Below are 115343 nucleotides of genomic sequence, written 5' to 3' on the forward strand. Positions count from 1 at the left end.
AACTGCAGGTTCTCGAACTTCAGATACACCGTCGCGCCGGTCATCTTGCTCAGCGTCTTGCTGATCAGCGTCGGCGTGCGGACGATCGAGTCGCGGATCCGGTCATGCGCGACGCGGACGTCGTCGATCGAGACGGGGAGGGTGGGTGCCGCTACGGCAGCGTGGGTGGCCATGTCCGACCCGCTAGACCATCTGGCGCGCATGGGAAACACCGCTTATGCGCGGACGCTATGGCAAAACTGGCATTCATCGGAACCGGCGTCATGGGCGCGCCGATGGCGGGGCACCTCGCTACGGCAGGACACTACGTCACCGTCTATAATCGGACTCAGGCCAAGGCGTTGGCATGGGCCGATAAATACGGTGGCAAGGTCGCCGACACGCCCGCGGCAGCGGTGAAGGACGCCGATGCGGTGTTCGCCTGCGTCGGCAACGATGACGATCTCGCTTTGGTCACTTTGGGCGAAGACGGCGCGTTCGCCGCGATGCGCGACGACGCGGTGTTCGTCGATCACACCACCGTCTCGGCCTCGATCGCGCGACGCCTCGCGGGTGAGCGTGCGCTGGTAGTCGACGCACCCGTATCGGGCGGGCAGGCTGGCGCAGAGAACGGCAAGCTCTCGATCATGTGCGGCGGTTCGACCGAGGCGATGGCGAAGGCCGAACCCTTCATGCAGGCCTATGCCGCGCGGATCGTCCATGTCGGCGAGGCGGGCGCAGGCCAGACCACCAAGATGTGCAACCAGATCGCGATCGCCGGCGTGATCCAGGGCGTCGCCGAATCGCTGCGGTTCGCGCAAAATTCCGGGCTCGATCTCGACAAGGTGTTCGAGGCGATCTCTGGCGGCGCGGCGCAGAGCTGGCAGATGGTCAATCGCTGGCCGACGATGGCGAAGGACGAGTTCGACTTCGGCTTCGCGGTCGACTGGATGCGCAAGGACCTGGGCCTCGCGCTCGACGAAGCGCGACGTAACGGCGCGGTTCTGCCGGTCGCAGCGCTGGTCGATCAATTCTACGCCGATGTTCAGGCGATGGGAGGCGCGCGTCAGGATACGAGCGCGCTGGTACGGAGATTGCCCAAGTGATCAAGCGCAACACCACAGCACTGCTCCCCTCCCTGAAAGGGAGGGGCCGGGGGTGGGTTGGCCCGTTGTCCAGGCACCAGGCTACCCCCACCAGCCGACCCACCCCCAACCCCTCTCTTTCAGGGAGGGGGGCAAGAGCCGCGCTGGTCTTGGCATTGCTGCTCCCGACCCCCGCGCTTGCCGACGGGATCGTCGACAACGTCAACGGTGTCACCATTGCTGACGGCGGACGCGTGATCCACTTCAAGGCGATTCTCGTCGACAAGGATGGTCGCGTCACGCGTCTCGTCCCCCCCGGCGAGGAGGCCCCCAAGCTCAGCCGCAAGGAATTGAAGAAGAACGCCGGCAAGCCGCTGTACGACTGGCGCGTCGACATGGGTGGCAAGACGGTGTTGCCCGGCTTCATCGACGCGCACGGCCATGTCCTCGAGATGGGCTTCGGCGCGCTGTCGCTCGACCTGTCGATGACCAAGTCGCTCGACGAGGCGAAGTCGCGGATCGCCGCCTACATCGCCGGCAATCCCGATCGCAAATGGGTCCTGGGCCGCGGCTGGAACCAGGAGGCGTGGGGGCTGGATCGCTTCCCGACCGCCGCCGACCTGGAGTCGGTTTCCGGCGGCCACCCGATCTGGCTGTCGCGTGCGGACGGGCATGCCGGCTGGGCGAACCGCGAGGCGATGCGCGAGGCCGGGGTCACCGGCGCGACCGTATCTCCGGCGGGCGGGCGGATCGAGAAGACCGGCGGCGCGCCTGCGGGCGTGTTCGTCGACGGCGCGCAAGGACTGATCGAGAAGGTCGTGCCGCAGCCGCTTCCCAAGGAGCGCGATGCCGCGTTCCTGACCGCCCAGCGCATCCTGCTCGGCTACGGCGTCACCGCGGTCGCCGACATGGGCACGACGCTCGACGACTGGCTGACCTATCGCCGGATGGCGGACATTGGCGGGCTTCGCGTCCGCATCATGAGCTATGCGATGGGCGTCGAGACCGCCAGCCGGATCGGCGGCAAGGGGCCGACCCCGTGGCTGTACAATGATCGCCTGCGGATGGGCGGCGTGAAGCTCTACGCTGACGGCGCGCTCGGCTCGCGCGGTGCGTGGTTGCTGAAGCCCTATACCGATGCGCCTGGCCAGTCGGGGCTCGGCTTCCTGACCGACGACCAGCTCCAGAATCAGATGAGCCGCGCGGCGATGGACGGGTTCCAGGTCGCGGTCCATGCGATCGGCGACAAGGCGAACCGGGAGGTGCTCGACGCGATCCAGGTCGAGAGCGAGACCTACACCGGCGATCGCCGCTGGCGGATCGAGCATGCGCAGATCGTCGATCCAACCGACCTGCCACGCTTCGGCAAGTTCGGAACCATCGCCTCGATGCAGCCGACGCATGAAACCAGCGACCGGACGATGGCCGAGGCACGGCTAGGGCCGAACCGGTTGGCGGGTGCCTATGCGTGGAAATCGATGCTCACCAACGGAGCGAAGCTCGCCTTCGGGACCGATTTCCCGGTCGAGAAGCCCGATCCGTTCGCGACCTGGGCGGCAGCCTTCACGCGTCAGGATACCGATGGCCAGCCTCAGGGCGGGTGGCAGCCACAGGAACTCGTCACGCGCGAACAGGCGTGGTGGGCGATGACCGGTGCGGCGGCCTATGCAGGGTTCGCCGAGAAGCAGTTCGGTGCGCTCGCACCCGGCCAGCGCGCGGACTTCATCGTCGTCGATCGCGACCCGACGATGGCCTCGCCGACCGACCTGCGCACGACCAAAGTTAGCGAAACATGGATTGGCGGGGAGAAGGTCTGGGTGCGCAAGTAACCGCGCGGGTTACTGGCGCATCCTGATCAACCCCTCCTGCGCGACGCTGGCGACTAGTCGGCCGTCGCGCGAGAAGATGCGCCCGCGGTTGAACCCGCGGGCATGCCCGGACCACGGTGCGTCGCAGGCATAGAGCAGCCAGTCGTCCGCGCGGAAATCCTCGTGCAGCCATAGCGAATGATCGAGGCTCGCGGTCTGCAGCCCCGGCGTGATCCAGTTGACGCCGTGCGGCAGCAGCGCGGTACCGAGCAACGCCATGTCGGACGCATAGGACAGGATCGCGCGGTGCATCGCCGGGTCGTCGCCGATCGGTGCGACGAGGCGGAACCAGTTGGCATGCGCTGCGGGTTGCGGAACGGGCTCGATCCAGCTGCGTGGGTTGACCGGACGGATCTCGATCGGGCGCTGGCGCAGCATGTGCGCGCGGAACTTCTCGGGGATGCCGTCGATGCTCTCCAGGCGCAGTTCGCGATCGGAGCGCAGGTCTTCGGGCGGGGCGACATCGGGCATTGCATCCTGATGATGGAGTCCGTCCTCGGGCGTCTGGAACGACGCCGCCATGTTGAGGATCGGCTGCCCCTTCTGCATCGCGATCACACGCCGGGTGGCGAAACTCCGACCCTCGAAATCGCGGACGACGCGGTAGACGATCGGATAATCCTCGTTCCCCGGCCGCATGAAATACGCGTGAAGCGAATGTGCCGCCTTGGGCGCCTCGGTCGAACGTTGCGCGGCCTGCAGCGCCTGCGCGATGACCTGCCCCCCGAACACGCGACCGACGCCGCCCGGCTGGCGCTTCCCGACATAGAGATCGGTGTCCACCTCCTCGATCTCGAGCAGGTCGACCAAGCCTTGTGCGAGTGCTTCAGGCGTTACGTCGGCAGTTTCAGCAGGCATCTGACTTCCTTGTTCTCCCGCGAAGGCGGGAGCCCAGACTGGGGCCCCGCCTTCGCGGGGGCGCACTCTACGGTCAATACCCGGCGGCTATCGCCAGCCGATCGGCATGGAAATTAGCATCGCCGAACATCTCTGCCAGAACGCGAGCACGCTTCATGTAGAAGCCGATGTCGTATTCGTCGGTCATACCGATGCCACCGTGCATCTGGATGCCCTCCTGGACGCTGAGCGTGGTTGCCAAAGCCGTCATAGCCTTGGCCACCGACACCGCCTCGTCGGCGCGGTCGCTGCCCTGGTCGAGCAACTGCTGCGCCTTCAACACGGCGGCGCGCGCCACCTCCATCTCCGAATACAGATGCGCCGCACGGTGCTGGAGCGCCTGGAAGCTGCAAATCAGCGTCCCGAACTGCTTGCGCTCCTTCATGTAGCCGATCGTCATGTCCATCGCGCCACCGCCAACTCCCAGCAGTTCCGCCGACGCGCCGGTCCGCCCCGCGCGCAACAGGCGGTCGAGCGGTGTCCGCCCCGCATCGACTTCGCCGATCACCGCATCCGCATCGACCTCGACGCCCTCGAACTCCAGCCGCGCGGCAAGGCTCGAATCCGCCAGCCGCTCGGCATTCGCGCTCAGCCCGGCGGCATCCTTCGGCACGGCAAACAGCGTGATGCCGTCCCTGTCGTCGGCGCTGCCACCAGTCCGCGCGGCGACGATGATCAGGTCGGCGGTGTGGCCGTGCGTGACGAACCGCTTGGCGCCGGTCAGCTTAAAGCCGTTGCCCGAGCGCTCGGCGGTCATCGCCACGGTATCGCGGTGCTTGGCACCCTCGTCGATCGCGAGCGCGGCGACGGTCTCGCCGGCGATGATCCCGGGGAACCAGCGCTCGGCCTGACCCGTGCCCTTGAGCGCGTCGACCGCCGCGACCGCGGTGGAGAGGAACGGGGAGGGGGACAGATTCCGCCCGATCTCCTCCAGCACCACCCCGGCCTCGACATGCCCGAGCCCGAGTCCGCCTTGGTCCTCACCGATCAGGATGCCGGTAAAGCCCATCTCTGCGAACTGCTTCCACAGATCGCGCGAGAAGCCGGTCTTGTCGTCGGCGTCGCGCAGCGCGCGCATGTGGCTCACGGGCGCGTGCTCCGCGACGAAATCACGGATGGTGTCCTGAAGGACGGTCTGGTCGTCGTCTAGATACAATGGCATGTCTTCGTCCTTCTGCTCCCTCGCCCCGACGGGGAGAGGGTCGGGGAATGGGGCTGTTGGGTCGGATCGTCCGAGCCTCACTGCCCCTCTCCCGCCTGCGCTTCGCTGCGGCATCCTCTCCCCGATGGGGGGAGGGATTTACGCCGGCAATTCCAAAATCCGCTTGGCGATGATGTTGAGCTGGATCTCGCTCGTCCCGCCCTCGATCGAGTTCGCCTTCGTCCGCAGCCACGACCGCGGGATCGCCCCGCCGCGCGACCGCTCGCTGTCCCATTCGAGCGCATCCGAGCCGCCCGCCGCCATCATCAATTCGTACCGGCCCTTGTTCAGTTCGGTCCCGTAGTACTTCATCATGCTCGGCTGGGCAGGGTGCGCCTTGCCCGCCTTCAACTCGTCGATGAACCGCTCGGACATCGCCCCGAACGCCTTCGCGCGCACCTCGAACAACGCGATCGACGCGCGCAGCAACGGATCCGCCAGCCGCCCGTCATGCCCCAACCCGACGGTCGCGATCGCCCCGTCGATCAACGGATTGCCGCCGCTCGACGCGAGCCCCATCCCCGAGATCATCTCGCGCTCATGCCCGAGCAGGTATTTCGCGACGTCCCAGCCCTTGTTCTCCTCGTAGACGCGGTTGACCTTGGGCACCTCGACATTGTCGAAGAACGTTTCGCAGAACGGCGAATTGCCGCTGATCAGCAGGATCGGCTTGGTCGACACGCCCGGCGAGGCCATGTCGAACAGCACGAAGCTGATCCCGCCCTGCTTCGACGTCTTGTCGGTGCGGACGAGGCAGAAGATCCAGTCGGCCTTGTCGGCATAGGACGTCCACACCTTCTGCCCGTTGACGAGATAATGGTCGCCCTTGTCCTCCGCCGAGGTGGCAAGCCCGGCAAGGTCGGACCCCGCATTCGGCTCCGAATAGCCCTGGCACCAGCGGATCTCGCCACGCGCGATCTTCGTCAGGTGATCGAGCTTCTGCTCCTCGGTGCCATATTTCAGCAACGCCGGCCCGAGCATCGAGATCCCGAACGAATTGAGTGGGTTGCGCGCCTTTATTGCCGCCATCTCTTCGCGCAGGATCTTCGTCTCCGCAGGCGACAACCCACCGCCACCATAGGCTTTGGGCCAGTCGGGCACGGTCCAGCCCTTGGCGGCCATCTTGTCGAGCCACTCCTTCTGCGCCGGCGACGACGGCTTGAACTGGCGCCCGCCCCAGCAGACGTCGTCCTCCGAGCGCACCGGTTTGCGCATCTCGGGCGGGCAGTTCTCCGCGAGCCACGCACGCGTTTCGGACCGGAAAGTATCGAGGTCGGACATCGGATCAGCTCCTGCTTAATCGGTTGCACAGCGCGGCGACGGCGATCGCGTCGTGGTCGCGGTAACGGTTGGTGATGACCTGCACGCCGATCGGCAGGCCGCGCGGGTCGATCCCGACGGGCACGCTGGTCGCGGGCAGATTGGGGAAGGTGGCGAGCCCGGCCCAGGCGAACTGGACGCCGAACGGGGTGTCCTCGCCGTCGATCGACAGCGTGCGCCGCGCGATGTTGCGTTCGGCGATGTGCGGGAAGGCGTTAACGCCGCTGGCGGGCGCGATCACCGCGTCGAACTGCTCGAACAGCGCACCCCAGGCGCGTTGCAGCCGCGCCTGCGAATCGAGCAGGTCGAACCACTGCGACAGCGTCGCGACCTTGCCGTCGCGCGCGGGTCCGCCGCGAGTCATCGCGATGCCGAGCATCCGCATATAGTCGGCGTGCTGCGCGGCGAGGTCGATCGGCGGGGGTGCGCTTGAAATGATGGCGCCGGCCGCGGCGAGGGCTTCACCGACGCGCCCGATCGCGCCGACGATCGACGAATCGACGCGTGCCGAGGGATGCGCGGTGAGCAGCAGGATGCGTGGTCGGGCCAAGTCGACGGTCGCGCGCGGCAAGGGGATGTCGGCGAGGATGTCCAGCGCAACGGCCAGATCCTCCGGATTGCGCGCGAGCGGTCCGATCACGCCGAGAACCGCACTAGCCCCATCGGTGCCGGGCACGCGGTGGCCGAGATCGGACAAGGCGCCATAGGTTGGTTTGTGCCCCCAGACGCCACAGAAAGCGGCCGGCACGCGGATCGAGCCGCCGATATCGGAGCCGAGCTCGAGCGGTACCATGCCCGACGCGAGCGCCGCCGCGGCACCACCCGACGATCCGCCGGGTGTCAGCGTCGGGTCGAGCGGATGGTTCGTCCGGCCATGGATCGGGTTGTCCGCCTGCCAGTCGCTCAGCCGCACCGGCACGTTGGTCTTGCCAAGGATCACCGCGCCCGCCGCCTTCAGCCGCGTGACGGCCACGGCATCGCGGTCGACGATATTGTCGCGGTGGACCCCGACGCCCCAGCTGGTCGGCAGGCCGGCGACGTCGAACGACTCCTTGACCGTCATCGGCACGCCGAACAGCGGACGATCGTCCGAACCCTCCGCATCGAGCGCCCGCGCCGCCTCGCGCGCCCGCACGAAATCGCGGACGACGACGGCGTTGATCGCACCGTCGCGCGCCTCGATCCGCGCGATCGCCGCGTCGCACTCGGCAAGCGCGGTCGTCTCGCCCGCACGGATCGCCGCCGCCGTCTGGAGCGCGGACCGCTCCATCAGCGCGCGGTTGCCCGAAAGAAACGACCGCGACCGATCACTTCAGCCGTCCGCCCGATGCCGCGGCATCCTTCAGCGACTTCGCCACCGGGAACCCGTATTTCTCGAGCCCCGCGACGACCTTCGCCAATCCCTCGGACTGCGCCCAGAACATCGGGCCGCCGCGGTATACCGGCCAGCCATAGCCATAGATCCAGACCACATCGACGTCCGACGCGCGCTGCGCCTTGCCCTCTTCGAGGATCAGCGCGCCTTCGTTGACCATGGTGTAGAGCGTCCGCACGACGATCTCCTCGTCGCTGATCTCGCGCGGTGTCACGCCCGACTTCTTGCGGAAATCGTCGATGATCTCGGTGACCCGTGCCGAGTTCGACGGCGTGCGCTTCTCGTCATAATCGTAGAAGCCCGCCTTGGTCTTCTGGCCCCAGCGATTCTCCGCCGCCAGCGCATCGCGGATGTTCTCGATCCGGCTCGGATCGCGGTGCCAGCCGATGTCGACGCCGGCGAGATCGCTCATCTGGAACGGCCCCATCGGCATCCCGAACGCGACATGGACCTTGTCGATCTGCTCCGGGCTCGCGCCTTCCAGAAGCAGCTTGGTCGCTTCGACCTGCCGCGGCATCAGCATGCGGTTGCCGATGAACCCGTAGGTGACGCCGGCGACGACAGCGACCTTCTTGATCTTCTTCGCGAGCGCCATGACGGTCGCCAGCACGTCGTCCGCGGTCTTGTCGCCGCGTACTACTTCGAGCAATTTCATCACGTTGGCGGGCGAGAAGAAGTGCATCCCGACTACATCCTCGGGCCGCTTGGTGCAGGCCGCGATCGCGTCGATATCGAGATACGACGTGTTCGACGCCAGGATCGCGCCGGGCTTGGCGATCGCGTCCAGCTTGGTGAAGATCTCCTTCTTCACCTCCATCGTCTCGTAGACAGCCTCGATGATCAGGTCGCATTCGGCGAGATCGGCGAAGTCGAGCGTCGGCTTCAGCGCGCCCATCGCCTGCTCGACCTGCTCGGGCTTCATCCGGCCCTTGGCGGCGGTCGCCTCGTAGTTCTTGCGCACGACGCCGGTGCCGCGGTCGAGCGCGTCCTGCTGCATTTCCACGATCGTCACGGGGATGCCCGCGGACAGGAAGTTCATCGAGATGCCGCCGCCCATCGTGCCCGCGCCGATCACGCCGACGCGCTTGATTTCGCGGAGCTTGGTGTCGGCGGGGACGTCGTCGATCTTGGCGGCCTGACGCTCGGCGAAGAAGATGTGGCGCTGGGAGGCCGACTGCACGCCGGTCATGAGCTTCATGAATTCCTGGCGTTCGAAGGCGATGCCCTCCTCGAAGCTGGAGCCGTCCGCGGCCTTCTCGACGCAGGCAATGTTGGCAGCCGGCGCGTCGAAGTTACGGAAACGGCGCGCATTCTCCTTCTTGAACGCGGCGACTGCATCGGGATCGGCCTGCGCCGTCTTCTCGGACGCGCGGGGCAGGGGGCGCTTGGTCGCGATCTCGCGCGCGAACGCGACGGCATCGGCTTCGAGTGAGCCCTCGCCGACGATCTTGTCGATCAGCCCGGCGTCGAGCGCCTTCTTGGCCGAGATCGGATCGCCCTTCGCGGTCATTTCCAGCGCGAGCTTCACGCCGGCGATCCGCGGGATGCGCTGCGTGCCACCCGCGCCGGGCAGCAGACCGAGCTTCACCTCGGGCGTGCCGATCTTCGCCGAGGGGACGGCGACGCGGTAATGGCAGCCGAGCGTCACTTCGCAACCGCCGCCAAGCGCGGTGCCGTGGATCGCCGCGACGACGGGCTTCGACGACGCCTCGATCATGTCGACGACGGTGGGCAGGCCGGGCTCGACCATTTCCTTGCCGAACTCGGTGATGTCGGCGCCGGCGAAGAACGTGCGGCCGTCGCAGCGGATCACCATCGCGGTGATGCTGTCGTCGTTAACGCCTTCCTTGATCGCCGCTTCGAGACCCTGCCGGACCGCGGCGCCGAGCGCGTTGACGGGGGGATTGTTCGAGATGATGACGAGCACGTCGTCATGGCGTTCGGTGCGGATCGGGCTGGTCATTCTAGTCTCCTGGTGCTGGCCCCGTCATCCCGGCGAACGCCGGGACCCAGAGCCAAATTCGGTGTGCGTGCGGCCCTGGGTCCCGGCGTCCGCCGGGATGACGGCCGTTGGGGGATCAGGTCATCGCCGCGTAGATCATCGTCTTCAGCTCGCGGCGGATGGGATAGAAACTGCTCGGCGAAAGCTGCGTCATGAACACCATCGACAGCCGCTCGACGGGGTCGACGAAGAACGCGGTCGAGAACATCCCGCCCCAGTAAAACTCGCCTTTCGACCCAGGCACCATCGTCTTCGCGACGTCGTCGGTGATCGCGAACCCGAGCCCGAAGCCGGTACCGGCGTTCGATGCCTCGCTGAACAGCGACTTCGACATCGCTGCGAGATCCGATTTTCCGGGCAGGTGGTTCTGCGTCATCAGGTCCAGCGTCTTGCGTCCGAGGATGCGCGCGCCGTCGAGTTCGCCACCGTTGAGCAGCATCGTGTTGAAACGGTGGTAATCGAGCGCGGTCGAGACGAGCCCACCGCCGCCGGACACGAGCTTGGGCTGCCGGCTCCACGCGCTCTCCGCGCCGCGATCGTACATCACGCGGCCCTTGCCCGGCGCGAGCGTGTAGCAGTCCGTCAGGCGATCGAGCTTCTCGGAGGGAACCTGGAAGAAGGTGTCGTCCATCTTCAGCGGCGCGAAGATGCGTTCTTTGAAGAACTGGTCGAGCGGCAGGCCCGACACGCGCTGCACGACCGCGCCAAGCACGTCGGTCGCGACCGAATAATTCCACGCGGTGCCGGGCGAGAATTCGAGAGGAATCTTCGCCAGCGCGCCGATGAAGCCATCGAGATCATACCCGCCATGCCAGCCCTCGATCTTGCCGTCGCGGTACGCGGCATCGACGTTCGAACGGTTCTGGAAGCTATAGGTCAGCCCCGAGGTATGCCGGAGCAGGTCGATCATCCGCATCGGTTCGGCGGTTGGCCTGGTCACGAACGGCACGCCGCCACCGCCGCCATCATAGACGCCGATATCCTTGAACTCGGGCAGCACGTGGTGGACCGGCGTATCGACCGCGACGAGGCCCTGTTCGACCAGCATCATGAACGCGACCGAGGTGATCGGCTTGGTCATCGACGCGATCCGGAACAGCGATCCCTCGTCTATCGCCTTGCCGCCTTCGCGCGCCGCGCCCGCGTTCGAGAAATGGACGATCTCGCCGTCGCGCGCGATCAGCAATTGCGCGTTCGGCAGCTTGGCCGAATCGACGTAGCGCGTCCGGAGGAGCGTATCGATCGCCGCCAACCGGCTCGCATCGAAGCCGTGAGCGGCAGGTTCAGCGATTCTCATGATTTGGCCGTCCCTGTCATGACCCGCTCCATACCCCTAGTTCGAACTTGGTGCCTCTATTGCCTTGAGTGCGGCAGGAATCAACTATAACCTGTCTTCGAACAGGCGATAAGCCAAACCCGAAATTCAACTCTGGAGTCAACCGGTCTTGGCAAGCGAACCGATCATCGCACTCGATCCCTCCTGGCCGGCGATGTCGCTCGCCGATGCCGAGCGAATGCTGACCGCGCCCGGGGCGAAGTTCGAGATGGAGATGCTAACGATCAACGGCATCGAAACGCGCATTTGGAAGAACGCGCCGCCGTCGTTGCGCTGGCTGGCCGAGGCTGCGCGCGCGCATGGCGAACGGGTCTTCACGGCCTATGAGGACGAGCGCGTCACCTACGAGGCGAACTTTCGGGCGATCGCGGTGCTGGCGCACCGGTTGCGCGAGATGGGGATCGGCCCCGGCGACCGCGTCGCGCTGGCGATGCGCAACCTGCCCGAATGGCCGGTCGCGTTCTTTGCGGGTGCGAGCATCGGCGCGATCATGGTGCCGCTCAACGCGTGGTGGACCGGCGCGGAGATGGAATACGGCCTAGCCGACTCGGGCGCGCGCGTGCTGATCACCGACGACGAGCGTCATCATCGGCTGGAGGCGGCGTATGCGACGTTGCCGGCGCTGGAGCACGTGTTCGTCGCGCGCGCCGCGGAGCCGCTGACCGGGATCGTAACGCGGCTGGAGGACGTGATCGGCACCCCGCACGACTGGGCTGCGTTGCCTGACGTTGGCTTGCCCGACGCGACCATTGCGCCCGACGACGATGCGACGATCTTCTACACCAGCGGCACTACCGGCGCACCGAAGGGGGCGCTCGGCACGCACCGCAACATGATGTCGAACATCCTGTCGGGCGGCTATTCGTCGGCACGCTCGTTCCTGCGGCGTGGCGAGGCACCGCCCGAACCGACGCCGCGCGTGACTTTGACCGTGATCCCGCTGTTCCACGTCACTGCCTGCTCGGCGGGGATGATGGGGGTGATCGCGACCGGCAGCACGATGATCTTCATGCGGAAATGGGACACGATCCGCGCGATGGAGATTATCGAGCGCGAGAAGGTCAACATCACCGGCGGCGTGCCGACCATCGCGTGGCAGTTGCTGGAGCATCCCGACCGTGGCCGTTACGACCTCTCGTCGCTCGAATCGATCGCTTATGGCGGCGCGCCCGCGGCGCCCGAACTGGTGAAGCGCATCTATGCCGAGTTCGGCGCGATGCCCGGCAATGGCTGGGGCATGACCGAGACGATGGCGACCGTCACGCATCACGGCGGCGAGGACTATCTCAACCGCCCGACGAGTGCGGGGCCGCCGGTGGCTGCTGCCGACCTGAAGATCATGGCGGACGACGGCGTGACGGATGTGCCTCTGGGCGAGGTCGGCGAGCTATGGGCGCGCGGCCCGATGATCGTGAAAGGCTATTGGCACAAACCCGAAGCGACCGCCGCAACGTTCGTGGGTGGCTGGGTCCGAACCGGCGATCTAGCCCGCCTGGATGAAGAGGGATTCTGCTACATAGTCGACCGAGCCAAGGACATGATAATCCGCGGAGGCGAGAACATCTACTCCAGCGAAGTAGAGAACGTCCTATACGCGCACCCCGCGGTGACCGACGCGGCGCTGATCGGAATTCCGCACCGGATCCTCGGCGAAGAGCCGGCGGCGGTGGTCCATCTCGCACCGGGGGCGGTGACGACCGAGGCGGAGTTGCAGGGCTGGGTGCGGCAACATCTGGCGGCGTTCAAGACGCCGGTCGCGGTGCGCTTCGTGCATGAGACTTTGCCGCGGAATGCGAACGGGAAGATCCTGAAGAAGGATCTGCAGGTGCTGTTCGAGGACCGGGTGGGGGTGTCGGCGTAGGGGGCCATACCTGATACTGGTCCGTCATCCTGACGAGGAGCGGGGGCTTGGGATCAAGACATGATCGGACATGCCGCGGTCTTTTCGAGGAATTCCATCGCGCTGGCACCGCGCGCCGCTTGAATGCCGGCCGCGTTTACGGGATGGGAGTGGCAAAGGAATTGCCATGACGGACGAGGGTCTTCGCCAGGAAACGCACCAACCGCAGGGCGGGGACGGCGTCGTTGCGGAAGGTCCGCCGGCCGAGAGTGCGTTCGGGTTGCCGATCGCGGTCGGGGTCGAGGATGCGATGCGGATCGCGCAGCGTCGCGATCGGTTGCTTGCTGCCTTGACGCTGACTGCCGGTGTCGGGCTGATCCTCGCCACGCCGTTCGCGTTGAAATCTGGGGCGGAGTTCTTCTTGCCACTGACCATCGCGCTGGTGATTTCGGTCGCGCTCGTGCCGGTGCTGGAATGGCTTGAGCGGCGTCACGTACCGTCGCCGCTGGCCGCGATATTGTGTCTGCTGGTGTTCCTGATTGCGGCGAACATCGCGATCGCCGCAATCCTCGTGCCTGCGACCGACTTCTTCCGTTTGCTGCCGACGCGGCTGGATCGTATCCAGAGCAACCTCGCACCGTTGCTCGACCTGTATTCGAGCCTCGAGAAATACGTGAACAAGACGCTGCGCCAGGTCGCGTCGACGCCGATCAAGCAACCGGCGACCGCAGGCGTTGCCGCGCCGGGGTCGATCCTCGAACTCGCCGCGACGTCGGCGCCGGCCGTTATCGTGCAATTCCTGTTCGGCGTGCTGATCGTGTTCTTCTTCCTGTCGGGCTGGACGCGCATGCGGCGGCAGACGATCACCGGGCGAACCAGCTTCGACGGGGCGATGGCGACGGCTCGCGTGATCCAGGACATCGTCGACGACGTGTCGGCGTACCTCGGCACGATTACCCTCATCAACATCGTGCTGGGGATCGTCACCGGGACCGCTTTGTGGTTCATCGGCATGCCGTATCCGGCGATGTGGGGCGGGATCGTCGCGCTGCTCAATTACATTCCGTATTTCGGGCCGGTGATCGGTGCGTTCCTGCTCGCGCTGGGCGGGCTGATGACGTTCTCGGACATCTGGATGGCGATGCTGCCGCCGGCGCTGATGTACGGGCTGCATCTGGTCGAGGCGAACGCGATCACGCCGTTCGTGGTCGGGCACCGGCTGACGATCAGCCCGTTGCTGATCCTGATCTCGCTGAGCTTCTGGGGATGGGTGTGGGGCACGTCGGGCGCGTTGCTCGCGGTTCCGCTGCTGATCATCATCCAGACCATCGTGAAGGCCGCTGGCAAGCCCGATATCGCCGGGTTCCTGTTCGAGCACGGGACGCTGGTGCAGCCCAAGACCGGACGAAATCGCCGTCGTGGCGATCCGCCCGAGGCACAACGTGAAACTGGCGGATAATTTGGGTTGACGGTATCCGAACCCTCGCCTAGTTGCCGCCTCCACGCTGTTTCAGCGGGTGTAGCTCAGTTGGTTAGAGCGCCGGCCTGTCACGCCGGAGGTCGCGGGTTCGAGTCCCGTCACTCGCGCCATCGTTTGCCCTGACCGGGTAGATGGTTCGAGATAGCGTTGAGGTTTTGACGAGCCTTCCCGCGTGGCCTTAGGGTCGCTAGGGTTCGTCATTGGGAATGCGGGTGTAGCTCAGTTGGTTAGAGCGCCGGCCTGTCACGCCGGAGGTCGCGGGTTCGAGTCCCGTCACTCGCGCCACCCTGATGGGTGGCCGAGACCCCTTTTAGATTTTGGGTGCTGCGAGCATCCCGTCCAACCTCCGAGGTCTGGATCATCCCCCATTCCGTTCGTGCCGAGTAGAGACCGAGTAGCTCCGTCAGGAGCGTATCGAGGGCTCGTATCGAAGCATGGGTTCCGTGCGCTAACCTGTCCTTCGATACGCCCCCTCGATACGCCGCTACGCGACTACTCGGTGGCTACTCGGGACGAACGGTAGGGGGGGCGAACGGAGCGCGTCGGTTCGTGGGAGACGGCAGGCGAGGCAGGCTCTACCGCCCGATCTCCATCCAGCGCAGGACCGGCTTCAGCGGAGCGATCCAGATCAGGCCGGTGAACAGGTAGAACGCCAGTTGCCCCAGCCAGTGCCAGCTGCCGACGATGTTCGACAGGCTGACGATGGCCACGCACCACACCAGGATCAGGAGCAGGATGCCGAGCATGCCGACGGGTTTGCGCCAGGTTGGCGTCATGGCGTGATCCAGTCTGATTCGGTGGCGATGGCGTGGAGCGGGACGTCCCACGGGTCTGGGGTCAGCGTGTCGACTTCCTGCAAAGACAACGCAACCCCGACGCGCCAGGCGTTCGGGTGCGCGAGGAAGGCGCGGTCGTAATAGCCGGCGCCCTGGCCGATCCGGTTGCCGCTGCGATCGAAGCCGACCAGCGGGGTCAGGATGATGTCGGGTTCGAGTTCGGCGGCGTCTTCGGCGGGCTGGTGCAACCCGAACGGTCCGGCGATCAGCGCCGCCTCGGTCGCCCAGGACAGGAAGCGCATCGGCAGCGAGCGGCGGACGACATGGGGCAGGGCGATGACGCATCCCGCATCGACCGCGGCGCGCGCGAAGGGCGAGGGGTCCGCTTCGCCCCCGAACGGGACGTAGGAGGCGACCGTCAGTCCGGGTTTCAGCCGTGCCAGAAACGCCGACGGCACGGGAAGCTCGACCGGCGGGCGGGTTTCCCGCGCGGCGCGGAGCGAGGCTCTCAGCGCGCTCTTGTCGGTCATGCGCTTGCAACCCTGAGATAGGGAGAAGATGGTGGTGTGGCGGGCCCACCATGGCCGTGTGCCGGGTTATCCACTGACGCACGGTACGTCAGGTGGGGACCATGTGCTTCGGACCAGGATCCTAACAGGGACAGCCCCCTATGGATGATGAATAGCCTCAGGGATAATAAAGGCTCGTACCGGGCAGAACCCGCCATGACCAATCTAGGCGTTGGGCGGGCTAAGCTCAAGGGCTTGTGCGAGGCCTTCGAGACGATCGGCGATCCGGGTGAGCGCGATCTCGCTGACCGCGGAGCCTTCGGGCGGCCGATGCGCGGCTTCGTCGAGGTCGTCGGCGAGCATCAGCGCGACGAACAGCATCGCGCGCTCCGCGCTGAGACCGCCAGCAGCGCGGTCCGCGGTCGCCCAGCGCTCGGCAACCATCGCGCCCAGCAGGCGCACGCGCGACTCTTCGCCGTCACGGCAGGCAACCGCGTGGGGGCGGCCGCCGATATCGAGCATGACCTGGGCCATCAGTTGGGGCTCCCTCGCGTGATGACGTCGTCGAGCGCGGCGACGGCTTCGGCCATCCGCGCCTTGAGTGCGGCGTGGCGCTTGGCGAGCGCGTCGCCGGCTTCGGTGCGGGCTGCAATGGCGGATTCGATCCGTGCGATCGCGGCGTCGATCCGTTCGACGGCAGTTGGTCCGTCGGGAAGTGTTTCTGACATGCCATGCGAGATAGCATGGACGGGGGGTGCGACAAGTCGGTTTAGGCGAAACCCATCACCATCCACGGTGTTGACAGGGCGCCCCACCGCCCCGCAAAGGCTGCGCGCCCGGAACGGACTCGCGGGCGTAGCGGAGAGACAGCAATGACGGTCAAGGTTGCGATCAACGGTTTCGGGCGCATCGGCCGTCTCGTCGCCCGTGCGGTACTCGAACAGTCGAACGGCGCACTCGAACTCGTCGCGATCAACGATCTCGGCGATGCCAAGTCGAACGCCTGGCTGTTCAAGCGCGACAGCGTCCACGGCAAGTATCCGGGCGAGGTTTCGGCCGAGGGCAACGAGCTGGTCGTCGACGGCAAGCGCATCCGCGTCACCGCCGAGCGCGACCCCGCCAACCTGCCGCACGCCGAACTGGGCGTCGACATCGTGCTGGAATGCACCGGCTTCTTCACCGACAAGGCGAGCTGCCAGAAGCATCTCGATGCGGGTGCCAAGAAGGTGCTAATCTCGGCGCCGGGCAAGAACGTCGACCTCACCGTCGTCTACGGCGTCAATCACGACAAGCTGACCGCCGAGCATACGATCGTCTCGAACGCGTCGTGCACCACCAACTGTCTCGCGCCCGTCGCCAAGGTGCTGAACGATGCGATCGGCATCGAGCGCGGCCTGATGACGACCGTGCATGCGTACACCAACGACCAGAAGATCCTCGACCAGATCCACCCGGACCTGCGTCGCGCACGCGCTGCGGCGATGTCGATGATCCCGACCACGACGGGTGCCGCACGTGCGGTTGCCGAAGTGCTGCCGGAGCTGAAGGGCAAGCTCGACGGTTCGGCAATTCGCGTGCCGGTGCCGGACGTTTCGTTGATCGACCTGACCTTCACGCCGTCGCGCGATACGACGCGTGAAGAGGTGAATGCGGTGCTGAAGGCGGCCTCCGAGAGTGGCCCGCTGGTCGGCGTGCTCGACTGGTCGGACGAGCCGCTCGTCTCGATCGATCTCCAGCATACCCCGGCGTCGTCGACGGTCGACAGCCTGGAGACTGCGGTGATCGACGGCAAGCTCGTTCGCGTCGTCAGCTGGTACGACAACGAGTGGGGGTTCTCGAACCGGATGGTCGATACGGCGACCGCGATGGCGAAGTTCATCTAAGCCTGCGAGTTATGCGTCCCCTGTTCCGTTCGCTTCGAGCGCAGTCGAGAAGTCTTCTCCCGTGACAGATGGTGTCTCGACTGCGCTCGACACGAACGGGGAGGGGGCGGTGGCCCAGGCCCCGGCCTCAACGATGGTTGGCACGATCGCCGGGATCGCTCGCCACGCCCGCGCCAAAGCCTCGATGGAGGTCATCGAGGATGTCGAGATCACAATCGAGGCTGGCCTGCACGGCGACTTCCGCGGTCGCGTGAAGCCCGGCGGCAAGGGGCGGCGGCAGGTCACGTTGCTCGAACGTAGCGACTGGGACGCGGCGATGGCCGAAGTTGGGCGCGATATTCCGTGGTACGAACGGCGTGCCAATCTGCTGGTCGACGGCTTCGACCTTCCCCAGATACCCGGCACGCGGCTCCGCATCGGCGCGGACGTCGTGCTGGAGGTGACGCGCCACACCGATCCGTGCGACCGCATGGATGCACTGGCGCCGGGATTGTTCGCCGCGCTGACGCCGGACTGGCGGGGCGGGGCCTGTGCCCGAGTTTTGATGGGCGGCAGAATCGCCGTCGGTGATGAGATCAGGATCGAAGAACCATGACCAAGCCATTCAAGACGCTCGATGATATGGGCGATGTCCAGGGCAAGCGCGTGCTCGTGCGCGAAGACCTCAACGTGCCAATGGCCGAGGGTCGCGTCACCGACGATACCCGTCTGCGCGCCACCGTAGCGACCGTTGGCGAACTCGCCGACAAGGGCGCGATCGTCCTTGTCCTAGCGCATTTCGGTCGTCCGAAGGGCGTGCCGAGCCCTGAATTCTCGCTGTCGCAGGTCGTGAAGCCGTATAGCGAAGTGCTTGGTCGCGAAGTGCGCTACATCGACTGGGAGGGGGCGGATGACGCCGTCGCTACGCTCGAGCCCGGCGACATCGCAGTGCTGGAGAACACGCGCTTCTTCGGTGGCGAGGAGACCAACGACGCGGCGGTCGTCCAGCGGTTTGCAAGCCTTGGCGATCTCTACGTCAATGATGCCTTCTCAGCGGCGCACCGCGCGCATGCCTCGACCGAGGGTCTCGCGCACGTCCTACCCGCCTTTGCCGGCCGCGCGATGGAAGCTGAGCTCGACGCTTTGCAGAAGGCACTTGGCGAGCCCGAGCATCCGGTCGCGGCGGTCGTCGGTGGCGCGAAGGTGTCGTCGAAGCTTGACGTGCTGCGCCATCTCGTAACCAAGGTCGATCACCTGATCATCGGCGGCGGCATGGCCAACACCTTCCTCGCAGCGCGCGGGGTAGATGTTGGCAAGAGCCTGTGCGAGCATGAGCTTGCGAGCGTTTGCGAACAGATTATGGAAGCTGCGGACAAGGCGAACTGCACGGTCCACCTGCCGTACGACGTGGTGGTCGCCAAGGAGTTCAAGCCGAACCCCGCCACCCGTACGGTCAACGTGCACGAAGTCGCCGCCGACGAAATGATCCTCGACGTCGGCCCGGCCGCTGTCGAATCGCTTGGCGACGTGCTGAAGAACTGCCGCACGCTGGTCTGGAACGGCCCGCTCGGCGCGTTCGAGACGCCGCCGTTCGACAAGGCGACCGTCGCGCTCGCCAAGACCGCTGCGGCCCTCACCGAAGGCGGTTCACTCGTCTCGGTCGCCGGCGGTGGCGATACGGTTGCGGCGCTCAACCACGCTGGCGTCGCGGACGCGTTCACGTTTGTATCGACGGCAGGCGGCGCGTTCCTGGAATGGATGGAAGGCAAGACGCTTCCAGGGGTGGCCGCGCTCCACGGTTGAACTACGCGCGCATCCAAGCTATGTTTAACATGTTAAACGGAGACTCGGATGCTCGGCGTCAGGCTCGATAGCGAACTCGAAGAGCGACTCGCGGCAGTTGCGCGCACCCAAGGGCGCAGCAAGAGCGATATCGCACGCGAAGCCGTGCGACGCTATGTCGAGCGCCACGACGAGGCTTTCCTGGCGGAGGCGAAGCGGCAGTCGCTCGCGGCGGCGGCACTTGGCTGGACCGAAGAAGACGACGCATGGGAGCGGTTGGGTGTTGCCTGGGATGATCCGGAGCCTGCCAGCAATCGCCGTGATGCCGCCGAATGAAACGCGGTGATATTGTTACTATTGCCGACGCCAACGCGGGGGATTTTGCCAGCAAGCCGCGCCCGGCGCTCGTCGTTCAGACCGACGCGTTCATGCAAGACCATGACAGCGTGACGGTGTGTTTGATTACCAGCCAGCTTGCCGGCCTCGGAATGTTTCGTATACCGATCGCCGCAAATCCCGATACGGGACTCTTCAATCCGAGCGAGATCTGTATCGACAAGGTGCAGTCGGTCTGGCGGCATCGCGTCGGTCGACGGGTCGGTGCTGCTTCCAACGAAACCATGTTTGCGGTCGATCAGGCACTGCGCCGATGGCTTGAACTTTAAAATACTGAGAGAGGACTTACCCATGACATCCACGATCACGCCGCAAGTCAAAACGATTCTCGACAAGTACGAGGCTACCAGTTCGGCGGTGAAGGCGAACCTCGCGCGCATCCTGATGCAGGGCAAGCTCGGCGGTACCGGCAAGCTCGTGATCCTGCCGGTCGACCAAGGCTTCGAGCATGGTCCGGCGCGCAGCTTCTCGGTCAATCCGGCGGCGTACGATCCGCATTACCATTACCAGCTCGCGATCGATGCCGGGCTCAGCGCCTATGCCGCACCGCTCGGGATGCTCGAAGCGGGCGCGGATACGTTTGCGGGGCAGATCCCGACGATCCTGAAGTGCAACAGCTCGAACAGCTGGGCGACGACGATCGACCAGGCGGTGACGGCGACCGTGTCGGACGCGGTACGGCTCGGGTCGGCGGCGATCGGCTTCACCATCTATCCGGGCGCGGACCAGTTCTTCGACCTCGTCGAGGAGATCCGCGAGCTGAGCGAAGAGGCGAAGTCGGTCGGCATCGCCACCGTGATCTGGTCGTACCCGCGCGGCGGCGAGCTGACCAAGGACGGCGAGCTCGCTTTGGACGTCGGCGCCTATGCCGCGCACATCGCGGCGCTGCTCGGCGCGCACATCATCAAGACCAAGCTGCCGACCGCGCATATCGAGCAGAAGGAAGCCAAGCCGCTCTACGCGAACACCGACTGGTCGAAGCAGTCGGACCGCGTGAAGCACGTCGTCCAGTCGAGCTTTGCCGGGCGTCGCATCAACGTCTTCTCGGGCGGCGTGTCGAAGGGCGAGGACGCGATCTTCCAGGACGCGCGCGACATTCGCGACGGCGGCGGCAACGGCTCGATCATCGGCCGCAACACCTTCCAGCGTCCGCGCGACGAGGCGCTGGCGATGCTCGACCGGATCATCCGGATCTACAAGAACGAGGAATAAGCCTCGGTTTGACTGCACGTCACCTCGGTCATGCGCCGGGGTGACGTGGCGGGTATGAGCGGCTAGGGGGCGGACATGACCGAATTCGAAGATCCGCTGGGCCCGCTCGATCCCAATTTCGCCGAGAATTTTCGCCGCGACATGCGCCGGCCCGCTTGCCAGCTTTACCTGGTGTCGCCGCTGGACGTTGGTGGCGACTTTCCGGAGCGCCTCGCCCGCGCGCTCGATGCCGGGCCGGTGGCGGCATTCCAGTTCCGCGTGAAGGATATCGACCAGCATGCGGCTGCCGCGCTCGGGGAGCCGTTGCGGGCGATCTGTGCCGAGCGTGATGTGGCATTCATCGTCAATGACGATATCGGGCTGGCCAAGCGGCTTGACGCGGATGGCGTCCATCTCGGGCAGGACGATGGCGATCCGCGCGAGGCGCGGGCGCAGCTTGGACCCAATGCGCAGATCGGCGTGAGCTGTCACGGCAGCCGCCATCTGGCGATGGAAGCGGGCGAGGCCGGAGCTGACTACGTGGCGTTCGGGGCGTTCTATCCGACCACGACGAAGGTCGCGACGCATACCGCCGAGCCGGTGATTCTATCGTGGTGGTCGACGCTGTTCGAGATGCCGTGCGTCGCGATCGGCGGGATTACGCCGGAGAATGCTGGTCCGCTGGTTGCTGCGGGTGCCGACTTCATCGCCGTGTCGAGCGCTGTTTGGGGTGGCGACGAGGTCGCTGCGATCAAGGCGTTCGGCGAGGTTCTCGCGAAGCGCTGAGCCGTTGGAAACAACCGTCGTCCCGACCGTTTGATGCAGCAGCGTAACGGTTTGGGATGATGGGCATGACGGCATTTGCGACGAAAGCTTCGGTTCTTGCGGCGTGCCTGTTCGGGGTCGCGTCGCCAGCGGTAGCGCAGACCGCGCCGGCCAAGCCCGTACCGATCGATCGCAACATCCTGCACGTGCAGGTGATCCTCGACCATCTCGGCTTCGGGCCGGGCGTGCTCGACGGGCGGGGCGGGCAGTCGCTGGTCGCCGCGCTGAAGGGGTTCCAGGAGGCGAAGGGGCTGCCGATTACCGGCAAGTCTGACGCGCGGACGTTGCAGGCGCTGTATCCGTACCGCTCCGCGCGGCCGACCGTGACGGTCGCGCTGACGCCGGAGATGCTGGCGGGGCCGTTCGTCAATCCGTTCCCCAAGGATCCCGCCAAGCAGGCCGAACTCCCGTCGCTTGGCTACAAGAATGTCATGGAGAAGCTCGGCGAGATGTTTCACACGACGCCAGCGGTGATCGTGGCGCTGAACGCGCCCACCACGAGGCTGACTCCGGGGACCAAGGTGGTGTTCCCCAACGCGTTGCCGACCTCGCGCGCGTATGATCCGAAGCTGAAGCCGGACTGGATCGCGACGCTCACCATGCTGAACGTCGATGCGAAGCAGCCACAGGCGGACCATTTCGTCGTCGACAAGTCGGACGGCGTGCTGCGCGTGCTCGATGCGAACGACAAGCTGATCGCGCAATTCTCCGCGACGATGGGATCGAGCCACGACCCGCTGCCGCTCGGCACGTGGACGATCAAGGGCTCCGATTACAATCCTAAGTTCCACTTCAATCCGGCGCTGTTCTGGGATGCGAAGAAGGGGCAGCAGAAGGAGATGCTGCCGCCGGGGCCGAACGGTCCGGTCGGCGTTGTCTGGATGGACCTGTCGAAGGAGCATTACGGCATTCACGGTACGCCCAACCCGGAGACGATCGGGCGTGCGGAGAGCCATGGCTGTATCCGCCTGACCAATTGGGATGCCGCGCGGTTGTCGATGATGATCAAGCCGGGGACCAAGGCCGTGTTCCAGGCGTAAGGCAATGACGCGGACGTTCTGGATCATTCTTGGGCTAATCGTGGTCGTGGTCGGTGGCTTTGCGTCGATGATGTCGTTCGGGAGCAGCGGTAGCGGCCTCGATCGACGGGTGCCTTGGCGCAAGCCGGTGCCTCCCGCAGAAGTCGCTGCTGTTACCTTGACGCCGGGGGCACTGGCTGTCCCGGTGGCGGGCGTCCCACGCAAGGCGATAGCGAATAGCTGGAACGATGCGCGGGGCGGCGGTCTGCGCGGCCATCATGGCACGGATATCATGGCACCGGGTGGCACGCCCGTGGTCGCGGCGGCGCCGGGGCGGGTCGAGAAACTGTTCCAGAGTGGGCTTGGCGGGATCACGCTGTACGTGCGTTCGCCCGACCGGCGCTGGACCTATTATTATGCGCACCTTGCGGGGTATGCGGCTGGCATCCGTGAGGGGATGGCGGTCAAGGCAGGCGATACGCTCGGCTATGTCGGCGATACCGGCGACGCCGGGGCAGGCAATTACCACCTGCATTTCGGGCTGACCAAGATGCAGCCAGGTGAGCGCTGGTGGCAGGGCGAGAACGTGAACCCGTACCCGCTGCTTGCCGGACGCGAGCGCGCCCGCTAAAGCCCGCCGCTTCGGGTTTCCGCAGAGCCGCGCCTCAGGGTCATGCTTCGCGGACGGCCCCTAGCTCTTTCCAGCAGGAATCGGTCATGAAGATCAACGCGGTCGAGATTCGTCCCGGCAACATTCTTGAATATGAAGGCGGCATCTGGCGCGCCGTCAAGACTCAACACACCCAGCCCGGCAAGGGCGGTGCCTATATGCAGGTCGAGATGAAAAACCTCATCGACGGCCGCAAGAACAACACCCGTTTCCGCTCCGCCGAGAGCGTCGAGAAGGTGCGGCTCGAGACCGTCGACTTCCAGTTCCTGTTCCGCGAAGGCGACATGCTCACCTTCATGGACAAGGTGAACTACGAGCAGATCTCGCTCGACGCCGACATCCTGGGCGACGCCGCGGCGTTCCTGCAGGACGGCATGGACGTGGTGATGGAGCTCTGGGAAGAGCGGCCGATCTCGGTCCAGCTGCCCGACACGATCGAGGCGCTGATCGTCGAGGCGGATGCCGTGGTTAAGGGGCAGACGGCCTCGTCGTCGTACAAGCCGGCCGTGCTCGAAAACGGCGTGCGCGTGATGGTGCCGCCGCATATCGGTGCGGGCACGCGGATCGTCGTCGATGTCTACGAGCAGACCTACGTTAGGCGCGCGGACTGAAGTCTGCTCCCCCTCCCGCAAGCGGGAGGGGGCCGGGGGGTGGGCACCCGCCCTCCATGTTACGTGACGATACTGGCGCGAACGATTTCGATGCCGCGCGACGCTGATAGCGCGAGCCCACCCCCGGCCCCTCCCGCTTGCGGGAGGGGGGAGATAGAATACAATGCCCAGCCATTCCGGCATCATGACCGTCATCGAGCGCGCCGCGCGCAAGGCCGCGCCGCGCCTGCGCCGCGACTTCAACGAGGTCCAGCAGCTCCAGGTGAGCCGCAAGGGTCCGGCCGACTTCGTCAGCCAAGCCGACCAGCGCGCCGAGCAGACGATCTTCGAAGAACTCAGCCACGCCCGTCCCGACTGGGGCATGCTCATGGAGGAGCGCGGCGAGGTCGAGGGCGATCCCAACAAGCCGCGCTTCATCGTCGATCCGCTGGATGGCACGTCGAACTTCCTCCACGGTATCCCGCATTTCTGCATCTCGATCGCGGTCGAGGAGCCGATGCCGAACGGCAAACGCGAGGTCACGACGGCACTCGTGTATCAGCCGCTCACCGACGAGAGCTTCTGGGCAGAGAAGGGGCGGGGGGCGTGGCTCACCGACCAGCGTCTGCGCGTGTCGTCGCGGCGTGATCTGTCCGAATCGCTGATCGCGACTGGGATTCCGTTCCTGGGGCATGGCGACTTCGCGCAGTGGAGCCGGATTTTCGGCGCGGTTGCGCCTGAGGTTGCGGGGATCCGTCGTTTGGGTGCTGCGGCGCTCGATCTGGCGTGGCTTGCGGCGGGCCGGTTCGATGGGTTCTGGGAATCGAACCTGAAGCCTTGGGACGTTGCGGCGGGGATGCTGCTGGTGAAGGAAGCCGGTGGCTTCGTCACCGACTTCCGTGGTGGCGATCGTGCGATGGAGCGGAATGAGTTTCTGGCTGCGAACGATGCGCTGCACTCGCGTCTGCACAAGCTGGTGGCCGGAGCGCTGCGCTAAGCCTTGCAAGCGATCCTCCCCCGCCAGGGGGAGGTGGCCGGCACTTGCCGGACGGAGGGGGAGGAACGAGCAACGGTTGTTCCGTGTCCTCCCCCTCCGTCACCTTCGGCGACACCTCCCCCTGGCGGGGGAGGATCGTGAGGTCGGACCCCGTCAGCGCGCAGTCCGTCATCCCGCGCTTTTTCCGGCATCCACTCGCGCACAATTTCGTCCCTCGTTTGTTTGCGGTGCCGGGGGACCTCGGAACTGCTGGATGTATCCCCTGAGAGCCGAAGTCAGTTTGTCCCCCCGCGAAGGCGGGGATCCAGACTGGGCTCCCGCCTTCGCGGGATAACAAGGAGAAGGGGACTGTCGTTCGAACGCGGCGTCGTCTTTGCTTCTCAGCACGGCGCCGAACACGTCCGAGGTGACGAATCGGTATCGGCGACGCCATCGAGCGCCGACGCTCGTGCACGCCAAGTAACGCATGTTTCCCGCCACTCCCGTCCCTCCACTTGCGAGTGATTCTCACACCCTCCACGCCTTGCCCATCACCCCCCATCGGCCTAAAGCGGCCCCGTTCCGTTCGCACTTGCGAGAAGCAATTTGGTCGACCTGTCGCACTATCTTCCGATCCTCCTGTTCCTCGGGATCGCCATCGCATTGTCGAGCACGTTCGTGTTCCTGCCGATGGCCGTCTCGCTCCTCACGGGGTCACACAAGCCTACGCCTGAGAAGCTCAGCGAATACGAGTGCGGCTTTCCCGCATTCGAGGATCCGCGGAGCCAGTTCGACGTACGCTTCTACCTGATCGCCATCCTCTTCATCATCTTCGATCTCGAGGCCGCGTTCCTGTATCCCTGGGCCGTCTCGGTCTTCACGCTCGGCTGGACCGCGTGGATTTCGATGATGATCTTTATCGGCGAATTGGCCCTTGGCCTCGTCTACGCATGGAAGAAGGGAGCACTCGATTGGGAGTAGAGCTTCAGCCCGCACCCGGTTCGCCCAGCTCGCTGGTGCCACCCGACCAGGGCTTTTTCGACGGATTGAACGGTGAGCTGACGGACAAGGGTTTCCTCGTCACGTCGACCGAGGAGCTGTTCCAGTGGGCGCGTACCGGCTCGCTGTGGTGGATGACGTTCGGGCTCGCCTGCTGCGCGGTCGAGATGATCCACGTCAACATGCCGCGCTACGATCTGGAGCGCTTCGGCGCCGCACCTCGCGCTTCGCCGCGCCAGTCGGACGTGATGATCGTTGCCGGCACGCTCTGCAACAAGATGGCCCCTGCACTCCGCAAGGTCTACGACCAGATGTCCGAGCCCAAGTACGTGATCTCGATGGGATCGTGTGCGAACGGCGGCGGCTATTATCATTACAGCTACAGTGTCGTTCGCGGCTGCGATCGGATCGTGCCGGTGGACATCTACGTCCCCGGCTGCCCGCCGACGGCTGAGGCGTTACTGTACGGCATCATGCAGTTGCAGCGGAAGATCCGGCGGTCCGGGAGCATCGAGCGTTGAGGGCTCCCGCACCAGCTTACACGTCGAACGATGGCGTTATCGACAGCGCCCGCGCGGCGCTCGGCGGCATGCTGCTCGACGCGGTCGACCATGTCGGTGAAGTCGCGCTGCACGTTCGTCGCGAAGACCTTTACGACGCGATGATCGCGCTGCGCGACACGCCGGGGCTTGCCTACCAGCAGCTCATGGAGATCGCCGGCGTCGATTATCCGGATCGGCCTGAGCGGTTCGAGGTCGTCTATTGCATGCTGTCGCTGACGCGGAACCACCGCCTGCGCGTGCATGTCGCGACCGACGAGGAAAAGCCGGTGCCGTCGGTGACCGACATCTGGCCGGTCGCCGGCTGGCTCGAGCGCGAAGTGTACGACATGTACGGCGTGCTGTTCAGCGGCAACCCGGACCTGCGTCGCATCCTGACCGACTACGGTTTCCGTGGTCATCCGCAGCGCAAGGACTTCCCGCTGACCGGGTATGTCGAGCTGCGCTATTCGGAAGAGTCGAAGCGCGTCGTGTACGAACCCGTGCAGCTTGCGCAGGATTTCCGCACGTTCGATTTCATGAGCCCATGGGAGGGCGCGAATTACGTGCTCCCCGGCGACGAGAAGGGCGCTTTGCCCCAGGCCAAGGGCGCGCAGACGCCGTTGTCGGCGGACACGATCGTCAAGGCCAATGCGGCGCAGTCGCCGACTCAGGCGCCGACCGAACCTAAGAGCACCGAGTCGACCGCGCAGACGGGCGCCGGCAAGTCGGAGTCCGACGCGACGCCGAAGCCTGCGAACCCCGACGTGGTCCCGACCAAGGGTGGAGGACAGAACCAGTGAGTCTGTATGTCGAAGAGCTTCTGGGTGAAGCCGACGCAGCCGATCCCACGACCGGCGACGTCACGATCCAGAACTACACGATCAACTTCGGTCCGCAGCATCCGGCCGCGCACGGCGTGCTTCGTCTTGTCATGGAACTCGACGGCGAGATCGTCGAGCGCGTCGATCCGCATGTCGGCCTGCTCCACCGCGGCACCGAGAAGCTGATCGAGTACAAGACGTACACGCAGGCGCTGCCGTATTTCGATCGTCTCGATTATTGCTCGCCGCTGTGCATGGAGCATAGCTGGGTATTGGCGGTCGAGAAGCTGCTCGACCTCGAAGTGCCCGAGCGTGCGCAGTATCTGCGCGTGTTCTTTGCCGAGCTGACGCGCATCTCTAACCACATGCTCAACCTCGGGTCGCACGTCATGGACGTCGGCGCGATGACTCCGAACCTATGGCTGTTCGAGATTCGCGAAGACTGCATGAACTTCTTCGAGCGTGTCTCGGGCGCGCGCATGCATTCGAACTATTTTCGTCCCGGTGGCGTGCATCAGGATGCGCCGCTGAAGCTGCTCGCCGACATCGGCGACTGGCTCGACACGCGCCTGCCGCGGCTGTTCGAGGATGCGATCTCGCTCGTCGCGGACAACCGCATCTTCAAGCAGCGCAACGTCGACATCGCCGTGGTCAGCCGTGACGACGCGATCAAGTGGGGCTTTTCCGGCCCGATGATCCGCGGCTCGGGCATTGCCTGGGATCTGCGCAAGTCGCAGCCTTATGACGCCTATGCGAAGATGGACTTCGAGGTGCCAGTCGGCACGCGCGGCGACTGCTATGACCGGTTCATGGTGCGCGTCGAGGAAGTGCGTCAGTCCGCGCGGATCATGAAGCAGTGCCTGCGCGACATGCCCGAGGGGCCGATCGCATCGCTCGATCGCAAGGTCGTGCCGCCCAAGCGTGGTGAGATGAAGCAGTCGATGGAAGCGCTGATCCATCACTTCAAGCTCTATACCGAGGGCTTCCACGTACCCGCCGGCGACGTCTATGTCGCGACGGAAAGCCCCAAGGGCGAGTTCGGCGTGTACCTGGTCGCCGATGGCTCGAACAAGCCGTACCGCTGCAAGATCCGCCCGACCGCGTTCTCGCATCTGCAAGCCATGGACTTCATGGCGAAGGGCCACATGCTGGCGGATACGACCGCGATCCTCGGCGCGATGGATATCGTTTTTGGTGAATGTGACCGCTGATGGCTGAAGCTCCGAAAATTCCCGACGAGGCCGAGACTCGCGCACGCTGGGGTTCGTTCGCGTGGACGGACGAGAATCAGGTGAAGGCGAACGAGGTTCTCGGGCGCTATCCCAAGGGTCGCGAGCAATCGGCGTCGATCCCGTTGCTCGATCTGGCGCAGCGCCAAGTCGGCGCGGAAACGCAGACGCAGGGCTGGTTGCCGGTTCCGGTGATCGAGTTCGTCGCGCGTCAGATCAGCGTGCCGTACATGCGCGTGTACGAGGTCGTCACCTTTTACACGATGTTTAATCTCGCGCCGGTCGGTCGCTTCCACGTCCAGGTCTGCGGCACGACGCCGTGCATGCTGCGCGGGTCGGACGATGTTTTGGCCGCGTGCAAGAACCGCGGTCTGGTCAAGGGCGGCACGACGCCGGACGGGATGTTCACGCTGACCGAGGTCGAGTGCCTCGGAACGTGTGCGAATGCGCCGATGGTGCAGATCAACGACGATAACTTCGAAGACCTCGATTACGACAAGACGACCGAAATCCTCGAAGCGCTCGCCAATGGCGGCACGCCGACGCCGGGGCCGCAATTCGGTCGTCGTGCGAGCTGCCCTGAAGGCGGCCCGACCTCGCTGAAGGCGATGGTCGACGCGAACCACGATTACCGGGGGGAGTGGGCCTGATGCTCGCCGACAAGGACCGCATCTTCACCAACGTCTACGGTTTCCAGCCGTGGAACATCGACGCGGCGATCATGCGCGGCGATTGGGACAATACCAAGGACCTGATGGCGCTCGGCCAGGACGCGATCATCGACGTGATGAAGGCGTCGGGTCTACGCGGACGTGGTGGTGCGGGCTTCCCGACCGGTACCAAATGGTCGTTCATGCCGAAGGAGCCGAAGCCGGACCGGCCGAACTTCCTCGTCATCAACGCCGATGAGTCCGAGCCGGGCAGCTGCAAGGATCGCGAGATCATCCGCCACGATCCGCACAAGCTGATCGAGGGCGCACTGATCGCCGGGTTCGCGATGCGCGCGCGCGCCGCGTACATCTACATCCGCGGCGAATATATCCGCGAGGCCGAGACGCTGTTCGCAGCCGTCGCCGAGGCATATGATCGCGGCTTCATTGGCAAGAACGCGTGCGGGTCGGGCTACGACTTCGACGTGTTCGTGCACCGGGGTGCCGGCGCGTACATTTGCGGCGAAGAGACCGCGATGTTGGAGAGCCTCGAGGGCAAGAAGGGCCAGCCGCGGCTGAAGCCACCTTTCCCGGCGGGCGCGGGTCTTTATGGCTGCCCGACGACGGTCAACAACGTCGAATCGATCGCGGTTGCGCCGACGATCCTGCGGCGTGGCGCTACGTGGTTCTCCAGCTTCGGCGCGGAGAACAACCGCGGCACGAAGCTGTTCCAGATCAGCGGCCATGTGAACAAGCCATGCGTGGTCGAGGAAGAGATGAGCATCTCGTTCCGCGACCTGATCGAGACCCATTGCGGCGGTATCCGTGGCGGCTGGGACAATCTGCTCGCGGTGATCCCGGGCGGCTCGTCGGTACCGCTCGTGCCCGCCGCGCAGATCATGGACTGTGCGATGGACTTCGACGGCCTGAAGGCGGTCGGCTCGGGCCTCGGCACCGCGGCGATCATCGTCATGGACAAGTCGACCGACATCGTCCGCGCGATCAGCCGCATCTCGTACTTTTACAAGCATGAGAGCTGTGGTCAGTGCACGCCGTGCCGCGAAGGCACCGGCTGGATGTGGCGCGTGATGGAGCGGATGCGCACCGGCGACGCCGAGCTGTCCGAGATCGACATGCTCCAGCAGGTCACCAAGCAGGTCGAGGGTCACTCGATCTGCGCACTCGGCGACGCAGCAGCATGGCCGATCCAGGGCCTGATCAAGCATTTCCGCCCCGAGATGGAGCGCCGTATCCGCGAACGCGGTGGCGACACCGCGCCGATGATGGAAGCGGCCGAATGAACGGCGTGACGATCGTGCCTATAGTCACGCTGATTCTCGTATTCGGCGTGCCCTACATAGTCATCTACCTTCAGGGTAGGCGTCTGGCGGCGATCGAAGCGCGTCTCGGCGTTGTGCTTGAGAAGCTGAATTTCCTTGAAGGCCGTGGATCGTAAGATGCCCTTAGTCAAAGTCGATGGCGTAGAGATCGAGGTGCCGCAGGGTGCCACCGTGCTGCAGGCGTGCGAGCTTGCCGGCAAGGAGATCCCGCGTTTCTGTTATCATGAGCGGCTGAGCATCGCCGGCAATTGCCGGATGTGCCTGGTCGAGGTGAAGCCTGGTCCGCCCAAGCCGCAGGCGTCGTGCGCGCTGCCGGCGGCGGACAAGCAGGAGATCTTCACCAACTCGCCGATGGTGAAGAATGCTCGCGAGGGCATCATGGAATTCCTGCTCATCAACCATCCGCTCGATTGCCCGATCTGCGATCAGGGCGGCGAGTGCGATCTGCAGGACCAGTCGGTCGCGTACGGTCGTGGGCATTCGCGCTACGACGAGAACAAGCGCGCGGTCACCGAGAAGTATATGGGCCCGATCGTCAAGACGGTCATGACCCGCTGCATTCAGTGCACGCGCTGCATCCGGTTCGCCGAGGAAGTGTCCGGCGTCGAGGAGATCGGTGCGATCTTCCGCGGCGAGGACATGCAGATCACCTCGTATCTCGAGAATGCGGTCAAGAGCGAGCTCTCCGGCAACGTCGTAGATCTGTGCCCGGTCGGTGCGCTGACGTCGAAGCCGTATGCGTTCGAGGCGCGTCCGTGGGAGCTCCGCAAGACGCTGACGATCGACGTCATGGACGCGGTCGGCACCAACATCCGGCTCGACAGCCGTGGTCGCCAGGTGCTGCGTTGCGTGCCGCGGATCAACGAGGACGTGAACGAGGAGTGGGCGACCGACAAGACGCGCCACGCGATCGACGGCCTCGTGCGCCGTCGCCTCGACAAGCCGTATGTCCGGGTGAACGGCAAGCTCCAGCCCGCGACGTGGGACGAGGCTTTCGCAGCGATCAAGGCTGTGAACGCCGGGTCGAGCGTTGCGGCCGTCGCTGGCGATCTGGTCGATTGCGAGACGATGTACGCCGCCAAGGCGCTGCTCGCGAAGATGGGGTCGACCCTGATCGAAGGCCGTCAGACCGGCATGGACTATGACGCGACGAGCATCGCCGCGGTCAATTTCAACACGACGATCGCCGGCACCGAGCGTGCCGACGCGATCCTGCTGGTGGGTACCAACCTGCGCTGGGAAGCGCCGCTGGTGAACACGCGGGTGCGCAAGGCTATCAAGAAGGGCGCGAAGGTCTTTGCGATCGGGCCGGAGACGGACCTGACGTACAAGGTGGAGTGGCTCGGCGACGATCTGGCGCTGCTCGGCGCTCTGCCCGAGGCGGTGACCGAGGCGTTCGGCAAGGCTGAGCGTCCGATGGTGATCGTCGGTGGCGGCGCGCTGAAGGGTGGCCATGCGGCTGCGCTGAAGCTCGTCGATACGCTGGGTCTCGTGAAGGACGAGTGGAACGGCTTCAACGTCCTCCACATGGCGGCGTCGCGGATGGGTGGGCTGATGCTCGGCTATGCGCAGAAGGGCGGGATCGCCGACGTGATGGGGGCGAAGCTCGGCTTCTTCCTCGGCGCGGACGAGGTCGATTACTCGCAGTTCGCTGGTTTCAAAGTGTTCGTGGGCCATCACGGCGACAAGGGTGCGGCGGCTGCCGACGTCATCCTGCCGGGTGTCACTTACGCCGAGAAGTCTGGCACGTGGGTCAATCTCGAAGGTCGCGTACAGCGCGGCGAGCGTGCGGTGTTCGCACCCGGCGACGCGCGTGACGACTGGTCGATCTTCCGCGCGCTGTCCGATACGCTCGGCCACACGCTGCCGTTCGACAGTTTCGAGGGCTTGCGCGAGGAAATGTACGCGGACGTGCCTGCGCTGCGTCATCAGGCGCTCGCGACGTTCGAGTGGAACCCGCCTTCGCTGACCGGCGAGGGGCAGGGCGTTCTCGCCGGCTATCCGATCAAGGACTTCTACCTGACCAACGCGATCTGCCGCGCGTCGCCGACTATGCAGCGCTGCTCGGCCGAACTTCTCCACGGGGAAGATTACGCGGAGGCAGCCGAATGATCTCCTGGTTCGAATCCTCGCTCGGTTACGACTGGGCGTTCTTCCTCGCCACGATCATCGACATTCTCGTGATCGCTCTGCCGCTGATGCTGGCGGTGGCGATGATCATCTATGCCGACCGCAAGATCTGGGCGGCGATGGCGTTGCGTCGCGGTCCCAACGTCGTCGGCCCGTTCGGTCTGCTGCAGAGCTTTGCCGACGGCCTGAAGGTGTTCCTGCAGGAGACGATCGTCCCCGCAGCCGCCAACCGGACGCTGTTCCTGCTGGCACCGATCATCACCTTCACGGTTGCCCTGATCGTTTGGGCGGTGGTGCCGTTCGGCGTCGGCGTCGTGCTTGCGGACATCAACGTCGGGCTGCTCTACGTACTCGCCGCGTCGTCGCTCGGCGTGTACGGGATCATCCTGTCGGGCTGGGCGTCGAACTCGAAATATCCGTTCTACTCGGCGCTTCGTGCGGCCGCGCAGATGGTGTCGTACGAAGTCGCGATCGGCTTCATCCTGATTTCGGTCGTGCTGTGGACCGGCAGCTTCAACCTGTCGGCGATCGTGATGGCGCAGAAGTCGCACGTCTGGTTCTTCAACGGGTACATCCTCAACCCGCTGATGTTCCCGATGGCGGTGATGTTCTTCATCTCGTCGCTGGCGGAGACTCAGCGCGCGCCGTTCGATCTGACGGAGGCGGAGAGCGAGCTCGTCGCCGGGTACCAGACTGAATATTCGTCGATGTCGTTCGCGCTATTCTGGCTCGGCGAGTATGCCAACGTGCTGCTGATGTGCGCGCTCAACGCGACGCTGTTCTGGGGCGGCTGGCTGCCCCCGGTTGACTGGGCGCCGTTGTACTACGTGCCAGGGATCATCTGGCTGTTCGCCAAGATCCTGTTCTTCTTCTTCCTGTTCAGCTGGGTGAAGGCGACCGTGCCGCGGTATCGCTACGATCAGCTGATGCGGCTCGGCTGGAAGGTTTTCCTCCCCGTCTCGCTGTTCTGGGTTTTCCTCGTGTCGGGCTATCTCATGCTGACGCGCGTTGGAGTGGGTTCATGAGCGTCGCTCAGATCATCAAGTCGTTTACGCTGTGGGAATTCGTGAAGGCGCACGCGTTGACGCTTCGCTATTTCTTCAAGGAAAAGGCGACGATCAACTATCCGTACGAGCGCAATCCGGTGTCGCCGCGGTTCCGTGGCGAGCATGCGCTGCGTCGCTATCCTAACGGCGAAGAGCGGTGCATCGCGTGCAAGCTGTGCGAGGCCGTGTGCCCTGCGCAGGCGATCACGATCGAAGCCGAGCCGCGTGACGACGGTTCGCGCCGTACGACGCGTTACGACATCGACATGACCAAGTGCATCTACTGCGGCCTGTGTGCCGAGGCGTGCCCGGTCGATGCGATCGTCGAGGGGCCGAACTACGAGTTCGCCACCGAGACGCGCGAAGAGCTGATCTACGACAAGTCGAAGCTGCTCGATAATGGCGACCGTTGGGAAAGCGCGATCGCGGCGAACCTTGCCGCCGATGCGCCGTACCGTTAATGGCGCGCTCATTCTTCTCGTGGGCGTCTAAGGGGCCGCAATCGTGATTCAGGCCTTAGCCTTCTACCTCTTCGCCTTCGTCGTCGTCCTGTCGGGCGCGCTGACGATCGCGTCGCGCAACCCGGTCCACTCGGTAATGTGGCTGATCCTCGCGTTCTTCAACGCGGCTGGCCTCATGATCCTAGTCGGTGCCGAGTTCATCGCGATGCTGCTCGTCATCGTCTATGTCGGTGCGGTCGCGGTGCTGTTCCTGTTCGTGGTCATGATGCTCGACATCGACTTCACCGAGCTTCGCGCAGGCGTCGCCCGGTATTTCGGGATCGGCCTCGCACTTGCCGTCGCACTCGCCGCCGAGGTGATGATCGCAATCGGCGCGTGGAGCACCGGCCCGATCCAGCTCGCACGTCGTGCCGCACCGATCGACGACACCGTGCCCAACATCCAGGCGATCGGTAACCTGCTCTACACGCGCTATCTGTTCGTGTTCGAGGGTGCTGGCCTGGTGCTGCTGGTCGCGATGATCGGTGCGATCGTGCTGACTCACCGCCAGCGTGGCGGCGTCAAGGCGCAGAACATCAGCCGCCAGAACGCGCGTCGTCCGCAGGACGCCACGCGCAACACGAGCCCGGTCGTCGGGCAGGGAGTCGAACTGTGACGATCGGTCTCGTCCATTATCTGGTCGTCGCGGCGATCCTGTTCACGATGGGGGTGCTCGGCATCTTCCTGAACCGCAAGAACCTCATTGTCATCCTGATGGCGATCGAGTTGATCCTGCTGGCGGTGAACATCAATCTCGTCGCGTTTTCGGCGTTCCTCCACGATCTCGTCGGACAGGTGTTCGCGATGTTCGTGCTGACGGTCGCCGCGGGTGAAGCCGCGATCGGCCTCGCCATTCTCGTGATCTATTTCCGCGGTCGCGGCACCATCGCGGTCGACGACGTCAACCGGATGAAGGGGTAATACGGTTGATCCAGCTTATCGTCTTCCTGCCGTTACTGGCCGCGATCGTTGCCGGGTTCGGCAATCGCGCGATCGGCAACGTGCCGGCGAAACTCGTCACCACGGCTGCGCTGTTCGCATCGTGCCTGTTGTCCTGGCCGATCTTCATCGGCTTCCTCTCGGGCACCAGCACGGCGACCGTCGCGCCGCTGCTCGACTTCATCCACTCCGGCGACATGAACGTCGCGTGGTCGCTGCGCGTTGACGCGCTGACCGCGGTGATGCTCGTGGTCGTCACATCGGTGTCGGCGCTCGTCCACCTGTATAGCTGGGGCTATATGGATGAGGATCCCGACCAGCCGCGCTTCTTCGCGTATCTGTCGCTGTTTACCTTCGCGATGCTGATGCTCGTGACGGCGAACAACCTCGTCCAGATGTTCTTCGGCTGGGAAGGCGTGGGTCTCGCGTCCTACCTCCTGATCGGGTTCTGGTTCCGCAAGCCGTCGGCAAGTGCGGCCGCGATCAAGGCGTTCGTCGTCAACCGCGTCGGCGATCTCGGCTTCATGCTCGGCATCTTCGGCACGTTCCTGGTGTTCGGCACGGTCTCGATCCCCGAGATCCTCGCCGCGGCGCCCGGCATGGCCGGCTCCACGCTTGGCTTCCTCGGCTACCGCTTCGACACGATGACGGTACTCTGCCTGCTGCTGTTCGTCGGTGCGATGGGCAAGTCGGCGCAGCTCGGCCTGCACACCTGGTTGCCGGACGCGATGGAAGGCCCGACCCCGGTGTCGGCGCTGATCCACGCAGCGACGATGGTTACGGCCGGCGTGTTCATGGTCTGCCGCCTGTCGCCGATGTTCGAGATGAGCCCGGTCGCGCTGACCGTGGTCACCTCGGTCGGTGCCGCGACCTGCCTGTTCGCGGCGACTTGCGGCCTCGTGCAGACCGACATCAAGCGCGTGATCGCGTATTCGACCTGTTCGCAGCTCGGCTACATGTTCTTCGCGGCCGGTGTCGGCGCGTACGGCGCAGCGATGTTCCACCTTTTCACGCACGCGTTCTTCAAGGCGCTGCTGTTCCTCGGCGCCGGCTCGGTCATCCATGCGATGCACCACGAGCAGGACATGCGCTATTACGGCGGTCTGCGTAAAAAGATCCCGGTGACATTCTGGGCGATGATGGCGGGTACGCTCGCGATCACCGGCGTCGGCATCCCCGGTATCTTCGGCAACACCGCGATCGGTTTCGCAGGCTTCCATTCGAAGGATGCGATCATCGAGGCGAGCTGGGCTGCGGGCCAGCCGGGCGTGTGGTTCGTCGGTGTGCTCGTCGCGTTGCTGACCAGCTTCTATTCGTGGCGCGTGATGTTCCTGACCTTCTGGGGCAAGCCGCGCTGGGCCGCATCGGAGCACATCCAGCATGCGCTTCATGACGCGCATGGTCACGATGATGATGCGCACGGGCACGCCCATGACGCTCATCACGCGGATGACCATCATGCGAACCCGGCGCAGACCGAGGACGCAGGTCATGCGCCGCACGATCATCACGACGCCGCGCATGCGCCGGCCGAAGGCGACGGTGGGTATCACCCGCACGAGAGCCCGCTGCCGATGCTGATCCCGCTGATCGTCCTGTCGATCGGTGCAGTCCTTGCCGGCTTCGTGTTCCACGGCTTCTTCATCGAGCCGACCGCAGGCGAAGAGTTCTGGAAGGGCGCACTCGCGTTCCGCGAACATCTGATGCACGAGATGCACGGCGTGCCGTTGCTGATCAAACTGTCGGCAACGATCGCGATGCTGCTCGGCCTGCTGACTGCCTGGTACGCCTATATCAAGGCACCGACGTTCCCGGCGAAGGTCGTCGAACAGTTCGGCGTGCTCTACGACTTTCTGCTGCATAAGTGGTATTTCGACGAGCTGTACGACCTGATCTTCGTCCGCCCGGCGTTCGCGATCGGTCGCTTCCTGTGGCATCGCGGCGACGAGAAGACGATCAACCGGTTCGGGCCCGACGGCGCGACCTGGGTCGTCCAGATCGGCAGCCGCGTGGCCAACCGCTTCCAGACGGGATACCTCTACACCTATGCCTTCGTCATGCTGATCGGGCTGACCGCAGCCGTAACCTGGGCGATCGGACTGTAATGACCGGCTTTCCTATCCTCTCCGTTCTGATCGCGGTCCCGATGATCGCGGCTGTCGTGTGCCTGTTCGTTTCGGCGAATATGGCGCGAACGCTGGCGCTAGCGGCGACGCTGATCGACTTCGTGCTCGGCATCATGCTGTGGATGAACTACGATATCGGTGGCGCACAGTGGCAGTTCGTCGAGCATGCCCCCGGCATCTTCGGTCCGTTCGGCTGGTCGCTCGGCATCGACGGCTTCGCGCTGATGCTGATCATGCTCAGCGTCTTCCTGATGCCGATCTGCATCAGCGCCAGCTGGCGCTCGATCACGACCCGCGTACCAGAATACATGGCGGCGTTCCTGTTCACCGAAGTGCTGATGATCGGCACGTTTGCGGCGCAGGACCTGTTCCTGTTCTACGTGTTCTTCGAAGCCGGCCTGATCCCGATGTACCTGATCATCGGCATCTGGGGCGGCGCGAACCGGATCTACGCGTCGTACAAGTTCTTCCTGTACACGCTGCTCGGCTCGGTCCTGATGTTCATCGCGATGCTCTACATGGCGAAGACCGCGGGCACGGCCAGCATCCCGGCGCTGATGAACTACGACTTCCCCGCGCATGTGCAGACATGGCTGTGGCTGGCGTTCTTCGCATCGTTCGCGGTCAAGATGCCGATGTGGCCGGTCCACACCTGGCTGCCCGACGCGCACGTCCAGGCGCCGACCGCGGGCTCGGTGATCCTGGCGGGCGTGCTGCTGAAGCTCGGTGGATACGGTTTCCTGCGCTTCCTGCTGCCGATGTTCCCCGAGGCCTCGGGCCAGTTGACCTGGCTGATCTTCGGCCTCTCTGCGGTCGCGGTGATCTACACGTCGCTCGTCGCGCTCGTGCAGTCGGACATGAAGAAGCTCATCGCGTATTCGTCGGTCGCACATATGGCGATCGTCACGATCGGGCTGTTCGCGTTCAACCGGCAGGGCATCGAAGGCGCGATGATCATGATGCTGAGCCACGGTTTGGCATCGGGTGCATTGTTCCTGTGTGTCGGCGTGATCTACGACCAGCTTCATACCCGCGAGATCTCGCGCTATGGCGGCCTGGCGAGCAACATGCCGAAGTATGCGGTGTTTTTCCTGTTCTTCACGATGGCCTCGATCGGGCTGCCGGGCACCAGCGGTTTCGTCGGCGAGTTCCTGTCGCTGATGGGCACGTATCAGGTCTCGACCTGGACGGCGCTGCTCTGCACGACGGGCATCATCCTGGGTGCCGCATATATGCTGTATCTGTATCGGCGCGTCGTGTTCGGCGAGATCAAGGCGGACGACGTCCGCGCGATGGTCGACCTGTCGGGCCGCGAGATGTGGCTGCTCGCACCGATCGCAGCCGTCGTGCTGTGGATGGGCGTGTATCCCGAGAGCTTCCTGGCACCGATGCGCAAGGACGTGGGCGTGCTTCTCGCCCGTGTCGACCGCGCGAAGCCGGCCAGCGATTCCAACCCAACTGCGGGGAAGCCCGCCACCGTCCACGCGGGGAACCCCGCCACTGTCGATAGTGCCGCGCACGGGGAGGCACACTGATGGATTACGCCGCTAACATCGCAATGACGCTGCCCGAACTGGTGCTGGCGTTGGGTGCGATCGCCCTGATGCTCGTCTCGGCCTGGGGCGGGGACAAATCCACGCGTGCCGTCTCGATCGCCGCTGTCTTCGTGCTTGTCGGGGCAGGGATCGCACTGGTCGGTCCGGCGTCGTCGGGTGGCTATGCGTTCGACGGCCTTTACCGCGCCGACGCGTTCGGCGCGTTCGCCAAGGTGCTGATCTACATCGCCTCGGCGGTTGCGATCGTGATGGCGCCGAGCTTCTTCGCGCGCACGCACGGCGACGATCTGCGTCCGGAATATCCGGTGCTTATCCTGCTGTCGGCATGCGGCATGGGGATCATGGTTTCGGCCACCGACATGCTGACGCTGTATGTCGGTCTCGAGCTCCAGAGCCTTGCGGCCTATGTCCTCGCCAGCTTCATGCGGCGCGACGGGCGTTCGGCCGAAGCGGGCCTGAAGTATTTCGTGCTCGGCGCGCTCGCCAGCGGCATCCTGCTGTACGGCATCTCGCTGGTCTACGGGTTCAGCGGCACGACGTTGTTCTCGGGCATCTCGGAAGCCTATGCGGGCACCAAGTCGCTTGGCCTGCTGTTCGGTCTGGTGTTCGTGTTCGCCGGCCTAGCGTTCAAGATCAGCGCAGTGCCGTTTCATATGTGGACGCCCGACGTGTACGAGGGCGCACCGACCCCGGTCACCGCGTTCTTCGCGTCCGCCCCCAAGGTCGCGGCGCTTGCGCTCAGCGTCCGCGTGGCGGTCGATGCGATGGGCCCGGCGACCGACCAGTGGCGTCAGATCGTGATCTTCGCCGCGCTTGCCTCGATCATCCTCGGTGCGGTCGCCGCGATCGGCCAGACCAACATCAAGCGCCTGCTTGCCTATTCGTCGATCAACAATGTCGGCTTCGCGCTGATCGGTCTCGCGGCCGGGACGTCGGAAGGCGTGTCGAGCGTGCTGATGTACCTGACGATCTACGTCGCGATGACGCTGGGTTCCTTCCTGGTGGTATTGCAGATGCGTGGTGACGACGGGCAGCCGGTCGAGACGATCGACAGCCTTGCCGGCATGTCGCGGACGCGGCCTGCGCTGGCTGCGGCACTCGCGATCTTCATGTTCAGCCTCGCCGGCATCCCGCCGCTGTTCGGCTTCTACGCGAAGTTCGCGGTGTTCAGCGCGGTGGTCGACGCCGGGCTGTTCCCGCTGGCGGTGGTCGGCATCGCCGCCTCGGTGATCGGTGCGTATTATTACCTACGCGTCGTCAAGACGATGTACTTCGACGATCCGGCACCTGCGTTTGCACCGATGGAGAGCAAGGTCGAGGGTGGCCTGATCGCCATCGCCGCGGTGTTCGTGTCGCCAGCCGGCTACCTCCTCATCCCCGTGCTCGGCGCGTGGACGATGGCGGCCGCACGGGCGTTGTTCTGAGCATCATCCGCACCGTCGCGGAAACAGGATCGACCAACGCCGACCTGCTGGAGCTTGCACGCGGCGGTGCCGAGGACGGTCTCTGGTTGCGCGCGATCCGGCAGACGGCGGGGCGGGGGCGGCTTGGGCGCGAATGGTCGTCGCCCGAGGGTAACCTCTACGCCAGCACGCTCGTCCGGTTGCGACCTAACGATCCGCCGGCCGCCAGCCTTGCGCTGGTCGCCGCGGTCGCCTTGCAGGAAACGGTGTCGACGTTTCTCGTTGCCGGGATCTGCCAGGGCACGACCGATGCGAGCGAGACGCTGGTCCTGAAATGGCCGAACGACCTGTTGCTCGCGGACGCCAAGCTCTCGGGCATCCTGCTCGAACGTGCGGACAACGCTGTGATCGTCGGCTACGGTGTCAACATCGCGCAGCATCCAGACTTGCCCGACCGTGCGACGACCGATCTTGCCGCGCACGGCGTTGTGGTCGAACCAGCGATGTTCCTCGACATCCTCGCCGACAGTTTCGCGCGTTGGATCGGCCGTTGGCGCACCGAAGGCATTGCGCCCGTTCGCGAGCGCTGGGTCGATTGCGCGCACCCTGCCGGGACCGCGCTGACCGCACGACTTCCCGATGGCAGCGGGATCGACGGCCTGTTCGTCGGGCTCGACACCGACGGCGCGCTGATCCTCCGCTTGGCGTCTGGCGAGCGGCGTGTCATTCACGCTGCCGACGTCTTCCTGCTTTGAGGCCCCGCTGATGCTGCTCGCGATCGATGCCGGCAATACCAATGTCGTGTTTGCGCTCGTCCGCCAGAACGAGGGGCGCGGCGGGATCGTCGCGCGCTGGCGGATCGCGACCGATCCTCGGCGGACGGCGGACGAATATGCGGTGTGGCTGAGCCAGTTGATGCAGCTTGGCGGGCATGATCGCACCGCGGTCGAGGGCGTGATCGTGGCCACCGTCGTACCGCGCGCGCTCCACAATCTCCAGGTGCTCGCGTCGAAATACTTCAGCACCGAAGCACTGATCGCCGGCCACGCGCCGGTCGAATGGGGCATCGCGATCGATGTCGACGAGCCTGCGTCGCTGGGCGCCGACCGTGCGGTCAACACGATCGCTGCGCATGCGCTGCATCCCGGCGACCTGATCGTCATCGACTTCGGCACCGCGACCACGTTCGACGTCGTCGATTATAGCGGCGCGTACAAGGGCGGGATCATCGCGCCGGGCATCAACCTGTCGCTCGACGCGCTCGTGACCGCCGCGGCGAAACTGCCGCGGATCGCGATCGAGGCACCGATGGACACGAGCGTCATCGGGCTCAACACCGTCTCGCAGATGCACATCGGTATCTATTGGGGCTATGTCGCAATGATCGAGGGGCTGGTCGCGCGGATGAAGCGCGAGATCGGCCGCCCCGTGAAGGTCGTCGCCACCGGCGGCCTTGCCACATTATTCGAGAAACAGACCGACGTGTTCGACGTCATCGAAGCCGACCTGACGATCCAGGGGCTGGCGATGATGTGGGATCGTCACCATATCTAGGGCCATTGGGCTCGCGCCGACCGGCCTGCGGGCCATATTCCTGTATAATCCTGAAAGTAATCAATGACTCCGAAGAACGAACTCCTTTTCTGTGGCCTTGGCGGCTCCGGCGAAATCGGCATGAACGTCAACCTGTACGGCTGCCAGGGCAAGTGGGTGATGGTCGATCTCGGCATCACCTTCGCCGATCCGCAATATCCCGGCGTCGACGTGATCCTGCCCGACCTGTCCTTTATCGAGGACCGGATCGACGACCTGCTCGGCATCGTCATCACGCACGGCCATGAGGATCACATCGGCTCGCTGCCGTATCTCGCCGAAGACCTTGGCGTGCCGATCTACGCGACGCCGTTCACGATGGGCCTGATCCGCGGCAAGCTCGAGGAAGAGGGCATCGCGAACCGCGTGAAGCTCAAGATGATCCCGATGGGCGGCAATTTCCAGCTCGGGCCGTTCGGCTTCACCTTCGTCGAGATGTCGCATTCGATCCCCGAGGCGAACGCGCTGCTGATCGACACGCCTTATGGGCGCGTGTTCCACACCGGCGATTGGAAGCTCGACAAGAACCCGGTGATCGGCAACCCGACCACGCCCGAGGGCTTCATGGCGATCGGCGACAAGGGCGTTGACGTCCTCGTCTGCGATTCGACGAACATCTTCAACACCACTGCATCGGGCAGCGAGAGCACCGTGCGGAAGGGTCTGTTCGAGGAAGTCAGCAAGGCCAAGGGCCGCGTGATGATCACCAGCTTCGCGTCGAACGCCGCGCGGCTGCACACGTTCGGCGAAGTCGCGAAGGAAACCGGGCGCAAGCTGTGTGTGACCGGGCGTTCGCTCGACCGGATCATCAAGGTTGCGCGTGCGACGGGTTATCTGAAGGATTTCCCCGACACGATCAGCCCCGACGAGGCGATACGCCTCCCTAAGAACAAGGTGCTGATCATCGCCACCGGTGGCCAGGGCGAGGAGCGCGCGGCGCTCGCACGTGTCGCCAATGGCCAGCACACGGTCACGCTCGACGCCGACGACACGGTGATCTTCTCGTCGAAGCAGATTCCGGGCAACGAGGTCCAGATCGGGCGCATCCAGAACACGCTGGCGGCCAAGGGCATTCGCATGATCACCGAGCGCCAGGCGCACGTCCATGTGTCGGGTCATCCGGGTCAGCCGGAACTCGCGCAGATGTACGACTGGCTGCGACCGGAGGTGCTCGTGCCGACGCACGGCGAGATGCGCCACATGATGGAGCATGCGCGCTTTGGTCTCGAGCAGGGCATTCCGCGCGCGATCGTGCAGAGCAATGGCGACATCATCCGTTTGGCGCCCAAGGGCCCGGCGAAGATCGGCAACGCGACGGTCGGGCGTCTGGTGCTCGATGGCGACGTGATCCTCCCGGCGGACGGCGCGACGCTGAGCGAGCGGCGGAAGCTGGCGATCAACGGCCAGATTTCGGTCGGTGTCGCGCTCGGCAAGGACGGCCGGATGGTCGGCCAGCCACAGGTTCGCGTGCAGGGCGTGCCGGTCGAGGAAGACCGCGCGGCGTTCATCGCCGACGCGGTCCAGGCCGCCGCGGATACGGTACGTGGCGGCAAGCGCGAGAGCGAGAAGATGCGCGAGCAGATTCGTCTTGCTGTGCGCAAGGTGGCCAAGCGCTGGACCGGCAAGCAGCCGATCGTTGATGTCCTGCTGATCGAGGGCTGACGTCATGCGCTGGACCTCGGCACTTGCGATCTACGTCCTGTTCTGGTCGTTCTCGGTGTTCCTGGTCCTGCCGTTCGGCGTGAGGACGACACGCGAGGTCGGGGGCGAACACGTCCCCGGCCAGGCTGAAAGCGCGCCGCACGAGTTTCGGTCGGGACGGACGGCGTGGCGGGTGACCGTTGTGGCGACGGTGTTGTTCGTGCTGTTCCAGCTAAATTATTCTTACGGGTGGATCACGCCGCAGACGGTCGACCTGTTCGACCGCGGGAATATGGTCACGCGCTGAACGACCAGCGATCCTCCCCCGCCAGGGGGAGGTGGCTGGCCCTTGCCAGACGGAGGGGGAGGTAGGCGCAAACCCATGTTGCGTGTTCCTCCCCCTCCGTCGCTTCGCGCCACCTCCCCCTTGCGGGGGAGGATCGTTATCCCGGCGACGCGGCCGAGCCTGCCAGCAAACCGCCATCGATATTGATCTCGGTCCCGGTAATATACGCCGCTTCGTCCGACGCCAGCATCACCGCGACCGTGGCCACCTCGTCCGGCATCCCGAACCGTTTCAACGGCGTGTCGGCCACCAGCGCCGCCATCCGCGCCTCGCGGTCCGGCCCGTCCCCCAGCATAGGTTCCCAGATAGGCGTCAGGATGGCCGCGGGATGCACCGAGTTGCAGCGGATCTTCCAACCCTGTTGCGCGCAGTACAGCGCCACCGTCTTGCTATGATTGCGGATCGCCGCCTTCGACGACGCATAGGCCGCGGCGAGGGGGATGCCGACCAGCCCGGATCGCGACGAGATGTTGATGATCGAGCCTGCGCCCGCGGCCTTCATCGCACCGATCGCATAGCGGCAGCCGAGGAACGTACCGTCGAGGTTGACCGCATGGACCGCGCGCCAGTCCGACAAGGTTGCATGCTCGGGATCGTGCGCGACCATGCCTTGCTCGAAACCCGTTACGCCCGCATTGTTGACGAGCACGTCGACCACCGGAACGATAGTCGCCAGACGCTGCCAGTCCGCTTCTTCGCGGACGTCGAGCCTTTCGAACCGGCAGCCTATCGCCGTCGCAGTCTCGACGCCGGCGGTTTCGTCGATGTCGGTAAGGATGACGATGGCACCTTCGTCATGGAAGCGCTCGGCGATCGCGCGGCCGATGCCACGTGCTGCGCCGGTGACGACGCAGATTTTGGTGTTCAGTCTAGGCATGTAAGCCTCGAAATATGAGTCCGGTCGGCGGGTTGCTCCGCTGGCGAGGGCCGCGTTAGCGGTGACGCTGGATCATTTCGAAAGCTCCTTCGACGTGCGGTTCAGCGCAGGCGTTCGATGGCCTGCGCCAGCGCGACGTACAGCTTGCCCATGTCGGACGACAGCAACGTGACCCCGAGCGGCGAGCCGTCGCGTTGCGTCAGGATCGTGCGGAGCATTGCTTCGAAGTCGTGGATATAGCGGTTGACCATCTCGCGGAAGGGCTCGTCCTCGTCGTACAGACCGGCGATCTCGCGGACTTCGCTGGCGTCGAGGATGCGGACGGCGCGTCGCGTGAAGACGCCGCGGTCGCCCTTGAGATACGCGCCCCATGCGCTGTCGGAGATTTCGGGTGCGATCGCCTTGGTGATGTCGATCGAGGCGGAATTGAGCGATTCGATCAGCAGCGAAACGCGGCGCGCGAAGGTGTCCCGGTCGGCATCTTCGCGCTCGGTGCGCGCCTCTTGAAGCCGCGTTTCGACGATCGCGGTCTGGTCGACGATCGCCTGGACTTCGCGCGCGAGCCGTTCGGTCGCGCCGGTGGCGGCGTCGACCGCGGCACCGGTCGCGTCGGTGAGCGCCTTGACTTGGCGTTCCACGGTATCGTTGGTCGCGCGGCGCATCGCGTCGGCGCTGGCAGCTTCGAGTGCAGCTGCGGCTTCGGGGATGACCTTCGACAGCGTCTCGCGCGCCTTGTCGGCGGCGACGGCAGCGGTCTCGCGGACGCGGTGGAGCGCCTCGATCAACTGCGGCGCGGCGTCTTCAGCGAAATGCTGCGTCCTGCCGATAGCCTCGTCGACCATGTGACCGAGCGCATCGGCCTTCGCGCGACCTGTGTTGAGCGTGTTGAGCAGGTCGGTCGAGAGCGTGTCGAGCACATGGCGCTGTTCGCCGATCACCCCGGCAATCGCCTCGATCGCGTCGTGCGTGCTCTCTGCGGCGGTGACGAGCGCGAGCAGTTCGGGGCGCGCCGAAACGACGATGCTCTTGCTGGCGAGCACCTGCGTATCGAGGCGGCCGAGTGCGGCTGGCATCGTTTCGTCGATTTCGCGCGCGGCAGAGTCGAGGGCAACGAGCAGTGTTTCGGTCGTCGCGATAGTCCGGTGCGCCATGTCGTCGCCAGCCCGAAGCGCTTCGGTCATCGCGTCGGCGGAGCCGCCGAGCGCGCTGATCGATGCGGCGAGGTCCTGCGTGCGCTCGGTGCCGTGGCGATGGAGCAGTTCGATCCGCGATTCGACTTCGCCAAGCCCGGTGTGGAGATCGTCGACGATACGGTCGCCGGCGCTGCGTTGCAGATCAAGGCGGATCGCGACGCGTTCGATCGCGTCCTCGACGCTGGCGATCCGCTTGGCGAGCGCTTCGGCGCTGTCGCGAGCGGCGCTGTCGAGCGCGGCCTGGTTTGCGCCAACCATTGCCAGCATCGCGTCACCCTGCGCGGCGATGCCGCGGCGTGAGTGATCGACGGCGTCGGCGGTGCGGTTGAGCAGTGCGTCGACGGCGGCGGACATGCCGTCGGTGACAGATTCGAGATGCGCGCCGGCGGTCTGGCTGGTCGCCTCCATCCGGACAATGTGCGCGGCGAGGCGCTGTGCAGCGCCGCTCGCCATCGCGTCGGCGTCGCGGCCGCGTTCGGCCAGCGCGACGATCTGCGCGTCGAGCGCTGCGGCGTGTTCGCTAGCAGACAGCCCGGTGCGTTCGAGGCGCTTGGCGACGTCGTCGATATCCGCCTGCGCGCGGGGGAGGGTAGCGATCAGGACGCCGAGGCTGGTCTGCGCGCCGGCCGTCGAGGTCGCGAGGTTGCGCGCGTGCGCCGCAGCCTGGTCGATCTCGGACACCATGCCGCGACCGATCGCTGCGAGTTGCTCGGTTGCGCCGCCGCCCATCGCCATCAATGCGTTGAGTTGCTCGGCGAGGTGTTGGCGGTTGACGTCGATCGTATTCGACAGCGCGGCGACGCTGCGTTCGAGGCTCGCGGCTTCGTCGCGCATCGCCTGCGCGGTGATACCGAACCGGTGCGCCTCACTACGGCTGGTTCGCATCGCGAGTAGCCAGACGATGCCGATCAGCGCGGGGACGACGCAGAGCGCGGCGATGAACTGGACTAAGGCAACCGGCTCGATCGTCGCGAGCGAACCGCGCGCGAGCCACAGCATCGCCGCCAGCCAGACGACCAAGACGGCAACCGCGATACCTACGTAAAGGCGTCCGCGATCGGGCGCAGGGTCTTGATAAACCTCGTCGAAACCCGTTTCTGTGACGGTGTCGGACATGTTTTCTATCACCGGATCCATCACGATATCCGCGCGAATGGGATGGGCATTGCCTGCCGACGCGCGAAACCCGATCATTGACGAACCCCCGTTCATGAACTGCGGAAGTATCATGAATTGCGGCGGGACAAAACGGATGATGCGATCCTCGCGCGTTCATCCGTCCGGTAAGCAGGGCGGCACGGCGTACGGTCCGATGACCATAGGGACAGAGACCGATCAACATGCGGTTTCGCGCCTGCAACGCCGAACCGAGCCTTGGCGCAGGGCGGTTCGGCCGAACGCGGGCTTTGCAGGACGGCGCGTACCGCCTAACAGCCTGCGATGCTTGCCGGCCTATTATTTGCAATTCATGACGCCGACGATCGCCCCGATCGTCTTGCTGCGACCTTGCCCTTCAGCGGCGTGACGTTGATCGAGTATCAGGCGCGGTTGCTGATCGCCGCCGGCGTTTCGCAGATCATCATCGTGGTCGCGCGCATGACCCCCGAATTGCTCGGGGCGATCAACCGCATCGGACGACGCGGCGTAAGCGTCGATACAGTACGATCCGCGATGGAAGCGGGCGAGAAACTTCACCCGCTGGCGCCAGTGCTGATGCTCGGCGACGGGCTCGTCACCACCGACGCGATCGTCAAGGCGATGGCGGTCGAAGAGGGCGACTGCCTGCTCGTCGTCCCCGAAAGCGACGCGGGGCCGGGGTTCGAGCGTGTCGGCGGGCAAATGGCGTGGGCCGGCGTCGCTCGGCTGAGTTCGAGCCGGATCGCCGAAGTCGCGGGCTTGCCGCAGGATTACGATCTCCAGTCTTCGCTGTTGCGGTTTGCGGTACAATCGCGCGCGACACACGTGCTGTTGCCGACCGATGCGGTGCGCGGTGGGCACGGGATCGAGCGTCAGGCGCGCACGCTGGAGGAACGCGGGCGCGCCGTGCTGATGACGATCGTGTCGGGGCGGCGCGGCTGGTTCGACCGCTTCGTGCTGGCCCCGATCGCGCGGCTCGCGTTGCCGCTGCTGGTCGATCGTGGTGCGGCGGGCACCACGGTTGGAGCCGTCGGCGCAGCGCTGGGCGTGGCCGGATTGGTGACGATCGGCTTCGGGCTGCCGTCGATCGGCCTGGTCCTGTCGCTCGTAGGATGCATAGCCTTGGCACTCGGCTCGGTGCTCAGCGGACTGCGCGACGATGCGCCGATGGCCCGTGGGCAGACCCTGGCGATCGGCGGCGTGGCGGCGGCATCGATCCTGGTCTTCGCGTTTTTCGTCAGCGGCTATGCGGGGAACAACACCGCATTGGCGATCGGTACCGCGCTCGTCGCGATCGGCGCGCTGGCCGAACGCGCCATCCTCGAACGCGAACGGCAGATGTGGTGGGGAAGTCCGGCAGCCTATCTGCTGGTCGTCGCGCTGTTCGCGATCCTGGGGTTCCCGGGGTTCGGGCTCGGCCTGACCGCGGCGTATGCGACCGCGACGCTGGCCGTGGTTATCGAGCGACTTCGCCGTACGCCTTAGGCGGACCTTAACGTCCGGAGGCTAAGCACGGGATCATGTCGGTCGGTCCAGACCCAGTGCGTGACGTCGTGTCGCCCTATGATCCCGTTGCGCGAGCGGAGGATGCACGCCTGCGCGCGGACGCGCGGCTGACCGGAACGATCGCGGATTTCTTTCTCGATGCCGATGCACGGCTCGACGACCGGACGCGGCTGATGCTCGCGCAAGTGCTTGGCGCGATCGTCGGGGCGATCGAATGGGACATCCGCCGACATGCCGCACGACTGCTCGCGGGCGGTGGCGCGACACAGGCCGGCGAGGCGATGCTGAAGGCCGGGGCGGGGGGCGTTCTCGATCGTCTCACGCGCGCGGGGCTGCTCCGCGACGAAGAATTGATGGACGAACTGATCGCGCGCGTACGCCATGACCTGATTGCCGCCTCGTTGCCGGTGGAGGTCGCCGAACCCGACGAAGCGAGCTTGCTCGTGAGGCTGGCGGGGGTGCCGGACAGCGTGGTGGCGTCGGCGGCGTCTGCATTGCTGGCTGCGGAAAGCCGGCGGCGGGTGGCGAACGAGCAGGGATCGGTCGGGGGTAGTGAATTGCCCGCCGAACTGCATCACCGGCTGGTCTGGTGGGTGGCGGCGGCCGTGCGCGATGGCCTGAAGTCCGTCACGCGGGAAAGCGACCGGGCGATCACCGATGCAGCGCAGCGTAGTCTAGCCGCGCACGACGAAGGCGAGCGACCCGATGCGGTGGCGACGCGGCTCGCCGGCGCGCTGGATGCGCGACCGAACGAATTGCCTGCGGTGCTGATCGAATCGATCGGCGACCGCCGCCTGTCGTTGTTCGTCGCGGTGCTGGCGCATGCAATCGGCATCGCGTTCGATCAGGCGCGGGCGATCACGCTGGACCCGGAGGGCGATCGGCTGTGGCTCGCGTTGCGCGCGATCGACCTCGATCGGCCGACGATCGCACGGATCGGGCTGGCGCTGTCAGAGGCGGATCCGCGGCGCGATATCGAGGCGTTTGCGGATGCGCTCGATGCGATCGTGTCGGTCGGGGTCGAGGATGCGCGCGCGTCGCTCGCGCCACTAGCGTTGAACCGCGATTTTCGGATGGCGTTGCGCGCGCTGGCGCGTACGGATCGGCGATGAGCGTGTTCGACCCCTCGATCGAAAGCCCGATTGCGCACGCGATCGTCGCGCCCGACGGTTCGCTGTCGTTTGCGGACCCTGCGCTGGTTGCGCTCAACCAGCGGGCGGGCGGGATGCGCGGTGCACCACTTGCCGTGCCGCAGCTTGCGACGATCGCCCGGCTCGCGCGTCGGCTGGGGATCGTCGTGTCGCGCGGCGTGGTCGTCGCGGACGACGAGGCGGATGTAGATCTCTGGGTGCGGGCTCAACCGGATGGTGAGAACGTACGGCTGACGGTGAGCGGCTGGCGCGAGATCGCGGCGTGGCGGCCGGCGCGACCGGCGCCCGATACGCAGGACGATTTCCACGGCAGCGATACGGATTGGCGGTGGGAGACGGATTCCGCGCTACGGCTGACGTTCGTCACGCTCGATGCAGGGCCGAAGCACGGGTTCGACGCCTTCGCGTTGCTGGGCCAGCCGCTGACGGCGATGTTCTCGCTGGATACCGGTGTGGATGGGGCCTTGCCGATCCTCGACTCACTTGCGCGGCGACGCTCGATGACGGCGCAACCGGCTCGGCTGCGGAGTTCCGGACGCGCGGTGACGTTGACGGCCAATGTTCGACACGATGCGGCGGGCGACTTTGCCGGGTTCGTTGGCGCTGCACGCATGGTAGTCGAAGACGCACCGCCCCCTGCTGTCTCGACCGAGACACTGTCGCCGACCTTTACGAGCGGACTCGACAAGGCGTTGCGGGTTCCTCTCGCGCGTATCGTCGCGAACGCGGACAGCATCAATGCGCAGGCGGATGGTCCGGTGCAGGGCGATTACGCGGATTACGCCGCGGATATCGCCAGTGCGGGACGGCATCTGCTCGAACTGGTCGATGACCTCGTCGATCTCCAGGCGGTCGAGCGGCCCGATTTTGCGCTGGTGCCCGAGCCGATCGACCTTGCCGATGTGGCGCGACGGGCGGCCGGGCTGTTGTCGGTGCGCGGGGCGAACGCAGGTGTCACGATCACCCGCCCGGCGCTGGACGTGCGTGTTCCGGCGCTCGGCGATTTCCGTCGCGTGTTGCAGGTTCTGGTCAATCTCGTCGGCAACGCGGTGCGCTACTCGCCACGCGGTGCGCAGGTGATCGTCACGGTAACGCGGACGCAGACCCACGCGGTCGTCGTGGTGGCGGACAAGGGCAAGGGCGTCGCGCCTGAGGATCAGGTCCGGATTTTCGAGAAGTTCGAGCGGGTCGATCCGTCGGAGGCCGGCGGCAATGGGCTCGGCCTGTACATCGCGCGGCGTCTCGCGCGGGCGATGCAGGGGGATCTCACGATCGAAAGCGCGCCCGGTGAAGGCGCGCGGTTCGTGCTGACCTTACCGGCGGATCCGGCGCGCCACTAATATCAGCGCGAGGCCGAACGCGGCAAGGAATGCGCCGCGATCCGCCCATGGCCGCTGGTCGAGCATGAAACTCGACTGCGGCCAGTGGACGTATCCGAGCCCCTGGCCGATCCAGAGCAGACCCATCAGCGCGCTGAGCACGCCGACGATCATCAGGATCGGCCGGAGCGTCTTCATCAGCGTGACGCCATCGGGACGTAGTCACGCGCGGTCGGGCCGCTGTAGAGCTGGCGCGGACGGCCGATCTTCTGGTCGGGATCGGTGATCATCTCGTTCCACTGCGCGACCCAGCCGACCGTGCGGGCAAGCGCGAAGAGCACCGTGAACATCGACGTCGGGAAGCCGATCGCCGACAGGATCACGCCCGAATAGAAGTCGACGTTCGGGAACAGCTTCTTCTCGATGAAGTACGGATCGCTGAGCGCGAGACGCTCGAGCTCGATCGCGACGTCGAACACGGGGTCGGTGACGCCCAGCTCGCCGAGCACTTCCTTGACGGTCGTCTGCATGACGGCCGCGCGCGGATCGTAGTTCTTGTAGACGCGGTGACCGAAGCCCATCAGGCGGAACGGATCGTTCTTGTCCTTGGCGCGAGCGATATACTCGGGGATGCGGTCGACGGTGCCGATCTCATGCAGCATGTTGAGCGCGGCTTCGTTTGCGCCGCCGTGCGCGGGACCCCACAGGCAGGCGATGCCGGCGGCGATGCACGCGAACGGATTGGCGCCCGACGAACCGGCGAGACGGACGGTCGAGGTCGACGCGTTCTGCTCGTGATCGGCGTGGAGGATGAAGATGCGGTCCATCGCCTTTTCGACGATCGGGTTCACGACATACTTCTCGGCGGGCACGCCGAACGTCATCTTCAGGAAATTGCCGGTGTAGCTCAGCGTGTTGTCCGGATAGACGAACGGCTGGCCGACACTGTACTTGTACGCCATCGCGGCGATCGTCGGCATCTTGGCGATCAGGCGGTGCGACGCGATGACGCGCTGTGCCGGATCGTGGATGTCGGTCGAATCGTGATAGAACGCCGACAGCGCGCCGACGACGCCGCACAGGATCGCCATCGGATGCGCGTCGCGGCGGAAGCCACGGAAAAACTGCGCGAGCTGCTCGTGCACCATCGTATGGCGCGTGATCGTGGTCGAAAAGTTCGCCAGCTCGTCTTCGCTCGGCAGTTCGCCGTTGAGAAGCAGATAGGCGACTTCCATGAAGTTCGACTGCTCGGCCAGCTCGCCGATCGTGTAGCCGCGGTGCAGCAGCGTGCCCGCGTCACCATCGATATAGGTCAGCTTCGACTGGCACGACGCCGTCGAGGTGAAGCCCGGATCATAGGTAAAATTGTCCGTCTGCGCGTACAGCTTGCGGATATCGATGACATCGGGTCCGACCGTACCGGACATCACCGGATACTCGAAATCCTTGCCGTCGACCTTGAGGGTTGCGGTCTCGCTCATGCTTGTATCCTTCCTCGAAATCTTATCAGCTAGCCATCCGGTCGGCGATCCGTCCCAGGCTCTCGTCGCGCCCGAGCAGGTCGAGCACGTCGAAGATCCCCGGCGACGTCTTGCGTCCCGTCAGCGCGGCGCGAAGCGGCTGTGCGACCTGGCCGAGCTTGACGCCCCGCGCTTCGGCCACGCGCCGTACCGCGCCTTCGAGCGCCTCCGTATCCCACTCGGCGAGCGCGTCAAGTTCGGCATGAACATTGACCAAAATCGCACTCGCTTCACCCTGTAAAAGGCTCGCTGCGGCGTCGTCCATGGCCAACGGGCGCTGGCTGAACAGGAAATTCGATCCTTCGGCCAACTCGTTCAGGTTTGCGGCACGCGGCTTCAGGACGGGCATCGCGCGAGTCAGAAGATCGAGTCCGCCGGTCGGCAGGTCGTGACCGAGGCGATCGGCGGCGAGTTGCGCCAGGCGCGCATCGTCGGCTTCGCGGATGTAATGGCCGTTGAGGTTCTCGAGCTTCTTCAGGTCGAAGCGCGAGGGCGACTTGCCGACGCCCGACAGGTCGAACCATTCGACCGCCTGCTCGCGGCTGATGATCTCGTCGTCGCCGTGGCCCCAGCCAAGCCGGAGCAGGTAATTGTCGAACGCCTCGGGCAGGATACCCATCTCGTCGCGGTACGCTTCGATGCCGACCGCGCCGTGACGCTTCGACAGCTTGGCGCCATCGGGGCCGTGAATCAGCGGGATGTGCGCGTAGATCGGCTCGGGCCAGCCCATCGCGCGGTAGATCGGCAGCTGGCGGAACGCGTTGTTGAGGTGATCGTCGCCGCGAATGACGTGCGTCACGCCCATGTCGTGATCGTCGACGACAACCGCGAGCATGTAGGTCGGCGTGCCGTCGGAGCGGAGCAGGACGAGGTCGTCGATCTCTTCGTTCTTGACCGTGACGGCGCCTTGCACGCGGTCCTCGATCGTGACGGCGCCTTCCTGCGGCGCGCGCAGGCGGACGACATGGGGAAGGTTCGGCGCTTCGCTCTCGGGGCGATCGCGCCAAGGGCTGCGGATGCGGAGCGGCTTCTTCGCTGCCTGTGCCTCGGCGCGCATCGCGGCGATCTCGTCGTTGGTCATGTAGCAGCGATAGGCATGCCCATTTGCCACCATTTCGTGCGCGACCTGCGCGTGACGCTCGGCGCCTGCGAACTGCATGACGACGTCGCCGTCCCAGTCGAGCCCGAGCCAGCGCATCCCGTCGATGATCGCGTCGATCGCCGGCTGGGTCGAACGGACCCGGTCGGTATCCTCGATCCGCAGCAGGAACTTGCCGCCATTTGCTTTCGCGAACAGCCAGTTGAACAGCGCGGTGCGCGCGCCGCCAAGATGCAGGAACCCCGTCGGCGACGGAGCGAAACGGGTAACCACGGGTGCGGCCGAATTGGCGGTGCCCGTATCGGATATTGCGCCCAACCGCGGGTGCTCCCAGACTGATGAAACGATGGAGAAACGATGGCCATGACAGCCGTCGCCGCCCCTAGCATGCGTCCTTGGCGGCGACAAATGGGCGTGCCGCGATGGGGGGCTGTCGTCGGTCTTGCCGTGGAGCGCTGGCTCGAGGCGGAGCGCGACCAGCTGGTCTTGTGGCTGCCGGTGATGCTGGGCGGCGGGATCGCGTTGTGGTTCGCGCTGCCCGATCCGGCGGCATGGTGCGTGACGATACTGCTGTTGCTGGCGAGTGGGCTGGCGTGTCTGGCCGTGGGGCAGGGCGGACGCGCGGCGCGGTCGCTGGCGATCGGGTTGCTGACGGCGGCGCTGGGGCTTGGGCTGATCTGGGCGCGATCGGAGTCTGTGGCCCGGCCGGTGTTGGGCGGACCGACGATCGCGAGCTTCTCCGCAAAGGTCGAGGCGATCGAGCCACTGGTCGCGCGTCAGCTGGTCCGGCTGACGCTGCTGCCGATCGGGAAGGGAGTGGAGACCGACGGGCAACCGGTCGCATTGCCATACCGCGTCCGCGTCAATCTGGCTGAAGCGGATGCGCCCAAGTTGTTGGGAACGGGAGCGGTCGTGCATCTGCGGGCCCGGCTGATGCCGCCGCCGCTGCCCGCGGTGCCGGGAGCGTACGACTTCGCCCGCGTCGCTTGGTTCGGCGGGATCGGTGCGACGGGAAGAGGCTTCGCACCCGTGGTCGTGACGATGTCGAGCGAGTCGGGTGCCGGCATCCGCGTCGCGCTCTCGCGTCACATCGTATCGCGACTGGAGGGGAGCGCCGGCGGTATCGCCGCGGCGCTCGCAACCGGAGACGTCGGTGCCATTAGCGAGGAGGATTCGGAGGCGATGCGTCGCGCTGGGCTTGCGCATCTGCTGTCGGTGAGCGGGTTGCACATCACCGCAGCGGTGGCGGCGACGATGTTGATCGTGTTGCGGCTGTTGGCGCTGAGCCCGTGGCTGGCGTTGCACGCGCGCTTGCCTTTGATCGCTGCGTTGGCGGGCGCAGCTGCGGCAATCGGCTATACGTTGCTGACCGGGAGTCAGGTTCCGACGATCCGGTCGTGCGTCGCTGCGCTACTCGTGTTGGCGGCGCTGGCGATGGGGCGAGAGGCGATGACCTTGCGCCTCGTCGCGGCGGGCGCGGCGTGCGTCATGCTCGTGCTGCCCGAATCGGCGGCGGGGCCAAGCTTCCAGCTCTCGTTCGCGGCAATCACCGCGATCATGGCGCTGCACGAGCATCCAGCGATTCGCGCGTTCTTCGGACCGCATGAGGAAGGCAGACTGCGCCGCCTTGCTCGCGGCATAGCATCGCTGTTGCTCACCGGCCTGCTCGTCGAGTTCGCGCTGATGCCGATCGCGGTCTATCATTTCCACAAGGCCGGACTCTACGGCGCGTTCGCCAACATTGTCGCGATTCCGCTGACGACGTTCGTGGTGATGCCGCTGGAAGCGCTGGCGTTGCTGTTGGACGCCGGCGGACTCGGGGCGCCCATATGGTGGCTGGTGCAGCGATCACTCGATGCGCTGCTGTCGCTCGCGCACATCGTTGCCGACGCGCCCGGATCGGTGCGGTCCTTGCCCGCGATGCCGACGGCTGCGTTCGCACTGATGATCAGCGGTGGCATCTGGATAGCCTTGTGGCGAACGCGGTGGCGGCGGCTCGGGCTGATACCCCTGGCGATTGGCGCGGTCTGGGCGATGACGACGCCGGCGCCGGATGTTCTCGTGACCGGCGACGGGCGCCATGTCGCGGTGCGGACGGCGGCGGGGCTGGCGATGCTGCGCGACCGGGCAGGCGACTACACGCGCGACATGCTGGCCGAGAATGGCGGGGTGGACGGCGAGCCGTTGTTGCTGGCGGACCAACCCGATGCGCGGTGTAGTCGCGATCTGTGCGTCACCGATATTGCCGCGCGGGGACGGATGTGGCGCATCCTCGCGACCCGCAGCGCCTATATGGTTCCGATTGCTGAGTTCATCGCCGCCTGTCACGGTGCCGATGTCGTCGTCAGCGAACGCGGTCTGCCGAAGCGGTGCGTACCGCGGTGGCTGAAACTGGATCGTCGTGTACTCCGGCGTACGGGCGGCGTCGCGCTGACCTTGGGAAGCGGGACAGTCGTGACCATCCTGAACGCAGGCGATCGTCACCCCTGGCGCGATCCGCCTCTCCTCGAACGCACAGTGTACGCGTTCAGGCCGCACCATGACCGGTTTCACGGTACTGTATCGGCGTTTCGCGCCGGCCAAGGCCGTCAAAAATAGAACTGTTCACGTGAAGGCGCAAAGGCGCGAGGGTGATGCGGCTCGGGAGGCCTTACACCTCCATGAACGATAAGCTGACGTCAGTTTTTTGCCGCCAACGAAAGCCGGTAGGCGCTGATCCACACACCATGTCTTCGCGCTTTTGCGCCTTCGCGTGAACAAAATCTTCCGTCGTCGCATACGGTAACAGCGAAAAGAACTGGTTCACGCGGAGACGCGGAGACGCGGAGAAGGTTTTTGTATGACGGGGTGGCTCGGGCTGGGAACTGTTTAGTCTTCCTTCCGAAGACGTTTGGAGGTGCCTCGTTCTCTCTAAGCGCAACACCTCCGCGTCTCCGCGTCTCCGCGCGAACCAATTCTTCGGCTGCGCGGGGGACGGACGGCGATATGTTCGCGCAGAGGCGCGGAGGCACAGATATTGGGGGTTCGCGTCGAGGTCGCGCTTATGCATCGAAGCGGGACAAAGTCTTCCGGACGCTTGGCGGTCTTTGCTTGGGCATATCGAAGAACTGTCTCGGACAACTCCGAGTACATCGCTTAATTTGCCGATCAGACCGGTCGCTGTCGCTCGCGGGAGAGGGCGACTAGCTCACCAGCTTGAGCGGGCACTTTTCCTAAGCAGCTAAAACAGAGACCGGCCTGCGCGATGATAACGCAGGTCGGTCTCCGCGGCTCAGTCGTAGCGGCGGAGGATGCCGGAGAGTTTGCCCTGTACCCGGACTTGCGCAGGCGCGTAGCGTTGGGGGTCGTAGGCGCGGTTTGCCGGGTCGAGGCGGACCATGGCGCCTTCACGGCGGAAGTATTTGAGGGTGGCCTCGCTGTCCTCGATAAGCGCGACCACGATCTCGCCGTCGCGGGCGGTCTCGGTGCGGCGGATCAGAGCGTAGTCGCCGTCGAGGATGCCGGCTTCGACCATCGAGTCGCCGGAGACTTCGAGCGCATAATGTTCGCCGGTGCCTAGCAGAGCGGCGGGGACGGCTAGCATGGTGCTGCCTTCGAACGCCTCGATCGGGACGCCGGCGGCGATGCGGCCGTGGAGGGGAATATCGACGACGTCGTTCGCTGGCTGCGGCGCGGTGGCGGGCGCGGACTTTACGTTCGATGCTTTTGACGGCGCCTTTTTCTCGGCACGCTCGGGCATGCGGAGCACTTCGAGCGCGCGCGCGCGGTTCGGCAGGCGGCGGATGAAGTTGCGCTCCTCGAGCGCGCTGATCAGACGGTGGACGCCCGACTTCGACTTGAGGTCGAGTGCGTCCTTCATCTCCTCGAACGACGGCGAGACGCCGGTTTCGTTGAGGCGATCGTTGATGAAGCAGACGAGTTCGTGCTGCTTGCGCGTGAGCATGGCGGTTCTCCGTCCGGAACAGACTGGGAACTTCTATGGAACATAATTAACGCCGTCAAGCGTCCGTATCACGCGATCATGAGGATTTCCGCCGATTCGCCTGTCTTTGCTACGGGCGCGTTGCCGGGGCGGACGATCAGGCAGGTCGACCGGGCGAGCGTGAGCAGCATCGAACTGTCCTGGATCGTCGAGGCATAGGCTTTGCCGTCGCGCAGTTCGGCGCGGAGATAGTCGGTGCGGGCGTTGTTCGCTGGGAGGTCTTCGCCGAGCAGCGCATGGGTCGACTGGGGGAGCGGGTCGCGGGCACCGGCCATGTGCGCGACGACGGGCTTCACGAACAGCGTCGCGGTGACGAACGCGGAGACCGGGTTGCCGGGGAGGCCGAGCACCATCATCTCGCCGATCCGGCCGGCCATCATCGGCTTCCCGGGGCGCAGCGCGATCCGCCAGAAGTCGATCGTGCCGCCGGCGGCTTCGATTGCCGGGCGGACGAGGTCGTGGTCGCCGACCGACGCTCCGCCGGTGGTGACCAGGAGGTCTGCCTGGACGCTGGCGAAGCCTTCGCGGAGGACTTCGAGATTGTCGGGCAGAATGCCCAGGTCGATAATGTCGACGGGCATGTCGGCGAGCATCGCGGCGAGCATGATGCCGTTCGATTCGGGGAGCGCTACGCCGTCGGTGGTCGAGCCGGGGGGGACGAGTTCGTCGCCGGTGGCGGCGACGGCGACGCGGACGCGGCGGCTGACGGTGAGGCTGCCATGGCCGCCGGTTGCGGCGACGGCGATGCGCGCCGGGCTGAGGCGGTCGCCGGCGGCGATCAGGCGGGTGCCGGTCGAGAAGTCGAGGCCCTTGCGGCGGGTGTTGCGGCCGAGCGTCGGGGGGCCTTCGCCGGCCAGGATCAGGGTTTCGCCGTCACGTTCGGCTTCTTCCTGGACCATGACGGTATCGGCGCCTTCGGGCATGGCGGCGCCGGTGAAGATGCGGGTGGCTTGGCCGGTGGCGACCTGGCCTGCGAAGGGGCGGCCGGCGGCGCTTTCGCCGATGACTTTCCAGGGGCCGGGGAGGTCTGCGTAACGGATTGCGTAGCCGTCCATTGCCGAGAGGTCGGCGGCCGGTTGCGTGCGACGGGCGAGGATGTCCTCGGCGGCCCAGCGGCCGGCGGCTTCGCGTAGCGTCACGGTCTCGTGGCCGACGCGGGGGGCCATGGCGAAGAGGCGGGACTGGGCTTCGGCGACGGGGACTAGGGTCATGCGTAAGGCTCTGTTTCTGGGCGGCTCTCCTGCTGGAAGTGCAGGAAGTTCACACGCTGGGAGACATTTGGCGGCGCGGTTCTGGGGTTCAGGTTTGGAACGGTCTCGTCCGGTAGAAGGTCCGGCGGAGGGGGTGAGTTTTGGCGTGTCTGGTGCTTTGCCATGGGTTTGGGACGTAGGACAGGTGTTGTTGGGGTTACGGAGGGCGGCGCGGCGATCCGGCGCAGCTGGTGCATTCTTGTTCTCCCGCGAAGGCGGGAGCCCAGGCTGGGTCCCCGCCTTCGCGGGGAAACATGGGTTTGGCGGGCGTCGCGCTTCGTTACCGCGAGTTTCCCAATTGGGCCCCGGCCTTCGCCGGGGTGGTGGTTGCGGGGGGCTGCTCTCTTCCCAGTTGACGAGGAGATGCGGGTGATCGCCTGTCGCCTTCTCAAAACGCTCGGCCAGCGGGGGTTCATCCGGAGCGGGGCTTTGTTTGGGAGAAAGAGACACCAGATCAGCATGATGACACGCAATCAGCCTCGGGCGAGAGACAGGATCGGGGCGGCGGTGGGTGCTGTCCTGTTGCCAGGGGTGCTTGGCTATGCGCTGCTCAATGGGCTGGTGGTGACGATGCCGGCGGCGGTGAGTGACGCATTGAAGGTGTTCGATGCGCCCCCGCCTCCGCCTCCGCCGCCCGAGGAGAAGGTGCGGCCTCGGCCTTCGCCTAGCCGCAAGCCGGAGGGGGCTGCGTCGCCGCCTAATTTGAAGTCGAAGGCTACGGAGGTGGTGGCGCCGCCGCCCGTGGTTCCGATCGTCGTGCCACCGCCGCCCGTCGTGGTTGCGGAGAAGGCGGGGGTGGGGGCGCAGGCTACGGCGGGGGCTTCGGATATCCGCGGGCCGGGCACGGGGAGTGGCGGAGTCGGGAATGGCACCGGGAGTGGGGGATATGGCGACGGCGATGGCGGCGGGGGCGAGGAGACGCCGCCAGAGTGGCGCAGCGGGCGGTTGCGGGATTCGGATTATCCACGGGAGGCCGCCGAGACCGGAATTCGGGGGCGGGTGTTTGTGCGGTACTTGGTCGAAACCAGTGGGCGGGTTTCGGGGTGCCGCGTGACCCGATCGAGCGGGAGCCGGGTGCTGGATACTCTTACGTGCCGGCTGATCGAGCAGCGGTTTCGGTATCATCCGTCGCTCGATGCAGCGGGCCGGCCGGTCGAGTCTACGATCGTAGAAAGCCATGACTGGTCTATGGATGGGGATTGAAGTCCCAGGCTAGGCACGTTCTGCTTGGCTTGCCCTCACCCTCGCCGCCTTTGGCGTCTTTCCCTCTCCCCGTTGGGGAGAGGGTTTTGTTTTACGCGGTCCAGTCGCCGGACTTGCCGCCGCTCTTGGAGCGGACGCGTATGTCGGTGAGGACCATTGTCTTGTCGATCGCTTTGGCCATGTCGTAGATCGTCAGGAGTGTGACCGTAGCAGCCGTCAGGGCTTCCATCTCGACGCCGGTCTTGCCTTCGGTCGAGGCGGTGGCGGTGGCGGTTACGCCGGTTTCGTCCACGACCAGGTCGATCTCGACCTTGGTCAGCGGCAGCGGGTGGCAGAGGGGGATCAGGTCGCTGGTGCGCTTGGCGGCCATGATACCGGCGACGCGCGCGACGGCGAGGACGTCGCCCTTTTTCGCGGTGCCGGCGCCGATCGCCGCGGCGGCTTCGGCGGACATGGTGATACGGCCGGAGGCGATGGCTTCCCGGGCGGTCACCGCCTTGCCACCGACGTCGACCATTCTTGCCGCGCCGGCTTCGTCGATGTGCGTTAGGCCGGTCACCCGACGAGCGCGCGCGTTGCGGCTTCGACGTCGTCCTGGCGCATGAGCGCTTCGCCGATCAGGAAGCAGTGGATGTCGTGCGCGGCCATCGCGTCGAGCTCGGCGCGGGTCGTGAGCCCGCTTTCGGCGACGAAGGTGCAGTCCTTGGGCGCCTTGCCGACGAGGTCGTAGGTGCGCTGGAAGTCGACCGAGAAGTCGCGCAGGTCGCGGTTGTTGACGCCGATCAGGCGCGACTTCAGCCGCAGCGCGCGCTCCATCTCGTGCGCGTCGTGGACTTCGACCAGCACGTCCATGCCGCATTCGAGCGCGGAGGCCTCGATCTCGGCCATCTGGATGTCGTCGAGCGCGGCGACGATGATCAGGATGCAGTCGGCGCCGATCGCGCGGGCCTCGGTCGACTGCCAGGGGTCGACCATGAAGTCCTTCCGCAGGACGGGGATCGAGACGGCGTCGCGCGCGGCGGTGAGGTAAGCGTCGGAGCCCTGGAACCACTTTTCGTCGGTCAGCACCGACAGGCACGCGGCGCCACCGGCTTCATAGGCTCGGGCGTGGGCTACGGGATCGAAGTCGGCGCGGATCAAGCCTTTCGAGGGGCTGGCTTTCTTGACCTCGGCGACCAGCGCGTAGCCCTTCTTCGCATCAAGCGCGGCGCGGAAGCCGCGCGGCTTCGACATGCGGGCGATGCCGGCGTCGATGTCGGCGAGCGAGGTCGTTGCCTTGCGCGCAGCGACTTCGGCGCGCTTGGTCTCGAGGATACGGTCGAGCATGGTCATGTCAGTAGGCGATCCAGCGGGCGAGCAGCGCGTCGGCGCTGCCGGTGTCGAGGGCGGCGGCGGCTTTGGCCGCGCCGTCGACGAGGTTGGGGACGGTGCCGGCGACCATCAAGGCGGCGGCGGCGTTGAGGAGGACGGCGTCACGGTAAGCGCCGGCCTCGCCCTTGAGCAGGCGGCGGAGTGCGTCGGCGTTGTGGTGCGCGTCGCCGCCGCGGATGTCGGTGATGGCGTGGCGGGTGAGGCCTGCGTCTTCGGGCGTGACCTTGCCGGGCAACGCGACGGTGCCGACCGAGGCGACGATGCTGGGGCCGGCGCCCGACAGTTCGTCGAGACCTTCTTCGCCCGAGACGACGAGCGCGGCTTCGGTGCCGAGCTGTTCGAGCGCTTCGGCGTAGAGCGACACATAGTCGGGGCGGGCGATGCCGATGAGCTGGCGGGTGGTGCCGGCCGGGTTGGCGAGCGGGCCCATCAGGTTGAAGATCGTCCGTTTGGCTATGCGTTGGCGGATCGGGGTGATGCGCTTCATCGCCGGGTGGTGGTTGGCGGCGAACAGGAAGGCGATGCCGATCTCGTTGAGGCTTGCCTCCGCAGTGGCGCCGGCGCGGTCCATGTCGAGGCCGAGCACTTCCAGCGTGTCGGCGGCGCCGGCCTTGCTGGAGGCGGCGCGGTTGCCGTGCTTGGCGACGGGGACGCCGCACGCGGCGACGACGAGCGCGACGGCGGTCGAGACGTTCAGGGTGTGGTGGCCGTCGCCGCCGGTGCCGCAGACATCGATCGCGCCGGCGGGGGCGTCGATCGGGATCATCCGGTTGCGGAGCGCGCGTGCGGCTTCGGCGATCTCGATGCTGGTCTCGCCGCGCGTCGCGAGGTCGGTGAGGAAAGTGGCGATCGCGTCGTCGCTCGCGCGGGCGTCGAGGATGTCGGCGAAGGCTTCTCGGGCGGATTCGCGGGAGAGGGGCGACGATGGGTCGGGGAGGAGGGTGGCGGTCGTCACATTCCCCTCCCGCTTGCGGGAGGGGTCAGGGGAGGGGCTGCTTCCTTCGCAGACGTCGTGGGTGCGGTGCTGCCCTCCCCCGACCCCTCCCGCAGGCGGGAGGGGAGTTGGTGGGGGATGTTCGCCATCTTGAGGAAGTTGGCCAGCATCGCGTGGCCGTGTTCGGTGGCGATGCTTTCCGGGTGGAACTGGACGCCGTGGATCGGCAGCGTCTTGTGGCGGAAGCCCATCATCGTGCCGTCTTGTGCGGTCGCGTTCACCACCAGCGTGTCGGGGACCGCGTTGACGATCAGCGAGTGGTAGCGCGTGGCGATAAACGGTGAGGGCAGCCCGGCGTACAGCCCGGTATCGTCGTGGACAACGGGCGAGGTCTTGCCGTGCATCAGGCCACCGCGCTCGACCTTGCCGCCGAAATGCTGGCCGATCGCCTGATGGCCGAGGCACACGCCTAGTAGGGGTTTGCCGGCATCGGCACAGGCGGCGACCAAGTCGAGACTTACGCCCGCCTCGGTCGGCGTGCAGGGGCCTGGGGAAATGAGGAACGCGTCCGCGCCCGACGACAGAGCCTGCCCGGCGGAGATCGCATCGTTGCGGACGACTTCGACCTCGGTACCCAGTTCCATCAGGTAATGGACGAGGTTCCAGGTGAAGCTGTCGTAATTGTCGACGACGAGGATCATGGCGCCGCCATAGCCGATGCGGGGCGCGGTGCAACAGCGCTCGGCCGGGACGGTTCGGCGCTAATTGTCCCTGGCAAGGTCGCGAACGGCGATGGCGGTTCCTATATCGCCCGGGCAGGCGACCATCATTCAGTGCGGAGCAATGCTGCATGACGGACGTTATTCGCTCAAAGGAGCCTGATCCATGTTTCGTACCGCCGTCCTCGCCGCACTGATCGCATTCCCCGCTATGGCGTACGCGCAGGAGGCGCAGGTCGACACCCCGCCGCAGCGCATTCGCAGCGTGACGCTGACCGGGGACCAGGCGTGCCCGAAGTCGACCGCGGGCGAAGTCGTGGTGTGTTCGACGCTCGACCAGCCGTATCGCATCCCGAAGCAGCTGCGCGACGACAAGCCGATCGCGGCGCAGAACCAGAGCTGGGTCAATCGTGCGGCGTCGATGGATCAGCTCGGGCGTGTTGCCGGCGGGTTGCCGGATACGTGCTCGGCGGTCGGGACCGGCGGCCAGTCCGGCTGCTTCCTCGCGCGGAACAATGCCTATGCCCAGGAGCGTCGTGCGCCGGCTAGCGAGACGAATACGACCCCGTAAGCAAAACATGTTAGGGCAAAAGATCTTGTTCTCCCGCGAAGGCGGGAGCCCAATCTGGGTCCCCGCCTTCGCGGGGAAACATTCTCTCTAACGCCGGATTATTGACCGAAGCCCGGCGCCTTAGCTCGGCGGACGGCTTCCCGTGCTGCCGCCAAGATCGCGCCAGCCTTCGCTTCGCATTCTCTCTGTTCGTATTCGGGGATGCTGTCGGCGACGATGCCGGCACCGGCTTGCACGTGGATCGTGCCGTCCTTCACCACCGCCGTCCTCAGCACGATGCAGGAGTCCATCGAGCCGTCGGGCGAAAAATAGCCGACGCCGCCTGCGTACGCCCCGCGGCGTTCGGGCTCCAGTTCGGCAATTATCTGGCAGGCGCGGACCTTAGGCGCGCCGCTGACCGTACCGGCGGGGAAGCCCGCGAACAACGCGTCGAGCGCGTCCTTGTCGCGGGACAGCGTGCCCACGACGTTCGAGACGATGTGCATGACGTGGCTGTAGAATTCCACGCCGTAGCTTGCCGTTACCTTCACCGACCCCGGCGCCGCGGCACGACCGACGTCGTTGCGGCCGAGATCGAGCAGCATCAGGTGTTCGGCGCGCTCCTTGGGGTCGGCAAGCAGGCTGACGCGGTTCGCTTCGTCCTCGGCGGCGGTCTTGCCGCGTGGGCGCGTACCGGCGATCGGGCGGATCGTGACTTCGTCGTCGCGGACGCGGACGAGGATTTCAGGGCTCGAGCCGATCAGCGCGAAGCCGGGCAGGTCGAGGTGATACAGGAACGGCGACGGGTTGATCCGGCGTAGCGAGCGGTAGAGCTCGAACGGCGGCAGTGCGAAGGGTGTGCTGAAGCGCTGCGCGAGCACGACCTGGAAGATGTCGCCGGCTAGGATATAGTCCTTTGCCGCGGCGACCATCTCGCCGTAGCGGCCTTCGGGGAGCGCGGGCGTGTATTCGGGCTCTGCGACGTCGGCGCGGATCGGTGCGGGGACCGGCGTGCTGGCAAGCTTGGCGGCAACCGCGTCGAGACGCTCTTCGGCCTCGGTCACGACCGCGTCGGCATCGCGTGCGGGATCGGGCCAGGCCGGTGCGACGAGGTAGAGCGCGTCGGTCAGGCGGTCGAACACCAGGATGACGGTCGGCCGCACGAAGATCATGTCGGGCAGGCCCAGCGGATCGACTGGCGGCTGCGGCAGAGTCTCGACCAGCCCGATCGTCTCGTAGCCGAAATAACCGACCAGGCAGGCGAGCGCGCGCGGTAGTTCGGCTGGGACGTCGGCCCGGCATTCGGCGACCAGCGCGCGCAACGCATCGAGCGTGGGCACCGGGCATGGCTCGAACGTCTCGCGATCGGTTGCCCAGTGGCGGTTGATCTCCGCGCTGTGGCCATGCGCGCGGAACAGCAGGTCGGGGGCGAGGCCGATCAGGCTGTGGCGACCGCGGGTCTCGCCGCCCTCGACCGACTCGAGCAGGAAATCGCCGCGCCCAGGCTCGATGAGCTTCAGCGCGGCGGCGACCGGTGTCTCGGTATCGGCGACCTGGCGACGCCAGACGAGCGCGGGACGCCCTTCGGCCAAGGCTTCACGCGCGCTCGTCATACGATCAGTTGCCCGAGCCGCCCTGGCCGAGCAGGTCGGCACGGACGCGCGCGAGTGCGGACGGGTTGGTCTTCACGCCGACATCGGCACGGACTGCCTTGGCGAACTGCTCGACATATTCGCGACCGACCGAACGGGCGATGTTGCCGCGCGCCGCCTTGATCGCCGCGTCGTTGCCGGTCGCGTTGCCGCTCTGAACGCTGTCGAGCTTGATGACGAACCAGCCGCTGTCGTCGGGTGCGGCCAGCGTCTTGACGGTGTTCGGCGCCATGCTGAACATCAGCGCGAGCGCGGGGGGGGCGCCGCGCGGATCTGCGGCGAGCTGTGCACGGGCGGCGGTCAGCGTGCGGGCGGGCGGCATCGGCAGCTTGGTCTGTGCCAGCGACTGCTGGATCGACATGCCCTTGTTGATGCGCGCGAGCACTTCGCCAGCGACACGACGTGCCGCCTGACGAGCGCGATCGGCGGTCACGTCCTTGAGCACCGCGGCGCGAACCTGTGCCAGCGGACGCGGCGCGGAATGGACGACACGGCCGAGCGCGACGACGGCGAAACCGCCATCGGTGCCGACCTGGACCAGCTGCGGACCGTCGCCATCGGCAGCCTGGAACGCTGCGGCGACGAGTGGCGTAAGCGCAGGGTCGGGCTTGCTGGCGGGGTCGTCGGGGTTGAGGCCGCTGGCGATCAGCGCGGGCGTGGTGACGGCCGCGAGCTTCTGGTCGGCGATGACTTCGTCGAACGTCGCGTTCTTCGACAGCGAGTCGTCGATCTTGTCGTGGATGGCAGAAAGCGCCTCGGCCGACTTGCGGATACCGAGCGCGGCGGCGATCTCGCCACGGACCTGATCGAGCGAACGCGCCGCGACCTTTTCGATCTTGTCGATCTTGGCGACGGTCCAGCCGAGTGGCGTGCGGACCGGGCCGATCACCGCACCGCTGGCTGCCGCGAAGACGGCATCGGCGACCTGCGCGGACGTCGTCCCGGCATAGGCAGCCTTCTCGACACCGGTCTGGGTCGAGGCTTCGAGCCCTGCACCGCGGGCGGCGTCGGCGAGGCTGGCGCCACCCTTCACCTTGGCGGCGATCGCGGCGGCACCGGCCTGGTCGGCGACGACGACCTGCGTGATGTCACGCTTTTCGGTCGCGGCGTAGCGGGCGCTGTCCTGCTGATAGGTCTTGGCGATCTCGGCGTCGGTCGGGACGGCCTGTGCCTTGACGGCCTCGGGCGTGATCATCGCGTAGCGGACGACGCGGCGCTCGGGGACGGTGTAGCGCGCGATGTTGCGCTGATAGAAGGTGTTGAGGTCCGCATCGCTCGGCGCGGGGCCGGCGGGGACGAGGGCGGCAGGAATGAAGCCGATCGTGCCGGTGCGCTTTTCGAGCAGCAGCGAGGCGTAAGGAAGCGCGAGCTGGCTGGCGACCTGAGTCGCGCCGTTCGAAGGCAGCGTCAGCTGCTGCGCGAAGGTGTCACGCTCGATATCGCTGCGGATCTGCGCGTCGGTCAGCTTCCGCTGAGCGAGCACCTGGCGGTAGAGATTCTCGTCGAACTTCCCGGTCGGGCCCTGCAAGGCGGGGATGCTGGCGATCTGGCCGTCGATCGCACGCTTGCTGACGACCATGCCCTGCGCACGGCCGAACTGCTCGAGCGCCATGCTGGAAATGATCCGGTCGAGCGTGCCGTCGAAGCCGCCCTGATTGACGAATGTCGCCATGTCGAGCGTTGGCTGCTGCTGGCGGAAGCCCTCCATCTCGGTCTGCGCCTGCGTCTTGAGCTGGTTCGCGGTCACGTCCGCCTTGCCGACCTTAGCGACGTCGCCGCCGGTGATCCCGGCACCGCCGGTCATCGAGCTGAGCCCGGTGACGTCACCCGCCGCGAACGCGAGCGCGATCACGCCGAGTACCAGGAACGTGATGATCACGCCGACCTTCGAATGGGTAAGGCGGCGGAAGAAAGCGAGCATGGACAGCCGATCGACAGGGATGGGAACGCGGTTGCTTTACGGGGGCGAGGGCGGCTCTTCAAGTCGGGCGCGCAACGTGGCTTGGGGTTGTGTGGGGTTGTGCGGGGCGGGTGCGGCGCTATCGCTGGGCAAAACACGCGGGAGATGACGATGCGGCGTAAGCTTGTAGCCGGAAACTGGAAGATGAACGGGTCACGCGCGGCGCTGGCCGAGCTCGATACGATCGCTGCGGCAGCGGCCGCCGCGCCGGGCGTTGACGTCGCGGTGGCGGTGCCGTTCACGCTGATCGACGCGGCGTCACAGCGCGTGCCGGGGTTGGCGATCGGCGCGGAGGATGTGCACGAAGCGGATTCGGGTGCGCATACCGGGTGCGTGTCTGCGTCGATGGTCAAGGAAGTCGGCGCGTCGTTTACGATCGTCGGCCATTCGGAGCGTCGCGCGGACCAGCATGAGACGAGCCACGACGCCTGGGCGAAGGCGGCGGCGGCGCGGCGGCAGGGACTGAACGTGATCCTGTGCTGCGGCGAGACCGAGGCGGAGCGCGATGCGGACCGTGCCGAGCGGGTCGTGCAGGCGCAGATCGAGAAGTCGGTGCCAGACAATGCGGATGGGAGCTGGTTCACGCTGGCCTATGAACCGCGCTGGGCGATCGGCACCGGGCGTACGCCGACGCTGGACGAGATCGCGGCGATCCACGCGATCGCGCGCGCGAAACTTCGGATGCTGATCGGTGACGCGGCGGCCGGGGTGCGGATCCTGTACGGCGGGTCGGTGACGGGGGCGAATGCGGCGTCGATTCTCGATACACCGAACGTCGACGGGGCGCTGGTCGGTGGTGCTAGCCTGACCGCCGAGAAGTTCGTGCCGATCATCGAGGCAGCGGCGGGGTTGTGACGGGCGGTCCGGTCGATCTTGATCCTGATCTGGACGTTTCTGATCCGGATCTTGGGTAGAGCGTGTTAAGTCTCGATAAACATGGCGGTCTTATGGTCCGTGCAACGATTCGACGGCCGAGTTTCGGGCCGGGGCGTTGATCGGATAACTTCGGTGCGAGGGTTGATATGGCCAGGTGGTTCCCCGGTTGCGTGAGTGCCTCGCTGATCGCGAGCGCCGTCCTGTGTCCGATCGCGGCGCGTGCCGAGACTCCGCGCGAGTTGCTGACACAGGCCGGGTTCGTCGACCGCGATCGCAATGTCGCGCTGGCACGGATCGACCGGGCGGCGGCAGCGGCGGGGCAGGCGCTGAGCCGCTCGCCGAACGATGCCGAGGCCGCGATCATGCAGGCGATGGCGAACGGGTATCGCGCCAAGCTGCTCGGTAACCGAGGGCAGGCGATCGCGGCGCGGAAACAATATGAGGCATTGGTCGTCCGTTATCCGCGCAACGCCGAGGCACAGGCGGCGTTGGGGGCGTGGCATGTCGGCGTGATCGCGAAGCTCGGGCGGTTCGTCGGACGTGCGGTTGCGGGGGCGCAGAAGGCGGTCGGGTTCGAGGCTTTGGACAAGTCGGTGGCGCTGGGTGGCAACCGGGCGATGTTCGCTGGGCTTGCCGGGTTGTTGCGGCTGGAGCTGGATCCGAACGATGCTCGGGGACGGGCTTTGGTCGAGACGGCTAGCAAGGCGCCGACCCCGACCGCGATCGACGGGTATGTGCGGAAGGCTGCGGTGGCGGTGCTGGTGCCGTTGCGGGCTGGCGATGCGAATGCGACGAAGGCTCTGGCGGACAAGTTGCTGCCGTTCGGGCAATTTGCGACGGGGTAAGGTCGTCCTTGCTGAGCTGTCCTAAGCATCAGCTCGTTCCCCCGCGGAGGCGGGGGCCCAGGATCTCACAGGCTGACTTTCGTGACCCTGGACCCCCGCCTCCGCGGGGGAACGGCTAGGCGCCGTACCTCTTAGCCAACATCGCGAACGCGGCGCGCAGGGCGTAAGCTTCGCCTCCCTTCGGCCTGCCTGGTTTGGCGGATGGCCGCCATGCGAACACGTCAAGATGCGCCCACGCCGCGGTCTTCGGCACGAACCGCCGGAGAAACAGCGCGGCGGTGATCGCGCCTGCGAAACCGCCATCGGGCGCGTTGACCATGTCGGCGATGTCCGACTTGAGCATCTCGTCATAGCCATTCCAAAGCGGCAGGCGCCACATCTGGTCGTTCTGTTCCAGCCCGGCCGCGAGCAGGTCCGCGGCGAGCGATTCGTCGTCGGTGAACATCGGCGGCAGGTCGGGACCGAGTGCGACGCGCGCCGCCCCCGTAAGCGTGGCGAAATCGACGATCAGTTCGGGATTGCTCTCGCCCGCCTTGGTCAGCGCGTCGCCGAGCACGAGGCGACCTTCCGCGTCGGTGTTGGTGTTCTCGACCGCCAGCCCCTTGCGCGTGGCGAGCACGTCGCCGGGGCGGAAGGCGTTGCCGGCGATCGAGTTCTCGACCGCGGGGATCAGGAGGTGGAGGCGGACCGGGAGTTTGGCGGCCATCACCAGGCTCGCCAGCGCCAGCGCATGTGCCGCGCCGCCCATGTCCTTCTTCATCAGTCGCATGCCGGCCGACGGCTTGATGTCGAGCCCGCCGGTGTCGAAGGTGACGCCCTTGCCGACCAGCGCGATCCGGGGGTGCGAAGGGTCGCCCCATTCGAGTTCGATCAGCCGCGGCGCGCGGTCCTTGCTCGCGGCCTGGCCGACCGCGTGGATCATCGGGTAGCCGGTCGCGAGCGCATCGCCGCGCGTGGTCGTGACGGTCGCGCCGTGGCGTTTGGCGAGCGTCTCGGCGGCGGCTTCGAGATCGGCGGGGCCCATATCGGACGCGCCGGTGTTGACGAGGTCGCGGACGAGCGCGGTGGCTTCGGCGAGGCGAACCGTCTCGTCGATGTGCGCGGCGTCCGCGGTCAGGAGCACGCGCGGGCCGGTCGCGTCGGGCTTCACGTACCGCGTAAACTGGTGCTGCGCGAGCATCCAGCCTAGTCCGGCCGCGCCGACAGGACCCTCCGCGAGACGGTATGTGCCCTCGGGCAGCGATGCGCCGAGCGAGGCGATCCGCCACGGCGACGTCACCGCTTCGTTGCAGACCAGCAGCATCGACCAGTCATTGGCCGTCTCGCCCGGCAGCACGGCGCGGTCGCCGGGTTTGCCGGTCAGGCGGTGTGCGGCGATCGTCGTGCGGATGCGCTGCGATTGTCTCGCGAGCCAGCCTTCATACGCGTCGGGATGGACGACGTGGATCGTCCGGGCGGACTGGCCGCGGTCGGGTTGAAGCATCGAGGCGAAGTCGGTCATTGTGCGGGCGCCACCAAAAGTTGTTCGTACCGGCCGTTCGCGCCGGGCTCGGCATAGGTGCTGAGCGAGAGCGTGCGGTCGGGATAGGTGATGCGGTAGGTGCGGTTGACGAAGCCGCCGCGCAAGCGGGTCTTGCCGGTTTGTGCGAAGGCGGTGGGCTCGCCGAGTGCGCTCAGACTCGTCTTGTAGTCGGCGAGAGCGACCGGCTTGAAGTAATAGTTCGCGTCTTCGGTCAGGCCCTTGCGGTCGAGCGTGCCGGTGCGGAGCTGGTCATAGACGGCGCGGGCTCGGGCGAGTGCGGCGGTGTCTTCGGCATTGGCGGGTGCGGTAGGCAGGACGATCTTGGCGACGCCAGCGGCGATGCGGCCCGTTGCGTCGCTGAACCAGCTGTTGGTGAGGACGACGATCGCCGCCTTGTCGTCGGGATAGACGGTGTTCTCGGACAGGAAGCCGACCGCTTCGCCGCTGTGCTCGACGTAACGGCGTCCGTTCGCGCTGCCGGTGAAGACGCCGAGGCCATAGCCGTTGCTGCTGCCGTCGGCGAGCTTTACAGGGGTTTCCTGTGCGGCCCAGTCGTCGGCGGGGAGCGTGGTGCGGTTGAGACGGGCGACGTCCCATTTGGCGAGGTCTTCGGCACTCATCGAGAGTTCGCCGGCGGCGTAGAGCCAGCCGTCCGCGCTCGGCGTTTCGGGGCGGACCGGGCCTAGCGCGAAGCGGCCATAGCCTTGCGGGAACGCCTTGCCGATCGCCTTGTCCTGGTCGATCGCGCGGATGTCGAGCGGCTTGAAGATGCGTTGCTGGAGGAAGCTCAACAGCGGCTGGCGCGCGACCTTCTCGACGATCATGCCGGCGACGACATAGCCCGTGTTGGAATATTGCCACTGCGTGCCGGGCTGGAAATCGAGCGGCTTCTTGGCCCAGCGATCGACGATCTGCTGCGGGATGACGGGCTTGGCCATCGCCGCGAAACTGTGATCCTGCGGCCAGTAATCCTGGAGGCCGGAGGTGTGGCTGAGCAACTGGCGGATCGTGATGCGGTCGCCGTCGGTGATGCCGGGGATGTATTTCGCGACGGTGTCGTCGAGGCTGAGCTTGCCTTCGTCCTCGAGCAGCAGGATCGCGGCGGCGGTGAACTGCTTGGAGATCGAGGCGATCTGGTAGGGGAGCTTGGGGTCGGCGGTGGCGATCGCCTCTGAGGGTTTCCCGTACGCCTTGGCGAACACGATCCGGCCACCGCGGACTACCGCGATCGAAGCTGAGGGCACGCCGGTATCGCCGAGCGCGTCGGTGACCAGCGTGTCGATCTGCGCGGTTTCGGCGGGGGTGAGCGACTGCGCGATGGCGGGGGCCGGGAGTAGCGCGGCGACGGCGAGGAGGCGGAGGATCATGCGCGCAACGAAGCAGAACCGGCGTGCGTGCGCAACGCCGTGATTTTTATTCCGTGGCGGTTGAAGGGGTTAGGCTAGGGCAGAAATGTTGACGGAACACGCCGTGTTACACGCACGTTTCATCGTCCGACCGGGAGCCTTTTTACGTCTTAGGGGACACAATCATGCTGTATACCATCGCCGTCATCCTGCTGATCCTTTGGCTGGCAGGCTTTGCCTTCCACGTTGCTGGCGGACTGATCCACATCCTGCTGGTGATCGCGGTCATTGTCGTTCTGGTGAAGCTGTTCACCGGTCGCAACGTCGTCTGACTTTGGTTCTCCTGCGAACGCAGGAGCCCAGGGTTATGGGCGGTATCGCTTGGTATCCTGGGCTCCCGCTTTCGCGGGAGAACAGTAGGCGGGATCAGGCGGGCACACCGTAGAGGTCGTGATCGTCGGCGTCCTCGATCGTGACCGGGACGATGTCGCCGACCGTCAGGTGACCGGCATCGCGAAGGAAAACTTCGCCGTCGATCTCTGGCGCATCCGCCTTTGAGCGGCCGGTGGCGCCCTCCTCGTCGACCGCGTCGATGATCACGTCGAGCGTGCGGCCGATCTTCGCCTGCAACTTGGCCGCGGAGATCGCCGCGGTCTTTTCCATGATACGGGCGTAGCGCTCTTCCTTGAGCTCTTCGGGCACGTGATCGGGCAGCAGGTTCGCCGCGGCCCCTTCGACCGGCTCGAAGCGGAACGCACCGACGCGGTCGAGCTGCGCTTCGTCGAGCCAGTCGAGCAGATACTGGAAATCCTCCTCGGTCTCGCCGGGGAAGCCGACGACGAAGGTCGAGCGGATCGTGATGTCGGGCGCGATCGTCCGCCAATTGTGGATGCGCTGGAGCACTTTCGCATCGTTGCCGGGGCGCTTCATCCGGCGCAACACCGACGGCGCGGCGTGCTGGAACGGGATGTCGAGATACGGCAGCACGAGGCCTTCCGCCATCAGCGGGATGACGTGATCGACGTGCGGATACGGGTAGACGTAGTGGAGGCGGACCCACGGTGCGATCTTGCCGAGTTCGCGCGAGAGGTCGGTCATGTGCGCGCGGACCTCGCGGGCTTCGTTCCGCGACATCGGGCCACCGGTCTTCACCGGCCAGCTGGCGTGGCGCAGGTCGACGCCATACGCCGACGTGTCCTGGCTGATGACCAGCAGTTCCTTGGTGCCGGCTTCGACAAGCTTCTCCGCCTCGCGCAGGATCGCGTCGGGGCGGCGGCTGACGAGGTCGCCGCGCAAGCTTGGGATGATGCAGAACGAGCAGCGGTGGTTGCAGCCCTCCGAGATCTTCAGATAGCTGTAGTGGCGCGGGGTCAGCTTCAGGCCGGCGTCGGGGATCAGGTTTAGGAATGCCGAGGGCGGCATCGGCGCCGCTTCGTGGACCGCGCCGACGACCTGCTCGTATTCGTGCGCGCCGGTGATCGCGAGGACCTGCGGGAAGCGCGCGCGGATCGCGTCGGCTTCCTTGCCCATGCAGCCGGTGACGATGACGCGGCCGTTCTCGGCGATGGCCTCGCCGATCGCCTCGAGGCTTTCCTCCTTGGCGGAATCGAGGAAGCCGCAGGTGTTGACCAGCACGATGTCGGCGCCGGCATAATCGGGCGACATCTGGTAGCCGTCGCCGCGGAGCTGCGTGAGAATCCGTTCGCTGTCGACGAGGTTTTTCGGACAGCCGAGCGAGACCATGCCGATCTTCGGCGGGGAGGGGAGTGTTGTTGCCATGAAGCCCGCGCACATAGGCGCAAAGTTCGGTTTTTTCTAGGCGGTGGAAAATGCATCCGCCATGAGTGGGGAGATTGCGCGGGAAGGAACCGATATGCTGGCGATTGGACTGATGTCGGGGACGTCGCTCGACGGGATCGATGCCGCGTTGATCGAGACCGACGGCGAGGCGTTCGTGCGGCCGATCGCGTTTCGTGGCGAGCCGTATTCGGATGCGGCGCGGGCGCAATTGGCGGAGGCCACGCGGATGGCGCTGACGTTCGACAAGCCGCGCGCCAGTCCGCCGGTCGTTGCAGCGGGCGAACTGATCACGCGCGCGCATGTGTTTGCGGTGCACAAGTTGCTGGCGGATGCGGGGGTTGCGGCGGCGGAGGTCGATGTGATCGGCTTTCACGGGCAGACGATCGCGCATCGGCCGGATCGGCGCTGGACGTGGCAGATCGGCGACGGGGCGGCGGTCGCGCGGGCTACCGGGATCACGACGGTGTCGGATTTTCGGTCGGCGGATGTGGCCGCGGGCGGGCAGGGGGCGCCGTTGCTGCCGGTGTATCATGCGGCATTGGCGGCGGGGCTCGAGGGGCCGGTCGCGGTCCTGAACCTTGGTGGGGTGGGGAATATCACCTTCATTCCCGGCGGGCGGGACATGCATGATTCGCGCGAGATGTCGCCGGAGCGCGCGCAGATGATGGACCGCGACGGGCTGGTGGCGTTCGATACCGGGCCGGCGAATGGTCTGATCGATAGCTGGATCGAGGCGGAGACTGGTGCTCGGTATGATGCCGGGGGGGCGTTGGCGGCGTCCGGGCGGGTCGACGAGACGGTGCTGACGGCGATGCTGGATCACCCGTTTTTCGATGCGCCTCCGCCGAAGTCGCTCGATCGGAATGATTTTACGATCCAGCCGGCTCGGGGGTTGTCGGCGGCTGATGGGGCGGCGACTTTGACGGCGTTTACGGCCGCTACCGTGGCTGAGGCTTTGCGACATTTGCCGGCTTGGCCGGTTCGGTTGCTGGTTGCGGGGGGGGGGCGGCACAATCCGACGATGCTGGCGATGATCGCCGCGCGGACCGGGTTGGTGGTGGAGCCTACCGATGTGCTCGGGTGGAACGGCGATGCGCTGGAGGCCGAGGGGTTTGCGTATATGGCGGTGCGGACGCTGAAGGGGCTGGCGATCAGTTTTCCGGGGACGACTGGGGTTCCGGTGGCGATGGGTGGTGGGGTTGTGGATCGGGCCTAGTTTGCCGACCAGCGTTTAGAAGCTTGTTCTCCCGCGAAGGCGGGAGCCCAGTCTGGGCTCCCGCCTTCGCGGGAGAACAAGGAGAGGCATTGCTCGGTTTATTGATCGCCTGCGCGCTGGTCCGTCCTAAGTTTCCACCCCGGCGGAGGCCGGGGCCCAATTGGAAAGGTTGCAGTAACGAAGCGCGCGCTCAGTTAGCCGCGTCTCCCAATTGGGCCCCGGCCTTCGCCGGGGTGGTGCTTAGTGGGGCGAGCGGGCGGGCTTGTATCAGTGCAGCTTCTTGGCCTTAGCCGGCTTCTTCGGCTCGGGCGTCTTTGGCGGTACCTTCTTCTCCGCCGCGTCCTTCGCACGCAACGCCGGCGCTGCGATCGCTGCCGCAATCCCAGCGATCACCGTCGCGCCGACCGCGATCGCGGTCTTCGGGTGTGACTTCACAGCATCCGTGGCCGTCGCGAGGCCAGCCTTGGCCGCGTCGGTCGCGTCCTCGACCCAGTCGCTGGTCGCCGCGGTCTTCTTCGTCTCGGGCTTCGGCTTGTGGTCGTCGTCGTGATGGACCTTGGCGTGCGGCATGGCGGAGTTGGGGATCGACGACATAGGGCTTGTCCTTCGGTAAGGGATGATGTCCGATAAACCGATCGCGTCCGTGACGGTTCCGTTACGGTCAGCGGCTTACCGTGCCAAACTCACCGTTTGCGGGTCAGTTCGCGCATCGCGTCGTCGAGCCCGGCGAGGCTCAGCGGGTACATCCGGTCGGTCATCAGTTCGCGGATGATCCGTACCGACTGCGAATAGCCCCATTGCGCCTCGGGCACCGGGTTGAGCCATGCCGCCGCCGGATAGGTGTTGGTCAGCCGCTGCATCCAGACCGCGCCCGGCTCCTCGTTGAAATGCTCGACCGAGCCGCCGGGGTGCGTGATCTCGTACGGGCTCATCGACGCGTCGCCGACGAAGATCAGCTTATAGTCGTGACCGTATTTGTGGAGAAGGTCCCACATCGGCGTGCGCTCGGCGAAGCGGCGCGTATTGTCCTTCCACACGCCCTCGTACGGGCAATTGTGGAAGTAGAAGAATTCGAGGTTCTTGAATTCGGTCGTCGCCGCCGAGAACAGTTCCTCGCAGAGCTTGACGAACGGGTCCATCGAGCCGCCGACGTCGAGGAACAGCAGCAGCTTCACCGCATTGCGGCGTTCGGCGCGCATGACGATGTCGAGATAACCTTGCCGCGCGGTGCCGGCGATCGTGCCGTCGATGTCGAGTTCGTCGGCGGCGCCGTCACGCGCGAAGCGGCGCAGGCGGCGCAGCGCGATCTTGATGTTGCGGGTGCCGAGTTCCTTGGTGTTGTCGAGGTTGCGGAACTCGCGCTGGTCCCAGACTTTCAGCGCGCGCTTGTGCGTGCTTTCGCCGCCGATGCGGACGCCTTCGGGGTTGTAGCCGCCGTTACCGTATGGCGATGTACCGCCGGTGCCGACCCATTTGTTGCCGCCCTGATGGCGTTCCTTCTGTTCCTCGAGGCGTTTCTTGAGCGTCTCCATGATCTCGTCCCACGAGCCGAGCGACTTGATCGCGGCCATTTCCTCGGGGGTCAGGAATTTCTCGGCGACCGCCTTCAGCCAGTCCTCGGGCACTTCGCCGGCCGGCGTGCCGTAGCTGGTGGCGAGGCCGCGGAAGACCTTGGCGAACACCTGGTCGAACTTGTCGAGCAGCCCCTCGTCCTTCACGTACACCGCGCGGGAGAGGTAGTAGAAATCCTCGGGCGTCCGCTCGATCACCTCGGCGTCGAGCGCCTCCAGCAGGATGAGGTGCTCCTTGAGGCTGGCGGGGATGCCGGCGCTGCGGAGTTCGTCGAGGAAGTTCAGGAACACGGGGTCACGTCCTCACTTGGTAGCCGCGATCGGCAGTTCGATGGCGCTGGGCTGCGCGGCCGAGTGGAAGACGCTGATCGTGGCCTTGCGGTAGTCGGCTGGTTTCGCGTCGAAGATGTTGGCGACGTAGGTCTGCGGGTTGCGGTCGTAGAGCGGGAACCAGCTCGACTGGACCTGCACCATGATGCGGTGGCCGGGCAGGAAGACGTGGTTGGCGTTGGGCAGCACGACGCGGAAATGCGTCGGTTGGCCGGCGACGATCGGCGTCGGCTTGTCGAACCCGTCGCGGTAGCGGCCGCGCAAAATGTCCATCGAGACGGCGAGTTGATAGCCGCCCATTTCCGGCTTGTCGGAATATTCGGCGGGGTAGACGTCGATCAGCTTCACCACGAAATCGCCGTCGGTGCCGGTGGTGCTGGCGATCAGGTCCGCGACGGGCGCGCCGGCGATCGCGACCGGGCTGGTCAGCGGCGGCGTCTGGTAGGTCAGGACGTCGGTGCGGTCGGAGAAGGGGCGCTGATCGTCGACCAGCCATTGCCGCCAGGTCGAGCCGGTCGCGTAGGTCGGGCGGATCGGGCGGAGGCGGTAGGGGATAGGCTTGGCGGGGTCGGAAATGTAGTCGTCGTGGCCGTCGCTCGCCGGGGCGGTGGCCCCGAGGCCGTTGGCGGGCTGGAAGTAGAGTTTCTGCATCGCCGTCGAGTTCGGCCAGCCAGCGAGCGTCTGCCACTGGTTGGTGCCGGTCTGGAACGCGGTGACGGGGGCGAGCGCGGTCGGTGTCGCGCCGGTCTTCAGCGCGCCGTCGAGGAACGGGAGCAGCACGTTCTTGCGAAACCAGAGCGCGGTGTCGGCGTCGAAGCGGATCGCGCCGAGCGTCGAGCCGTCGCCGTTCGCGCCGCCGTGCGCCCAGGGGCCGAGTGCGAGGTGGTTGACGTGGTTGGGGTCGACCTTCGACACCGCCTCATACGCCGCGACCGCGCCGTAGATGTCTTCCTGGTCCCATTGGCTGGCGACCCAGAGCGTCTGCACGGTCTGTGGCTGCTTCGGCAGGATCGTCTCGAGTGCTTGGCCTTGCCAGAATGCGTCGTAGGTCGGGTGATCGTGGAGGCGGTTGACGAACGGGAGCTGTCCGAGTCCGCGGCTCTTCACGAAATCACTGGCGGATCCAGCGCGGAGGAACGTGTCGTAGTCGTCGTACGCGTCGCGCCAGAGGTCGCCGGCTTCGCCCTTCGCCGCGTCCTGCGTGTAGTAATAATCGTAGCCGATCTGGCGGAAGGCGCCGCCGTGGAAGTCGTCGTCGCCCTTCCAGGTGTTGATCACCGGGTTCATCGGGACGGCGGCTTTCAGCGCGGGGTGCGGGTTCACTAGCGCCATCGCGGCCATCATGCCGTCATAGCTGCCACCGATGATGCCGACGCGGCCGTTGCTGTTCTTGAGGTTCTTCACGAGCCAGTCGATCGTGTCGTAGGCGTCGGTCGAGTGATCGACTTTGGTTGTGTTGAGCGGGCCGATCAGCGGGCGTTCGTTGATGTACGCGCCGTTCGAGCCGTTCTTGCCGCGGACATCCTCGAACACCCGGATATAGCCGGCGTCGAAGAACATCGCGTCGGACGCGCGCAGGTTCATCGCGCCGCTCGGGCTGGACGATCGGCTGGCGCTGCTTTCCGCGTTATACGGGGTGCGCTGGAGCAGGATGGGCGCGTCGGTGAGGCCCTTGCGTTGGACGATGACCGCGTGGAGCGTGACACCGTCGCGCATCGGAATGTCGACCTCGCGGCGGTCGAAGTCGAAGCTGGCGTTGGCGGGGACGAACTTGGCGGGGATGTCGCCACCGGGGGGCGGGGCCTTTTCCTTCTGCGCGCCGACGATCGCGGGGGAGGTGGTCGCGAGCAAGGCCAGCGTGATCGTCGTAAGAGCCTTTAACCGCATCGCTATCCTCACCGTCTTTTCAGCGACGGTGGTGGCACGGTTTGGCAGGTGGCAGCAATCCATTCGCGCCGTCATCCCGACGAATCACGCCGTCATCCTGACGAAAGTCAGGATCCAGAGCCATGAAGGGCGGCGTGCGTAACCCTGGATCCTGACTTTCGTCAGGATGACGGGGGCGTTGGTCCGACGGGAACGAGATTAGCGCGCGATCGGTTCGCCGCTTACCGGAACATACGCGTCGATCAGCGCGCCGACATAATCGGGGTTGCGGCTCGTCAGTTCGGCGGCGGCGTGCGCGTGACCGTAGATGAAGCCGTAGACCGGATACACCCCGCCACCGAGGCCATCCACATCCTTGTACCAGACCTTCACGTCGCTCCAGTCGTTGTTGCGCGAGACGTCGAACAGCGTGACGTCCTGTTCGGCATGGCCGCGCTCGCCGTTCTGGCGCGACCAGTTGGCGTGGGTGAGCATGACGACGCGCTTCTCGACCACCCGGCTGACCACCGCGACATGGCCGAACGGCAGGCGCGGGGTCTTGGCGAAGACGATGACCGCGCCTTCCTTCGGCTTGTGCGTGCGTTCGTACTTGCCATCGGCCTGCTCCCACCAGGTCCAGGCGTTGCCGTAGATCTGGATACCCGACGCGGCGCGGGCGAAGGGGACGCACTGGCCGACATAGTCGAGCAGAGAGGCGGATGCGGGGGCGGCCATGGCGATTGCCAGCAGTGCCGGCGCCCAACGACGGAAAGCATACAATCTCATGCCGTCACCTTGCCGGACAGGTATGGCATTATTGTTGCCGCAGATGGTTAATGTGCATCAATATCTAATCCGTCGGACTTTGCCGCGATCTGCTCGCCAATCGCCGTGACCGTCTCGACGAATTGCGGTCACAATGGCGCGGAATAGCTGAACGGACGGTGACGCCGATCCTGTTGATTTGAATACGTATAGTTCTGGAAAGCGGGCAGCGAAAACCGCCTTTGCCCACAATGTCTCCGAAGTGGTCGCGTATCGACGGACCGATCCCGGGATTTGCGCTCAAAGAGGCTACGTGGTTCCCCTATCGGAATACTCCGCTTGTCCGACTGAGTGATCACGGTTTAACCATAAAAGGATTGTGATCATGTCGGTCGATATCAGCGATACAATCGATGCAGTTGCGGCAGAAGCACTGCTGGCCAACGTTGTAGACTGGAAGCAGTATGACGGATTGCGCGTTACATCGCACACCAGCGGGGCAGTCTATCTGGTGATGTGGGGCCAGCTTCACTGGATCCCGGATCCCGCAACCTTCAACAGCGTGTTCAAGGACTGGAACGGGATCGTTAACAGCGATTACATCGTCGACAACATGCCGAAGGCATTGTCGCTGGCACCCGGTTCGTTCATCGCGATCAGCGGGGCGTCACCCGCCTGGTATTTCGTGACGCTCGGCAAGAAGCTGCACATCCCCGATCCAGCGACGGTGAACCGCTTCAACTTCCGCAGCCCGATCTCGCTGCCGCATCTGGCACTGGACTACATCCCGACGGGTCCGAACGTCACGTAACGCTTGAACTACCGGACCGGCGGCGGTGCTCACGCGCGGCCGCCGGTTCCTTTATGGTTTACCCCTGGTTCTTCTGGCGCTTCGCCATGAAGGCGAGGCGTTCGAACAGCATGACGTCCTGTTCGTTCTTCAGCAGCGCACCGTGCAGGGGCGGGATCGCCTTGGTCGGGTCGCGGTTCTGGAGGATGTCGAGCGGCATGTCCTCGTGCAGCAGCAGCTTCAGCCAGTCGAGCAGCTCGCTGGTCGAGGGCTTCTTCTTCAAGCCGGGTACGTCGCGGACGTCGTAGAACAGGTCCATCGCCTTGCCGACCAGAATCTTCTGGATGCCGGGGAAATGCACGTCGACGATCGCCTGCATCGTCTGGCGATCGGGGAACTTGATATAGTGGAAGAAACAGCGGCGCAGGAACGCGTCAGGCAGTTCCTTCTCGTTGTTCGAGGTGATGATGACGATCGGGCGCTCGACGGCGCGGACGGTTTCCTTGGTCTCGTAGACATGGAACTCCATCCGATCGAGTTCCTGCAACAGGTCGTTGGGGAACTCGATATCGGCCTTGTCGATCTCGTCGATCAGCAGGACGGGCGGGGCGGGCTGGGTGAACGCCTCCCACAGCTTGCCCTTGCGGATATAGTTGCCGATGTCGTGGACGCGTGCATCGCCGAGCTGGCCATCGCGCAGGCGGGCGACCGCGTCATATTCGTACAGGCCCTGCTGCGCCTTGGTGGTAGACTTGATGTTCCACTCGATCAGCGGCGCACCGAGTGCCTTCGCGATCTCGTAGGCGAGCACGGTCTTGCCGGTGCCGGGTTCGCCCTTGATCAGCAACGGGCGGCGCAGCGTCACGGCGGCGTTGACCGCGACTTTCAGGTCGTCGGTCGCGACGTAGCTCTGGGTGCCCTCGAAGCGCTTCATGCGATGTCCCGTCCGGTTCTGAATACCGGGTATGGATAGAGGGAATACGCGGCCTTGCGCAAGCGGTCAGAGATCGCCGCGGGCACTCGCCCTGGCTTCGAGCAGCGACCACAGGCCGCGGTGCTGCGCGAAAAGCTGTTGCGCGCCGAACAGGATCGCACGTTCGCAACTGGGTGACGCACCCAGCCTGGCGATCGAAGACGCCGTCTCGGATGCAGGCGGGAACGTCGAGGGCGGCATGGCCACGCCGAACCGTTCGGCGGCGGCATCGAGGACGCAGCGGATCGCCTTCCAGTCATGGATGAGGGCGGCGGCGGCACCCGTCGCGCATCCGGTCCGTTCCGACCGCGCCAGCATTTCGAGCGCGTGACGCTCGCCGACCAGTGCCAACTCGCTTTCGGCTTGGCCTGGCGTAGAGGGCAGGGGCCCGACTGCGGCAGTGAGTTGCGCCAGATATGCGCGTTCGCCGGCAAACCCGGCAGCGGCCGTGGCAAGCCACGCGACCGCATCCGATTGCACGCCGCGCGCAAGCACGTCGGCGATCATGCCGGGATGGTGGCCGTGGACCGCACACAAGGCGTGAACCGCGTCGGACAGGTTGCGCTGTGCCGGGCCTCCCGCGATCAGGCGAAGCATGTGGGGATGCGCGGCGCTGCCATCCGCCTCGCCCAAGCGAACGAGCGCGTCCCATGCGCTTGCCGGCCCGACCAATGTTACCGCGTTCGAAATCATCATACTCCGGACGTAATGCATCGCGGCAAGCGTCAGGCCGCACATCCTTATCGGCTTTTTCATTATACGAAGCGCGTAAAGACGTGGTTTACGCGCCATTAATTATCGCAAAGTGATTTGATTTCCGGCCCGCCGACCGATCTGTCCCTTTCAATTCGCACGAGATCCAGCCTTTACGCCGCCCCGCACCGTCGCGATAACGCGCCACGATTATCTACGGGCTGCCGGGACGTGTCCGGCGGCATGATCCCCACGGAGTCTACAGGATGCGCAAATGGTTGCTCGGGCTTGCACTTGCTTCGGTCGGAACCGCCGCGATGGCCGCTGATCAGGTCACGCCTGCGGCAGCACCTGCCGCTGGACCGGCCGAGCCCATCAGGCCGGTCGAGGCCGCCAAGCCCGGCGACCTGACGATGGCGCGCGTGTTCGGCAACCCCGACCTGTCGGGTTCGCAGCCTAAAGCGGTCCGGCTATCGCCCGACGGCACGTTGCTGACGTCCCTCCGCAACCGCGACGACGAGAAGGAGCGCTTCGATCTCTGGGCGGTCGATACCGCGACCGGGCAGGCGCGAATGCTGGTCGATTCGAAGACCGTCGGCAGCGGCGCAGAGCTGACAGAGGCCGAGAAGATGCAGCGCGAGCGGGCGCGGATCGGCGGGCAGAAGGGCATCGTCGCGTATGACTGGGCGCCCGATGGCAAGTCGATCCTCGTGCCGCTCGACGGCGACCTGTATCTCGCCGGGCTCGACGGCAAGGTGAAGCGGCTGACCAACACGCCCGGCGGCGAGCTGAACCCGGTGGTCAGCCCCAAAGGCAGCTTCGTCTCGTTCGTACGCGACCAGAACGTCTTCGTGCAACCTTTGAGTGGTGGCGCAGCGCGCGCGGTGACGACCGGCGGCGGGGGCGCGGTGCATTTCGGCGAGGCGGAGTTCGTCGCGCAGGAGGAAATGGATCGCCGCACGGGCTATTGGTGGTCCCCGGACGAGCAGTATGTCGCGGTCGAGCGGTTCGACGAGGCGCCGGTCCACACAGCCACGCGCGCGTCGATCGGCGCGACCGGGACCAAGGTGTACGAGCAACGCTACCCGGCGGCTGGTACGCCGAACGTGCTGGTCGACCTGTACATCATGAAGCCGGACGGTTCGGGTCAGGTGAAGGTCGATCTCGGCACCAACCCCGACATCTATCTCGCACGCGTCGACTGGACGCCGGATGGCCGGATGCTGCTGGTGCAGCGCCAGAGCCGTGACCAGAAGGTGCTGGAGATGCTGCGCGTCGATCCGGCGACTGGCAAATCCACCGTGCTGTTCACCGAGAAGTCGGGCGTGAAGAGCTGGCTCAACCTGTCCGATGCGTATCGGGTGCTGAAGGACGGCAGCCTGATCTGGCGCTCGGAGCGGAGCGGCTACGGCCAGCTCTACCGGTTCGCGTCGGGGAAATGGACGCAGCTTACGAAGGGCGACTGGGTCGTCACCGATCTGGTCGGTGTGGATGAAACCAAGGGGCGCCTGTTCTTCCTCGGCAACAAGGACGACGTGCTCGAGCAGCAGCTCTATTCGGTCGACGTCGCCAAGCCGAACGTCATCATCAAGCTGACCGAAGCGGGCTGGTGGAACAGCGCGACGATGGACGCGGCCGCAAGCCGGTTCATCATCTCGCGCTCGAACCCGAAGCAGCCGACGCAGGTGTATCTGGCGGATGCGACCGGCAAGCGGATTTCGTGGATCAACGAGAATGCGGTGGTCGAGGGGCATCCCTATTACCCGTATCTCGCCAGCCATCAGGAAACCAAGTTCGGGACACTGAAGGCCAAGAACGGCATGACGCTCCATTGGGAGATGATCACGCCGCCGCTGGAGCCGGGCAAGAAATACCCGGTGTTCTTCGAGCATTACGGCGGACCCGGTACCGGTCAGATCGTCACGCGTGGCTGGCAGGGCGCGCTGCCGCAGTATCTCGTCGATCGCGGCTACATCTATTTCAAGATCGACAATCGTGGCTCGTACAACCGCGGCAAGGCGTTCGAGGACCAGATCTATCATGCGATGGGGACGGTCGAGGTCGAGGACCAGCTGTCGGGTGCGAACTATCTGAAGTCGCTGCCGTTCGTCGAGCCGAGCAAGATCGCGACCTATGGCTGGTCATACGGCGGCTACATGTCGCTGAAGATGCTGGAGAAGACGCCGGGCGTGTATGCGGCCGCGGTCTCGGGCGCGCCGGTCACCGACTGGCAACTGTACGACACGCATTATACCGAGCGGTATCTCGGCGATCCGGCGAAGGACCCGGCGAGCTATTCGACGTCGGCGGCGGTCGAGGAGGCTAACAAGATCGTCGATCCGTTGCTGCTGATCCACGGCATGGCGGACGACAATGTATTCCTCGACAACTCGACCAAGGTTGCCGCGCGGATGCAGGCAGCGGCAACGCCGTTCGAGATGATGTTCTACCCCGGCTACACGCACCGCGTGGCGGGGCCGGGGATCAGCGAGCATGTCTGGGGGACGATCCTGAACTTCCTCGACCGGACGGTGAAGGACAAGCCGGTGCCCGAGGCAGCTGTGGTCCCGGTCAAGTAAACGCCGGTGCGGTTCGTCGAGACGTTTCACCTGTGGCCGTTCCTCGACACGGTGGTGAGCTATATCGCCGCGTTCGTGTTCGGGACGGTGATCGGGGCGGAGCGGCAATACCGCCAGCGGACCGCGGGGTTGCGGACGAACACGCTGGTCGCGCTCGGGTCGGCGGCGTTCGTCGATCTCGGCCAGCGGCTGGGCGGCGATGTCGAGTCGATCCGGATCATTGCCTATGTCGTGTCGGGGATCGGCTTCCTCGGCGCGGGCGTGATCATGAAGGAGGGGATGAACGTCCGCGGGCTGAACACCGCGGCGACCTTGTGGTGCTCGGCGGCGGTGGGGTCGTGCGCGGGGAGCGACATGATCGCGGAGGCGGGCTTGCTGACGTTCGTCGTGCTGCTCGCGAACACCGCGCTGCGGCCACTGGTCGACGGGATCAACCGGATCCCTACCGAGGGGCGGACGATCGAGGCTACCTACAGCGTGATGGTGACGGCGGCGGCGGGGGATGCCGGGCCGATCGGCGATCTGGTGGTCGAGCATCTCGAGGCTGTGCAGTTGCAGGTGGCGGAGCTGGACGTGACCGAGCGCGGGGAGGACCGGGTCGAGATCGCGGCGACTCTTGTGGCGACGAACGTGCCGGCGGAGGAGCTGGATGCGATCACGGATCACCTGGCGAAGGTGCATGGGATCGAGCATGCGACCTGGCAGGCAAGGACGCATGATTGAGGCGGGGGGGCGGATCTAGCTCTGCGCCTTCCCCAGCCACCACCCCGGCGAAGGCCGGGGCCCAACTGGGGAACGATGGTAACGAAGTGCGGTCCCCCTGTTACTGCAACCTTTCCAACTGGGCCCCGGCCTCCGCCGGGGTGGTGCTACTGCTGGGGCGGGTGCTGATCCATCTCGCTAAGCAAGCTTGTTCCCCCGCGAAGGCGGGGGCCCAGACTGGGCTCCCGCCTTCGCGGGAGAACACGGAAGGGAGGGGTTCCGTCTCCCAGGTCCGGCCAAACCTCGACTACCCCCAAACTCCCCCTATCCGCGCAACAAGTCGAAAGCCGTTGGACCTCGCCGCGCAACGTCGGTACTGCCCGCCCAAGTCCAATCGGAGTTAAGACATGGGTTATCGGGTGGTGGTCGCAGGGGCGACCGGCAATGTCGGGCGTGAGATCCTCAACATCCTGGCGGAACGCGAGTTTCCGGCGGATGAGATCGCCTGCGTCGCGTCGTCGCGCAGCCAAGGGTTGATGGTCGACTATGGCGACACCGGCAAGCAGATCAAATGCACGAACATCGAGCATTTCGACTGGAACGGCTGGGACATGGCGCTGTTCGCGATCGGCTCCGAGGGCTCGGCGATCTACGCGCCGATCGCTGCGGCTGCGGGCTGCGTGGTGATCGACAATTCGTCGCTCTACCGCATGGACCCCGACGTGCCGCTGATCGTGCCCGAGGTGAACCCCGAGGCGATCGACGGCTACCGCGTCAAGAACATCATCGCCAACCCGAACTGCTCGACCGCGCAGATGGTCGTCGCGCTGAAGCCGTTGCACGACGCGGCGAAGATCCTGCGCGTGGTCGTCTCGACCTACCAGTCGGTGTCCGGCGCGGGCAAGGCGGGCATGGACGAGCTGTTCGAGCAGAGCCGCAACATCTTCGTCGGCGATCCCGCAGAGCCCAAGCTGTTCACCAAGCAGATCGCCTTCAACGTGATCCCGCACATCGACAGCTTCCTCGACGACGGCTCGACCAAGGAAGAGTGGAAGATGGTCGTCGAGACCAAGAAGATCCTCGACAAGAAGATCAAGGTCACCGCGACCTGCGTCCGCGTGCCGGTGTTCGTCGGCCATTCGGAAGCGATCAACATCGAGTTCGAGAACGAGATTACGGCCGAGGAAGCGCAGAACATCCTCCGCGAGGCGCCCGGCATCATGCTGGTCGATAAGCGCGAGGACGGGGGGTACATCACGCCGATCGAATGCGTCGGCGACTTCGCGACCTACATCAGCCGCGTGCGCGAGGATCCGACCGTCGAGAACGGCCTGAACCTGTGGTGCGTCAGCGACAACCTCCGCAAGGGTGCCGCGCTGAACGCGGTGCAGATCGCCGAACTGCTCGGGCGCCGACATCTGCAGAAGGCGTAGTCGGGCGGGGCGATAGCGCCTCGACCACGCTCCAAAAGACCGATCGAAACCGCGTCGTCACCCCGTGTGACGGCGCGGTTTTGCGATTCGCGCCCGATGATGAGCGCGAGCGGCTGAACGCACCGATCGAACCGAATTGCGGTGAATTTACTTGTGCGGTTGGGTAGCGACCAATTTGAATGTGATCATTAACGATCCAAAGTACCGGATACAGCAACAGTCTGGTCGCAAACTTGGTCTATGAAACAAGAACGGTTTTATGTTCCAATCGAAATGGATTGAAGTTGTGTAGAATAACGACGATTTGCTTTGTCTGTTCCGTATCTATGCTTATTTATTACGGTAACAGACTATTAGTATTACAGGGGTGAACATCCTCCCGTTCCGATAATCGAATCTAGAGTTCGACGATGCGGAAAGTCAGGGCTGCTGTTGCAGTCGTCAGTGGAGGTTGTTTGATGTCCAACGCGTTTGTTCGCCCGCAGAATCGAGACGCCGTGACGCCGACTGGTGCCAAGACGTTCGCTTCGCATCCTGCAAAGTCGCCCACCTTTACCCGCACGCTGCGCCGCCTGCGCGATGGCGCTTCGTTGATCGGGCTGGCGACGACGTCGCTGCTCGCGGCGCAGTCGGCGTCCGCGCAGACAGCCACGCCGAACATCGTCAGCGTATGCTCGGGCGTCAGCCTGCCGCGCTCGGTCGTCACGGATATCCTGACGCCGGTGATCAACGGGATCGTCACGCCAATCCAGAACACGGTCGATCCGATTACCGGGGGCATCAACACGTTGCTGCCGCTGCTTGGCGTGCCGACGCTCACCATCAACGCATCCGGGCTTCTGGCGAACGCGGCGGCGGGCAACAACATCACCTTGCAGGTGCTTAACGCCAACGGACAGCTCGTCGGACCGGCGGATCGCTGCGATACGCAGGCGGACAGTTTCACGCTGCGGACGCCGGCCGGCATCGCGATCGGCGGCAATCGGATCACCGGGCTCGGCGCGACCGGCGCCGAAGCGTTTGCCGGGGAGGCGAACTCGATCGCATTCGGCAACAGGGCGCTGACCAATGCGACCGCGCTCGGGTCGATCGCGCTCGGCACCGATGCGACCGTCGGCGCGAACGCGACCGGCGCGGTTGCGCTGGGCAGGGGGGCGAGCGCAACCGGCGCGAACGGCATCGCGCTGGGTGCCGGCAGCCTTGCCGCGCGCGGACCGCAGGCGGGATACGCCGCGATCGGGCTCGCTGCGCTCCAGAATTCGGCGGGCGAAGTCTCGGTCGGCGCGGTCGGCGGCGAACGCCAGATCACCAACGTCGCCGCCGGCGTCGCCGCGACCGACGCCGTCAACGTCGGGCAGCTCGCGGGTGTCCAGGCACAGATCGGCACCGTCGCGGCCAATACCGTGCTGTACGACGGCGCGGCGCATGACCGCGTGACGCTGACGGGTGCCGCCGGAACAACGCTCGCCAACGTTGCGCCGGGTACGCTGGGCGCGACTTCGACCGAGGCGGTCAACGGCAGCCAGCTGTTCGCGACCAACACCAATGTCTCGAACCTGACGACCAACATCAGCAACGGCGCGATCGGCGCGCTGCAATATTCCAACGCTGCGACGCCGACCGTTCCGAACGGCGGCGTTCCCTCCAACGACGCCGCCCTGGTCGGTGTCGCGGCGGGCCCGGTCGGGCTGCACAATGTCGCCAATGGCGTCGTTGCCGCCGGATCGACCGATGCGGTCAACGGCGGACAATTGTCGACTGTGACGGATCAGGTCGGCTCGCTGGCCGGGCTCGCCGTCCAGTATGACGACGCTACGCGGACGCGGGCGACGTTGGGCGGTGTCGGGACTGGCGCAGCGCCCGTCGCGTTGACCAACGTCGCAGCCGGCGCACTCGGTGCGACCTCGACCGATGCGGTCAACGGCAGCCAGCTGTTCGCGACCAACACCAACGTTACCAATACCAACACCGCGCTGACCAACCTGACCACCAACATCAGCAATGGCGGCATCGGCGCCGTCCAGTATTCGAACGCCGCGACGCCGACCGTGCCGAATGGCGGCGTGCCGAGCAACGACGTCGCGCTCGTCGGTGCGGCTGCAGGGCCGGTCGGGCTGCACAATGTCGCCGCGGGTGTCGTCGCGACGGGATCGACCGATGCCGTCAACGGCGGTCAGCTGTCGACGGTCGTCGATCAGGTCGGCACGCTCAACACGCTGGCGGTCCAGTATGACGATGCGACCCGCGCCCGCGTGACTCTGGGCGGCGTCGGTGCGGCACCGGTCGGGCTCGGCAACGTCGCGGCGGGTACGCTCAGCGCGACCTCGACCGACGCGGTCAACGGCAGTCAGCTGTTCGCGACCAATACCAACGTCACCAACCTGACGACCAACATCGCCAATGGCGCGGTCGGTGCGCTCCAATATTCGAGTGCAGGTGCTCCGACCACGCCGAACGGTGGCGTACCGTCGAACGATGCCACGCTCGTGGGCGGTGCCGCCGGCGCGGTCGCGCTGCACAATGTCGCCGATGGCGCGGTCGCGGTGGGTTCGACCGACGCGGTCAACGGCGGTCAGCTTGCCCTGGTCTCGGGGCAGGTCGGCACGCTGAACGGTTTGGCGGTGCAGTATGACGATCTCAGCCGCTCACGCGTGACCTTCGGCGGGGCTGGTTCTGCACCCGTCGTGCTCGGCAACGTCGCGGCGGGTACGCTGGGCGCCACCTCGCTCGAGGCGGTGAACGGCAGCCAGTTGTTCGCGACCAACACCAACGTGACCAACACCAACACGGCGCTGACCAACCTCACGACCAACATCGCCAATGGCGGGATCGGCGCGGTGCAGTATTCGAACGCCGCGACGCCGACCGTGCCGAATGGTGGCGTGCCGAGCAACGACGTCGCGCTGGTCGGTGCGGCGGCTGGCCCGGTCGGATTGCACAATGTCGCGGACGGCAATGTCGCGGTGGGATCGACCGACGCGGTCAACGGTGGACAGCTCGCCAGCGTCTCGGGCCAGGTCAGCGGCCTTTCGGCACTGGCCGTGCAGTATGACGATGTCGGCCGCTCGCGGATCACGCTTGGCGGCGTCGGTACGGGTGCAGCCCCCGTAGTGATCGGCAATGTCGCGGCAGGCACGCTCGGCGCGGACTCGACAGAGGCGGTCAACGGCAGCCAGCTGTTCGCGACCAACACCAACGTCACCAACCTGACGACGAGCATCGCGAATGGCGCGATCGGTGCGCTCCAATATTCGAGCGCAGGCGCACCGACGACGCCGAACGGCGGCGTACCGTCGAACGACGTGACGCTGGTCGGAGGTGCCGCTGGTGCCGTCGCCTTGCACAACGTCGGCAATGGCGTGGTTGCGGCCGGCTCGACCGACGCGGTCAACGGCGGCCAGCTGGCAACCGTCTCCGGCCAGGTCGGCAATCTCGCCGCGCTGTCGGTGCAGTATGACGATCCGACCCGGACGCGCGTGACGTTCGGTGGGGCAGGCGCCGCGCCGGTCGTCCTCGGCAACGTCGCGGCGGGAACGCTCGCGGCAGGGTCGACCGAAGCGGTCAACGGCGGCCAGCTCGTCGGGCTCGGCAACAGCGTCGCGGCGGGTCTGGGTGGCCTGTCGAGCTACGACGCTGCCACCAACCGCGTGCTTGCCTCGATCGGGTTCGGCGGGGTCCAATATGGCAATGTCCAGTCGGTCTTCGACGCGGTCGATGGTGCGATCAACGGCGGTGCGGGCATCCGGTATTTCCGGGTTCTCTCGACCCGCGGCGACAGCGTCGTGACGGGCACCGACAGCATCGCGATCGGTCCGGAAGCGACCGCGACCGCGGACAACAGCGTCGCCATCGGCACCGGGTCCTCGGCGCTTCGCGGCGGTACGCTTGGCTATGCCGCGCTGGGTCTCGCGGGCTTGCAGAACTCGGTCGGTGAAGTGTCGGTCGGGTCGGCCGGTGGTGCTCGGCAGATCACCAACGTCGCGGCAGGCACCGCGGCGACCGATGCCGCCAATGTCGGCCAGGTCGCAGGCGTCGCGGCACAGGTCGCGGCCCTGGGCACAACGACCGTCCAGTACGACAACGGCACGAAGAACTCGATTACGCTCGGCGGTGCCGGCGGGACGGTCATCACCAACGTCGCGGCGGGCAACGTTGCCGCCGGGTCGACCGACGCGGTCAACGGCGCGCAGCTTGCGGCGACCAACACGCAGGTGGCGAACAACACGACCGCGATCACCAACCTGGGCAACCAGATCAGCAACGGTGCGACCGGGCCGGTGCAATACTCTAACCCCGGCAGCGCCACCACGCCGAACGGTGGCACGAAGACCAACGACCTCACGCTGGTCGGTGCGGCGGCTGGCCCCGTCGGCCTGCACAATGTCGCGGGCGGTTCGATCGCGGCGGGTTCGACCGACGCGGTCAATGGCGGGCAGGTCTATGCTCTGGCGCTGACGACGGCGAATGCGGTGTCGTACAACACCGATGCCAACGGCGTGCGCACCAACACCGTGACGCTGGCCGGTGGCAATGCGGCGGCGCCGGTGACGATCGCCAACGTGGCCGCCGGTACGGTCGCGGCCGGGTCTGCCGAAGCGGTGAATGGTGGGCAGCTCTACACCACCAACCAGGCGGTCGCGACAGCGCAGGGCACCGCGAACAATGCGCTCGCGCTGGGCAACAACTCGGTGCAATACGGTCCTTCGCGTACCAACGTGACGTTCAACGCAGGCGGCCAGGCGACCGTGCTGAGCAACGTCGCGGCAGGCGTGTCGACCACCGACGCGGTCAATGTCGGGCAGTTGAACTCGGGCATCAACTCCGCGGTAACGCAGGCCAACGCCTATACCGATGGGCGGATTGCGGCACTCAACTTCGACCTGCGCAACCTGCGCCGGGACAGCTTCGCGGGGACGTCCAACGCTCTGGCTGCCGCCGGTCTGCCGCAGGCTTATGAAGCGGGCAAGGGCATGATCGCGATGGGTGGCGGCACTTACGCCGGCCAGTCGGCGGTCGCGGTCGGGATGTCGAAGGCGTTCAGCGACGGGCACACCGTCGTCAAGCTGAGCGGCACCTATGACTCGCAGGGCCGTGCCGGTGCATCGGGCGGGGTCGGGTATCAGTTCTGAGCCAACTTCCTGAAGCGGGAACGGGCGGCCTTAGGGTCGCCCGTTTTTGTTTGGGGCTCAGGGTCGCGCGACGTTGGTGAAGCAACCGCGGGTTGACTTGGGCGGCGGCGGCTACGAATTGGCGGCGAACCAATGCAGGATATGACCGTGGCCAGCACCCCGACCGAGACCCAGTTTTTCGAGAGCTTCGACGGCACGCGGCTGGCGTGGCGTGAAGTAGGCGAGGGGCGGCCGGTGGTGCTGATCCACGGCTATTTCTCCGACGCGAAGACCAACTGGATCCGCTACGGCCACGCCGCGAAGATTGCCGCCAAGGGCTTCCGCGTGATCATGCCGGACCTGCGCGCGCACGGCGAAAGCGGGAAGCCGCACGGGCTCGAGGCGTATCCGGCGGACGCGCTGACGCAGGACGGCCACGCGCTGGTCGCGCACCTCGGGCTGACGGACTATGATCTTGGCGGCTACTCGCTGGGCGCGCGGACGACCTCGCGGATGCTGGCGACCGGCGCGACGCCGCGGCGCGTGATCTTTTCGGGGATGGGTCTCGAAGGGCTCACCCAGACGTCACGCCGGGCCGGACATTTCCGGAATATCCTGACCAAGCTGGGGCAGCATGTGCAGGGTACGCCGGAGTGGCTGGCCGAAGCGTTCCTGAAGACGACGGGCGGCGATCCGGTCGCGTTACTCGGTATTCTCGAGACGTTCGTCGATACGCCGCTCGAGTCCGTGAAGGCTATAGAGCAGCCGACGTTGGTCGTGTGTGGCGGTGAGGATCAGGATAATGGTTCGGCACCGGATCTGGCTGCGGCGTTGCCGAACGGAAAATATGTCGAGACTCCGGGCGGTCATATGAGCGCGGTGGTGAAGTCCGAACTCGGCCAGGCGATCGCGGACTTCCTCGCGCGCTGACGCCCTGTCCTCGATCCTCCCCCGCAAGGGGGAGGTGGCTGGCGCTTGCCAGACGGAGGGGGAGGTAAGAGACCACCTCCGTTGCGCGTTCCTCCCCTCCGTCGCCTCCGGCGCCACCTCCCCCTGGCGGGGGAGGATCGCAAGGTCGGCCAGAGACAGTTGACCAGGCGACGGCGGATAATCACTCTGGGCGCATAATCCAGGGGAAGATCATGATCCGTACCGTCTCTCTGATCGCGCTCGCGTGCGCGATCGCCGTGCCGTCCGTAGCGCGGGCCCAGACTGCAGCACCCGCCACCACCGGCAAGCCGACGGTCGCACAGGCAGATGCGTTCGTCGTTGAGGCAGAGAAGGCGATGGCCGCTGCCTCGCTCGACGCCAACCGCGTGGCGTGGGTCAACGCGACCTACATCACCGACGATACCGATGCGCTGGCAGCGAAGTCGGGCGCGGAGATGACCGATCTCGGGGTGAAGTATGCGCTAGGCGCCGCGCGCTATGCGTCGCTGCCGGGCCTGTCGTTCGATACGAAGCGCAAGCTCGACTTGCTGCGCGGCGGGCTGACGCTGCCCGCGCCGACGCGGGCAGGGGCGTCCGAGGAACTGTCGACGCTGACCACCAAGATGTCGTCCTCCTACGGCAAGGGCATGGGGACGCTCGACGGCAAGCCGATCAACGGATCGGATATCGAGGCGGCGATGGGCTCGACGCGCGATCCCGCCAAGCTGACCGAGATGTGGACGAGCTGGAACGACAAGGTCGGGGCGCCGATGCGCGGCGACTATGCGAAGATGACCGCGATCTCGAACGAGGGCGCGCGCGAGCTTGGCTACAAGGACGTCGGCGCACTGTGGCGCTCGGGCTACGATATGACGCCCGAGCAGTTCGCGGCGCTGACCGACACGATCTGGAAGCAGGTCGAGCCGCTCTACATGGCGCTCCACACCTACACGCGGTGGAAGCTGAACGAGAAATACGGCGATGCGGTGCAGGCGAAGACCGGGCCGATCCGCAGCGACCTGCTCGGCAACATGTGGGCGCAGGAATGGGGCAATATCTACGACATCGTCGCACCCAAGGGCGCGGGCGATCTGGGTTTCGACACCGGCGATCTGCTCAAGGCGAAGGGGTATGATCCGCTCAAGATGGTGAAGCAGGGCGAGGGATTCTATTCGTCGCTCGGCTTTGCACCGCTGCCTGAGACATTCTGGAAGCGGTCGCAGATTACCAAGCCTGCGGACCGCGATGTGATCTGTCACGCATCGGCGTGGGATATCGACGCCCAGGACGATATCCGGATCAAGATGTGCACGAAGGTGAATGCCGACGATTTCGTCACGATCCACCATGAGCTCGGCCACAATTACTATCAACGCGCGTACAAGGCGCAGCCGTTCCTGTACGCGAACGGCGCGAACGACGGTTTTCACGAGGCGATCGGCGATACCGTCGCGCTGTCGATCACGCCGGATTACCTGGTGAAGATCGGCCTGCTCGATCAGGCGAAGGTGCCGAGCGCGGACAAGGATATCGGGCTGCTGTTGCGCCAGGCGATGGACAAGGTCGCGTTCCTGCCGTTCGGGCTGCTGATCGACAAATGGCGCTGGGGCGTGTTCTCGGGGCAGATTCCGGCGACTGGCTATCAGGCGGCGTGGGATCAGTTGCGGCTTCAGTATCAGGGTATCAAGCCGCCGGTCGCACGCGACGAGACCAAGTTCGATGCGGGCGCGAAATACCACATCCCGGCGGCGGTGCCGTACACGCGCTACTTCCTGGCGCGGGTGTTGCAGTTCCAGTTCTACAAGGCGGCGTGCGACCAGTCCGGCTGGAAGGGGCCGCTGCATCGCTGCTCGTTCTACGGCAACAAGGCGGTGGGCACGAAATTGAACGCGATGCTGAGCATGGGGCAGTCGAAGCCCTGGCCGGACGCGTTGCAGGTGTTCACCGGGAGCCGGGAGATGTCGGGCGCGGCGCTGGTGGAGTATTTCGCGCCGTTGAAGGCTTGGCTGGACGTGCAGAACAAGGGGAAGCCGACTGGGTGGTGAGGGATAAACCTGACCACTCCAACTTCTAGTTCCCCCGCGAAAGCGGGGGCCCAGGGTTACGAACGCATCCGTGGCTTTAGCTGGGCCCCCGCATCCGCGGGGGAACAATTGGCAGCGGCACTCTCTCGTTTTTACCACCCCGGCGAAGGCCGGGGCCCAATTGGGAAACGCCGCTAACAGAGCGATGCGGTTCGTTACTAAAGACGTTCCAATTGGGCCCCGGCCTTCGCCGGGGTGGAGTATTTATTCGGTACTCGGTCGGGAGGGGATGCTTACTCCGGAACCGTCCCCGGATCGGCGATGCCGGCGTCGAACGACTTCGACGAATCCGCCCCGTCAGCCTGGTGCGCGTGCTTGCCCTTCGGCTTGGGCGCTGACTGAGCCTTGGGCGTGCTGCCGCGCAAGGTCAGCAACGCGCCAACCGCCGCTCCGGCGACCGCGACCCCACTGAAGATCGCAGCCGCACCCCATTTGCCGCGGGTCTTTTCCGCGGGCTTGGCGACCGGGGCCGGCGTCGCTGCGTTGCGCGCGGGGACCGGGCGCGGTGTGCTGCGCTTGGTCGAGCGTGGCTTCGGCGCAGGCTTGGCCGCAGGCTTCGGCGGCGCTGCAGCCACAGGCTTGTCCGCAACCGGCTTTGCAACCGGCACGGGCTTGGACGCGACCGGCTTGGCCGACGACGTGGCAGCCGGTGCCGCCTTCGGCGCGCTCGTCTTGCGCGGCGCGCGACGGCGGGCGGCGGGCTTCTTTGCTTCCGTATCGGGCGTGTCGGTGTCGGCCACTTCTATCTTCCCTCAGCAATGATTCCGGAAGCGTAACGCATTCCCGTCCGATCCGCTCCGGTTTTTAGCGGAACGGCGGCTCGTCGAACGCACGGAGCTTGCGGCTATGAAGCTTCGACCCTTCGAGGCGGAGCTGTTCGCATGTCTCGATCCCGATCCGCAGATGCTCGCTGATCGCGCGCTCGTAGAAGCGGTTGGCTTGGCCGGGCAGCTTCAGTTCGCCGTGGAGCGGCTTGTCGGAAACGCAAAGCAGCGTGCCGTAGGGGACGCGGAAGCGATAGCCCTGCGCGGCGATCGTAGCGGACTCCATGTCGATGCCAACCGCGCGGCTGAGCGAGAAGCGGAGCGCGGACTTCGAATAGCGGAGTTCCCAGTTGCGATCGTCGGTGGTGACGATCGTGCCGGTGCGGAGGCGGCGCTTGAGTTCTTCGCCCGACTGGCCCGAGACGATCTCGGCCGCCTTCGCCATGGCGAGCTGGACTTCGGCGATCGCGGGGATCGGGATTTCCGGCGGCAGGACGTCGTCGAGGACGTGGTCGTCGCGCAGGTACGCGTGTGCGAGAACGTAATCGCCGATCCGCTGGCTCGGACGCAAGCCGCCGCAATGGCCGATCATCAGCCACGCCTCGGGGCGCAACACCGCGAGATGGTCGCAGATCGTCTTCGCGTTCGACGGCCCGACCCCGATGTTGACAAGTGTGATGCCGGTACGATCGTCCGCCATTAGGTGATAGGCGGGCATCTGGTGACGGCGCCACGCGCTGTCGGAGATGATCTTGTCGATGTCGTCGCCCGACGAGATCGTGATCCCGCCTGCGCCGGAGAGGCTTGTGAAGCGCGAGCCTTCACCAAGCTGCGTCCCCGCCCACCGGACGAACTCGTCGACATACCGGTGGTAGTTGGTGAACAGCACGAAGCGCTGCGCGTGTTCCGCCGGCGTGCCCATGTAGTGGCGCAGGCGGGCAAGGCTGAAATCGGTGCGCAGGCCGTCGAACAGCGCGAGTGGGCGCGTTTCGTCGTTGGCGACCCAGAGGCCATCGGCGATCTCGTCGCCGATATGCGCGAGTTCGGTGGCCGGGAAGTGGCGCGACAATTCGGTGGCGGAGACCTCGTCGAGGCTCAGCGCGTGGCCGGGTTCGATCACGTAAGGGAACGGGATTTCCTGGCGACCCTCGACCGCTTCGACGGTGACGTCGTAATCCTCGATCAGCAGCGTCAGCTGTTCGGTTAGGTATTCGGCGAAGATCGCGGGCTTGGTGACGCTGATGCGGTATTCGCCCGCGTTGACCAAGCGGCCGAACGATCGCAGCGGGGTCGGGCGATCGACGCCGCCCTTATAGGTCAACCGAATCTCGGGATAGGCGAACGAGCCGTCGGTACGGCTGGTCGGATCGGGTGTCGTGCCGTCGGCGATATAGGCGCTCATGGCGGCTTGGAGGCGCTCGACGGAGGCGCGGTAGAGGCTATCGAGGTCGGCGACGAGGTCGGATGCGATTGTCATCGGGCAGTGTTAGGTGGCGCAGGTTACGGTGGCAAGACTTGCGGGGGAAGGGCACGTTTAATGCGCGCCCGGCGTTAATACACCACCCCGGTGGAGGCCGGGGCCCAATTGGGGGACGTATGTAACAGAGGCCGGGCCGAAGTTACCTCGGCCTTGCCAATTGGGCCCCGGCCTTCGCCGGGGTGGTGATGAGGGCGGGTATCGCTCCCGCCCCTCTCGCATTAGATTTCGCTGAGGAGATGCTCGGCCGAACTCACCTTGAACTCGCCGGGGGCCTCGACGTTCAGCTGCTCGACCACGCCGTCGTTCACCAGCATCGAGTAACGCTGGCTGCGAATGCCCATGCCGAAGCCCGAGCCGTCCATCGTCAGCCCGATCGCCTTGGCGAAATCGCCATTACCGTCCGCGAGCAGCGTGATGTCGCCGGCGCCTGCCGACTTGCCCCACGCACCCATCACGAACGCGTCGTTGACCGAGACGCATGCGACCTCGTCGATGCCCTTGGCCTTCAGCTCGGCTTCCTTCTCGACGAAACCGGGCAAGTGCTTGGCCGAGCAGGTCGGCGTGAACGCGCCGGGGACTGCGAAAAGCGCGACCTTGCGGCCCTTGAAGAAGCTGTCGGTATCGACCTGGTCTGGGCCGTCTGCGGTCGCCTTGACGAGATTGGTGGTGGGAAGCCGGTCGCCGACGCTGATCGTCATCTGAAATCTCCTGTCGCCGCGCATTGGTCGCGGGCGAGCCGTACCTTGGACGCGGGCGCGAGTATTTCAAGCGTGGCGGGCGCTCGTCCGCGTCGCTATGGTCGAACGCATGGACAAGACGCCCTTTCTTTCCGGACAATTCCTGCTCGCGATGCCGGGGATGAGCGATCCACGCTTTGCCCGCGCGGTGATCGCGATGTGCAGCCATGACGAGAATGGCGCGATCGGCATCGGGATCGGCGCGACGATCGACGGACTCGGCTTCCACGATCTCCTCGAACAGTTCGGGATCGAGCCCGGCGATGCGCCCAACGCAGCCGTGCATTTCGGCGGGCCGGTCGAGCCGCGGCGCGGTTTCGTTGTGCACTCGTCCGACTGGGGCGGGCAGGATTCGGTCGATGTCGCCGGGCGGTGGAAGCTGTCGAGCACGGTCGACGTTCTGCGCGCGATCGCCGAGGGGAAGGGCCCGTCGGAGTGGGTGGTGGCGCTTGGCTATGCCGGTTGGGATGGCGGACAGCTCGAGGGCGAGCTGTCGCGGCCGGGCTGGTTCAATGTCCTCGGCGATACGGAATTGCTATTCGATACCGCGGCGGAGGATCGCTGGACCCTCGCCTTCGCTCAGGCTGGCGTGGACCCGCGGCTGCTCGTGGCTGAGACGGGGCGGGCCTAGCCGTTCTCCTGCGAACGCAGGAGCCCAGGATCACACAGGGCACCGTTCGTTACCCTGGGCTCCTGCGTTCGCAGGAGAACATGCTGCCCAAGCGACTCCAACATGTCATATAAAGATATCTTTATATTTGATTTGAGCCCCTCGATCCCCTAAGTGACACCACATCCGGCACGGGCATGAGGCTCGCCGATCACAGAATTTCCAGGAGACCCATCGTGGCCACCACCCTCGCCCCCGCGCAGTCCGGCAATGCGACCGACTACGTCGTCGCCGACATCAGCCTCGCCGATTTCGGCCGCGCCGAGATCAACATCGCCGAGACCGAAATGCCCGGCCTGATGTCGCTGCGCACCGAATTCGGCGCGTCGCAGCCGCTCAAGGGCGCGCGCATCACCGGTTCGCTGCACATGACGATCCAGACCGCGGTGCTGATCGAGACGCTGACCGCGCTCGGCGCCGACGTCCGCTGGGCGACGTGCAACATCTTCTCGACGCAGGACCATGCCGCCGCCGCGATCGCCGCGACCGGCGTGCCGGTGTTCGCGATCAAGGGCGAGAGCCTCGCGGACTATTGGAACTATGTCGGCGACATCTTCTCGTGGGATCGCGACGTCGAGGGCCAGACCGCCAACATCATCCTAGATGACGGCGGCGACGCGACGATGTTCGCGCTCTGGGGCGCCAAGCTCGAAGCCGGCCACACGATGCCCGAGCCCGAGAACGAGGAAGAGGTTGAGATGCAGCGCGCGCTCAAGGCGTACGTCGCAAAGAACCCCGGCTACCTGACCGAGACCGTCAAGAACCTGAAGGGCGTCTCGGAAGAGACCACCACGGGCGTCCACCGCCTGTACGAGATCGCCAAGAAGGGCGAGCTGCCGTTCCCGGCGATCAACGTCAACGACTCGGTCACCAAGTCGAAGTTCGACAACCTCTACGGTTGCAAGGAGTCGCTGGTCGACGCGATCCGTCGCGCGACCGACGTCATGCTCGCCGGCAAGGTCGCCTGCGTCGCCGGTTTCGGTGACGTCGGCAAGGGCTCGGCCCAGTCGCTCCGCAACGGCGGCGCGCGCGTGATGGTCACCGAAGTCGATCCGATCTGCGCACTGCAGGCGGCGATGGAGGGCTTCGAGGTCGTGACGATGGAAGAGGCCGTGAAGCGCGCCGACATCTTCTGCACCGCGACCGGCAACGCCGACGTCATCACCGCCGATCACATGAAGGCGATGAAGCCGATGTCGATCGTCTGCAACATCGGCCACTTCGACTCGGAGATCCAGATCGCCGCGCTGTCGAACTACGACTGGACCGAAGTGAAGCCGGGCACCGACCTGGTGAAGTTCCCGGACGGCAAGCAGATCATCATCCTGGCGAAGGGTCGCCTGGTGAACCTCGGTTGCGCCACCGGCCACCCGTCGTTCGTGATGTCGGCCTCGTTCACCAACCAGACGCTCGCGCAGATCGAGCTCTGGACCAAGGGCGAGAACTACAAGAACGAAGTCTACGTCCTGCCGAAGCACCTCGACGAGAAGGTCGCGATGCTTCACCTTGAGAAGCTCGGCGTGAAGCTGTCGAAGCTTTCGGACAAGCAGGCCGGCTACATCGGTGTGCCGGTCGAAGGCCCGTTCAAGCCGGACCATTACCGCTACTGATCGTCCATACGATCGCCGCGTAAAGGGCCGCGTCCACCAGTCAGTGGGCGCGGTCTTTTCGTATATGGTCAACTCGGGTTGCTTCGTATGCTGGAGCGCGAAGGCAGAAGGGTTGTCGCCGTCGTGCTGCGCCGCTTAGACTAGGGCATCTTCATTTCTGGAGACGTGGATGATGCCCAGTCTTGCGCTACGTCGTGCCGTGCTATCTCTTGTCGGGTCGATGATCGGTGTTGGACCGACGGTGTTGCAAGCGCAGGATGCGCAGGGTGAGCTTTCAAACGATCAGATCGTTGTCGAAGCACGTCGATCCGGTGAGGTGGCTCGCCTGATCGACAATATCGCGCCGTTACGCGGCGGGCGACAGATCGCGAGATGGGAGTGGAGCGTATGCGTCGGGGTCGTCGGCCTCGAAGCGGGGCACGCCAACTTCCTCCGGGATCGTATCGAAGCGACCGCGCGAACGCTCAAGATTCCGGTCGAGGCCAAGCGTGACTGCGCGCCCAACATCGTCATCGTTTTCACCGACCGACCGCGCGATGTGCTGCTGGACATCAGGAAGCGAGCGCCCGAATTGCTGCGCGACCCGCAATATGGGTTCGCGCGAAAATCGGAATGGGAGGAGCTGTTGATGCCCCGCCCGGTGACGTGGATGGGTCTCGACGAGATCGATCTTTCGGAGTCGGGAGGAGCGGTATCCCGGCTGAGGAAGCAAACGCGGCAGCGTCTGGTCAGGACCGTGGCGGTGATAGATGCGCACGACATCGCCGATGTTACCTGGGGGCAGTTGGGCGACTATCTGTGCCTGGTAACCTTGTCGCGCCCCAAGCTGGTGCCAACCTACGAGCCATCCACTATTCTCGGGCTGTTCGGGCTGCGTGACCGATCGCGAACCGACCCGGCGTTGCGCCCGGCGCTGAAGTCGCTGGCGATGACCGCCATCGATCGCAGCGTGCTGACCAATCTCTACGCGATGGACGGACGTCGACCTGCACTTACTCAGAGGAAGATCCTGCGGGCGAGCGTCGAGAAGGACTTGGCGACCAAATGAGCTAGCTGTCCATCTGGACGGGACATTTTGGCGAACGGGACGAACCGTCTCAAACGCAGATGGGCGGGACAGTTGCCTGCCCCGCCCGATCCACCGTCCGGAAAATTTTCCGATCCTAGAACCTCAGCTGTGCACCCACGTAGAAGCGGCGGCCGATCGGATCGTAGATATCCGCGGCGGTCGTCGTTCCGGTGATCGTGCCGTAGAACACGGAGTCCTCGAGCTTTGGCGGCTTGCGGTCGAACAAATTGGTGACGCCGAAGAACATTTCCATCTGCTTGCTCTCTTCGCCGACGCGAGCGCGCAACTGGACATCATGATAGATCCGCGCCTTGATCTCGTTATGCGCGGCGATCTCGGGTGCCAGGTCGATCGAGTCGGCATATTCAGCGAACTCGTCGCGAACGGTGTCGACCATCGGGCTGAGATACGTCGCGGTCCAGTTCACGCTGAACGGGCCGGCGCTATAGCTGGCCGTTGCGTTGACCTTGTCGCGGAAGACGCCGCCGAATTCCAGATTGCCCACGCCGCTGTTGACGGGAGCCGCCGGATCGGACTGCGACTTGTAGCTGATGGTGTGCGTGTAGAGCACACTCAGGTCGAGCCGATCGTCAGTGATCAGGCCGAGTGCCCGACCGTAGCGCAGGTTGACGTCGATGCCGCTCGTCTTGGTATCCGAGATGTTGATGTTCTGCGCGTTCACCGTGCGGATGTAGCCGGTGTTGTCGTAGCGGATGACGTTGTTGCAGAACTGCGGCTGGCTAGTGAGCAGGCACTGCTGGATCGACGTGGCGCGCGGCACGATGCCGATCGCGTTGTCCAGCTTGATGTTGAAGTAATCGACCGTCAGGCTGAACCCGCGGATCTGGTCCGGGGCGATCACTGCGCCGAGGGTGATGGTCTTCGCCTTCTCCTCGGTCAGGTTGCGATTGCCGCCATCGAAGCCGTTGATGCTCTGGATGTCGGCCAGTGTGTACTGGAACGTCCCACCGTTGCGGACTGCCGCTGCGATCGCCGGGATCTGGCGGCAGGCATTGGCGTAAGTGCCGGTGGAGGCCGCGGTCACGCCGTCACAGGGATCCTGAACCGACGGGAAGGTTTCCGATGCGGACGAGAACAGCTCGCCAATGTTCGGGGCACGGTTTGCAACGGCGTAGTTGCCGCGGAAGCGAAGACCGCGGACCGGCGAATATTCGCCGCCTGCGTTCCAGCTGAACACGGTGCCGATCGTCGAATAATCCGAGTAGCGTGCAGCACCCTGCAAGCTCAGCGAATTGACGAACGGCAAGTCCTTCAACAGCGGAATGTCGATTTCGCCGAACGCTTCCTTTACGTTGAACTGGCCAACGGTATCCGGCGTCTGGTTACCCGAATTCAGGCCGGCGTTGGTCAGCGCGTCCCAGTTCTCGCTGCTCTTCTCGCGACGATATTCGCCACCGAAGGCAACCTTCACGTCACCATAAGGTAGCGTGAGCAGCGAACCGCTGAGGCTCGCATTCGCGACGAACTGCGTGTTCTTGATCGCGACCGAACGTGGCACGTCGGACTGGACATAGGTCGATGCCGCGGCGCTCGCCGTGTTGTAGCCGAACAGGTTGATCGGTGCGCAGCCCGCTGCGCGAGCGGCGGGGTCGCGGCAGACGATCGTGCCGGTCGCATCGGTGACGGCATCGAGCGCGTTCGCGTACTTCGTGATGTCGATGTCCTGGCTGCGGGTGTTGTCCTTCAGCTGGCCATAGACGCCCGACACTTCATACTGCCACTTGGGGCTGATATCCCCGCGGAAGCCACCGGCGATGCGGAACGTGTCGCGGCTGTTCGTGTTGCTGCGGCTGAACACCTCGTTCTGGCGACGACGGAAGGCGATCGACGTCACGTCGTTCGATGCGATGCCGTCGCTGTTGCGCGCGATGATCTGCTGACGGATCGACGCAGGGATGTAGGGATTGTCGATCGCGTAGCCGGCACCGACATCCAAACCGGAATCGAGTGCGAGCGCCTCGATCTGCGAGCTGGACTTGGTCTTCGCGTAGGTGCCTTCGAGGAACGCCGTCACGGCATCGCTGAACTTGTACTGCGCCGCACCAGCCGCAAGGTACCGCTCGATCGGGGTCGAGATACGACGTACCGCATTGCGATTGAATCCGTAGCCGGTCGGGAAGCCAGTGACGACCGAGTTGTCCGGGTTGAACGTGAACAAGTTACTAGCGTAACCGCCAGCGTTGCTCGACGCGCCATTAGCGTTGGTAAATTGGAACCTGCCTTGAGCAGGATACGAGCTGTACGACTGCGGCCCGCAACCGGCCGCCGAGCAATCCTGCGCCGAGATGGCGCGCTTGTTCGACAGCAGGCCGAGATCCTTCGAATAGGTCCCGTTCAGGATGATCGAACCCTGACCATCGGAGCCAAACTTTGTGCCGCCGGTGATGCTGGCGGTGTAATTCGGATTGTCGCCGCGGCTGGTCAACCCATACTGTGCGCGGGCGGTGATACCCTGCATGTCGGTCTTGAGCACATAGTTGACGACACCGGCGATCGCGTCCGAGCCGTAGATCGCCGATGCGCCGCCGGTGACGACTTCGATGCGCTCGACGAAATCCGCCGGGATGTTGTTCACGTCGACGATCGACGTGCCGACGACGCCTGGCACGAAGCGGCGACCGTTGACCAGCACGAGCGTGCGGGAATCGCCGAGGTTGCGAAGGTTGATCGTCGCGACGCCGTTACCCGACGTCAGGAAGTTGCTATTCGTGCGGCTCAGGCCGGGAATGCCGACCTGTGGGAGCTTCTGCAGCAAGTCCTGCGTATTGACGATGCCCTGCGACTGGATCTGTTGCGCGTCGACGACTGCGACGGGCGATGCCGATTCGAGATCGGGGCGACGGATACGCGAGCCGGTAACGACGATCGTTTCATCAGCCGTCGCCGAACCTTCTGCCGGGGGACAGCCAGGTCCGCGAGGATCAACGCTGCAATCTGTCTGGGTGGGAGCAACCTACGCAGTCGCGACAGCCGGCATAGACAGTACTGTTGCCGTAAATGCGCTGGTGGCAAGCAGAACGGTTTTGAGTATCATGATGGCCCCTAAGAGATGCGCGTACCGCGCGCTATCACCCAGATATGAACGGCGATTATGGCAAGAGACAATCGTTAATGCTGCCGCACAGCCCGTCTTTGTTCGAATGCTCCAGACCGTTACATAATTGACACATTAAAGGTTGGTCGGGCGACGTGGGCTGGACATAGGCTGCGCATTTCGGTCCTGCGGCGACTTCCCCGTCGGGGCCGACGCTTCTACAGTCGGCAGTATGATCCCGCCTCGTCACTCGCCCGTCTGATGTCGCTTTCGCGATGACCGCAACCGCACTCGTGTGGACCCTGTCGGCGGGGGTCGTGATCCTGTTGTTCATCCTGGCGGCGGGATATCTTACATTCTCCGGCCTGCGGCTCCGTGCGGATGCACGTCACGCTGTGGAAGGCAATGCACACCTCAATGCGATCCTCGACGGGTCGCCGGCGATCGTGACGGTGATCCGTTCTGGCGGGCGGATCGAGATGACGCAGCGGATGGCGGACTGGTTGGGGCTCGACGCGCCACCGCGATCGATCGCGGAACTCGCAGCCGGCGGGACAGGCCTGTCCGCCGACGATGCCGCGCGATTGATTGCCGACGTCACGGCGGCGCAGCGGTCGGGGCGGGCGTTCGTCCGGTCAGTGCGGTTGCAGGGCTCGACGCGAGCGATCACGTTTCGCGGCGCGCGCGCGCCGGGCGAGATGGGGGCGACCGGGGCGGTGCTGCTCTGGGCGTTCGATGCGACCGACAGCGAGGCGGAGATCGCGCGACTTGGTTCCGAGACTGCGCGACTCGGCGAGGCGTATGAGTCGCTGACCGGGCTGATCGAAGCGGCGCCGATGCCGATGTGGTATCGCGCGACCGACTTGCGACTGGCGATGGTCAATTCTGCGTATGTCGATGCGGTCGAGGGTCGCGATGCCGCCGATGTCGTCGCGCGCGGACTGGAACTGGTCGAGGGATCGGGGCGTGGCGGGCCGCTCGCCGGCGCGGCGGTCGCGCGCGAGCAGGGACGGCCGCATCAGCAGGTCCTGCCCGCGACGATCGACGGCGCGCGGCGATCCTTGCAGATCTACGACGTCCCGCTGCCGAGTGGTGGCGTCGCCGGGTTCGCGATCGATATCGAGGAACTCGAGCAGGCACGGTCGGGCGCCAAGCGGTTTGCCGAAGCCCAGCGCGCGATGCTCGACCGGCTGTCGGCGGGCGTGGCGCAGTTCGGCGGCGATCGCTCGCTCGTATTCTGCAACCAGCCGTTCCGCCGGATGTTCGCGATGCGGAGCGAATGGCTTGCCGATCGCCCCGAGTTCGACCGCGTGCTCGAACGGATGCGTGAGGCGAACCGGCTGCCCGAGGTTCGCGATTTCCCGAGCTGGAAGGCGGAGCGGCGTGACTGGTTCATGCAGACGAACAGCTCCCCCGGCGGCGGTGCGATGGAGGAGAATTGGCATCTGCGCGGCGGGACGCATCTCCGCGTCGTCGCGCAGCCGCTTCCCGATGGCGGCTTGTTGCTCATCTTCGAGGATCGCACCGAGCAGGTCCAGCTTGCCAGCGCGCGCGACACGTTGCTGCGGGTGCGGACCGCGACGTTCGACAACCTGTTCGAGGCGCTTGGCGTGTTTGCGGCAGATGGTCGGCTGCAGTTGTGGAACAACCGGTTTCGCGCGCTATGGGGCCTGGAGGAAGAATTCCTCGCCTCGCACCCCCGCGTCGATGCGTTCGCCGAAGCCGCCGGTGCGAAACTCGCGACACCTGGCCGGTCGGCGCTGATTCCCGATCTCGTTCGGTCGGCGACGGTCGGGCGCCAGCAGCGCGGCGGGCGCGTGGCGTTTGCCGACGGGCGGCATTTCGAGTTTGCCGGCGTGCCGTTGCCCGATGGGAATGCGCTGTTCACGATGCTCGACATCACCGACAGCCGTCGCGCGGAGCAGGCGTTGCGCGACCGGGCGGATGCGCTCGAAGCGACCGACAAGGTGAAGACGGCGTTCGTCGCCAACATGAGCTACGAACTGCGCACACCGCTGACCTCGATCAGCGGGTTCGCGGAGATGCTCCACGGCGGCTACGCGGGCGCGCTGACGCCGCAGGCCGAGGGCTATGTCGGGGCGATCCTCGAGTCCGTCGAACGGCTGGGGTTGCTAGTCGACGACGTGCTTGACCTGACGCGGGCGGAGAGCGACCGTGCGGAGACGGATCGGAGCGACGTGGACCTCGCAGCTACCGTGCGCGCCGCGGCGGAAACGATCCTGCCGTCGGCCAAGCGACGTAAACTCGACTTCGCGATCGAGGTCGCGCGCTCAACTGGCCGGGTGAACGGCAATCCCAAGCGGCTGAAGGAGGTCGTCGAGCATCTGCTGCGGCATGCGGTTGCGGCAACACCCGACGGCGGGCGCGTGCTGCTGCACACCGACGGCAACGCTACGACCGCGCGGATCGTGGTGTCGGACGACGGGGTCGGGATGGATGCTGAGGCGGTGGCGCATGCGTTCGACCGGTTCGCGGAGTCCAAGCCTATGGGGGATCGAGCTTTGGGGTTGGGGTTGCCGTTGGCGAAGCAGTTCGTGGAAGCGCATAGCGGGACGATCGAACTGGTCTCGGAGCCGGGCGCCGGCACGCTGATCACCGTCGAATTGCCGCGGAGATGATGGGGGATGACCTGCTCCCTCTCCCCTCCGGGGAGAGGGTCGGGGTGAGGGGCCGCCAAGCAGCGCGTCGCCCGGAACAGCCCCTCACCCAACCCTCTCCCCGAGGGGGAGAGAGCTAATGCGTGCAATCCTGCTACCCGATCCCCAAGCGACCGAAGCGTTTGGGGCCATGCTCGCGACGCGCGTTTGCCCCGGCGACGTCATAACCCTCGAAGGCACGCTCGGCGCCGGCAAGACCAGCGTCGCCCGCGGTCTCCTCGCCGCACTCGGGCTCGCCGGCGAAGCCCCATCCCCCAGCTTCGCCATCGTCCAGCCCTACGAGCCGCCCGAAGTGCGTTTTCCCGTGCTCCACGTCGACCTCTACCGCATCGGCGACCCAGCCGAGATCGAGGAACTCGCGCTCGACGACGCGCGCTACGACTCGCTGCTGCTGGTTGAATGGCCGGAACGCGCAGGCCCGGATTACTGGCCGGATGCGCTTCGCCTGAGCCTGACGATCGAGCCGGACGGCACGCGCAGCTTGACAGTCGGAGTCCCGGAAGCTTGGAGGTCGCGATGGCCGACATGACCCCGCCGCCCGGCGCCGCCGCTTTTCTGGACGCCCATGGCTGGGGAGGCGCGCAGATTCTGCCGGTCGCCGGCGACGCCTCGTTCCGCCGCTATTTCCGCGCGATCGAAGCAGGGCGGCAAGCGATCCTCATGGACGCGCCGCCGCCACACGAAGATCCCCGCCCGTTCATCGCGGTGGCGGAGTGGTTGGTCGAACGCGATTTCGCGGCTCCCGCGATTCTCGCATGCGACCTCGACCAGGGGCTCGTCCTGATCGAGGATTTTGGCGATATCCGTTTGCGCGAGACCGTCGACGCCGCGCCGGACGAGGAACTGTCGCTTTATGCGCCGGCGATCGACCTGCTGGTCCGGCTGCGGGCCGAGCCAGCTGGGCCGGTCCCCCCCTATGATCGCGCCGTGCTGAAACGCGAGGCGCGGCTATTCGTCGAATGGTATTGCCCGGCGGTCGGGATCGAGCCCGATCTGGCAGGCTGGGACGCGGCGTGGGAGGCGGTGTTCGATCATGCCATCGCCGAGACGCCGGTCACGGTTTTGCGCGATTATCATGCCGAAAACCTGATGCTCGTCGGGTCGGAGCGATCGCTCGGGCTGCTCGATTTCCAGGACGCGCTTGCTGGGCATCCAGCCTATGACTTGGTGTCGCTGTTGCAGGATGCGCGGCGGACGGTCGATCCGGCGGTGGAGGCGGCGATGCTGGAACGATACGGCGCGGCGGCGGACGCGGGGGACGGCTTCATGAACGCGTATCACGTGCTCGGGGCGCAGCGGAATGCCAAGATCCTCGGCATCTTCACGCGGCTGTGGAAGCGCGACGGCAAGCCGCATTATGCGACGATGTGCCCGCGCGTGTGGGCGTATCTCGAGCGCGATCTGGCCCAGCCAGTTATGGCGCCGGTCGCGGCGTGGTTCGGGGCGAATGTACCGCCCGCGCTACGCGGCGATCCGCTGGCTTTGAGCGCGTGACCCGCCAGCAGACGATCCGCCCTGTCCCTCGCGGCACGGTGCCCGAGACGGCGATGGTGATGGCGGCCGGCCTGGGCAAGCGGATGCGGCCGTTGACGGCGACGAGGCCAAAGCCGCTGGTCACGGTTGCGGGCAAGCCGCTGATCGATCACGTCTTCGAACGCTTGCAGGCCGCCGGGATCAAGCGAGCCGTCGTCAACGTGCACTACCTCGCGGACACGCTCGAGGCGCACGTCACCGATCGGTTCGCGGGGATCGACGTGGTGATATCCGACGAGCGGAAGATGCTGATGGAAACGGGCGGCGGGCTCGTCCAGGCGCGGCATCTGCTCGGCGACGCGCCGGTGCTGGTGGTCAACAGCGACAATCTCTGGATCGACGGGCCGGTCGACGCGATCAGGCTGCTCGCGTCGCGCTGGGACGATACGAAGATGGACGCGCTGCTGCTGATGGTGCCGCTCGCGCGCGCGAACAATCACGCTGGCATGGGCGATTTCTATCTCGGCAGCGACGGGCGGATCGTCGGCCGCCGCAAGCCCGGCCGGGTCGCGCCGTTCGCCTATACCGGCATCCAGATCCTTCACCCGCGGCTGATCGCCGACTGGCCGGAGGGGCCGTTCTCGACGAACATCTTCTGGGACCGCGCGATAGCCGCGGGCCGCGCTTATGGGCAGGTCCACCAGGGCCTCTGGTTCGACGTCGGCACCCCCGCCGCGATCCCGAAGACCGAGGCGATCCTCGCGGATGGCTGACGTCGCCACGGCGGATCGCCCGACGCTGTACACGATCCCGGCGCATCGGGCGTTTGCGGATGCGCTTGTCGCCGGACTGACCCGGCGGGCGGGGCGCGATCCGCTGGCGCTCGCCCGCGCGCTGGTCGTATTGCCGAACAACCGCGCGGTGAAGGCGGTGACCGAGGCGTTCGTCCGCGCGAGCGGCGGCGGGCTCGTCCTCCCGCGTCTGGTGGCGCTGGGCGATCCGGAGATGGGCGAAGCGGTTGGCGCCGCGCTCGATCCGGCGGACGACATCGATCCGCCGCTGCCCGCGGTGCCGCCGTATCAGCGCCGCATGATCCTCGCGCGGCTGGTGTCGGAAGAGCGGGCGCGCGAAGGCCATCCGGTCGATGCCGCCGAAGCGGTGCGCCTCGCAGGCGAACTCGCACGGACGCTCGATCAGTTGCTGGTCGAGGAGGTCCCGCCCACCAAGCTGCGGGATATCGAGCTTGGCCCCGAACTGACCGAACACTGGCGTCGCGCGCTGGCGACGTTCGAAATCGTGCTGCAACGCTGGCCCGGCGAACTCGCGCGGCTGGAGCGGATCGATGCGGCGACGCGGCGCTCGGCGTTGCTCGACCGGCTCGCCCAGCGCTGGCGGAACGCGCCGCCCGCCGGGATAGTCTGCGCGGCCGGCGTGACCGATTCCGCGCCCGCCGTCGCGCGCCTACTCCGCTGCATCGCAGACATGCCGCAGGGAATGGTGGTATTCGCTGGCCTCGACCTCGCGCTGCCGGACGAGGAATGGGACGCACTCGGCCCGCACGATCCGCACCCGGTCACCGGGCTGACGCGGCGCTCGATCGAAACGCATCCGCAGTTCGACGCCAAGCTGATGCTCCTTCGCATGGGCGTCGCCCGAGGCGAGGTGCAGACATGGCGCGAAGGTGGAGGGCATGACGCCGACCCCGCGCGCGGCCGAGCCATCGCCAACGCCCTCGCACCCGCGGATTTCACCGGCAAGTGGACGCAGATCGCCGCGGAGGATCGCCGCCTGAAGGGCGTGACCGCCGCCGAACTCGCCACGCCCGCAGAGGAAGCGCAGGCGATCGCGCTCGTCCTGCGCGAGGCGTTGGAGGTACCCGAGCGGACCGCCGCTCTCGTCACGCCGGATCGTGCCTTAGCGCGGCGGGTAGCCGCGCATCTCGGGCGCTGGAACATCGGCATCGACGACAGCGCAGGTCGGCCCTTGTCGATCCTGCCGCCGGGAACGTTGCTCCTCGCGCTGGCCGAGGCGGCGGCACAGCGCTTCTCGCCGCTCGCATTGCTGGCGCTGCTGAAGCATCCGCTGGTGCGCGCGGGCGAGTATCGCTTGCTATGGCTCGATGGCGCACGCGCGCTCGATCGACGGTTGCGCGGGCCAAGGCCGGCGGCGGGGCTCGACGGGATCGCCGGACATCTGGAGGAGCGTAAAGGCACGGCAGCAACATGGTGGACCGACGTCCAGCCTCTGCTGACGCCGCTGGCGGGCGCGTTCGATCAGGGGTCGCAGCCCTTGGCGTCGGTGCTCGCGTGCCTGCGCGAGACGGCGCAGACCTTGTGCGGCGACAATCTATGGTCGGGCCTCGCAGGGCGTGCCGCGGCGGAGTTCCTGGCCGATCTGGAAGCCGAAGCCCCCGCCGGGCCGCCGCGGATCGATCCACGCGAACTGCCGCAGTTGTTGCGGACGTTGCTCGACGAAGTCGCGGTGCGGCCGGCGCCGGGTGGCCACCCACGTCTCGCGATCTATGGCCTGATCGAGGCACGCTTGCAGACCGCCGACGTCATGGTGCTCGGTGGGCTGAACGAGGGCGTGTGGCCTGGGCGGCCTGCGCCAGATCCCTGGCTTGCGCCGCGCATCCGCATGGAGCTGGGTCTGCCCGGCCTGGAGCGGCGTGTCGGCACGGCGGCGCATGATTTTGCGCAGGCGTTAGGCGCACCTCGCGCGGTAGTCACGCGGGCACGCAGGGATGCCAAGTCACCCGCTCTGGCCTCGCGCCTCTGGCTCCGGTTGCAGGCACTCGCGGGCGATCGGTTCGAGCGGGCATCGGCACTGGAAGGCTGGACGCGCGCGCTAGACGATCCGGGCGAGCATCTCCCCGCCGACCGTCCCGCCCCGTCGCCGCCTGCGCTGCTGCGTCCGAAGGCGATCTCCGTTACCGAGGTGGATCGCCTGAAGGCCGACCCCTACGCCTTCTACGCGCGCCGCGTGCTCGGCTTGATGCCGCTCGACCCCGTCGATGCGGACCCCAGTGCAGCTTGGCGCGGGACGGCGGTGCACGACATCCTCGAGCAATGGTGGAAGCAGGACAACTGCACCGTCGACACGCTCCGGCAGCGCGCGAAGGCGATGCTCGACGACGAGCGCACGCACCCGATGATGCGCGCGCTCTGGCAGCCGCGCTTGCTCGAAGCGATCGACTGGATCGCCAGCGCGATCGTCGCGCAGGGCGAAGACGGCCGCACCGTCGCCAGCGCCGAGGGCAAGGGCAAGATCGAGATCGCCGGCGTGACCTTGTCAGGTCGCTACGACCGCATCGACAAGCTCCCCGACGGGCGCCTCGCGGTGATCGACTACAAGACGGGCAAGCCGCCATCGCCGACCGCGGTCCGCGCCGGCTACAGCCTTCAGCTCGGGCTGCTCGGCCTGATCGCCGAGCGCGGCGGGTTCCCAGACGTTTCCGGCACCGCAGGCGCGTTCGAATATTGGTCGCTCGGCAAGAAGCGCGACGCGTTCGGCTATATCGAGAGCCCGGTCGATCCCGAGGGCAAGCGCGACAAGATCCCGACCGCCGAATTCACCGCGATCGCCGCGCACAACTTCACCGAAGTCGTCGGGGAATGGCTTACCGGCAGCGCCGCCTTCACCGCGAAACTCGTCCCCGAATACGCCCCCTATGCCGAGTACGACCAGCTGATGCGACGCGACGAATGGTATGGCCGTGAGCGGTGATGCGCTCGCCACGCTGCCCCGGCTGAGAGGCGCGCAGGCCGATGCGAGCAACCCGGCCTCGCACGTCTGGCTGTCCGCGTCGGCCGGCACGGGCAAGACGCAGGTCCTGGCCGCCCGCGTGTTCCGACTGCTGCTACGCGGTGTCGATCCCGGCGCGATCCTGTGCCTGACCTTCACCAAGGCAGGCGCGGCGGAGATGGCGCAGCGCATTAACGGCCGGCTCGCCGCATGGGTGCGCATGCCCGCCCCGGCGCTCGCGGCGGACCTGATCGCGCTCGGCGAGAGCCCGGTACAGGCGTTGCAGGACCGCGCGCGCACCCTGTTCGCCAAGGTGCTCGACGCGCCGGGCGGGGGCCTGCGCATCCAGACGATTCACGGCTTCTGCCAAGGCTTGCTGGCGGCGTTCCCGGTCGAGGCCGGGCTGACGCCGGGCTTCCGACCGCTGGAAGCGCGCGAAGAGGCGGGGCTCGCCCGCGAGGCGCTGGCGACGATGCTGTCCGACGCAGAGCGCGAAGGCCGCGAGCGACCGGTCGAGATCGTCGGACGCCTGTCGCTGCGAATGGGCGAGGGCGGGGCGGAGGCGTTCCTGCTGGCTTGCGCTCGTGCGCTGCCCGCATTGGAGGCTCTTCCGGTCGGGATCCAGCCATGGCTCCGTCGCGAACTCGGGCTTCCGTCCGGAGACATCGACGAAGCGATCGCGGAATGGTGCGACGCACTCGACCTCGACGCAATCGCGCGCATAGCCGCGGCCAACCGCGCCTGGGGGACCGCCACCGGCCAAGCCGCGGCGGCAACCGTGCAGCGTTGGCTCGACTCCGAGGATCGCGCGGCGACGTTGGACGAACTCGCCAGCGTCGTGCTCACCGGAACGGGCACCCAGCGCAAAGCCTCGAAGAAACTGATCGATGCCGAGCCCGACTACGAAGTCCTCGCGCGCGATCTGGGCGAGGCGTGCACCGACGTGCTGTCGATGGTGCAGCGCGCGACGTACTGCGACCTGCTCGCCGACGGGCTGGAAGTCGGGCGCGATTATGCGCGCGGCTATGCGCTGGCCAAGCGGCGCGCGGGCGCAGTCGATTTCGACGACCTGATCGCGACGACGGTGGCGCTGCTCGACCAGCCGGGGATCGGCGAATGGGTCCGCTACAAGCTCGACCAGGCGACCGAACACCTCCTCATCGACGAGGCGCAGGACACCAACGGCCACCAGTGGCGGATCGTCCGCGCGCTGGCCGACGAGTTCTTCGTCGGCCGCGGCATCTATGCGCCGTCGACTCGCACCCTGTTCACGGTCGGCGATTACAAACAGGCGATCTTCGGGTTCCAGGGCACCGATCCGCTCAATTTCCAGGCAGCCGAGCAGTATTTCGGCGGTCGTGCGAGCGAGGCCGAGGGCGATGACGACTGGCCCGAGGAGGAACGCGGGCTCCCCTTGGCACGACTGTCGCTCCGCCACTCGTTCCGGTCGACGCGAACCGTGCTGGAGTTCGTCGATGCGGCGATCGATGCGATCGGCGAGCCGGGGCTCGGTATTGCGGGCGAGGTCGAACAGCACGCCAGCGAGGTCGCCGGGCCTGGCACTGTGACCTTATGGCCGCCGGTGTCGGCGGGCGGCAGCGAGGACGACGAAGAGGGCTGGGTCGACGACGCGGTGCGTAAACTCGCCAGCGACATCGCGCGCGCGGTGAAGGGCTGGCTCGCGCCCGAGACCGGCCTGATGTTGGAGAGCAAGGGGCGGCGGTTGCGGCCCGAGGACGTGATGATCCTGGTCAAGCGACGCGGCGATCTCGCCTCGCTGATCGTCGCGCGGCTCTACGCCGAGGGCGTGCCGGTGGCGGGCGTCGATCGCTTGCGACTGAACGCGCCGCTCGCGGTGCAGGATCTGCTCGCGACGATCCGCTTCGTGTTACAGCCCGAGGACGATCTCAGCGTCGCCGCGCTGCTCGTATCGCCACTGATCGGCTGGACGCAGGACGAATTGATGGCAGCGGCACCGCGCGAGGCCGGGCCGCTGTGGCGCCACCTGCAACGCACGCAACCCGCGACGCGGCTCGCGCCCCTGCTGGCGATGCTCGCACGTGCCGACATCGCCACGCCGTACCAGTTCCTGGAGGAACTGCTCTCGGGCCCGCTCGACGGACGCCGGAAACTGATCCGCCGGCTCGGCACCGAGGCGCGCGATCCGATCGAGGAATTGCTCAACGCCGCGCTGACGTTCGAAAGTACGACGACGCCCTCGCTACAGCGCTTCCTCGACTGGTTCGATCGCGGCGATGTCGAGATCGTCCGCGATCCGTCGGCGCCGCTCGATGCTGTCCGGGTGATGACCGCACACGGGGCCAAGGGGTTGCAGGCGCCTCTGGTGATCCTGGCGGATGCGACGGCGGACCCGTCGGCGGCACCGCGCTCGATCCTGAAATGGGCGCCCGAGGCTGGCGCCGCGCCGATCCCGGTATTCCGGCCGCGGTCGAGCGAGCGCGGCGGACCGCTCGATGCGGTCGTGTCCGCCGCCGAGCAGCGCGAACTGGAGGAGCATTGGCGGCTGTTCTACGTCGCCGCCACGCGCGCCGAAGAGCGGCTGGTGATCGCCGGTGCGCTCGGGCCCCGCGCGAAGGGGGTGCCGCCGGAGAACAGCTGGTACGCCGCGTCCGATCGTGCACTGACGGCACTCGAGGTGCCGATGGGTGAGGGCGCGCGGACGTTCGCCGGGGTCGAGCCTCAGCCTGCGGTGATCGCCAGGGCTTCGGCTTCGGTCGAAATTCGGGCGGATGCAGACCTGCCGGCTTGGGCGCATGAACCCGCACCGCAAGAAGCGCGCCCGCCTCGTCCTTTGTCACCGTCTGCGCTGGGTGACGACGCGGTGTCCGATCCACCGCCGACGCCAGCGATGCGCGTCGCAGCGGAGCGGGGCCGGCTTATCCATGCGCTGTTCGAGCGGCTGCCGGCGGTTGCTGCCATGGACCGCGCGATGGCAGCGGACCGCTGGCTGGCAAAAGCAGGCGGCGTCGACGATCCCGCAGCACGGTCCGAAATCGTGCAGAGCGTGGTCGCAGTGCTCGACGATCCGCGCTTTGCCGGGCTTTTCAGCGCGGATACGCTCGCCGAAGCGCCGATCGCCGCGACCCTCGCGAACGGCATGGTCGTGTCGGGAACGGTCGATCGCCTGCTGATCGAGCCCGACCGCATCCGCGTCGTCGACTTCAAGACCGGTCGGCGCGCACCGCGCAGCCTCGACGACGTACCGGACTACCATCTGAAGCAGATTGCGGCCTATGCCGAAGCCTTGAGCGTGATCTTTCCGGGGCGGTCGGTCGAGGCAGCCTTGCTGTACACGGCCGGCCCGCGGTTGATCGTGCTGACCGACGAGACGCTGGCCGCGAACAAGCCGC

The 115343-nt window shown here is 65.9% G+C and carries 97 protein-coding genes and 2 tRNA genes (2 of these 99 running past the window's edge); 62 read left to right on the forward strand and 37 right to left on the reverse strand.

Annotation, left to right across the window (positions count from 1 at the left end; genetic code table 11):
* Positions 1-173: the start of a threonine ammonia-lyase gene (locus O6X71_RS02450; RefSeq protein ID WP_056048458.1), read on the reverse strand. The gene continues 1087 nt to the left of window position 1, outside the view; only the first 173 of its 1260 coding nucleotides appear in the window; its start codon is at positions 171-173; its stop codon lies beyond the left edge, outside the window.
* A 57-nt stretch (positions 174-230) separates the two neighbouring features.
* On the opposite strand from O6X71_RS02450, the gene O6X71_RS02455 reads away from it, so the two are divergent.
* On the forward strand, positions 231-1085 hold the full coding sequence (locus O6X71_RS02455) for an NAD(P)-dependent oxidoreductase (protein WP_353464290.1): 855 nt from the start codon (positions 231-233) through the stop codon (positions 1083-1085).
* Between the two features lie 149 nt (positions 1086-1234).
* Positions 1235-2893: an amidohydrolase gene (locus O6X71_RS02460; protein ID WP_353464291.1), complete on the forward strand. Its 1659-nt coding sequence runs from the start codon at positions 1235-1237 to the stop codon at positions 2891-2893.
* Positions 2894-2902: 9 nt separating this feature from the next.
* Here the strand turns inward: O6X71_RS02460 and O6X71_RS02465 are convergent, their stop codons facing one another.
* The 6 genes from O6X71_RS02465 to O6X71_RS02490 all read right to left on the reverse strand — a co-directional run bounded on the left by O6X71_RS02465 (position 2903) and on the right by O6X71_RS02490 (position 11024).
* The gene (locus O6X71_RS02465; protein ID WP_353464292.1) at positions 2903-3790 is read right to left on the reverse strand and encodes an acyl-CoA thioesterase; all 888 of its coding nucleotides are present in this window, start codon (positions 3788-3790) and stop codon (positions 2903-2905) included.
* Between the two features lie 73 nt (positions 3791-3863).
* On the reverse strand, positions 3864-4991 hold the full coding sequence (locus O6X71_RS02470) for an acyl-CoA dehydrogenase family protein (RefSeq protein WP_353464293.1): 1128 nt from the start codon (positions 4989-4991) through the stop codon (positions 3864-3866).
* Between the two features lie 138 nt (positions 4992-5129).
* A complete protein-coding gene (locus O6X71_RS02475; protein ID WP_121885210.1) occupies positions 5130-6311 on the reverse strand; it encodes an acyl-CoA dehydrogenase family protein in 1182 nt (393 codons plus the stop codon).
* Positions 6312-6315: 4 nt separating this feature from the next.
* Positions 6316-7620: an amidase family protein gene (locus tag O6X71_RS02480; RefSeq protein ID WP_353464294.1), complete on the reverse strand. Its 1305-nt coding sequence runs from the start codon at positions 7618-7620 to the stop codon at positions 6316-6318.
* Positions 7621-7657: 37 nt separating this feature from the next.
* Positions 7658-9688: a 3-hydroxyacyl-CoA dehydrogenase NAD-binding domain-containing protein gene (locus tag O6X71_RS02485; RefSeq protein WP_353464295.1), complete on the reverse strand. Its 2031-nt coding sequence runs from the start codon at positions 9686-9688 to the stop codon at positions 7658-7660.
* A gap of 115 nt (positions 9689-9803) precedes the next feature.
* Complete coding sequence (locus O6X71_RS02490) at positions 9804-11024, reverse strand: serine hydrolase domain-containing protein (RefSeq protein ID WP_353464296.1); 1221 nt, start codon at positions 11022-11024, stop codon at positions 9804-9806.
* 193 nt (positions 11025-11217) lie between these two features.
* Between O6X71_RS02490 and O6X71_RS02495 the strand changes: the two genes are divergently transcribed.
* The 4 genes from O6X71_RS02495 to O6X71_RS02510 all read left to right on the forward strand — a co-directional run bounded on the left by O6X71_RS02495 (position 11218) and on the right by O6X71_RS02510 (position 14668).
* Positions 11218-12924 (forward strand): class I adenylate-forming enzyme family protein, encoded by a 1707-nt coding sequence (locus O6X71_RS02495; protein ID WP_353465043.1) that lies wholly within the window; start codon positions 11218-11220, stop codon positions 12922-12924.
* A 289-nt stretch (positions 12925-13213) separates the two neighbouring features.
* A complete protein-coding gene (locus O6X71_RS02500; RefSeq protein ID WP_107962265.1) occupies positions 13214-14362 on the forward strand; it encodes an AI-2E family transporter in 1149 nt (382 codons plus the stop codon).
* Between the two features lie 54 nt (positions 14363-14416).
* Positions 14417-14493: transfer RNA gene (locus O6X71_RS02505), tRNA-Asp, on the forward strand.
* Between the two features lie 98 nt (positions 14494-14591).
* Positions 14592-14668, forward strand: a tRNA-Asp gene (locus tag O6X71_RS02510).
* Between the two features lie 290 nt (positions 14669-14958).
* Here the strand turns inward: O6X71_RS02510 and O6X71_RS02515 are convergent.
* From O6X71_RS02515 to O6X71_RS02530, 4 genes are all read right to left on the reverse strand, one after another.
* Entirely contained in the window at positions 14959-15159 is a 201-nt protein-coding gene (locus tag O6X71_RS02515) for a DUF2842 domain-containing protein (protein WP_353464298.1), read from the reverse strand.
* On the reverse strand, positions 15156-15689 hold the full coding sequence (locus O6X71_RS02520) for a 5-formyltetrahydrofolate cyclo-ligase (RefSeq protein WP_353464299.1): 534 nt from the start codon (positions 15687-15689) through the stop codon (positions 15156-15158). The genes O6X71_RS02515 and O6X71_RS02520 overlap by 4 nt, the downstream gene beginning before the upstream one ends.
* Before the next feature lie 204 nt (positions 15690-15893).
* Positions 15894-16202 carry a cell division protein ZapA gene (locus O6X71_RS02525; RefSeq protein WP_056048487.1) on the reverse strand — a complete coding sequence of 103 codons (309 nt, stop codon included), beginning with the start codon at positions 16200-16202 and terminating at the stop codon, positions 15894-15896.
* Positions 16202-16396: a hypothetical protein gene (locus O6X71_RS02530; RefSeq protein ID WP_181321090.1), complete on the reverse strand. Its 195-nt coding sequence runs from the start codon at positions 16394-16396 to the stop codon at positions 16202-16204. The genes O6X71_RS02525 and O6X71_RS02530 overlap by 1 nt, the downstream gene beginning before the upstream one ends.
* A 144-nt stretch (positions 16397-16540) precedes the next feature.
* Here O6X71_RS02530 and gap point away from each other — a divergent pair, with 144 nt between their 5' ends.
* From gap to O6X71_RS02680, 30 genes are all read left to right on the forward strand, one after another.
* Complete coding sequence (gap, locus tag O6X71_RS02535; protein ID WP_353464300.1) at positions 16541-17551, forward strand: type I glyceraldehyde-3-phosphate dehydrogenase; 1011 nt, start codon at positions 16541-16543, stop codon at positions 17549-17551.
* A 184-nt stretch (positions 17552-17735) separates the two neighbouring features.
* On the forward strand, positions 17736-18146 hold the full coding sequence (locus tag O6X71_RS02540; protein ID WP_435368452.1) for an MOSC domain-containing protein: 411 nt from the start codon (positions 17736-17738) through the stop codon (positions 18144-18146).
* Positions 18143-19333: a phosphoglycerate kinase gene (locus tag O6X71_RS02545; protein ID WP_353464301.1), complete on the forward strand. Its 1191-nt coding sequence runs from the start codon at positions 18143-18145 to the stop codon at positions 19331-19333. The genes O6X71_RS02540 and O6X71_RS02545 overlap by 4 nt, the downstream gene beginning before the upstream one ends.
* Before the next feature lie 48 nt (positions 19334-19381).
* Positions 19382-19648 (forward strand): type II toxin-antitoxin system RelB family antitoxin, encoded by a 267-nt coding sequence (gene relB, locus O6X71_RS02550; RefSeq protein ID WP_093397274.1) that lies wholly within the window; start codon positions 19382-19384, stop codon positions 19646-19648.
* Complete coding sequence (locus O6X71_RS02555; protein ID WP_353464302.1) at positions 19645-19977, forward strand: type II toxin-antitoxin system PemK/MazF family toxin; 333 nt, start codon at positions 19645-19647, stop codon at positions 19975-19977. Before relB ends, O6X71_RS02555 begins: the two co-directional genes overlap by 4 nt.
* A gap of 22 nt (positions 19978-19999) precedes the next feature.
* Positions 20000-20920, forward strand: coding sequence for a class I fructose-bisphosphate aldolase (locus O6X71_RS02560; protein WP_353464303.1), 921 nt, complete (start codon positions 20000-20002; stop codon positions 20918-20920).
* A 75-nt stretch (positions 20921-20995) separates the two neighbouring features.
* Positions 20996-21685: a thiamine phosphate synthase gene (gene thiE, locus O6X71_RS02565; protein WP_353464304.1), complete on the forward strand. Its 690-nt coding sequence runs from the start codon at positions 20996-20998 to the stop codon at positions 21683-21685.
* A gap of 65 nt (positions 21686-21750) precedes the next feature.
* On the forward strand, positions 21751-22764 hold the full coding sequence (locus O6X71_RS02570; RefSeq protein ID WP_353464305.1) for a L,D-transpeptidase family protein: 1014 nt from the start codon (positions 21751-21753) through the stop codon (positions 22762-22764).
* Between the two features lie 4 nt (positions 22765-22768).
* Complete coding sequence (locus O6X71_RS02575) at positions 22769-23374, forward strand: M23 family metallopeptidase (protein WP_353464306.1); 606 nt, start codon at positions 22769-22771, stop codon at positions 23372-23374.
* Between the two features lie 86 nt (positions 23375-23460).
* A complete protein-coding gene (efp, locus tag O6X71_RS02580) occupies positions 23461-24024 on the forward strand; it encodes an elongation factor P (RefSeq protein ID WP_353464307.1) in 564 nt (187 codons plus the stop codon).
* 163 nt (positions 24025-24187) lie between these two features.
* Positions 24188-25000: an inositol monophosphatase family protein gene (locus O6X71_RS02585; protein WP_056048515.1), complete on the forward strand. Its 813-nt coding sequence runs from the start codon at positions 24188-24190 to the stop codon at positions 24998-25000.
* Between the two features lie 585 nt (positions 25001-25585).
* A complete protein-coding gene (locus O6X71_RS02590) occupies positions 25586-25960 on the forward strand; it encodes an NADH-quinone oxidoreductase subunit A (RefSeq protein WP_353464308.1) in 375 nt (124 codons plus the stop codon).
* Entirely contained in the window at positions 25951-26499 is a 549-nt protein-coding gene (locus O6X71_RS02595) for a NuoB/complex I 20 kDa subunit family protein (protein ID WP_056058310.1), read from the forward strand. Before O6X71_RS02590 ends, O6X71_RS02595 begins: the two co-directional genes overlap by 10 nt.
* Positions 26496-27320 (forward strand): NADH-quinone oxidoreductase subunit C, encoded by an 825-nt coding sequence (locus O6X71_RS02600; RefSeq protein ID WP_353464309.1) that lies wholly within the window; start codon positions 26496-26498, stop codon positions 27318-27320. Before O6X71_RS02595 ends, O6X71_RS02600 begins: the two co-directional genes overlap by 4 nt.
* 20 nt (positions 27321-27340) lie before the next feature.
* Positions 27341-28552: an NADH-quinone oxidoreductase subunit D gene (locus O6X71_RS02605; protein ID WP_274705252.1), complete on the forward strand. Its 1212-nt coding sequence runs from the start codon at positions 27341-27343 to the stop codon at positions 28550-28552.
* Positions 28552-29220 (forward strand): complex I 24 kDa subunit family protein, encoded by a 669-nt coding sequence (locus O6X71_RS02610; RefSeq protein ID WP_353464310.1) that lies wholly within the window; start codon positions 28552-28554, stop codon positions 29218-29220. Before O6X71_RS02605 ends, O6X71_RS02610 begins: the two co-directional genes overlap by 1 nt.
* Positions 29220-30521: an NADH-quinone oxidoreductase subunit NuoF gene (nuoF, locus tag O6X71_RS02615; RefSeq protein WP_353464311.1), complete on the forward strand. Its 1302-nt coding sequence runs from the start codon at positions 29220-29222 to the stop codon at positions 30519-30521. The genes O6X71_RS02610 and nuoF overlap by 1 nt, the downstream gene beginning before the upstream one ends.
* Entirely contained in the window at positions 30518-30676 is a 159-nt protein-coding gene (locus O6X71_RS02620; protein ID WP_353464312.1) for a hypothetical protein, read from the forward strand. The genes nuoF and O6X71_RS02620 overlap by 4 nt, the downstream gene beginning before the upstream one ends.
* 1 nt (position 30677) lies before the next feature.
* On the forward strand, positions 30678-32672 hold the full coding sequence (gene nuoG / locus O6X71_RS02625; protein ID WP_353464313.1) for an NADH-quinone oxidoreductase subunit NuoG: 1995 nt from the start codon (positions 30678-30680) through the stop codon (positions 32670-32672).
* Positions 32669-33715 carry an NADH-quinone oxidoreductase subunit NuoH gene (nuoH, locus tag O6X71_RS02630; protein ID WP_056058320.1) on the forward strand — a complete coding sequence of 349 codons (1047 nt, stop codon included), beginning with the start codon at positions 32669-32671 and terminating at the stop codon, positions 33713-33715. The genes nuoG and nuoH overlap by 4 nt, the downstream gene beginning before the upstream one ends.
* A complete protein-coding gene (gene nuoI, locus O6X71_RS02635; protein ID WP_055877898.1) occupies positions 33712-34197 on the forward strand; it encodes an NADH-quinone oxidoreductase subunit NuoI in 486 nt (161 codons plus the stop codon). Before nuoH ends, nuoI begins: the two co-directional genes overlap by 4 nt.
* Positions 34198-34240: 43 nt before the next feature.
* Positions 34241-34852 (forward strand): NADH-quinone oxidoreductase subunit J, encoded by a 612-nt coding sequence (locus tag O6X71_RS02640; RefSeq protein WP_056048540.1) that lies wholly within the window; start codon positions 34241-34243, stop codon positions 34850-34852.
* Positions 34849-35157, forward strand: coding sequence for an NADH-quinone oxidoreductase subunit NuoK (gene nuoK, locus O6X71_RS02645; RefSeq protein ID WP_082441002.1), 309 nt, complete (start codon positions 34849-34851; stop codon positions 35155-35157). Before O6X71_RS02640 ends, nuoK begins: the two co-directional genes overlap by 4 nt.
* Before the next feature lie 5 nt (positions 35158-35162).
* Positions 35163-37280, forward strand: a complete 2118-nt coding sequence (nuoL, locus tag O6X71_RS02650; protein WP_353464314.1) for an NADH-quinone oxidoreductase subunit L — start codon at positions 35163-35165, stop codon at positions 37278-37280.
* On the forward strand, positions 37280-38836 hold the full coding sequence (locus tag O6X71_RS02655; protein WP_353464315.1) for an NADH-quinone oxidoreductase subunit M: 1557 nt from the start codon (positions 37280-37282) through the stop codon (positions 38834-38836). The genes nuoL and O6X71_RS02655 overlap by 1 nt, the downstream gene beginning before the upstream one ends.
* Positions 38836-40281: an NADH-quinone oxidoreductase subunit NuoN gene (gene nuoN / locus O6X71_RS02660; RefSeq protein WP_353464316.1), complete on the forward strand. Its 1446-nt coding sequence runs from the start codon at positions 38836-38838 to the stop codon at positions 40279-40281. The genes O6X71_RS02655 and nuoN overlap by 1 nt, the downstream gene beginning before the upstream one ends.
* Before the next feature lie 2 nt (positions 40282-40283).
* Positions 40284-41015, forward strand: coding sequence for a biotin--[acetyl-CoA-carboxylase] ligase (locus tag O6X71_RS02665; RefSeq protein ID WP_353465045.1), 732 nt, complete (start codon positions 40284-40286; stop codon positions 41013-41015).
* Between the two features lie 10 nt (positions 41016-41025).
* Positions 41026-41814 (forward strand): type III pantothenate kinase, encoded by a 789-nt coding sequence (locus tag O6X71_RS02670; RefSeq protein WP_353464317.1) that lies wholly within the window; start codon positions 41026-41028, stop codon positions 41812-41814.
* Between the two features lie 63 nt (positions 41815-41877).
* On the forward strand, positions 41878-43515 hold the full coding sequence (locus O6X71_RS02675; protein WP_353464318.1) for a ribonuclease J: 1638 nt from the start codon (positions 41878-41880) through the stop codon (positions 43513-43515).
* 4 nt (positions 43516-43519) lie between these two features.
* The gene (locus O6X71_RS02680; protein WP_353464319.1) at positions 43520-43801 is read left to right on the forward strand and encodes a DUF1467 family protein; all 282 of its coding nucleotides are present in this window, start codon (positions 43520-43522) and stop codon (positions 43799-43801) included.
* Positions 43802-43937: 136 nt separating this feature from the next.
* Here the strand turns inward: O6X71_RS02680 and O6X71_RS02685 are convergent, their stop codons facing one another.
* Entirely contained in the window at positions 43938-44717 is a 780-nt protein-coding gene (locus O6X71_RS02685) for an SDR family oxidoreductase (RefSeq protein WP_353464320.1), read from the reverse strand.
* Between the two features lie 101 nt (positions 44718-44818).
* On the reverse strand, positions 44819-47104 hold the full coding sequence (locus O6X71_RS02690; RefSeq protein ID WP_353464321.1) for a hypothetical protein: 2286 nt from the start codon (positions 47102-47104) through the stop codon (positions 44819-44821).
* Between the two features lie 246 nt (positions 47105-47350).
* Here O6X71_RS02690 and O6X71_RS02695 point away from each other — a divergent pair, with 246 nt between their 5' ends.
* Genes O6X71_RS02695 through O6X71_RS02705 form a run of 3 tightly spaced genes read left to right on the forward strand, consistent with a single transcriptional unit; the run spans position 47351 to position 51044 of the window.
* Complete coding sequence (locus O6X71_RS02695) at positions 47351-48532, forward strand: hypothetical protein (protein WP_353464322.1); 1182 nt, start codon at positions 47351-47353, stop codon at positions 48530-48532.
* A gap of 35 nt (positions 48533-48567) precedes the next feature.
* Positions 48568-49665, forward strand: a complete 1098-nt coding sequence (locus O6X71_RS02700) for a DUF2336 domain-containing protein (RefSeq protein ID WP_353464323.1) — start codon at positions 48568-48570, stop codon at positions 49663-49665.
* On the forward strand, positions 49662-51044 hold the full coding sequence (locus O6X71_RS02705) for a sensor histidine kinase (RefSeq protein WP_353464324.1): 1383 nt from the start codon (positions 49662-49664) through the stop codon (positions 51042-51044). Before O6X71_RS02700 ends, O6X71_RS02705 begins: the two co-directional genes overlap by 4 nt.
* On the opposite strand, the gene O6X71_RS02710 is transcribed toward O6X71_RS02705, so the two are convergent.
* From O6X71_RS02710 to gltX, 3 genes are read right to left on the reverse strand one after another with little or no spacing between them, the layout of a single operon-like run.
* Positions 51018-51221 carry a hypothetical protein gene (locus O6X71_RS02710; protein WP_107962026.1) on the reverse strand — a complete coding sequence of 68 codons (204 nt, stop codon included), beginning with the start codon at positions 51219-51221 and terminating at the stop codon, positions 51018-51020. The genes O6X71_RS02705 and O6X71_RS02710 overlap by 27 nt on opposite strands.
* Positions 51221-52504 (reverse strand): citrate synthase, encoded by a 1284-nt coding sequence (locus tag O6X71_RS02715; RefSeq protein WP_060524737.1) that lies wholly within the window; start codon positions 52502-52504, stop codon positions 51221-51223. Before O6X71_RS02715 ends, O6X71_RS02710 begins: the two co-directional genes overlap by 1 nt.
* 25 nt (positions 52505-52529) lie before the next feature.
* Complete coding sequence (gltX, locus tag O6X71_RS02720; RefSeq protein WP_353464325.1) at positions 52530-53960, reverse strand: glutamate--tRNA ligase; 1431 nt, start codon at positions 53958-53960, stop codon at positions 52530-52532.
* A 90-nt stretch (positions 53961-54050) separates the two neighbouring features.
* On the opposite strand from gltX, the gene O6X71_RS02725 reads away from it, so the two are divergent.
* Complete coding sequence (locus tag O6X71_RS02725; protein WP_353465046.1) at positions 54051-56240, forward strand: ComEC/Rec2 family competence protein; 2190 nt, start codon at positions 54051-54053, stop codon at positions 56238-56240.
* Between the two features lie 673 nt (positions 56241-56913).
* Here the strand turns inward: O6X71_RS02725 and lexA are convergent.
* Positions 56914-57585 (reverse strand): transcriptional repressor LexA, encoded by a 672-nt coding sequence (gene lexA / locus O6X71_RS02730; RefSeq protein WP_353464327.1) that lies wholly within the window; start codon positions 57583-57585, stop codon positions 56914-56916.
* 68 nt (positions 57586-57653) lie between these two features.
* Entirely contained in the window at positions 57654-58835 is a 1182-nt protein-coding gene (locus O6X71_RS02735) for a molybdopterin molybdotransferase MoeA (RefSeq protein WP_353464328.1), read from the reverse strand.
* Between the two features lie 546 nt (positions 58836-59381).
* On the opposite strand from O6X71_RS02735, the gene O6X71_RS02740 reads away from it, so the two are divergent.
* Positions 59382-60077 (forward strand): energy transducer TonB, encoded by a 696-nt coding sequence (locus tag O6X71_RS02740; protein ID WP_353464329.1) that lies wholly within the window; start codon positions 59382-59384, stop codon positions 60075-60077.
* Positions 60078-60168: 91 nt separating this feature from the next.
* Here the strand turns inward: O6X71_RS02740 and moaC are convergent, their stop codons facing one another.
* The 4 genes from moaC to O6X71_RS02760 are packed head-to-tail and all read right to left on the reverse strand — an operon-like array spanning position 60169 to position 63083.
* Positions 60169-60636 carry a cyclic pyranopterin monophosphate synthase MoaC gene (moaC, locus tag O6X71_RS02745; RefSeq protein WP_353464330.1) on the reverse strand — a complete coding sequence of 156 codons (468 nt, stop codon included), beginning with the start codon at positions 60634-60636 and terminating at the stop codon, positions 60169-60171.
* Complete coding sequence (gene trpC / locus O6X71_RS02750; RefSeq protein WP_353464331.1) at positions 60633-61409, reverse strand: indole-3-glycerol phosphate synthase TrpC; 777 nt, start codon at positions 61407-61409, stop codon at positions 60633-60635. Before trpC ends, moaC begins: the two co-directional genes overlap by 4 nt.
* Before the next feature lies 1 nt (position 61410).
* Positions 61411-62403, reverse strand: a complete 993-nt coding sequence (trpD, locus tag O6X71_RS02755) for an anthranilate phosphoribosyltransferase (RefSeq protein ID WP_353464332.1) — start codon at positions 62401-62403, stop codon at positions 61411-61413.
* Entirely contained in the window at positions 62400-63083 is a 684-nt protein-coding gene (locus O6X71_RS02760; protein WP_353464333.1) for an anthranilate synthase component II, read from the reverse strand. Before O6X71_RS02760 ends, trpD begins: the two co-directional genes overlap by 4 nt.
* Positions 63084-63267: 184 nt before the next feature.
* On the opposite strand from O6X71_RS02760, the gene O6X71_RS02765 reads away from it, so the two are divergent.
* The gene (locus tag O6X71_RS02765; RefSeq protein ID WP_136190384.1) at positions 63268-63672 is read left to right on the forward strand and encodes a hypothetical protein; all 405 of its coding nucleotides are present in this window, start codon (positions 63268-63270) and stop codon (positions 63670-63672) included.
* A gap of 98 nt (positions 63673-63770) precedes the next feature.
* Here the strand turns inward: O6X71_RS02765 and trpE are convergent, their stop codons facing one another.
* Both trpE and O6X71_RS02775 read right to left on the reverse strand, forming a co-directional pair.
* Positions 63771-65264 carry an anthranilate synthase component I gene (gene trpE, locus O6X71_RS02770; protein ID WP_353464334.1) on the reverse strand — a complete coding sequence of 498 codons (1494 nt, stop codon included), beginning with the start codon at positions 65262-65264 and terminating at the stop codon, positions 63771-63773.
* Between the two features lie 4 nt (positions 65265-65268).
* Positions 65269-67224, reverse strand: coding sequence for a peptidylprolyl isomerase (locus O6X71_RS02775; protein WP_353464335.1), 1956 nt, complete (start codon positions 67222-67224; stop codon positions 65269-65271).
* 150 nt (positions 67225-67374) lie between these two features.
* On the opposite strand from O6X71_RS02775, the gene tpiA reads away from it, so the two are divergent.
* Together tpiA and O6X71_RS02785 are read left to right on the forward strand one after the other, a co-directional pair.
* Positions 67375-68118, forward strand: coding sequence for a triose-phosphate isomerase (tpiA, locus tag O6X71_RS02780; protein ID WP_435368435.1), 744 nt, complete (start codon positions 67375-67377; stop codon positions 68116-68118).
* 167 nt (positions 68119-68285) lie between these two features.
* Complete coding sequence (locus tag O6X71_RS02785) at positions 68286-68984, forward strand: hypothetical protein (RefSeq protein ID WP_353464337.1); 699 nt, start codon at positions 68286-68288, stop codon at positions 68982-68984.
* A 115-nt stretch (positions 68985-69099) separates the two neighbouring features.
* On the opposite strand, the gene O6X71_RS02790 is transcribed toward O6X71_RS02785, so the two are convergent.
* Both O6X71_RS02790 and O6X71_RS02795 read right to left on the reverse strand, forming a co-directional pair.
* A complete protein-coding gene (locus O6X71_RS02790) occupies positions 69100-70485 on the reverse strand; it encodes a leucyl aminopeptidase family protein (protein WP_353464338.1) in 1386 nt (461 codons plus the stop codon).
* A complete protein-coding gene (locus tag O6X71_RS02795) occupies positions 70482-71873 on the reverse strand; it encodes a serine hydrolase domain-containing protein (protein ID WP_353464339.1) in 1392 nt (463 codons plus the stop codon). Before O6X71_RS02795 ends, O6X71_RS02790 begins: the two co-directional genes overlap by 4 nt.
* A gap of 164 nt (positions 71874-72037) precedes the next feature.
* Between O6X71_RS02795 and O6X71_RS02800 the strand changes: the two genes are divergently transcribed.
* Complete coding sequence (locus O6X71_RS02800) at positions 72038-72184, forward strand: lmo0937 family membrane protein (protein WP_107954842.1); 147 nt, start codon at positions 72038-72040, stop codon at positions 72182-72184.
* Positions 72185-72278: 94 nt separating this feature from the next.
* On the opposite strand, the gene rimO is transcribed toward O6X71_RS02800, so the two are convergent.
* Positions 72279-73631 carry a 30S ribosomal protein S12 methylthiotransferase RimO gene (gene rimO, locus O6X71_RS02805; protein WP_353464340.1) on the reverse strand — a complete coding sequence of 451 codons (1353 nt, stop codon included), beginning with the start codon at positions 73629-73631 and terminating at the stop codon, positions 72279-72281.
* 94 nt (positions 73632-73725) lie between these two features.
* Here rimO and O6X71_RS02810 point away from each other — a divergent pair, with 94 nt between their 5' ends.
* On the forward strand, positions 73726-74868 hold the full coding sequence (locus O6X71_RS02810; RefSeq protein WP_353464341.1) for an anhydro-N-acetylmuramic acid kinase: 1143 nt from the start codon (positions 73726-73728) through the stop codon (positions 74866-74868).
* A gap of 267 nt (positions 74869-75135) precedes the next feature.
* Here O6X71_RS02810 and O6X71_RS02815 read toward each other — a convergent pair whose 3' ends face one another.
* From O6X71_RS02815 to O6X71_RS02830, 4 genes are all read right to left on the reverse strand, one after another.
* Positions 75136-75462 (reverse strand): hypothetical protein, encoded by a 327-nt coding sequence (locus tag O6X71_RS02815; protein WP_353464342.1) that lies wholly within the window; start codon positions 75460-75462, stop codon positions 75136-75138.
* A gap of 89 nt (positions 75463-75551) precedes the next feature.
* Positions 75552-76730 (reverse strand): vWA domain-containing protein, encoded by a 1179-nt coding sequence (locus O6X71_RS02820; protein ID WP_353464343.1) that lies wholly within the window; start codon positions 76728-76730, stop codon positions 75552-75554.
* Positions 76731-76742: 12 nt separating this feature from the next.
* Complete coding sequence (locus O6X71_RS02825; protein WP_353464344.1) at positions 76743-78656, reverse strand: CocE/NonD family hydrolase; 1914 nt, start codon at positions 78654-78656, stop codon at positions 76743-76745.
* A gap of 198 nt (positions 78657-78854) precedes the next feature.
* A complete protein-coding gene (locus tag O6X71_RS02830; protein ID WP_353464345.1) occupies positions 78855-79421 on the reverse strand; it encodes a CHAP domain-containing protein in 567 nt (188 codons plus the stop codon).
* A gap of 364 nt (positions 79422-79785) precedes the next feature.
* On the opposite strand from O6X71_RS02830, the gene O6X71_RS02835 reads away from it, so the two are divergent.
* Positions 79786-80211 (forward strand): hypothetical protein, encoded by a 426-nt coding sequence (locus O6X71_RS02835; RefSeq protein WP_056482165.1) that lies wholly within the window; start codon positions 79786-79788, stop codon positions 80209-80211.
* A 58-nt stretch (positions 80212-80269) separates the two neighbouring features.
* Here O6X71_RS02835 and O6X71_RS02840 read toward each other — a convergent pair whose 3' ends face one another.
* Both O6X71_RS02840 and O6X71_RS02845 read right to left on the reverse strand, forming a co-directional pair.
* Positions 80270-81124, reverse strand: a complete 855-nt coding sequence (locus O6X71_RS02840) for an AAA family ATPase (protein WP_248520940.1) — start codon at positions 81122-81124, stop codon at positions 80270-80272.
* A gap of 66 nt (positions 81125-81190) precedes the next feature.
* Positions 81191-81859, reverse strand: coding sequence for a DUF6975 family protein (locus O6X71_RS02845; protein WP_353464346.1), 669 nt, complete (start codon positions 81857-81859; stop codon positions 81191-81193).
* A gap of 314 nt (positions 81860-82173) precedes the next feature.
* Here O6X71_RS02845 and O6X71_RS02850 point away from each other — a divergent pair, with 314 nt between their 5' ends.
* The 6 genes from O6X71_RS02850 (at position 82174) to O6X71_RS02875 (ending at position 94653) form a co-directional block, all read left to right on the forward strand.
* Positions 82174-84435 (forward strand): DPP IV N-terminal domain-containing protein, encoded by a 2262-nt coding sequence (locus tag O6X71_RS02850; RefSeq protein ID WP_435368453.1) that lies wholly within the window; start codon positions 82174-82176, stop codon positions 84433-84435.
* A gap of 6 nt (positions 84436-84441) precedes the next feature.
* Entirely contained in the window at positions 84442-85158 is a 717-nt protein-coding gene (locus O6X71_RS02855) for an MgtC/SapB family protein (protein WP_353464348.1), read from the forward strand.
* Positions 85159-85544: 386 nt separating this feature from the next.
* Complete coding sequence (locus tag O6X71_RS02860) at positions 85545-86570, forward strand: aspartate-semialdehyde dehydrogenase (RefSeq protein WP_353464349.1); 1026 nt, start codon at positions 85545-85547, stop codon at positions 86568-86570.
* Between the two features lie 458 nt (positions 86571-87028).
* Complete coding sequence (locus O6X71_RS02865; RefSeq protein WP_353464350.1) at positions 87029-91699, forward strand: beta strand repeat-containing protein; 4671 nt, start codon at positions 87029-87031, stop codon at positions 91697-91699.
* A gap of 132 nt (positions 91700-91831) precedes the next feature.
* Positions 91832-92608 carry an alpha/beta fold hydrolase gene (locus O6X71_RS02870; protein WP_435368436.1) on the forward strand — a complete coding sequence of 259 codons (777 nt, stop codon included), beginning with the start codon at positions 91832-91834 and terminating at the stop codon, positions 92606-92608.
* A gap of 212 nt (positions 92609-92820) precedes the next feature.
* The gene (locus O6X71_RS02875; protein ID WP_353464352.1) at positions 92821-94653 is read left to right on the forward strand and encodes a M2 family metallopeptidase; all 1833 of its coding nucleotides are present in this window, start codon (positions 92821-92823) and stop codon (positions 94651-94653) included.
* A 272-nt stretch (positions 94654-94925) separates the two neighbouring features.
* Here O6X71_RS02875 and O6X71_RS02880 read toward each other — a convergent pair whose 3' ends face one another.
* The 3 genes from O6X71_RS02880 to O6X71_RS02890 all read right to left on the reverse strand — a co-directional run bounded on the left by O6X71_RS02880 (position 94926) and on the right by O6X71_RS02890 (position 97634).
* Positions 94926-95432 carry a hypothetical protein gene (locus O6X71_RS02880; RefSeq protein ID WP_353464353.1) on the reverse strand — a complete coding sequence of 169 codons (507 nt, stop codon included), beginning with the start codon at positions 95430-95432 and terminating at the stop codon, positions 94926-94928.
* A gap of 64 nt (positions 95433-95496) precedes the next feature.
* Positions 95497-96933, reverse strand: a complete 1437-nt coding sequence (locus tag O6X71_RS02885; RefSeq protein WP_353464355.1) for an AMP nucleosidase — start codon at positions 96931-96933, stop codon at positions 95497-95499.
* A gap of 221 nt (positions 96934-97154) precedes the next feature.
* Positions 97155-97634 (reverse strand): peroxiredoxin, encoded by a 480-nt coding sequence (locus tag O6X71_RS02890; RefSeq protein ID WP_056482135.1) that lies wholly within the window; start codon positions 97632-97634, stop codon positions 97155-97157.
* A 109-nt stretch (positions 97635-97743) separates the two neighbouring features.
* Here O6X71_RS02890 and O6X71_RS02895 point away from each other — a divergent pair, with 109 nt between their 5' ends.
* The 3 genes from O6X71_RS02895 (at position 97744) to O6X71_RS02905 (ending at position 101001) form a co-directional block, all read left to right on the forward strand.
* Positions 97744-98304 (forward strand): YqgE/AlgH family protein, encoded by a 561-nt coding sequence (locus tag O6X71_RS02895; protein ID WP_353464356.1) that lies wholly within the window; start codon positions 97744-97746, stop codon positions 98302-98304.
* A gap of 215 nt (positions 98305-98519) precedes the next feature.
* Positions 98520-99953, forward strand: coding sequence for an adenosylhomocysteinase (ahcY, locus tag O6X71_RS02900; RefSeq protein WP_353464358.1), 1434 nt, complete (start codon positions 98520-98522; stop codon positions 99951-99953).
* Positions 99954-100122: 169 nt separating this feature from the next.
* Positions 100123-101001, forward strand: coding sequence for a hypothetical protein (locus O6X71_RS02905; protein WP_353464359.1), 879 nt, complete (start codon positions 100123-100125; stop codon positions 100999-101001).
* Between the two features lie 115 nt (positions 101002-101116).
* Here O6X71_RS02905 and O6X71_RS02910 read toward each other — a convergent pair whose 3' ends face one another.
* Entirely contained in the window at positions 101117-103909 is a 2793-nt protein-coding gene (locus tag O6X71_RS02910) for a TonB-dependent receptor domain-containing protein (RefSeq protein ID WP_353465047.1), read from the reverse strand.
* 443 nt (positions 103910-104352) lie between these two features.
* Here O6X71_RS02910 and O6X71_RS02915 point away from each other — a divergent pair, with 443 nt between their 5' ends.
* The 6 genes from O6X71_RS02915 to addA form a co-directional block, all read left to right on the forward strand.
* Entirely contained in the window at positions 104353-106716 is a 2364-nt protein-coding gene (locus O6X71_RS02915; RefSeq protein WP_353464360.1) for a sensor histidine kinase, read from the forward strand.
* Positions 106717-106834: 118 nt separating this feature from the next.
* Positions 106835-107284, forward strand: a complete 450-nt coding sequence (tsaE, locus tag O6X71_RS02920) for a tRNA (adenosine(37)-N6)-threonylcarbamoyltransferase complex ATPase subunit type 1 TsaE (protein WP_353464361.1) — start codon at positions 106835-106837, stop codon at positions 107282-107284.
* Positions 107281-108249 carry an aminoglycoside phosphotransferase family protein gene (locus tag O6X71_RS02925; protein WP_353465048.1) on the forward strand — a complete coding sequence of 323 codons (969 nt, stop codon included), beginning with the start codon at positions 107281-107283 and terminating at the stop codon, positions 108247-108249. The genes tsaE and O6X71_RS02925 overlap by 4 nt, the downstream gene beginning before the upstream one ends.
* A complete protein-coding gene (locus O6X71_RS02930; RefSeq protein ID WP_353464362.1) occupies positions 108246-109001 on the forward strand; it encodes a nucleotidyltransferase family protein in 756 nt (251 codons plus the stop codon). Before O6X71_RS02925 ends, O6X71_RS02930 begins: the two co-directional genes overlap by 4 nt.
* A complete protein-coding gene (gene addB, locus O6X71_RS02935; RefSeq protein ID WP_353464363.1) occupies positions 108994-111954 on the forward strand; it encodes a double-strand break repair protein AddB in 2961 nt (986 codons plus the stop codon). The genes O6X71_RS02930 and addB overlap by 8 nt, the downstream gene beginning before the upstream one ends.
* Positions 111938-115343, forward strand: the 5' portion of a protein-coding gene (gene addA, locus O6X71_RS02940; RefSeq protein ID WP_353464364.1) for a double-strand break repair helicase AddA. 26 nt of this gene lie beyond the right edge of the window; 3406 of the gene's 3432 nt are visible here — the first part of the coding sequence; it begins with the start codon at positions 111938-111940; its stop codon lies beyond the right edge, outside the window. The genes addB and addA overlap by 17 nt, the downstream gene beginning before the upstream one ends.

Source organism: Sphingomonas faeni, from assembly GCF_040407505.1.
GTDB classification, from domain to species: domain Bacteria; phylum Pseudomonadota; class Alphaproteobacteria; order Sphingomonadales; family Sphingomonadaceae; genus Sphingomonas; species Sphingomonas faeni_E.

Coding starts and splice junctions, on each gene's coding strand:
- O6X71_RS02455 (WP_353464290.1), top strand. CDS start 231: ATGGCAAAACTGGCATTCATCGGAACCGGCGTCATGGGCGCGCCGATG.
- O6X71_RS02465 (WP_353464292.1), bottom strand. CDS start 3,790: ATGCCTGCTGAAACTGCCGACGTAACGCCTGAAGCACTCGCACAAGGC.
- O6X71_RS02470 (WP_353464293.1), bottom strand. CDS start 4,991: ATGCCATTGTATCTAGACGACGACCAGACCGTCCTTCAGGACACCATC.
- O6X71_RS02475 (WP_121885210.1), bottom strand. CDS start 6,311: ATGTCCGACCTCGATACTTTCCGGTCCGAAACGCGTGCGTGGCTCGCG.
- O6X71_RS02480 (WP_353464294.1), bottom strand. CDS start 7,620: ATGGAGCGGTCCGCGCTCCAGACGGCGGCGGCGATCCGTGCGGGCGAG.
- O6X71_RS02485 (WP_353464295.1), bottom strand. CDS start 9,688: ATGACCAGCCCGATCCGCACCGAACGCCATGACGACGTGCTCGTCATC.
- O6X71_RS02490 (WP_353464296.1), bottom strand. CDS start 11,024: ATGAGAATCGCTGAACCTGCCGCTCACGGCTTCGATGCGAGCCGGTTG.
- O6X71_RS02495 (WP_353465043.1), top strand. CDS start 11,218: ATGTCGCTCGCCGATGCCGAGCGAATGCTGACCGCGCCCGGGGCGAAG.
- O6X71_RS02500 (WP_107962265.1), top strand. CDS start 13,214: ATGCGGATCGCGCAGCGTCGCGATCGGTTGCTTGCTGCCTTGACGCTG.
- O6X71_RS02515 (WP_353464298.1), bottom strand. CDS start 15,159: ATGACGCCAACCTGGCGCAAACCCGTCGGCATGCTCGGCATCCTGCTC.
- O6X71_RS02520 (WP_353464299.1), bottom strand. CDS start 15,689: ATGACCGACAAGAGCGCGCTGAGAGCCTCGCTCCGCGCCGCGCGGGAA.
- O6X71_RS02525 (WP_056048487.1), bottom strand. CDS start 16,202: ATGGCCCAGGTCATGCTCGATATCGGCGGCCGCCCCCACGCGGTTGCC.
- O6X71_RS02530 (WP_181321090.1), bottom strand. CDS start 16,396: ATGTCAGAAACACTTCCCGACGGACCAACTGCCGTCGAACGGATCGAC.
- gap (WP_353464300.1), top strand. CDS start 16,541: ATGACGGTCAAGGTTGCGATCAACGGTTTCGGGCGCATCGGCCGTCTC.
- O6X71_RS02540 (WP_435368452.1), top strand. CDS start 17,736: ATGGAGGTCATCGAGGATGTCGAGATCACAATCGAGGCTGGCCTGCAC.
- O6X71_RS02545 (WP_353464301.1), top strand. CDS start 18,143: ATGACCAAGCCATTCAAGACGCTCGATGATATGGGCGATGTCCAGGGC.
- relB (WP_093397274.1), top strand. CDS start 19,382: ATGCTCGGCGTCAGGCTCGATAGCGAACTCGAAGAGCGACTCGCGGCA.
- O6X71_RS02555 (WP_353464302.1), top strand. CDS start 19,645: ATGAAACGCGGTGATATTGTTACTATTGCCGACGCCAACGCGGGGGAT.
- O6X71_RS02560 (WP_353464303.1), top strand. CDS start 20,000: ATGACATCCACGATCACGCCGCAAGTCAAAACGATTCTCGACAAGTAC.
- thiE (WP_353464304.1), top strand. CDS start 20,996: ATGACCGAATTCGAAGATCCGCTGGGCCCGCTCGATCCCAATTTCGCC.
- O6X71_RS02570 (WP_353464305.1), top strand. CDS start 21,751: ATGACGGCATTTGCGACGAAAGCTTCGGTTCTTGCGGCGTGCCTGTTC.
- O6X71_RS02575 (WP_353464306.1), top strand. CDS start 22,769: ATGACGCGGACGTTCTGGATCATTCTTGGGCTAATCGTGGTCGTGGTC.
- efp (WP_353464307.1), top strand. CDS start 23,461: ATGAAGATCAACGCGGTCGAGATTCGTCCCGGCAACATTCTTGAATAT.
- O6X71_RS02585 (WP_056048515.1), top strand. CDS start 24,188: ATGCCCAGCCATTCCGGCATCATGACCGTCATCGAGCGCGCCGCGCGC.
- O6X71_RS02610 (WP_353464310.1), top strand. CDS start 28,552: ATGGCTGAAGCTCCGAAAATTCCCGACGAGGCCGAGACTCGCGCACGC.
- nuoF (WP_353464311.1), top strand. CDS start 29,220: ATGCTCGCCGACAAGGACCGCATCTTCACCAACGTCTACGGTTTCCAG.
- O6X71_RS02620 (WP_353464312.1), top strand. CDS start 30,518: ATGAACGGCGTGACGATCGTGCCTATAGTCACGCTGATTCTCGTATTC.
- nuoG (WP_353464313.1), top strand. CDS start 30,678: ATGCCCTTAGTCAAAGTCGATGGCGTAGAGATCGAGGTGCCGCAGGGT.
- nuoH (WP_056058320.1), top strand. CDS start 32,669: ATGATCTCCTGGTTCGAATCCTCGCTCGGTTACGACTGGGCGTTCTTC.
- nuoI (WP_055877898.1), top strand. CDS start 33,712: ATGAGCGTCGCTCAGATCATCAAGTCGTTTACGCTGTGGGAATTCGTG.
- O6X71_RS02655 (WP_353464315.1), top strand. CDS start 37,280: ATGACCGGCTTTCCTATCCTCTCCGTTCTGATCGCGGTCCCGATGATC.
- nuoN (WP_353464316.1), top strand. CDS start 38,836: ATGGATTACGCCGCTAACATCGCAATGACGCTGCCCGAACTGGTGCTG.
- O6X71_RS02670 (WP_353464317.1), top strand. CDS start 41,026: ATGCTGCTCGCGATCGATGCCGGCAATACCAATGTCGTGTTTGCGCTC.
- O6X71_RS02675 (WP_353464318.1), top strand. CDS start 41,878: ATGACTCCGAAGAACGAACTCCTTTTCTGTGGCCTTGGCGGCTCCGGC.
- O6X71_RS02680 (WP_353464319.1), top strand. CDS start 43,520: ATGCGCTGGACCTCGGCACTTGCGATCTACGTCCTGTTCTGGTCGTTC.
- O6X71_RS02685 (WP_353464320.1), bottom strand. CDS start 44,717: ATGCCTAGACTGAACACCAAAATCTGCGTCGTCACCGGCGCAGCACGT.
- O6X71_RS02690 (WP_353464321.1), bottom strand. CDS start 47,104: ATGATCGGGTTTCGCGCGTCGGCAGGCAATGCCCATCCCATTCGCGCG.
- O6X71_RS02695 (WP_353464322.1), top strand. CDS start 47,351: ATGCTTGCCGGCCTATTATTTGCAATTCATGACGCCGACGATCGCCCC.
- O6X71_RS02700 (WP_353464323.1), top strand. CDS start 48,568: ATGTCGGTCGGTCCAGACCCAGTGCGTGACGTCGTGTCGCCCTATGAT.
- O6X71_RS02705 (WP_353464324.1), top strand. CDS start 49,662: ATGAGCGTGTTCGACCCCTCGATCGAAAGCCCGATTGCGCACGCGATC.
- O6X71_RS02710 (WP_107962026.1), bottom strand. CDS start 51,221: ATGAAGACGCTCCGGCCGATCCTGATGATCGTCGGCGTGCTCAGCGCG.
- O6X71_RS02715 (WP_060524737.1), bottom strand. CDS start 52,504: ATGAGCGAGACCGCAACCCTCAAGGTCGACGGCAAGGATTTCGAGTAT.
- O6X71_RS02725 (WP_353465046.1), top strand. CDS start 54,051: ATGGGCGTGCCGCGATGGGGGGCTGTCGTCGGTCTTGCCGTGGAGCGC.
- lexA (WP_353464327.1), bottom strand. CDS start 57,585: ATGCTCACGCGCAAGCAGCACGAACTCGTCTGCTTCATCAACGATCGC.
- O6X71_RS02735 (WP_353464328.1), bottom strand. CDS start 58,835: ATGACCCTAGTCCCCGTCGCCGAAGCCCAGTCCCGCCTCTTCGCCATG.
- trpC (WP_353464331.1), bottom strand. CDS start 61,409: ATGACCATGCTCGACCGTATCCTCGAGACCAAGCGCGCCGAAGTCGCT.
- O6X71_RS02760 (WP_353464333.1), bottom strand. CDS start 63,083: ATGATCCTCGTCGTCGACAATTACGACAGCTTCACCTGGAACCTCGTC.
- O6X71_RS02765 (WP_136190384.1), top strand. CDS start 63,268: ATGTTTCGTACCGCCGTCCTCGCCGCACTGATCGCATTCCCCGCTATG.
- trpE (WP_353464334.1), bottom strand. CDS start 65,264: ATGACGAGCGCGCGTGAAGCCTTGGCCGAAGGGCGTCCCGCGCTCGTC.
- O6X71_RS02775 (WP_353464335.1), bottom strand. CDS start 67,224: ATGCTCGCTTTCTTCCGCCGCCTTACCCATTCGAAGGTCGGCGTGATC.
- tpiA (WP_435368435.1), top strand. CDS start 67,375: ATGCGGCGTAAGCTTGTAGCCGGAAACTGGAAGATGAACGGGTCACGC.
- O6X71_RS02785 (WP_353464337.1), top strand. CDS start 68,286: ATGGCCAGGTGGTTCCCCGGTTGCGTGAGTGCCTCGCTGATCGCGAGC.
- O6X71_RS02790 (WP_353464338.1), bottom strand. CDS start 70,485: ATGACCGACTTCGCCTCGATGCTTCAACCCGACCGCGGCCAGTCCGCC.
- O6X71_RS02795 (WP_353464339.1), bottom strand. CDS start 71,873: ATGATCCTCCGCCTCCTCGCCGTCGCCGCGCTACTCCCGGCCCCCGCC.
- O6X71_RS02800 (WP_107954842.1), top strand. CDS start 72,038: ATGCTGTATACCATCGCCGTCATCCTGCTGATCCTTTGGCTGGCAGGC.
- rimO (WP_353464340.1), bottom strand. CDS start 73,631: ATGGCAACAACACTCCCCTCCCCGCCGAAGATCGGCATGGTCTCGCTC.
- O6X71_RS02810 (WP_353464341.1), top strand. CDS start 73,726: ATGCTGGCGATTGGACTGATGTCGGGGACGTCGCTCGACGGGATCGAT.
- O6X71_RS02815 (WP_353464342.1), bottom strand. CDS start 75,462: ATGTCGTCGATCCCCAACTCCGCCATGCCGCACGCCAAGGTCCATCAC.
- O6X71_RS02825 (WP_353464344.1), bottom strand. CDS start 78,656: ATGCGGTTAAAGGCTCTTACGACGATCACGCTGGCCTTGCTCGCGACC.
- O6X71_RS02830 (WP_353464345.1), bottom strand. CDS start 79,421: ATGAGATTGTATGCTTTCCGTCGTTGGGCGCCGGCACTGCTGGCAATC.
- O6X71_RS02835 (WP_056482165.1), top strand. CDS start 79,786: ATGTCGGTCGATATCAGCGATACAATCGATGCAGTTGCGGCAGAAGCA.
- O6X71_RS02840 (WP_248520940.1), bottom strand. CDS start 81,124: ATGAAGCGCTTCGAGGGCACCCAGAGCTACGTCGCGACCGACGACCTG.
- O6X71_RS02845 (WP_353464346.1), bottom strand. CDS start 81,859: ATGATGATTTCGAACGCGGTAACATTGGTCGGGCCGGCAAGCGCATGG.
- O6X71_RS02850 (WP_435368453.1), top strand. CDS start 82,174: ATGGCCGCTGATCAGGTCACGCCTGCGGCAGCACCTGCCGCTGGACCG.
- O6X71_RS02860 (WP_353464349.1), top strand. CDS start 85,545: ATGGGTTATCGGGTGGTGGTCGCAGGGGCGACCGGCAATGTCGGGCGT.
- O6X71_RS02865 (WP_353464350.1), top strand. CDS start 87,029: ATGTCCAACGCGTTTGTTCGCCCGCAGAATCGAGACGCCGTGACGCCG.
- O6X71_RS02870 (WP_435368436.1), top strand. CDS start 91,832: ATGCAGGATATGACCGTGGCCAGCACCCCGACCGAGACCCAGTTTTTC.
- O6X71_RS02875 (WP_353464352.1), top strand. CDS start 92,821: ATGATCCGTACCGTCTCTCTGATCGCGCTCGCGTGCGCGATCGCCGTG.
- O6X71_RS02885 (WP_353464355.1), bottom strand. CDS start 96,933: ATGACAATCGCATCCGACCTCGTCGCCGACCTCGATAGCCTCTACCGC.
- O6X71_RS02890 (WP_056482135.1), bottom strand. CDS start 97,634: ATGACGATCAGCGTCGGCGACCGGCTTCCCACCACCAATCTCGTCAAG.
- O6X71_RS02895 (WP_353464356.1), top strand. CDS start 97,744: ATGGACAAGACGCCCTTTCTTTCCGGACAATTCCTGCTCGCGATGCCG.
- O6X71_RS02905 (WP_353464359.1), top strand. CDS start 100,123: ATGATGCCCAGTCTTGCGCTACGTCGTGCCGTGCTATCTCTTGTCGGG.
- O6X71_RS02915 (WP_353464360.1), top strand. CDS start 104,353: ATGACCGCAACCGCACTCGTGTGGACCCTGTCGGCGGGGGTCGTGATC.
- tsaE (WP_353464361.1), top strand. CDS start 106,835: ATGCGTGCAATCCTGCTACCCGATCCCCAAGCGACCGAAGCGTTTGGG.
- O6X71_RS02925 (WP_353465048.1), top strand. CDS start 107,281: ATGACCCCGCCGCCCGGCGCCGCCGCTTTTCTGGACGCCCATGGCTGG.
- addB (WP_353464363.1), top strand. CDS start 108,994: ATGGCTGACGTCGCCACGGCGGATCGCCCGACGCTGTACACGATCCCG.